94 protein-coding genes and 6 pseudogenes (2 of these 100 cut by a window edge) are annotated in these 115051 nt (G+C 72.0%); 38 read left to right on the top strand and 62 right to left on the bottom strand.

The features are described from left to right. The 3 genes from ACZ5DS_RS19905 to ACZ5DS_RS19895 all read right to left on the bottom strand — a co-directional run. Nucleotides 1-928: the 5' portion of a family 2 encapsulin nanocompartment cargo protein terpene cyclase gene (locus tag ACZ5DS_RS19905; RefSeq protein WP_468240134.1), read on the bottom strand. Its footprint begins 125 nt before the window's first position; only the first 928 of its 1053 coding nucleotides appear in the window; the start codon lies at nucleotides 926-928; the stop codon falls past the left edge of the window. Between the two features lie 19 nt (nucleotides 929-947). Further along, nucleotides 948-2390: a family 2B encapsulin nanocompartment shell protein gene (locus ACZ5DS_RS19900; protein WP_468240131.1), complete on the bottom strand. Its 1443-nt coding sequence runs from the start codon at nucleotides 2388-2390 to the stop codon at nucleotides 948-950. A gap of 232 nt (nucleotides 2391-2622) precedes the next feature. Then, nucleotides 2623-3660: a zinc-binding alcohol dehydrogenase family protein gene (locus tag ACZ5DS_RS19895; RefSeq protein WP_468240128.1), complete on the bottom strand. Its 1038-nt coding sequence runs from the start codon at nucleotides 3658-3660 to the stop codon at nucleotides 2623-2625. A gap of 139 nt (nucleotides 3661-3799) precedes the next feature. On the opposite strand from ACZ5DS_RS19895, the gene ACZ5DS_RS19890 reads away from it, so the two are divergent. After that, on the top strand, nucleotides 3800-4594 hold the full coding sequence (locus tag ACZ5DS_RS19890; RefSeq protein WP_468240126.1) for a VOC family protein: 795 nt from the start codon (nucleotides 3800-3802) through the stop codon (nucleotides 4592-4594). 48 nt (nucleotides 4595-4642) lie between these two features. Further along, the gene (locus tag ACZ5DS_RS19885; RefSeq protein ID WP_468240124.1) at nucleotides 4643-5335 is read left to right on the top strand and encodes a ribonuclease H family protein; all 693 of its coding nucleotides are present in this window, start codon (nucleotides 4643-4645) and stop codon (nucleotides 5333-5335) included. On the opposite strand, the gene melC2 is transcribed toward ACZ5DS_RS19885, so the two are convergent. Further along, nucleotides 5336-6157: a tyrosinase MelC2 gene (gene melC2 / locus ACZ5DS_RS19880; RefSeq protein ID WP_468240121.1), complete on the bottom strand. Its 822-nt coding sequence runs from the start codon at nucleotides 6155-6157 to the stop codon at nucleotides 5336-5338. Nucleotides 6158-6192: 35 nt separating this feature from the next. Continuing rightward, on the bottom strand, nucleotides 6193-6567 hold the full coding sequence (melC1, locus tag ACZ5DS_RS19875; protein WP_468240119.1) for an apotyrosinase chaperone MelC1: 375 nt from the start codon (nucleotides 6565-6567) through the stop codon (nucleotides 6193-6195). 362 nt (nucleotides 6568-6929) lie between these two features. Here melC1 and ACZ5DS_RS19870 point away from each other — a divergent pair, with 362 nt between their 5' ends. The 3 genes from ACZ5DS_RS19870 to ACZ5DS_RS19860 all read left to right on the top strand — a co-directional run bounded on the left by ACZ5DS_RS19870 (nucleotide 6930) and on the right by ACZ5DS_RS19860 (nucleotide 9928). Next, entirely contained in the window at nucleotides 6930-7751 is an 822-nt protein-coding gene (locus ACZ5DS_RS19870; RefSeq protein ID WP_468240116.1) for a lipase family protein, read from the top strand. Between the two features lie 105 nt (nucleotides 7752-7856). Then, nucleotides 7857-9326: an MFS transporter gene (locus tag ACZ5DS_RS19865; RefSeq protein ID WP_468240114.1), complete on the top strand. Its 1470-nt coding sequence runs from the start codon at nucleotides 7857-7859 to the stop codon at nucleotides 9324-9326. Next, nucleotides 9323-9928: a TetR/AcrR family transcriptional regulator gene (locus ACZ5DS_RS19860; protein WP_468240110.1), complete on the top strand. Its 606-nt coding sequence runs from the start codon at nucleotides 9323-9325 to the stop codon at nucleotides 9926-9928. The genes ACZ5DS_RS19865 and ACZ5DS_RS19860 overlap by 4 nt, the downstream gene beginning before the upstream one ends. A gap of 1 nt (nucleotide 9929) precedes the next feature. Here ACZ5DS_RS19860 and ACZ5DS_RS19855 read toward each other — a convergent pair whose 3' ends face one another. Beyond that, on the bottom strand, nucleotides 9930-10823 hold the full coding sequence (locus tag ACZ5DS_RS19855) for a LysR family transcriptional regulator (protein ID WP_468240108.1): 894 nt from the start codon (nucleotides 10821-10823) through the stop codon (nucleotides 9930-9932). A gap of 159 nt (nucleotides 10824-10982) precedes the next feature. Here ACZ5DS_RS19855 and ACZ5DS_RS19850 point away from each other — a divergent pair, with 159 nt between their 5' ends. Beyond that, nucleotides 10983-11870: an SDR family oxidoreductase gene (locus ACZ5DS_RS19850; protein WP_468240106.1), complete on the top strand. Its 888-nt coding sequence runs from the start codon at nucleotides 10983-10985 to the stop codon at nucleotides 11868-11870. On the opposite strand, the gene ACZ5DS_RS19845 is transcribed toward ACZ5DS_RS19850, so the two are convergent. Then, nucleotides 11871-13604, bottom strand: a complete 1734-nt coding sequence (locus ACZ5DS_RS19845; RefSeq protein ID WP_468240104.1) for a cholesterol oxidase substrate-binding domain-containing protein — start codon at nucleotides 13602-13604, stop codon at nucleotides 11871-11873. A gap of 134 nt (nucleotides 13605-13738) precedes the next feature. Here ACZ5DS_RS19845 and ACZ5DS_RS19840 point away from each other — a divergent pair, with 134 nt between their 5' ends. Continuing rightward, on the top strand, nucleotides 13739-14722 hold the full coding sequence (locus ACZ5DS_RS19840; RefSeq protein ID WP_468240101.1) for an aldo/keto reductase: 984 nt from the start codon (nucleotides 13739-13741) through the stop codon (nucleotides 14720-14722). 127 nt (nucleotides 14723-14849) lie between these two features. Here the strand turns inward: ACZ5DS_RS19840 and ACZ5DS_RS19835 are convergent, their stop codons facing one another. From ACZ5DS_RS19835 to ACZ5DS_RS19800, 8 genes are all read right to left on the bottom strand, one after another. After that, nucleotides 14850-15503, bottom strand: coding sequence for a DUF2238 domain-containing protein (locus tag ACZ5DS_RS19835; RefSeq protein ID WP_468240098.1), 654 nt, complete (start codon nucleotides 15501-15503; stop codon nucleotides 14850-14852). A 108-nt stretch (nucleotides 15504-15611) separates the two neighbouring features. Further along, nucleotides 15612-16646 carry a hypothetical protein gene (locus ACZ5DS_RS19830; RefSeq protein WP_468240095.1) on the bottom strand — a complete coding sequence of 345 codons (1035 nt, stop codon included), beginning with the start codon at nucleotides 16644-16646 and terminating at the stop codon, nucleotides 15612-15614. Between the two features lie 116 nt (nucleotides 16647-16762). Continuing rightward, the gene (locus ACZ5DS_RS19825) at nucleotides 16763-18358 is read right to left on the bottom strand and encodes a serine/threonine protein kinase (RefSeq protein ID WP_468240091.1); all 1596 of its coding nucleotides are present in this window, start codon (nucleotides 18356-18358) and stop codon (nucleotides 16763-16765) included. 230 nt (nucleotides 18359-18588) lie between these two features. Continuing rightward, on the bottom strand, nucleotides 18589-19614 hold the full coding sequence (locus tag ACZ5DS_RS19820; protein ID WP_468240356.1) for a polyprenyl synthetase family protein: 1026 nt from the start codon (nucleotides 19612-19614) through the stop codon (nucleotides 18589-18591). Nucleotides 19615-19616: 2 nt separating this feature from the next. After that, a complete protein-coding gene (locus tag ACZ5DS_RS19815; protein WP_468240088.1) occupies nucleotides 19617-20657 on the bottom strand; it encodes a tetratricopeptide repeat protein in 1041 nt (346 codons plus the stop codon). Nucleotides 20658-20809: 152 nt separating this feature from the next. Beyond that, nucleotides 20810-21487 (bottom strand): AIM24 family protein, encoded by a 678-nt coding sequence (locus ACZ5DS_RS19810; RefSeq protein WP_468240086.1) that lies wholly within the window; start codon nucleotides 21485-21487, stop codon nucleotides 20810-20812. A gap of 56 nt (nucleotides 21488-21543) precedes the next feature. Further along, complete coding sequence (locus ACZ5DS_RS19805; protein ID WP_468240083.1) at nucleotides 21544-22818, bottom strand: CAP domain-containing protein; 1275 nt, start codon at nucleotides 22816-22818, stop codon at nucleotides 21544-21546. Between the two features lie 161 nt (nucleotides 22819-22979). After that, a complete protein-coding gene (locus tag ACZ5DS_RS19800; RefSeq protein WP_468240081.1) occupies nucleotides 22980-24179 on the bottom strand; it encodes a serine hydrolase domain-containing protein in 1200 nt (399 codons plus the stop codon). A 313-nt stretch (nucleotides 24180-24492) separates the two neighbouring features. On the opposite strand from ACZ5DS_RS19800, the gene ACZ5DS_RS19795 reads away from it, so the two are divergent. The 4 genes and pseudogenes from ACZ5DS_RS19795 (at nucleotide 24493) to ACZ5DS_RS19780 (ending at nucleotide 29275) form a co-directional block, all read left to right on the top strand. Next, on the top strand, nucleotides 24493-26298 hold the full coding sequence (locus ACZ5DS_RS19795; protein ID WP_468240078.1) for a M4 family metallopeptidase: 1806 nt from the start codon (nucleotides 24493-24495) through the stop codon (nucleotides 26296-26298). Nucleotides 26299-26327: 29 nt separating this feature from the next. Next, complete coding sequence (locus ACZ5DS_RS19790) at nucleotides 26328-27419, top strand: ROK family protein (RefSeq protein ID WP_468240076.1); 1092 nt, start codon at nucleotides 26328-26330, stop codon at nucleotides 27417-27419. Nucleotides 27420-27722: 303 nt separating this feature from the next. Then, a pseudogene (locus ACZ5DS_RS19785) lies at nucleotides 27723-28046 on the top strand (glycoside hydrolase family 95-like protein); the annotation flags it as partial. Beyond that, nucleotides 28043-29275, top strand: a complete 1233-nt coding sequence (locus tag ACZ5DS_RS19780) for an SGNH/GDSL hydrolase family protein (protein ID WP_468240073.1) — start codon at nucleotides 28043-28045, stop codon at nucleotides 29273-29275. The pseudogene ACZ5DS_RS19785 and the gene ACZ5DS_RS19780, both read left to right, overlap by 4 nt. Here ACZ5DS_RS19780 and ACZ5DS_RS19775 read toward each other — a convergent pair. Both ACZ5DS_RS19775 and ACZ5DS_RS19770 read right to left on the bottom strand, forming a co-directional pair. Continuing rightward, a complete protein-coding gene (locus ACZ5DS_RS19775) occupies nucleotides 29266-29988 on the bottom strand; it encodes a flavodoxin family protein (protein ID WP_468240070.1) in 723 nt (240 codons plus the stop codon). The two genes, ACZ5DS_RS19780 and ACZ5DS_RS19775, sit on opposite strands and share 10 nt — an antisense overlap. Before the next feature lie 233 nt (nucleotides 29989-30221). Then, nucleotides 30222-32468 carry an MMPL family transporter gene (locus ACZ5DS_RS19770; protein WP_468240067.1) on the bottom strand — a complete coding sequence of 749 codons (2247 nt, stop codon included), beginning with the start codon at nucleotides 32466-32468 and terminating at the stop codon, nucleotides 30222-30224. 176 nt (nucleotides 32469-32644) lie between these two features. Here ACZ5DS_RS19770 and ACZ5DS_RS19765 point away from each other — a divergent pair, with 176 nt between their 5' ends. Together ACZ5DS_RS19765 and ACZ5DS_RS19760 are read left to right on the top strand one after the other, a co-directional pair. Next, nucleotides 32645-33817: a sensor histidine kinase gene (locus tag ACZ5DS_RS19765; protein ID WP_468240065.1), complete on the top strand. Its 1173-nt coding sequence runs from the start codon at nucleotides 32645-32647 to the stop codon at nucleotides 33815-33817. Further along, nucleotides 33792-34454: a response regulator gene (locus ACZ5DS_RS19760; RefSeq protein WP_468240062.1), complete on the top strand. Its 663-nt coding sequence runs from the start codon at nucleotides 33792-33794 to the stop codon at nucleotides 34452-34454. Before ACZ5DS_RS19765 ends, ACZ5DS_RS19760 begins: the two co-directional genes overlap by 26 nt. A gap of 33 nt (nucleotides 34455-34487) precedes the next feature. Here ACZ5DS_RS19760 and ACZ5DS_RS19755 read toward each other — a convergent pair whose 3' ends face one another. The 4 genes from ACZ5DS_RS19755 to ACZ5DS_RS19740 all read right to left on the bottom strand — a co-directional run bounded on the left by ACZ5DS_RS19755 (nucleotide 34488) and on the right by ACZ5DS_RS19740 (nucleotide 38499). Next, complete coding sequence (locus ACZ5DS_RS19755) at nucleotides 34488-34838, bottom strand: UBP-type zinc finger domain-containing protein (RefSeq protein ID WP_468240059.1); 351 nt, start codon at nucleotides 34836-34838, stop codon at nucleotides 34488-34490. Further along, nucleotides 34835-36310: an ATP-binding protein gene (locus tag ACZ5DS_RS19750; protein WP_468240056.1), complete on the bottom strand. Its 1476-nt coding sequence runs from the start codon at nucleotides 36308-36310 to the stop codon at nucleotides 34835-34837. Before ACZ5DS_RS19750 ends, ACZ5DS_RS19755 begins: the two co-directional genes overlap by 4 nt. Continuing rightward, nucleotides 36307-37983: an NAD(P)/FAD-dependent oxidoreductase gene (locus tag ACZ5DS_RS19745; protein ID WP_468240053.1), complete on the bottom strand. Its 1677-nt coding sequence runs from the start codon at nucleotides 37981-37983 to the stop codon at nucleotides 36307-36309. Before ACZ5DS_RS19745 ends, ACZ5DS_RS19750 begins: the two co-directional genes overlap by 4 nt. A gap of 162 nt (nucleotides 37984-38145) precedes the next feature. Further along, nucleotides 38146-38499, bottom strand: coding sequence for a VOC family protein (locus tag ACZ5DS_RS19740; RefSeq protein WP_468240051.1), 354 nt, complete (start codon nucleotides 38497-38499; stop codon nucleotides 38146-38148). A gap of 56 nt (nucleotides 38500-38555) precedes the next feature. On the opposite strand from ACZ5DS_RS19740, the gene ACZ5DS_RS19735 reads away from it, so the two are divergent. Next, on the top strand, nucleotides 38556-39422 hold the full coding sequence (locus tag ACZ5DS_RS19735; protein ID WP_468240048.1) for a universal stress protein: 867 nt from the start codon (nucleotides 38556-38558) through the stop codon (nucleotides 39420-39422). Here the strand turns inward: ACZ5DS_RS19735 and ACZ5DS_RS19730 are convergent, their stop codons facing one another. After that, on the bottom strand, nucleotides 39423-40658 hold the full coding sequence (locus ACZ5DS_RS19730) for a DUF4032 domain-containing protein (RefSeq protein ID WP_468240045.1): 1236 nt from the start codon (nucleotides 40656-40658) through the stop codon (nucleotides 39423-39425). 41 nt (nucleotides 40659-40699) lie between these two features. Then, complete coding sequence (locus tag ACZ5DS_RS19725; protein ID WP_468240042.1) at nucleotides 40700-41329, bottom strand: alpha-ketoglutarate-dependent dioxygenase AlkB family protein; 630 nt, start codon at nucleotides 41327-41329, stop codon at nucleotides 40700-40702. A 118-nt stretch (nucleotides 41330-41447) separates the two neighbouring features. On the opposite strand from ACZ5DS_RS19725, the gene ACZ5DS_RS19720 reads away from it, so the two are divergent. Together ACZ5DS_RS19720 and ACZ5DS_RS19715 are read left to right on the top strand one after the other, a co-directional pair. Beyond that, nucleotides 41448-42074 carry a TetR/AcrR family transcriptional regulator gene (locus ACZ5DS_RS19720; protein WP_468240039.1) on the top strand — a complete coding sequence of 209 codons (627 nt, stop codon included), beginning with the start codon at nucleotides 41448-41450 and terminating at the stop codon, nucleotides 42072-42074. A 44-nt stretch (nucleotides 42075-42118) separates the two neighbouring features. Next, the gene (locus tag ACZ5DS_RS19715; RefSeq protein ID WP_468240036.1) at nucleotides 42119-43801 is read left to right on the top strand and encodes an FAD-binding dehydrogenase; all 1683 of its coding nucleotides are present in this window, start codon (nucleotides 42119-42121) and stop codon (nucleotides 43799-43801) included. A gap of 67 nt (nucleotides 43802-43868) precedes the next feature. Here the strand turns inward: ACZ5DS_RS19715 and ACZ5DS_RS19710 are convergent, their stop codons facing one another. Beyond that, nucleotides 43869-44219, bottom strand: a complete 351-nt coding sequence (locus ACZ5DS_RS19710) for a DUF488 domain-containing protein (protein WP_468240034.1) — start codon at nucleotides 44217-44219, stop codon at nucleotides 43869-43871. Between the two features lie 166 nt (nucleotides 44220-44385). Between ACZ5DS_RS19710 and ACZ5DS_RS19705 the strand changes: the two genes are divergently transcribed. The 4 genes from ACZ5DS_RS19705 to ACZ5DS_RS19690 all read left to right on the top strand — a co-directional run bounded on the left by ACZ5DS_RS19705 (nucleotide 44386) and on the right by ACZ5DS_RS19690 (nucleotide 49202). Next, on the top strand, nucleotides 44386-45813 hold the full coding sequence (locus tag ACZ5DS_RS19705) for a M1 family metallopeptidase (RefSeq protein ID WP_468240031.1): 1428 nt from the start codon (nucleotides 44386-44388) through the stop codon (nucleotides 45811-45813). A 73-nt stretch (nucleotides 45814-45886) separates the two neighbouring features. Continuing rightward, the gene (locus ACZ5DS_RS19700) at nucleotides 45887-46636 is read left to right on the top strand and encodes a hypothetical protein (RefSeq protein ID WP_468240028.1); all 750 of its coding nucleotides are present in this window, start codon (nucleotides 45887-45889) and stop codon (nucleotides 46634-46636) included. An 11-nt stretch (nucleotides 46637-46647) separates the two neighbouring features. Continuing rightward, a complete protein-coding gene (locus ACZ5DS_RS19695) occupies nucleotides 46648-47355 on the top strand; it encodes a response regulator transcription factor (protein WP_468240026.1) in 708 nt (235 codons plus the stop codon). Next, nucleotides 47352-49202, top strand: a complete 1851-nt coding sequence (locus tag ACZ5DS_RS19690) for a sensor histidine kinase (protein ID WP_468240024.1) — start codon at nucleotides 47352-47354, stop codon at nucleotides 49200-49202. The genes ACZ5DS_RS19695 and ACZ5DS_RS19690 overlap by 4 nt, the downstream gene beginning before the upstream one ends. On the opposite strand, the gene ACZ5DS_RS19685 is transcribed toward ACZ5DS_RS19690, so the two are convergent. Both ACZ5DS_RS19685 and ACZ5DS_RS19680 read right to left on the bottom strand, forming a co-directional pair. Beyond that, a complete protein-coding gene (locus tag ACZ5DS_RS19685; RefSeq protein ID WP_468240021.1) occupies nucleotides 49199-49450 on the bottom strand; it encodes a WhiB family transcriptional regulator in 252 nt (83 codons plus the stop codon). The genes ACZ5DS_RS19690 and ACZ5DS_RS19685 overlap by 4 nt on opposite strands. Before the next feature lie 101 nt (nucleotides 49451-49551). Beyond that, complete coding sequence (locus tag ACZ5DS_RS19680; RefSeq protein ID WP_468240019.1) at nucleotides 49552-50772, bottom strand: saccharopine dehydrogenase family protein; 1221 nt, start codon at nucleotides 50770-50772, stop codon at nucleotides 49552-49554. A 126-nt stretch (nucleotides 50773-50898) separates the two neighbouring features. On the opposite strand from ACZ5DS_RS19680, the gene ACZ5DS_RS19675 reads away from it, so the two are divergent. After that, a complete protein-coding gene (locus tag ACZ5DS_RS19675) occupies nucleotides 50899-51606 on the top strand; it encodes a TetR/AcrR family transcriptional regulator (protein WP_468240016.1) in 708 nt (235 codons plus the stop codon). A 50-nt stretch (nucleotides 51607-51656) separates the two neighbouring features. Here ACZ5DS_RS19675 and ACZ5DS_RS19670 read toward each other — a convergent pair whose 3' ends face one another. Further along, on the bottom strand, nucleotides 51657-52541 hold the full coding sequence (locus ACZ5DS_RS19670; protein WP_468240012.1) for a LysR family transcriptional regulator ArgP: 885 nt from the start codon (nucleotides 52539-52541) through the stop codon (nucleotides 51657-51659). 66 nt (nucleotides 52542-52607) lie between these two features. On the opposite strand from ACZ5DS_RS19670, the gene ACZ5DS_RS19665 reads away from it, so the two are divergent. Continuing rightward, nucleotides 52608-53222: a LysE/ArgO family amino acid transporter gene (locus tag ACZ5DS_RS19665; protein WP_468240010.1), complete on the top strand. Its 615-nt coding sequence runs from the start codon at nucleotides 52608-52610 to the stop codon at nucleotides 53220-53222. Nucleotides 53223-53317: 95 nt separating this feature from the next. Next, the gene (locus ACZ5DS_RS19660) at nucleotides 53318-54616 is read left to right on the top strand and encodes an MFS transporter (RefSeq protein WP_468240007.1); all 1299 of its coding nucleotides are present in this window, start codon (nucleotides 53318-53320) and stop codon (nucleotides 54614-54616) included. A gap of 13 nt (nucleotides 54617-54629) precedes the next feature. Here the strand turns inward: ACZ5DS_RS19660 and ACZ5DS_RS19655 are convergent, their stop codons facing one another. From ACZ5DS_RS19655 to ACZ5DS_RS19605, 11 genes and pseudogenes are all read right to left on the bottom strand, one after another. Continuing rightward, nucleotides 54630-55085 (bottom strand): cyclic nucleotide-binding domain-containing protein, encoded by a 456-nt coding sequence (locus tag ACZ5DS_RS19655; RefSeq protein WP_468240005.1) that lies wholly within the window; start codon nucleotides 55083-55085, stop codon nucleotides 54630-54632. 257 nt (nucleotides 55086-55342) lie between these two features. Beyond that, nucleotides 55343-57597 (bottom strand): annotated as a pseudogene (locus tag ACZ5DS_RS19650) (FUSC family protein). A gap of 101 nt (nucleotides 57598-57698) precedes the next feature. Continuing rightward, complete coding sequence (locus tag ACZ5DS_RS19645) at nucleotides 57699-59075, bottom strand: NAD(P)/FAD-dependent oxidoreductase (protein WP_468240002.1); 1377 nt, start codon at nucleotides 59073-59075, stop codon at nucleotides 57699-57701. A gap of 215 nt (nucleotides 59076-59290) precedes the next feature. Continuing rightward, nucleotides 59291-59722 carry an ATP-binding protein gene (locus ACZ5DS_RS19640; protein WP_468240353.1) on the bottom strand — a complete coding sequence of 144 codons (432 nt, stop codon included), beginning with the start codon at nucleotides 59720-59722 and terminating at the stop codon, nucleotides 59291-59293. 147 nt (nucleotides 59723-59869) lie between these two features. Then, complete coding sequence (locus tag ACZ5DS_RS19635; RefSeq protein WP_468240000.1) at nucleotides 59870-61774, bottom strand: AMP-dependent synthetase/ligase; 1905 nt, start codon at nucleotides 61772-61774, stop codon at nucleotides 59870-59872. A 193-nt stretch (nucleotides 61775-61967) separates the two neighbouring features. Beyond that, nucleotides 61968-63056, bottom strand: a complete 1089-nt coding sequence (locus tag ACZ5DS_RS19630; RefSeq protein WP_468239997.1) for a glutamate--cysteine ligase 2 — start codon at nucleotides 63054-63056, stop codon at nucleotides 61968-61970. A 92-nt stretch (nucleotides 63057-63148) separates the two neighbouring features. Continuing rightward, nucleotides 63149-65356, bottom strand: coding sequence for a 1,4-alpha-glucan branching enzyme (gene glgB / locus ACZ5DS_RS19625; protein WP_468239994.1), 2208 nt, complete (start codon nucleotides 65354-65356; stop codon nucleotides 63149-63151). A gap of 4 nt (nucleotides 65357-65360) precedes the next feature. After that, a complete protein-coding gene (locus tag ACZ5DS_RS19620; protein WP_468239991.1) occupies nucleotides 65361-66725 on the bottom strand; it encodes a maltokinase N-terminal cap-like domain-containing protein in 1365 nt (454 codons plus the stop codon). Between the two features lie 31 nt (nucleotides 66726-66756). Next, nucleotides 66757-68475, bottom strand: coding sequence for a maltose alpha-D-glucosyltransferase (gene treS / locus ACZ5DS_RS19615; RefSeq protein WP_468239989.1), 1719 nt, complete (start codon nucleotides 68473-68475; stop codon nucleotides 66757-66759). Next, on the bottom strand, nucleotides 68472-70463 hold the full coding sequence (locus tag ACZ5DS_RS19610; protein ID WP_468239986.1) for an alpha-1,4-glucan--maltose-1-phosphate maltosyltransferase: 1992 nt from the start codon (nucleotides 70461-70463) through the stop codon (nucleotides 68472-68474). Before ACZ5DS_RS19610 ends, treS begins: the two co-directional genes overlap by 4 nt. A 108-nt stretch (nucleotides 70464-70571) precedes the next feature. Next, the gene (locus ACZ5DS_RS19605) at nucleotides 70572-70871 is read right to left on the bottom strand and encodes a DUF5133 domain-containing protein (protein WP_468239983.1); all 300 of its coding nucleotides are present in this window, start codon (nucleotides 70869-70871) and stop codon (nucleotides 70572-70574) included. A gap of 303 nt (nucleotides 70872-71174) precedes the next feature. On the opposite strand from ACZ5DS_RS19605, the gene ACZ5DS_RS19600 reads away from it, so the two are divergent. From ACZ5DS_RS19600 to ACZ5DS_RS19590, 3 genes are read left to right on the top strand one after another with little or no spacing between them, the layout of a single operon-like run. Next, nucleotides 71175-71687, top strand: coding sequence for a pep a2 (locus ACZ5DS_RS19600; protein ID WP_468239980.1), 513 nt, complete (start codon nucleotides 71175-71177; stop codon nucleotides 71685-71687). A gap of 23 nt (nucleotides 71688-71710) precedes the next feature. Further along, nucleotides 71711-73828, top strand: a complete 2118-nt coding sequence (gene glgX, locus ACZ5DS_RS19595; protein WP_468240351.1) for a glycogen debranching protein GlgX — start codon at nucleotides 71711-71713, stop codon at nucleotides 73826-73828. A 31-nt stretch (nucleotides 73829-73859) separates the two neighbouring features. Continuing rightward, nucleotides 73860-74141 carry a hypothetical protein gene (locus ACZ5DS_RS19590; RefSeq protein WP_468239977.1) on the top strand — a complete coding sequence of 94 codons (282 nt, stop codon included), beginning with the start codon at nucleotides 73860-73862 and terminating at the stop codon, nucleotides 74139-74141. An 11-nt stretch (nucleotides 74142-74152) separates the two neighbouring features. On the opposite strand, the gene ACZ5DS_RS19585 is transcribed toward ACZ5DS_RS19590, so the two are convergent. Together ACZ5DS_RS19585 and ACZ5DS_RS19580 are read right to left on the bottom strand one after the other, a co-directional pair. Next, nucleotides 74153-74962 (bottom strand): VOC family protein, encoded by an 810-nt coding sequence (locus ACZ5DS_RS19585; RefSeq protein ID WP_468239975.1) that lies wholly within the window; start codon nucleotides 74960-74962, stop codon nucleotides 74153-74155. A 150-nt stretch (nucleotides 74963-75112) separates the two neighbouring features. Further along, complete coding sequence (locus ACZ5DS_RS19580; RefSeq protein WP_468239972.1) at nucleotides 75113-75901, bottom strand: SigB/SigF/SigG family RNA polymerase sigma factor; 789 nt, start codon at nucleotides 75899-75901, stop codon at nucleotides 75113-75115. A gap of 382 nt (nucleotides 75902-76283) precedes the next feature. Between ACZ5DS_RS19580 and ACZ5DS_RS19575 the strand changes: the two genes are divergently transcribed. Then, a complete protein-coding gene (locus ACZ5DS_RS19575) occupies nucleotides 76284-76808 on the top strand; it encodes a hypothetical protein (RefSeq protein ID WP_468239969.1) in 525 nt (174 codons plus the stop codon). A gap of 9 nt (nucleotides 76809-76817) precedes the next feature. Here ACZ5DS_RS19575 and hemC read toward each other — a convergent pair whose 3' ends face one another. The 4 genes and pseudogenes from hemC to ACZ5DS_RS19555 form a co-directional block, all read right to left on the bottom strand. Beyond that, complete coding sequence (gene hemC / locus ACZ5DS_RS19570) at nucleotides 76818-77753, bottom strand: hydroxymethylbilane synthase (protein WP_468239967.1); 936 nt, start codon at nucleotides 77751-77753, stop codon at nucleotides 76818-76820. 79 nt (nucleotides 77754-77832) lie between these two features. Continuing rightward, nucleotides 77833-78323: pseudogene (locus ACZ5DS_RS19565) on the bottom strand (NPP1 family protein); the annotation flags it as partial. A gap of 113 nt (nucleotides 78324-78436) precedes the next feature. Further along, nucleotides 78437-79414, bottom strand: coding sequence for a non-homologous end-joining DNA ligase (ligD, locus tag ACZ5DS_RS19560; protein ID WP_468240349.1), 978 nt, complete (start codon nucleotides 79412-79414; stop codon nucleotides 78437-78439). A gap of 97 nt (nucleotides 79415-79511) precedes the next feature. Beyond that, nucleotides 79512-79849 (bottom strand): annotated as a pseudogene (locus tag ACZ5DS_RS19555) (DNA-binding response regulator); the annotation flags it as partial. 120 nt (nucleotides 79850-79969) lie between these two features. Between ACZ5DS_RS19555 and ACZ5DS_RS19550 the strand changes: the two are divergent. Continuing rightward, the gene (locus ACZ5DS_RS19550; RefSeq protein WP_468239964.1) at nucleotides 79970-80920 is read left to right on the top strand and encodes a VOC family protein; all 951 of its coding nucleotides are present in this window, start codon (nucleotides 79970-79972) and stop codon (nucleotides 80918-80920) included. 441 nt (nucleotides 80921-81361) lie between these two features. Here the strand turns inward: ACZ5DS_RS19550 and ACZ5DS_RS19545 are convergent, their stop codons facing one another. Next, nucleotides 81362-82120 carry an XRE family transcriptional regulator gene (locus ACZ5DS_RS19545; RefSeq protein ID WP_468239962.1) on the bottom strand — a complete coding sequence of 253 codons (759 nt, stop codon included), beginning with the start codon at nucleotides 82118-82120 and terminating at the stop codon, nucleotides 81362-81364. 195 nt (nucleotides 82121-82315) lie between these two features. Next, complete coding sequence (locus tag ACZ5DS_RS19540) at nucleotides 82316-82825, bottom strand: SH3 domain-containing protein (RefSeq protein WP_468239959.1); 510 nt, start codon at nucleotides 82823-82825, stop codon at nucleotides 82316-82318. A gap of 171 nt (nucleotides 82826-82996) precedes the next feature. Between ACZ5DS_RS19540 and ACZ5DS_RS19535 the strand changes: the two genes are divergently transcribed. The 4 genes from ACZ5DS_RS19535 to ACZ5DS_RS19520 all read left to right on the top strand — a co-directional run bounded on the left by ACZ5DS_RS19535 (nucleotide 82997) and on the right by ACZ5DS_RS19520 (nucleotide 86847). Continuing rightward, nucleotides 82997-83521, top strand: a complete 525-nt coding sequence (locus ACZ5DS_RS19535) for a MarR family winged helix-turn-helix transcriptional regulator (RefSeq protein WP_468239957.1) — start codon at nucleotides 82997-82999, stop codon at nucleotides 83519-83521. 93 nt (nucleotides 83522-83614) lie between these two features. Next, a complete protein-coding gene (locus tag ACZ5DS_RS19530; RefSeq protein ID WP_468239954.1) occupies nucleotides 83615-83995 on the top strand; it encodes a DoxX family protein in 381 nt (126 codons plus the stop codon). Continuing rightward, nucleotides 83992-84459 carry a peroxiredoxin gene (locus tag ACZ5DS_RS19525; RefSeq protein WP_468239951.1) on the top strand — a complete coding sequence of 156 codons (468 nt, stop codon included), beginning with the start codon at nucleotides 83992-83994 and terminating at the stop codon, nucleotides 84457-84459. The genes ACZ5DS_RS19530 and ACZ5DS_RS19525 overlap by 4 nt, the downstream gene beginning before the upstream one ends. Nucleotides 84460-84513: 54 nt before the next feature. After that, the gene (locus tag ACZ5DS_RS19520; RefSeq protein WP_468239949.1) at nucleotides 84514-86847 is read left to right on the top strand and encodes a SpoIIE family protein phosphatase; all 2334 of its coding nucleotides are present in this window, start codon (nucleotides 84514-84516) and stop codon (nucleotides 86845-86847) included. Here ACZ5DS_RS19520 and ACZ5DS_RS19515 read toward each other — a convergent pair. From ACZ5DS_RS19515 to ACZ5DS_RS19495, 5 genes and pseudogenes are all read right to left on the bottom strand, one after another. Next, nucleotides 86835-86986 (bottom strand): annotated as a pseudogene (locus ACZ5DS_RS19515) (cupin domain-containing protein); the annotation flags it as partial. The gene ACZ5DS_RS19520 and the pseudogene ACZ5DS_RS19515 sit on opposite strands and share 13 nt — an antisense overlap. Nucleotides 86987-87127: 141 nt before the next feature. Beyond that, nucleotides 87128-87739, bottom strand: a complete 612-nt coding sequence (locus tag ACZ5DS_RS19510) for a DNA polymerase ligase N-terminal domain-containing protein (protein ID WP_468239946.1) — start codon at nucleotides 87737-87739, stop codon at nucleotides 87128-87130. 404 nt (nucleotides 87740-88143) lie between these two features. After that, the gene (locus ACZ5DS_RS19505; RefSeq protein WP_468239944.1) at nucleotides 88144-89199 is read right to left on the bottom strand and encodes an LLM class flavin-dependent oxidoreductase; all 1056 of its coding nucleotides are present in this window, start codon (nucleotides 89197-89199) and stop codon (nucleotides 88144-88146) included. Nucleotides 89200-89266: 67 nt separating this feature from the next. After that, nucleotides 89267-90769 carry a metallophosphoesterase family protein gene (locus tag ACZ5DS_RS19500; protein ID WP_468239941.1) on the bottom strand — a complete coding sequence of 501 codons (1503 nt, stop codon included), beginning with the start codon at nucleotides 90767-90769 and terminating at the stop codon, nucleotides 89267-89269. Nucleotides 90770-90854: 85 nt separating this feature from the next. Next, the gene (locus ACZ5DS_RS19495; RefSeq protein ID WP_468239938.1) at nucleotides 90855-92651 is read right to left on the bottom strand and encodes an alkaline phosphatase family protein; all 1797 of its coding nucleotides are present in this window, start codon (nucleotides 92649-92651) and stop codon (nucleotides 90855-90857) included. Between the two features lie 612 nt (nucleotides 92652-93263). On the opposite strand from ACZ5DS_RS19495, the gene ACZ5DS_RS19490 reads away from it, so the two are divergent. Further along, nucleotides 93264-95657 carry a M4 family metallopeptidase gene (locus ACZ5DS_RS19490; RefSeq protein ID WP_468239935.1) on the top strand — a complete coding sequence of 798 codons (2394 nt, stop codon included), beginning with the start codon at nucleotides 93264-93266 and terminating at the stop codon, nucleotides 95655-95657. A gap of 73 nt (nucleotides 95658-95730) precedes the next feature. On the opposite strand, the gene ACZ5DS_RS19485 is transcribed toward ACZ5DS_RS19490, so the two are convergent. From ACZ5DS_RS19485 to ACZ5DS_RS19475, 3 genes and pseudogenes are all read right to left on the bottom strand, one after another. After that, on the bottom strand, nucleotides 95731-96930 hold the full coding sequence (locus tag ACZ5DS_RS19485; RefSeq protein WP_468239932.1) for a glycoside hydrolase family 64 protein: 1200 nt from the start codon (nucleotides 96928-96930) through the stop codon (nucleotides 95731-95733). Between the two features lie 147 nt (nucleotides 96931-97077). Next, nucleotides 97078-97832, bottom strand: a pseudogene (locus ACZ5DS_RS19480) (dienelactone hydrolase family protein). Between the two features lie 96 nt (nucleotides 97833-97928). Further along, nucleotides 97929-98549 (bottom strand): L-threonylcarbamoyladenylate synthase, encoded by a 621-nt coding sequence (locus tag ACZ5DS_RS19475; RefSeq protein WP_468239929.1) that lies wholly within the window; start codon nucleotides 98547-98549, stop codon nucleotides 97929-97931. A 189-nt stretch (nucleotides 98550-98738) separates the two neighbouring features. On the opposite strand from ACZ5DS_RS19475, the gene ACZ5DS_RS19470 reads away from it, so the two are divergent. After that, nucleotides 98739-100277: a helix-turn-helix domain-containing protein gene (locus ACZ5DS_RS19470; RefSeq protein ID WP_468239927.1), complete on the top strand. Its 1539-nt coding sequence runs from the start codon at nucleotides 98739-98741 to the stop codon at nucleotides 100275-100277. Between the two features lie 116 nt (nucleotides 100278-100393). Here the strand turns inward: ACZ5DS_RS19470 and ACZ5DS_RS19465 are convergent, their stop codons facing one another. The 3 genes from ACZ5DS_RS19465 to ACZ5DS_RS19455 form a co-directional block, all read right to left on the bottom strand. Then, nucleotides 100394-101626 (bottom strand): cytochrome P450 family protein, encoded by a 1233-nt coding sequence (locus tag ACZ5DS_RS19465; protein WP_468239924.1) that lies wholly within the window; start codon nucleotides 101624-101626, stop codon nucleotides 100394-100396. Between the two features lie 120 nt (nucleotides 101627-101746). Then, nucleotides 101747-102988: a serine hydrolase domain-containing protein gene (locus ACZ5DS_RS19460; RefSeq protein ID WP_468239922.1), complete on the bottom strand. Its 1242-nt coding sequence runs from the start codon at nucleotides 102986-102988 to the stop codon at nucleotides 101747-101749. 312 nt (nucleotides 102989-103300) lie between these two features. Further along, a complete protein-coding gene (locus tag ACZ5DS_RS19455; protein ID WP_468239919.1) occupies nucleotides 103301-103768 on the bottom strand; it encodes a hypothetical protein in 468 nt (155 codons plus the stop codon). Nucleotides 103769-104047: 279 nt separating this feature from the next. Between ACZ5DS_RS19455 and ACZ5DS_RS19450 the strand changes: the two genes are divergently transcribed. Further along, nucleotides 104048-105397 (top strand): transaminase, encoded by a 1350-nt coding sequence (locus ACZ5DS_RS19450; protein ID WP_468239916.1) that lies wholly within the window; start codon nucleotides 104048-104050, stop codon nucleotides 105395-105397. Between the two features lie 38 nt (nucleotides 105398-105435). Next, the gene (locus ACZ5DS_RS19445) at nucleotides 105436-105876 is read left to right on the top strand and encodes an Lrp/AsnC family transcriptional regulator (RefSeq protein ID WP_468239914.1); all 441 of its coding nucleotides are present in this window, start codon (nucleotides 105436-105438) and stop codon (nucleotides 105874-105876) included. Between the two features lie 33 nt (nucleotides 105877-105909). Here ACZ5DS_RS19445 and ACZ5DS_RS19440 read toward each other — a convergent pair whose 3' ends face one another. Further along, entirely contained in the window at nucleotides 105910-107016 is a 1107-nt protein-coding gene (locus ACZ5DS_RS19440) for a PP2C family protein-serine/threonine phosphatase (RefSeq protein ID WP_468239911.1), read from the bottom strand. A gap of 298 nt (nucleotides 107017-107314) precedes the next feature. Here ACZ5DS_RS19440 and ACZ5DS_RS19435 point away from each other — a divergent pair, with 298 nt between their 5' ends. After that, nucleotides 107315-108223 carry a GNAT family N-acetyltransferase gene (locus ACZ5DS_RS19435; protein WP_468239909.1) on the top strand — a complete coding sequence of 303 codons (909 nt, stop codon included), beginning with the start codon at nucleotides 107315-107317 and terminating at the stop codon, nucleotides 108221-108223. Between the two features lie 160 nt (nucleotides 108224-108383). Here the strand turns inward: ACZ5DS_RS19435 and ACZ5DS_RS19430 are convergent, their stop codons facing one another. The 4 genes from ACZ5DS_RS19430 to ACZ5DS_RS19415 form a co-directional block, all read right to left on the bottom strand. Continuing rightward, nucleotides 108384-109685, bottom strand: coding sequence for a copper amine oxidase (locus ACZ5DS_RS19430; protein WP_468239907.1), 1302 nt, complete (start codon nucleotides 109683-109685; stop codon nucleotides 108384-108386). A 38-nt stretch (nucleotides 109686-109723) separates the two neighbouring features. Beyond that, complete coding sequence (locus ACZ5DS_RS19425) at nucleotides 109724-110479, bottom strand: hypothetical protein (RefSeq protein WP_468239904.1); 756 nt, start codon at nucleotides 110477-110479, stop codon at nucleotides 109724-109726. Continuing rightward, complete coding sequence (locus tag ACZ5DS_RS19420; RefSeq protein ID WP_468239901.1) at nucleotides 110476-111477, bottom strand: hypothetical protein; 1002 nt, start codon at nucleotides 111475-111477, stop codon at nucleotides 110476-110478. The genes ACZ5DS_RS19425 and ACZ5DS_RS19420 overlap by 4 nt, the downstream gene beginning before the upstream one ends. A gap of 70 nt (nucleotides 111478-111547) precedes the next feature. Continuing rightward, nucleotides 111548-112012: a hypothetical protein gene (locus tag ACZ5DS_RS19415; RefSeq protein ID WP_468239898.1), complete on the bottom strand. Its 465-nt coding sequence runs from the start codon at nucleotides 112010-112012 to the stop codon at nucleotides 111548-111550. Between the two features lie 257 nt (nucleotides 112013-112269). On the opposite strand from ACZ5DS_RS19415, the gene ACZ5DS_RS19410 reads away from it, so the two are divergent. Then, a protein-coding gene (locus tag ACZ5DS_RS19410; protein ID WP_468239895.1) for an nSTAND1 domain-containing NTPase crosses the window boundary here: on the top strand, nucleotides 112270-115051 show its 5' portion. Its footprint extends 992 nt past the window's final position; the window shows 2782 of its 3774 coding nt (coding positions 1-2782); it begins with the start codon at nucleotides 112270-112272; its stop codon lies off the right edge, out of view.

Raw genomic sequence — 115051 nt, 5'->3', positions numbered from 1 at the left:
CCGACTCCTCCTCGAAGGCCTCCATGATCCGGTTGTGGATCTCCACGGACTTCAGATAGGCCGCCTTCAGCCCGCGCCGCTCGTTGGCGGCGACGACCTGCGGCAGATTGAGGTGGTCCGGGTCGCTCGCCAGTTCCTTGGTGAAGGAGTACAGGTCGTTGACGATGGTGGTGGCGTTGGTCGCGAGGGCGGTGATCCGCTGGATCTCCGGTCGGGCGTAGAGCTGCTCGGGCAGTTCGTAGCCGTCCACCGCGTCGACGAGCGACAGACAGGGGCGGAAGCTGTTGAACTGCCGCATCGCCAGGTACTCCCAGACCCGCGGCACGTACTTGGTCTCCATCCAGCCGGCCTCGGCCAGATAGCCCATGTGCAGCCGAGCCATGTCGTGCACGAACCGGTCGGTCTGGCTCGGCGTGGCGAAGGAGGCGTAGTCCGCGAGGGCGAAGTGGTAGGAGCGCAGCGGACCGTCGGCCCGGATGCCCTCGCGCCACTCCTCCTCCAGCTCCGGGACGCCGTGGTAGGGATCCAGCGCCGACTGGGCGATGATCAGCGGGCCGCCGAGGCCCCGCCGTGATCCGCCCCGGCCCTCGTCCTCCTCGCAGTAGCAGGAGTCGACGATGTTCTCGGCGAGCAGCAGCTTGCCGGCGGCGGTGAGGCGGTCCAGGTCGAGGCCGCCCGGATGCTGCAGTACGACGGCCCGGCCGAACTGGAAGCCGGAGAAGTCCCCCGTCCACGCCTTGGGAAACAGATCCAGGTCGCGGGCCCAGGTCTCCAGGCGGCGGTCGATCTCGGCGGCCTTCTCCGGGTCGGCGGGAGCGGCGGGCCGGTAGTGCAGTCCCGGGATCACCCCCGTGCGCTTCGGCCGGCGCATGCTCTCGGCGATGCTCGGCGGCCCGGGCAGCGTGTAGGAGGGAGTGGGTGTGCTCATGGTGGCGTGCTCCAGGCCGTCAGTCGGTGGTCCGGCCGAGTTGGACGTTCTCCAGGATCCCCGCGGCGTCGGGTACCAGGATGGCCAGCGAGTAGTAGGCGGTGACCAGGTAGTTGACGATCGCGGCTGTGTCGATGCCCATGAAGCGGACGTTCAGGCCCGGCTGGTACTCCTCCGGGATGCCGGTCTGGTAGAGGCCGACGACGCCCTGGTCGGCCTCGCCGGTGCGCAGCGCGATGATGCTGGTGGTGTGGTCATCGGTGATCGGGATCTTGCTGCACGGGAAGACCGGCACCCCTCGCCAGGCCGGTACCTCGTGGCCGTCGATGTTCGTGGTACCGGGCACCAGGCCCCGCCTGTTGCACTGCCGGAAGAAGGCCGCGATCGCCTTCGGATGGGCGAGGAACACCTTCGTCTTGCGCCGCATCGACAGCAGCTCGTCCATGTCGTCCGGCGTCGGCGGACCCGTGTAGGTGCTGATCCGCTGGCCGTAGTCGACGTTGTGCAGCAGCCCGAACTCCCGGTTGTTGACCAGCTCCCACTCCTGCCGCTCGCGGATCTCCTCCACGGTCAGCCTCAGCTGCTGGGCGGTCTGGTCCATCGGGTGGTTGTAGAGGTCGGCGACACGGGTGTGCACCCGCAGCACGGTCTGGGTGAGGGACAACTCGTATTCGCGCGGCGCGAGTTCGTAGTCGACGAAGCCGCCCTGCAGCGTCGGCTCGCCGACATGGCCGGCCTGGACGGGGACCTCCGCCTCGCCCTTGCGGTTCATCGGCTTGCGCTGCCGCTCGACATACGCGTTCAGGTGCGCCGCGAGGGACGGCACCCGCTCGGTGAACTCCTCCACCACCGCCCAGGGCAGCGCCAGCACCACACCGGCGGTCTCCGCGCGGACCGAGGTCAGCCACAGCGGATCGGACTGGCCGACCGCCTCGTCGCCCATCTGGTCGCCGTCGGTGACGACGCCGATGATCTCCTCCTCGCCGTACTTTCCGGACGTGTACCGGGTGAACCGTCCGTGCACCACGAGATAGGCCTCGGTGACCGGCTGCCCGGCCTCGAACAGCACCTGGCCGGCGCGCACCTCCCGGGCCTGGAAGCGGGTGGAGACCTCCCGCAGCACGTCCGTGTCGGGGTAGCCGCGCAGGATCGGCAGCTCGGTCAGCGTCTCGGGGATGACCCGGATGTCGTCGGCACCGTTCTGCTCGAAGTGCACGCGCCCCCGTCCGGTGCGCAGCTGCAGACGTCGGTTGACCCGGTACGCGCCTCCCTTGACGTCCACCCACGGCAGGGTCTTCAGCAGCCATCGCGAGGTGATGGCCTGCATCTGCGGTTCGGACTTGGTGGTGGTGGTGAGCTGACGGGCCGCCCGCGTGCTCAGGCTGGTGAGCTGCCCGTCGGCCGGGGGCGCGGGGTCGGGTTCGTCGACTGCGGGACCGGTGGCGATGTCCGGAGTGGACACATCTCCTCCTGCGGAGAGGCGAACAGGGGTGATTCGGAAGGGTCGGTGGTGCGCGGGGTGCCGGTGCGCTCGGACCAGCCAAACAGGACGCGTGATCCGCGGGTACAGCGCGAAAGGGGCGGTTTTGATCAACGAGTGGTGCAAACCTGCCGTTGAGAGCGCCGGACGGAGGCTGCCGTGATCGCGCGCCGCAACTCTGCCTCCGCACGCGGTGACAGCCGTACGTTTGGGATCAGGAAAGATCGTTCACCAACACCGCCGCGCCGTCGAAGCGGCCGGCCTTGAGGTCCTTCAGGGCCTCTGGGGCCCGCGACAGCGGATACGTGTGCGTCGTCGCACGGACCTCGTACAGCGCAGCCTTCTCCAGGAACTCGCGGCCGTCCGCGCGCGTGTTGGAGGTGACGCTGCGCAGCTCCTTCTCGTAGAACAGGTCGCTCTCGTAGCGCAGCGGCGGTACGTCACTCAGGTGGATGCCCGCGACGGCCAGCACCCCGCCGCGGTCGAGTGCCCGCAGCGCGACCGGGACCAGGTCGCCGACCGGGGCGAACAGGATCGCGCTGTCCAGGGGCTCCGGCGGCAGCTCGTGCGCGTCGCGTGCCGAGGCGGCGCCCAGCTCGAGGGCCAGCTGCCGGGCGGCCGCGCCACGGGTCAGGACGTGCACCCTGGCGCCCTCGGCGACCGCCACCTGTGCGCACAGGTGGGCGCTGCCCCCGAACCCGTACAGCCCGAGCCGGCCGCGCGGCGGCAGTGCGGCGCGGCGCAGCGCGCGGTAGCCGATGATCCCGGCGCACAGCAGCGGCGCCAGCGCCACGTCGTCCACTGCGCCGGGCAGCCGGTAGGCGAAGTCGGCCGGAACGGTCGTGTACTGCGCGTAACCGCCGTCGGCGTCCCAGCCGGTGTACCGGGACCGCGGGCACAGATTCTCGGCGCCCCGCAGGCAGTACGCGCACGCGCCGTCGGTGTGCCGCAGCCAGGCCACGCCCACCCGGTCGCCCACGGCGAAGCCCTCGACGCCCGCCCCGTACCCGGCGACCACGCCGACCACCTCGTGCCCGGGGGTCACCCCGGGCCGGTGCACCGGCAGGTCCCCCTCGGCGACGTGCAGGTCGGTGCGGCACACCCCGCAGGCGCGCACATGGACCAGGAGCTCGTCGTCCCCGGGCACGGGCACCGGCCGCTCGACGAACCGGAGGGGATCCTCCTCCACCGGCCCGGGCCGGGTCACCGACCACGCCCGTGTCGTGCCTGCCGTCGCCGTCAACTCCGACATACCGCGCCCCGTCCCGCCGAACGCCGCCGTCCTTCGTCGTCCAGTGTCGGGCAGTTTCATCCGTTCGGCGCGCGGGCCGACCAAGGGGTGACTAGCGTGATGATTCGAACAATCCGTCTCACCGGAGAGGGCTGCGACCATGGCCGTGCAACCTGAAGGAACGCCCTGTTGGGCCGATGCGATGTTCAGCGACCTCGAGGGCGCCAAGACCTTCTACGGCGAAGTCCTCGGCTGGACCTTCGGCGAGGCGTCGTCGGAGTACGGCAACTACACGCAGGCCTATGCGAACGGCAAGGCGGTGGCCGCCGTCGTACCGCCGATGCCCGGCCAGGAAGGCCAGTCGCAGTGGTGCCTGTACTTCGCTTCGCCGGACGCCGCCGCCACCGCGGCCAAGATCCGGGACAACGGCGGCGAGGTGCTGATGGAGCCGATGCAGGTCGGCGATTTCGGCACGATGTGCCTGGCCCGTGAGCCCAGCGGGGCCGTGTTCGGCGTGTGGCAGGCGGGCACCCACGAGGGCTTCGAGGCGACGGCGGTGCCGGGCGCCTACTGCTGGGCCGAGGTCTTCACCCGCGAGCCCGAGAAGGCGGACCCCTTCCTGACGGCCGTCTTCCCGTACCGGGCGAAGCAGATCGAGGACGACTCGGTCGACTTCCGGCTGTTCGACGTCGGCGACGACGCCGTCCTCGGCCGGATGCGGATGACCGACGACTTCCCGCCCGAGGTGCCGTCGTACGTCAACGTGTACTTCACCGTCGACGACTGCGACGAGGCCGTGGCGCGGGCAACCAAGCTCGGCGCCGTCCTGCACTTCGGCCCGATGAGCAGCCCCTTCGGCCGGTTCGCGGCGCTCACCGACCCGCAGGGCGCGAACTTCTCGGTGATCGACGTCACGACCACCGAGGGAGAGATGCCGACGATCAAGGACGTCTGAGCGGTCGCCCGCGGCAGGACGTTGCTCGGTGGCCGGCGCGGCCATGGCATGATCGACCGTATGCGTGAACGTGTGGTGGCCGCGTGCGACGGGGCTTCGAAGGGAAACCCCGGACCGGCCGGATGGGCATGGGTGGTCTCCGAGGACGAGCGGACCCCCGTCCGCTGGGAGGCGGGCCCGCTCGGCCGGGCCACCAACAACGTCGCCGAACTGACCGCCCTGGAGCGCCTGCTGGCGGCCGTCGACCCGGACGTGCCGCTGGAGATCCGCATGGACTCCCAGTACGCGATGAAGGCGGTCACCACCTGGCTGCCGGGTTGGAAGCGCAACGGCTGGAAGACGGCCGCCGGCAAGCCGGTCGCCAACCAGGACCTGGTGGTCCGCATCGACGCCCTGCTCGACGGCCGCACCGTCGCCTTCCGGTACGTACCCGCCCACCAGGTCGACGGCGATCCGCTGAACGACTTCGCCGACCGCGCCGCCAGCCAGGCCGCCTCGGTCCAGGAGGCGGCCGGCAGCGCCCTCGGCTCGACGGAGCCCCCGACGTCCGCCGACACGCCCAAGGCGGCGGCCCCGCGCCGGAAGGCGCCCCGCCGCAGCGGCGGCGGAGCGTCCTCCCGCACCATCAAGGCGAAGTTCCCCGGCCGCTGCCAGTGCGGCCGCTCCTACGCGGCCGGCGAGTCCATCGCCAAGAACGCCCAGGGCTGGGGCCACCCGGAGTGCCGTACCGCCGAGGCCTGATCAGGCGTCGAACGTGTAGAACTTCGTGTGGTCCAGCAGGTCCGACGGGCGCACGTCGTTCCACGGCTTCATCGTGTCGTTCAGGTCGATGACGTCCGGGGTCCCGCCGGTCGGCACATAGCCGACGCCCGGGTGCCGGCGCTGCCACTCGGCCCACAGCTTGTCGACGAAGGCGTGGTGGAGCCAGAACACCGGGTCATTGGGGGAGACACCGGTGGCCATCTGCCCGCCGACCCACACGTGGACCCGGTTGTGCAGATTGACCCCGCGCCAGCCCTCGAGGTGGTTGCGGAACCCGTCGGAGGAGCTGTTGTACGGTGCCATGTCGTACGTGGACATCGCCAGCACCGACTCCACCTCCGCGCGCGTCGGCAGCTCGCGCACGCCCGTACCGAGCGAACGGCGCAGGAAGCTACGGCCGTCCACCCGTATGTTCATCGGCCAGTTGCCGGAGGACGCGGCGAACGGGCCGTCCATCACCCGGCCGTCGGAGCTGCGCCCGGTGCCGCCGAGGAAGTCCGGCGCCCACAGCGAGGCGCGCACCGTGCGGTCCGTGCTCCAGTCCCAGTACGGCAGCGCGACCGAGGAGTCCACCGATTGCAGCGCCTGCTCGAAGTCGAGCAGGAATCTGCGGTGCCAGGGCAGGAAGGACGGGGAGCGGTGGCCGGTCCGCTCACCGTTGTCCGTGTCGGACATGATGAATTCGTTGTGGGTGCGGACGAACTCGTCGTAGCGTCCGTTGCGCTTGAGTTCGACGACGGCGCCCACGAACCGGCGCTTCTCGTCGGCGGTCAGGGTGGCCTGGTTCTTGCGTACGGTCATGTCGCGTGGTGCTCCGGAAGTCCTTGCGGGGGCGGTCAGTTGGCGGGGAACGGCAGCAGTGGGGCGCCCTGGAGCTCGTCCACCGCGGCACGGGCGGCGGCGCGCGGCGTGGCCACCGGGTCGTAGTGGCTGACGACGCTGATCCAGCTGCCGTCGGCGTTCTGCATCACGTGCAGCTCCACCCCGTCGATGAACACGGCGAATCCGGCGCCGTGTTCGTGGTGGTGTCCGCCCATGCCGGACGGACGGCCCTGTATCCGGCGGCCCTTGTAGACCTCGTCGAAGGACTGCGGGGAGCCGTGCTGGTGTTCTGCGGCCGACGCGGCGGGCGCTACGAGCGTCGCGGCCGAGGCCGTGGCGGCGAGGGCGGCCGCCGCCGTGAGTGCGCGGCGCCGGGTGAGTTCGGGCATACGTGTCCTCCTGTGAGGGGTGTTCGAGTGGAGACTCCGCATGCCTACCGGGCCGTCCGGGAAAGGAAGAAATCGCCCGGAACCGGTTGGCTGTGATCCGGACAATTGGCCACATGTCGTACAAGGTTGAACCAAGATGATCTTGCTGTGGTGATGGTCCCCCCTGTTGCGGAACGGCTAATTCCTTGCCGGGGCGGCCGGGATTCCGGTGGTCTTTCCCGTTCGGTGCCCACCCGAGTGGTGCCCGTCACCGCGGAAGACTGACGCGATCCCGAAGTCCAACCGCGCCTCCCGCGGCCCTGTTACGTTATGTATATGGTCAGTCACGCTAGGTAATTTCTCGGACTGAAGGAGTCCTGGCCATGGCCGTACCCGTCACGTTCGATCACGCCTCCACCGGCTACAGCCTGGAGCGCGCCTACTGGCTGGCCCGCGCGGCCGACCTCGCCTACAAGGACCCGGAGGTCATCGAGGAACAGGCCGCCCAGTGGGGCTTCGACCGGGTGAGGCACCACCACACCCGCTTCACCCCGCCCTTCCCGCTGCAGGACACCCAGGCGTACACGATGGCCGGGGACCGGATGATCGTCACGGCGTTCCGTGGCACCGAGCCCGCCCAGATCAGGGACTGGCTCTCCGACGCCACCACCCCGCCCCGGCCCGGCCCCGGTGGAAACGGTTACGTCCACTACGGATTCGCCGAGGCCCTGGCGTCGGTCCACCCGTCCGTCCAGGCCGCCCTCGCGGAGCTGCGCACCGACGGCCAGAGCGTCTACTTCACCGGGCACAGTCTGGGCGGAGCACTCGCCATGCTGGCCGGCGCCCGCCTCTTCCTGGAGGAGCCGCACCTGGCCGCGGACGGCGTCTACACCTACGGTCAGCCCCGCACCTGCGACCGGCTGCTGGCCGAGGCGTTCAACCGGGGCTTCAGCGGCCGCATGTACCGCTTCGTCAACAACAACGACATCGTCCCCCAGCTCCCGCCGGAGCCCGCCTTCACCCACGTCAGGGCGCTGCGCTACATCGACTCGCGCGGCAGGCTGCACGAGTCGATGCCGATGCTCTCGGCCCTCGGCGACCGGGCCGAGGGGTTGACCGCCGACCCCTTCGCGCCCGCCTCCGACGGTGTCCGCGACCACTTCATGCGCAGCTATCTGACCGCCCTGGAGAAGAACCTCGCCTGAGGGAGCCGGACGCGGTTCCCGGGAAACGCGTTGGTGAATAGCCATTCACTGGGTAAGGTGAATTCTTATTCACCGAGCATCTTCGAGCCGTCCACGGGAGCACACATGGACCATCCCGGGCCGATAGCCCCGCCCCGGCTGCGGGACCGCCTCACCATCCCGGTCCTGGCGTCGGGCGGCATCCTCATGGCGGTCATGCAGACCGTGGTCGTACCGCTCCTGCCCGACCTGCCCCGGCTGACCGGGGCGTCGGCGGCCGCCGTCTCCTGGACGGTCACCGCGACCCTGCTCTCCGGAGCCGTACTCACCCCCGTGCTCGGCCGGGCCGGCGACATGTACGGCAAGCGCAAGGTGCTCACCGGCGCGCTCGCCCTGATGACCGCCGGCTCGGTGCTGTGCGCCCTGTCCTCCGACATCGGCGTGCTCATCGCGGCCCGCGCGCTCCAGGGCGCCGCCGCCTCCGTCGTCCCGCTGTCGATCAGCATCCTGCGCGACGAACTCCCGCCCGAACGCCGGGGCTCAGCGGTCGCGCTGATGAGCTCCACCGTCGGCATCGGCGCCGCCCTCGGCCTGCCGCTCGCCGCGCTGGTCGTCCAGTACGCAGACTGGCACACCATGTTCTGGGTGACCGGAGCGCTCGGTGCCCTCGGCGTGGCGGCCACCTGGTGGGCGGTCAAGGAGTCGCCGGCACGGGAGTCCGGGCGCTTCGACGTCCTCGGCGCGCTGGGCCTGGCCGCCGGACTGGTGTGTCTGCTGCTGGGCGTGTCCCAGGGCGGGCAGTGGGGCTGGGGCAGCCCAAGGATCCTCGGCCTGTTCCTCGCGGCCACGGCCGTGCTCGCCCTGTGGTGGTGGCAGCAGCTGCGCGCCGAGCACCCGCTGGTCGACCTGCGCCTGGTCACCCGGCCCCGGGTGGGCCTGTCCCATGGGGCGGCCCTGCTCACCGGGTTCGCCTTCTACGCCAACTCGCTGGTGACAGCCCAGCTGGTGCAGGCACCGAAGGCCACCGGCTACGGCCTCGGGCTGTCGATCGTCGCCACCGGCCTGTGCCTGCTGCCCGGCGGCGTCACCATGCTGCTCTTCTCGCCCCTGTCCGCCCGCATCTCCGCCGCCCGCGGCCCGCGCATCACCCTCGCCCTCGGCGCCGCCGTCATCGCCTGCGGCTACGCGGTCCGTATCGCCGACAGCCGCGACCTGTGGATGATCATCCTGGGCGCCACGATCGTGGCGACCGGAACCACCCTCGCCTACTCCGCGCTCCCGACCCTGATCCTGCGCGCCGTCCCGGCCGCCCAGACGGCTTCCGCGAACGGCGTCAACGTCCTGATGCGCACCATCGGCCAGGCCGCCTCCAGCGCCGCCGTCGCCGCCGTGCTCGTGCACCACAGCAGCCCCGTCGACGGCCTGCCGGTGCCCACGCTGCACGGCTATCTGCTGGCGTTCGCGATGGCCGGTGCGATCGCCCTGGCCGCCTGCGCCGCGGCCCTGTCCATCCCGGGCGACGGGCCCCCAGGCGACACCCGGCGCGCCCGAGGGGCCACCCGGGGCGCCCACGACCAGGCGATGGAGGGAGCATGAGTGCCGTGAGCACTCCATCCGGCCCCCCGGCAGCCGCCCCCGAGACCCCCGCACGCCGCGACGCGGAGGCCACCAAGGCGGCCATCCTCAAGGCCGCCCGCCACCTCCTGGCCCGGCACGCACACGCCGACATCACCCTCAAGGCGGTCGCCGAACGGGCCGGGGTCAGCCCGCCGCTGATCCTCAAGTACTTCGGCAACAAGGACGCCCTCTTCGCCCGGGTGATGTCCTTCGACACCGACGCCGACGACCTGCTCGACGCACCCCTGGCGGACCTCGGCCGCCACATGGTCCGCCATGTGCTGGCCAGCCAGCGCGAGCGCGGCGCCGACCCGCTGCTGCGTATCGCCTTCGCACCCCTGCACGGCGACCACGGCGAGATCCTGCGCGCCAACTTCCGCGCCCAGGTGACCGACCGCCTCGCCGGCCTGCTCACCGGCCCCGACGCGGGCCTGCGCGCCGAACTCGCCGTCGCCGGCCTCCTCGGCCTCGGCGTGATGTACGGCATCGCGCGCGGCCCGCACCTGCGCGAGAGAGACATCGACGCCATCGCCGACCGCTACGGGCCCCTCGTACAGGAGCAGTTGACGCCCGGCACCTGAGTCACCCGGCGGCCTCCGGGCCGGTCAGCAGGGCCTCCGCGCACCTGCGGAACGCCGCGAGCAGGCGGCTGGTGTCGCCTGCGCGGGTCGCCAGCGCGACATGGCTCGGTTCGACGCCGTGCAGGGGGATCGCGGTCAGGCCGGGGCGGACGGGGATGCCCCGCGCCGCGATCGCCACCGCCTGCCCGGAGGCGACGAGTTCGAACTTGTCCTCGATGCCGTCGACGTACGGGCCGTCGGGGGCCGGGCTGCCGTCCGGACGCGGGTCGATGCGCCAGAACGCGTCCCAGAGCCGGTTCGGCACCCGGGGCAGGGGCTCGTCGGCGATGTCGTCCACGGTGACCGACTCCCTGCGGGCCAGGCGGTGGTCGAGCGGGACGACCACGACACGTGGCTCGTCGTAGAGGACCGTCACCCGCAGGCCCTCGGTGGCGAACGGCAGCCGTGCCACGAGCGCGTCCACACGGTGGTCGAGCAGCGCGTCCCGCGCCTCGTGCCAGCGCAGGTGCATGGTCCGTACGTCGGCGTCCGGATGCCTGCGGCGCAGGTCGAGCACCGCCGGGGTGACGAAGACGCCGGTGGTGAACCCGACGGTGAGCCGGCTGGGCTCGGCGGCCGCCCGGGCGACGGCGGCAGCCTGGGCCGCGGCGCGCAACAGCGCCTCGGCACGCGGCAGGAAGGCCTCCCCGGCCTCGGTGAGCCGGGTGCCCTGCGGGGTGCGGTCGAGCAGCCGTGCACCCAACTGCTGCTCCAAACGCCGTACTTGGCGGCTGAGGGAGGGCTGGGCGACGTGCAGGGCGGCCGCGGCGCGGCCGAAGTGCCGGTGCTCGGCCACGGCCGCGAAGTACCGCACCAGCCGGAGGTCGAGGTCGGCGTGGATGCCCGAGTCGGTCATGCCTGCAGCGTACCGTCGTGCGAGCCGCTCCTCACTGGCGTTTGACCTGCGGTGATGCCCGATTCGCATGGCCCCGTGCGAAACAGGCTTTGGACGCAGGACCGGCCGCGGACGAACCATGGAGTCATTCCCACCCAGCATCCGAGGAGCACATCGACCATGCGTGTTTTCGTCACCGGCGCCACGGGGTTCGTCGGGTCAGCCGTGGTTCCCGAACTCATCGCCGCAGGGCACGAGGTCGTAGGCCTCGCCCGTTCGGACGAGGCGGAGGCCGCGCTGAAGGCGGCGGGTGCCGAGGCGCACCGCGGCAGCCTGGACGACCCCGAGGGCCTGGCCCGCGCCGCGGCCGCGGCGGACGGCGTGATCCACCTGGCCTTCATCCACGACTTCAGCGACCTCCACGCCGCGGGCGCCACCGACCTGCACGCCATCGAGGCGATCGGCGCCGCCCTGGCCGGCTCGGGCCAGCCCTTCCTGGTCACCTCCGGCACGGGGCTGATCCGGGCGGACCGGGTGATCACCGAGGCGGACGGAGCCGCCCCGGGCGGGCACAGGACCGCCTCGGAGGAGGCAACCCTCGCGCTGGCCGAGCGCGGGGTGCGCGCCGCCCTGGTCCGGCTCGCCCCCTCCGTGCACGGCCGGGGCGACCACGGCTTCGTACCGCGGCTGATCGAGATCGCCCGGGAGAAAGGCGTGTCGGCCTACCTCGGCGACGGCGCCAACCGCTGGCCGGGCGTCCACCGGCTGGACGCGGCCCGCCTGTACCGGCTGGCCCTGGAGTCCGTGCCGGCCGGCACCCGCCTGCACGCGACCGACGAGGAAGGGGTGCCCTTCCGTGACATCGCCGCGGTCATCGGCCGGCATCTGGACGTGCCCGTCGTCAGCGTGCCCGCCGAACAGGCCGCGGAGCACTTCGGCCCGTTCGGCCGGTTCGCCGGACTCGACGGGCCGACGTCGAGCGCGCTGACCCGGGGGCTCCTCGGCTGGGAGCCGCGCGAGCCCGGCCTCCTCGCGGACCTGGACGAAGGCCACTACTTCCAGGCGTAGTCAGCGCAGGAGACCGTCGAGGAAGGCGTTGGAGAACACCCGGTGCGGGTCCAGGCGGTCGAGGATTCCGACCGCCTGCTCCCACACCCCCGCCTCGAAGGAGCCCGGCACGGTGCTGCCCAGCACCTGCGGGTCGCTCCAGGCGGCGTCCTCGGTGTACGCCCAGCCCTTGGACCACTCCACGCGCGCGAGGGCGTATCCGCCGTCGTAGGTGCCGACCAGGAACTGCTCAAGCTCGCACAGGAACGCCTCCGCGTACGGCGTGCCCGGCAGGGTCAGCACGTCCAGCCAGACCGCGCTGTCCCACTCGGGCCGGGACCCGCTCGGCCGCAGGGCGGACAGCAGCGGGGCGCGGGCGCCGTCCACGCCGGTGTCGGCGGGGTCGTCGAGGCCGGTCACCCGGATCTCCACCGAGCCGTTGACCGGGAAGCGGCCCCGCGCCGCGTACGCGTCGAGCAGCTTGCGGTAGTGGCCGGTGAACTCGTGCACCACCCGCTGCACTCCGGCCCGCGAGGTGAGGACCGCGTACCCGTTCGCCGTCACCCGCAGCGTGGTCGGCCGGACGTACAGCAAGGTGTTCTTCGACGGCCCCCACAGGTCGCCGGAGAGCGTGGCCACCAGCCCCAGGCCGGCCACGTCGAGCTGCGCGTTGCCGAGCACCGGCGCCAGGTACCAGGCCCCGTCCGCGAAGATCCGCCCCACCAGGTCGGCCACAGGGGTCGGCACGCTGTCGGAGAAGGGATAGTTGTACGGCGAGGTGACGTGCCGTGAGGTGAGCGGCTTGACCGGCGCGACGCTCCACTCCTTCAGCCACGGGTACTCGGTGAAGGCGAACCAGATCGTCTCCACCCGGCCCGAGCGCCGCAGGAAGGTCTCCAGGGTGCGCCCGCCGGAGCCCGGGGCCGCAAACAGCTCGGCGGCCGGGACGTCGGTACGGCTGATACAGCGCAGATTGCTGTTCGGCCCGACCCGCAGCACCACCTCCGTCACGAAGGACCGGCCGAGATGGGTGAGCAGCGCGGCACAGTCCGCCCCCGTACGGCGGAACGTCCTGAGGACATAGGCCCCTTCACCCTCGTCCCACACCACCGCGGTCAGCTCCAGCACGCGGTTGCTCAGCGAGCCGTACGTCGTGCCGGGCGGCGGGCGTTCGCCGAGGGCCGGCACGGCCGTGCCGTGCGCGTCGATCGCCAGGGCGCCGCCCAGCGTCAGATCGCCGGGCGCGGGCGTCGCCGTGAGGCCGAGACCGTGCTCCTCCAGGAAGGTGAGCAGGGCTTCGAGGGTCACCCCCGCGCCGGCGCGCACCGCCGACGCGGAATCCAGCGCCAGACCGGTCAGCTGGGACACCGTGTCCACCAGCAGCACCTTGCTGTCGCCCGTGGCCCCCTCGGTGACCGTCAGCGGCGACCAGCCGTGCGAGCAGCCCCGCGCCCGTACCCGCCACCCGCTGCGCCACGCCCAGTTGACGACGGCGAGCACCTGCTCCGGGCCCCTCGGGGCGCAGGCCCACAGCCCGTCCGCGGTGATCTCGCCCACCCAGTTGCGGTACGCCGAGCGGTAGAGCGCCACCTCGGCCGGAAACCCCGGCAGTTCGGCCGCGGCGAGGGCTGGATCGGCCGCCACCAGCACGGGTACGGCGGCCAGCGCGGCGGCGGTGCGCAGGAATCCACGGCGGCTGACGAACGCCGAACCACCGCTCTCCGAAGGAGAGTTGTCACCTGAACGATCGATCACGGACTCACGCTAGGGGCTGCTTGACGGCGGCCGCCCTTCTGTCGAGATCCATCACCCAGGTGGGTGAAAACACACGGGCCGGGCGCGGAGCAATCCGTTCCGCGGGATGCGCGGCCGGATGACACACTGACGCCATGGACGAACGCGTGATCGGCAGGTCGGGTCAGTGGGCATCGGTCGTGGGACTCGGCACCTGGCAGCTGGGCGCCGACTGGGGCGACATCGACGACAAGGAGGCCCTGTCCGTCCTGGAGGCGGCCGCCGAGTCCGGGGTCACCTTCTTCGACACGGCCGACGTGTACGGCGACGGGCGCAGCGAGTCGACCATCGCCGCCTTCCTGAGCGGCCGGCCCGACCTCCATGTGCTGGTGGCGACCAAGATGGGCCGCCGGGTCGAGCAGATCCCCGAGAACTACGTCCTGGACAACTTCCGCGCCTGGAACGACCGGTCCCGCCGCAACCTCGGCGTCGACCGCCTCGACCTGGTGCAGCTGCACTGCCCGCCCACCCCCGTCTACTCCTCGGACGCGGTGTTCGACGCCCTCGACACCCTGGTGGCCGAGGAGCGGATCGCCGCCTACGGCGTGAGCGTGGAGACCTGCGCCGAGGCGCTGACCGCGATCGCCCGGCCGAACGTGGCGAGCGTGCAGATCATCCTCAACCCGTTCCGCATGAAGCCCCTGTACGAGGTGCTCCCGGCGGCACGGGAGGCGGGCGTCGGCATCATCGCGCGCGTGCCGCTCGCCTCCGGCCTGCTGTCGGGCAAGTACACCAAGGACACGGTCTTCCCGGCCGACGACCACCGCACCTACAACCGGCACGGCGAGGCCTTCGACCAGGGCGAGACCTTCTCCGGTGTCGACTACGCGACCGGTGTCGAGGCGGCCGCCGAGTTCGCCGCGCTCGCCCCCGAGGGGTACACCCCGGCCCAGCTGGCCCTGCGCTGGATCACCGAGCAGCCCGGCGTGACCACGGTCATCCCGGGCGCCCGTCACCCGGAGCAGGCCCGCGCCAACGCGGCCGCGGCCAAGCTGCCGCCGCTGCCCGCGGAGACGTTCACCGCGATCCGCGACCTGTACGACCGCCGGATCAAGGAGCAGGTCGAGAACCGCTGGTAGCACCCGGGTCGCCACGCACGAGGGCTATGTGCCCTGGCTGGTCGCGGCTGTCCTGGGCCTGGTACCTCGGGTGCTGGTACGGCCTGCCCTTGCGGGCGCGCCGCGGCCACACCGGCCGGACGGACGACTAGACCGCCGTACGGGCCTCGAGAGCCGCCAGCTGACGGTCGTGCACCCTGCTGAGCAGCAGCAGTGACAGCACGGCGCCGATCAGGGCGCAGAACATGTCCCACTGGGTGTCCCAGACATCGCCCTGGGTGGCGAGGAAGGCGTCCGCGCTCGCCCCGCCGATCACGGCGGCCGCCCACTCCAGCATCTCGAAGAAGGCGCTGAACGCGAGGCAGGCGCACACGGTCAGCGGGGCCAGCCACCGGCTGCCGCGCAGCGGGGAGGTGCGGCTGAGCAGTTCGCGCACGAGGACGGCGGGCACGAAGCCCTGCATCAGATGCCCGAACCGGTCGTACGGGTTGCGGGACAGGCCGAACGTGTCCCGCACCCAGTCGCCCAGCGGCACCTGCGCGTACGTGTAGTGGCCGCCGACCGCGAGGACCAGCGCGTGCACGGTCAGCAGCCCGCACAGCAGCCCGGTCAGCGGGAAGCGCCGCCAGACCAGCACCACCAGGGGCAGCCCGAGCAGCGCCCAGACCGTCTCCAGGAACCAGGTCGTGCGGTCCCGCACGTCCCACGCCGACACGGCGAGGCCCACGGCCACCACGCCCGCGAACAGGGCGGGCGGCACGCGGTGCGGCAGGGTACGCGGGGCGGGGTGCACGGCGGTCATGGCGGGGCTCCTTGTCCTGGGAGAGGAAGGAGCCCCATCCTGGCGGCGGCCGGCGGGCCTGGGCATGAGTACCGCTACTCAGCCCGGGCTGAGGACCTCCGCCGTCCCCTACGACTGGCCCCCGCGGGCTCCGCGCAGCGCGGCCAGGCAGGTGCCGATGGCCTGCTGGAGGTCCTCCAGGCGCTGGACCATGTCGTCCTCGTAGAAGTCCTGGGCGTCGTCGAAGGTCAGCTCCTCGAACGCGCGGGTCGCCTTCTGCAGGCTGCTGTAGAACTTCGTCCGCTTCTCCTGGACGCGCAGTTCGGGGTCGGTCTCGACCGTCTCGGCGACGAGGGTCTTCATGGTGTCGTAGGCCTCGGTGGCCCACTCGCCGGTGTCCTCGCCGTCCTCCAGCTCGTCGATCAGCGACAGGTGCCGCTCGGCCACCGCGCGCAGCTCGGCGGGCGCGTCCACGGTCTGCCCGGCCGGGGTCTTGATCTGCCCCGACTCGGCGATCTGTCGGACGTAGCCGATCCGGTCGGCCGCGCGGCTCTCGCTCGCCACGGCCTTCTTCAGGTCGTCGGTGCGTACGACGTCCCGCGCCAGGTCGGCCTGGAGGTCCGGGTCCTCCTTCAGCCGGTCCAGCAGGGCGGAGCGGGCGGCCCGGGCGGTGGAGGGGTCGGCGAGGATCGCGGCGCGCAGCGCGGTGGGGTTCTCGGCGACCTCGAGAGCCTTGGTGGGGCGGATGCCCTCGGCCGCGGCGGCCTCGGCGATCGCGGTGCCGCGCTCGGAGGTGGCGCTGTTGCGGGAGACGTAGTAGCTCAGCCACACGTCGGCGTCGGGGAGTTCGACGTCCTGGCCCGGCTGGAGGGCCTCGAAGTGCGGGACGAGACCGTCGTCGGCCGCGCGGTCCCAGGCCTTGTAGTAGCGCATGACCCGCTCGGGCGAGCAGTCGGCCAGCCCGGCGAACTCCTTGGCCGACACCTTCGGCGTCTCACCGGCCGCCTGCCCGCCCGGCCGTACGCTGCGCGCCACCATCAGTGCGAAGGCCCAGCCGCCGGTGCGCGCGTAGACGCCGAACTCGCGTGCGTCGCGCGCCACGAGGTCGGACAGGGGCGCCGCGGCCGGGGCGGACGTCTCGGACGGGTCGATCGCAAGGGTCACGGATGGCTCTCCTGGAGGCAGGTCGGTGCGGGACTGCACTCGGGTGCGCGAGTGCAGTCAGAAAGCCTATATCGACCCATTGGCTCTGCTTTGACGGCCCCGGCCGGAGGCGCCGGTCAGCTCTTCGTCTCGCGGAAGGTCTGCAGGAAGGTCTTCAGCGCGAGCCGGTTGGCGGAGTCGTCCCACGCCCCGGCCGGTGTGGTGAAGCGCAGGGAGAAGCTGCGCCCGCCGCCGAGCAGGAATCCGCGCCCGAAGGTGTGCACCTGTGCGTCGCCGGACCCGGACAGCCACTCCAGGTCGGCGGCCTTGTGCCCCTGGTAGGTGGTGGCCTGGACGGCGCCGACCTGGTGGTAGCCGGGGAGCCGTTCCAGATCCGGTTCGACGTCGTCGCGCCACACGGCGACCGGATCCGGGCCGGCATCCTCGCTGTGGGTGACGGCCAGGGTGGGGGAGGCGCCGTCGGTGCCGAAGGTGATGCGGTAGGCGCCGGCCACACGCGAGACGGTCAGCCGCTTCCAGCCGTCCGGCAGGGCCACGGAGAAGCCCTCCGGGGCGGTGTAGCGGTGGTAGCCGGCAGGCAGCGACGGCGTCGACGGGGACGCGGAGGCGGTGGCGCTCGGGCTCGCGCCGGGACCGGCGCTCCGGCCCGGGGGGTTGTTCTCGGTGCGGCCGGCCGGTGGGGCGGCCGTGGCGGTCGGCCGGGAGGGCGCGGCGGCGGTGGAGGTGCCGGGCAGCCGGTCGGTCGCGGCCAGGACGGCGGCCGTGACGGTCACGGCGGCCAGCGCGGTCCCGGCCGCCATCATGCGTCTGCTCCGTACCGGGCCCGCGTGCCGTACGGCCGCATAGGCGCTGCGCAGCCGGGGCACGGGCGCGGCGCGCCGGTCCGCCTCGGCGTCCTCGTCGAGGGCCCGGCTCAGGGCCTCGCGGACCACCGGCCGGCTCAGCCGCTCCCGGGAGTTCTTGCGCAGCAGCCCCTGGACGGCCTGGGTGAGCGGGCCGGTGCGCAGCGGGGCGCGCAGCGGCAGCCGGTCCACGGCCTTCAGGGTGGCGTCGGGGCGGCCCCGGTCCCGGAACGGCGGGCGGCCCTCGACCATCGTGTAGAGGATCGCGCCCAGCGCCCACAGGTCGGCGGCCGGTCCGATGCGCTCGTCGCGGGCCTGTTCCGGCGAGGCGTACGACGGTGCCGTGAGCCTCGGGGCCAGGGTCGCGCCCGCCAGCCCGAACCCGGCCACCACGACCGGCCCCGCGTCCCGGACGAAGACCTGGCCGGGGCTCAGCTCGCCGTGGGTGATGCCCTCGTCGTGGGCGGCCTGGAGCACGGCGAGGAGTTCGAGGCCGATCCGTGCCGCCCGCACCGGGTTGAACGGGCCCTCGCGGTCGAGGAGTTCCCCGAGAGGAGTGCCCTCGATCCAGTCGGTGACCGTCCACAGGGTGCCCGCCTCCGCGACGGCGTCGACGACGGTGGCGACCTGCCCGGGACACAGCAGCCGCATGATCTCGGACGTCCGGACGACCCGGGCCGTGGCGCGGCGCACGGTGTCCGCGTCGGAGGACTCCGGAAGGGCGGTCTGTGCCACCAGGCGGGGCTGGTTGGCCGTCACGTCCTCGGCGTACCACCACAGCCGGTTCGTCTCGCGGGAGAAGACCTCAAGGAGCCGGTACCGGCCGGCGACCAACTGGTGTGCGGAGACGTGCGCCTTGACCATTGTCATCCCTCGCTGGAACCCCTGCCTCGTCTTGCTCACAGGTACGCGGGACGCTCCCGGGTGCGTTCAAAGAATCCCAAACTCCGGGCCCTTCCTGCCTTTTATTCAAATCTTCGAAAGGGCTTGCGAGTTTGGGAAAACGGCGCACGGCCGGGCGTCGACCTGTGGGTTACCGACGGTAAATGCCCGGGTGCGCCGAACGTCGACCCGCGGGGACGCGCATGGCCCACACGGTGTCAGAGCTCGCGGCCCACCAGGAAGTCCAGCAGGGTGCGCAGCTCGTCGACGGCGCCGGCGGCCGACGGCAGCTCGGCGAGCAGGGCCCGGGCGGCAGCCGTGTGACCGCGGGCCTCGGCCAGAGCCGCCGTGCGGCCGCCCGCCTCCTCGACCAGCGCGGCCGCCTCCGCGCTCCGGCCGGGGGAGTCCAGGAGCGTGGGCAGGTGACGGCCCGCGGGGGAGCCGAGTGCGGCGAGGACGGGGAAGGTCTTCTTCCGCTCCCGCAGATCGCCGCCCACCGGCTTGCCGGTGACCGCCGGGTCGCCCCAGATGCCCAGCACGTCGTCCACCAGCTGGAAGGCGACGCCCAGATGCCGTCCGGCGCGGTCCAGCGCGGCCACGGCCGGCTCCGGAGACCCGCCGAGCCTGGCTCCCAGCGCCGCGGCACAGCCGAGCAGCGCACCCGTCTTGTGCTCGGCCATCGCCCGGTACTCCTCGGCCGTCACCCGCTGCGGCCCGCTGAACGGCCGCGCGGCGAACAGCAGGTCGTCGGCCTGCCCGCGCACCAGGTCGGCCAGGGCTGTGGAGAGCATCCGCACGGCACCGGGACCTCCCGGCGCGGCGGCCAGGGTCTCCACAGCCAGCGCGAACAGGGCGTCCCCGGCGAGGACCGCGGGCCCCGTGCCGTACGCCTTCCACACCGCGGGTCGGCGGCGTCGGGTCGTATCGCCGTCCATGATGTCGTCGTGCAGCAGGGAGAAGGCGTGCACCAGCTCCACCGCGACCGCCGCCGGGACCCCGGCCCGCCCGTCGTCGCCCGCCGCCCGCGCGCCCAGCACCGCCAGCGCCTGCCGTACGCCCTTGCCGCCCGGTGCGGCGGCAGGCGCGCCGCCGACCTCGCACCAGCCGAAGGAGTACACGGCCATCTCGGCCACCCACGGATGCAGCCGCCCCACGGCCTCCGCCAGCGCGGGGCGCACCAGCTCGCGGCAGCGGTCGAGGATGTCGGGGGCCGAGGGCGGTGCCTGCACCGCCGAGGAGGGCATGGTCACCGTACGACCTCCGCGGTCAGACCGAACTCCTGCTGTGCCCGGGTCACCATCGCCCGCGCGTGCCGGAGTCCGCCGCGCTCCAGCACCCGGGCCAGGTCGGCGAGTTCGGCCGCCGTCTCGGCGCGGTCGCGGCCGAGGCGGGCCAGCGACTTGGCCAGGCCCAGGCGGGCCAGCGCCTCGCCGCGCGGCTCGCTCATCGCGCGGAACTCCTCCAGGGCCAGCTCGTACAGGTCCCGGGCCTCGGTGTAGCGCCTGGCGCGGTAGAAGACGTTGCCGCGCATCTTGTGGTTGTAGGCGAGCGCGCTGGACAGGTTCATCGCGCGGCAGGTGGCCTCCGCCCGAGAGAGCAGTTCCAGTGCCCGCTCCGTGTCCTGGTCGCGGACCGACAGGACGTCGGCGAGTCCGCGCAGCGCCCAGGCGTGGCCGCGATGGTCCTCGGCCCGCCCGGCTATCTCCGCCGCCTCCTCGAAGAGGGCGTACGCCCGGTCGTGGTCGCCGGTGTTGCGGTGCATCTGCGCGATGCCCTCCAGCGCCCACACCGTGTGCCGGGCCTCGCCGCGCCTGCGGGCCTCGGCCAGCAGCTGCTCGTGCAGCCGTCCGACCGCCTCGTAGTCGCCCTGGATGCGCCCGGTCTCCGCGAGGCCCGCCAGCGAGTAGCCGCGGACAACGATGTCGCCGCCCTGCTCGCCGAGTTCGGCCGCGAGCCCGAGCAGCCGCCATGCCAGCGGGAAGGCGCCGCGCTGCCGGGCGAGGGTGCCGCCGCTCCACAGCGCCCACGCCATCGCGGCCGTGTCCCCGGCCTCCCGGGCGGACCGGTAGCTCGCCTTCCAGGCCCGGTCGGCGTCCCGCACCTGGCCGAGCCGTCGGTGCGCCTCGGCGACGGCGAGCCCGCAGCGGGCCGCCTCGTCGGGGCGGCCGGACCGCTCGGCCTCGCGCAGCCGCTCGGTGCCCTCGGCCAGCACGTCGACCAGCGAGGAGTTCACGGACAGGGTGGTGAGGGCGCCCTGGTACTCCGGGGCGAAAGCCTTGCCGTACATGCATGCCTTTCTATACACGACGTGTATACATGGTGTGTATAGTGCGCCGAAAATATGCCCTGACCCGGGGGCCAGGGCTTGGTCTGTTGTCGGTCAAGACGCGGGTACGGCCAAGAGGGTTGCCTGTGAGGCGCAGATCACCTCACGGGGCGTCAGTGCTGCTGCACCTTCTGCGGAGTTGCCTCGCTCGGCCGCACCACGACGAACCCCTCGCCCTGGAGCATCAGCTGTACGGCCTCGCCGGAGCCGCCGCGCAGCATCGAGCCGATCGACTGGGAGCGGTGCAGGGAGGTCTGCAGGTGCGCGGTCCAGCCGACCACCGCGTCCGTGTCCACGTACACCGGCTGCTGGGGCGATACCGGTATGACCAGCGGGTTGCCCTCGCAGACCAGGCCGAGCCGGCCGTGTCCGCTGAACACGCTGTTGAACAGGCCGCCGCCGGCGATGCCCGAGCCCTTCACGGTCTTGATCTCGTACGACAGCGAGGAGTCGAAGCACAGGACGTTGCGGCCGTTGACGGTGAACTGGTCGCCCGGCTCCACCTCGACGATGAAACAGTTCTGCGCCTCGTGCGCGAACCACACCTCGCCCTGCCCGCGCACCGCCATCAGCGGCAGCCCCTCACCGGTGACCGCACGCTTGAGCATGCCGCCCACACCCTGGCCCTTGCGCTCGAACTGGAGGCCGCCGCGGTAGGCGATCATCGCGCCCTGGCGGGCGTGCATCTCGCCGTTCACGGCGTACTTGATGCACTTGGTGTTCTCGATGGACATGCCCGGCTCGACGGCCGGCTGCACCACATGCTCGCTGGAAAAGAGGTCACCCTTCATGCGGGGCATGGTGTCCCGGAAGGTGTCATTCCGCCAAGATCACGGAACGTGCCCGCTCAGCCACCGAACAGCTGGGCCCAGTACGTGCCCGCCCGGCCGCCGCCGGTGAAGCCGACGCCGATGTGGGTGAACTCCGCTGTGAGGATGTTCGCGCGGTGCCCCGGGCTGTTCATCCAGCCGTCCACCACCTCGGCGGGAGAGCGCTGCCCGCAGGCGATGTTCTCGCCGATGGTGCGCCGGCGCGAGCCCGCGGCCGCGGCCCGGTCCCAGGGCCGGCTGCCGTCCGGTGCGATGTGCGCGTAGAAGTCGCGGGCCACCATGTCCGCACAGTGCGCCTGCGCGGCCCGGGTGAGCGGCGCATCGGCCGCCAGGGGAGGCAGTCCGGCCCGCGCGCGCTCGGCGTTGGTCAGCGCGACGACCTCGGCAGCCGTCCGCGACAACTCGCCCGGCGTGAGGGGCCTGGCCCACAGCGCCGTCCAGTACCGGTCGCCCGCATCGGCGCCGGCCAGGCCGACCTGGGTGAAGGCCGCGCCGAGGAGCGTGCGCCGGGCCTTGCCGGTGCGCAGGCAGTGATCGACGAACTCGGCCGGGGTACGCGGTCCGGAGACGAGGTGCTCGCCGACGGTGACGTACGTGTATCCGGTGGCGCTGATCCGCTGATGGACCGACACGCCGTCCGGCGCCTCCGCCGCGAGCCGCCCCATGGCCGCCATCGCCACGGCGTGCGCCCGGGCGGCGGAGGCGAGCCGCGCGTCCAGCGCCACCGGAGGAGAACCGGCCTGCGCACGGGCAGAGTTGACCAGTCCGAGGAACCCGTCGGAATCCGGGGCGGGGACCGGCTGCGGACCGTCGTCGGCGACGGTCACCCCGAAGTCCCGGGCCAGCCCCGCCAGCCCGTCGGCGTATCCCTGCCCGATCGCCCGCAGCCTCCAGCCGGTACCCCGCTGGTACAGCTCGGCCAGCAACAGGACGGTCTCCCGATCCGGGCGAGTGGGGGCAAACCGGGCAATCGGGCGGTCGGAGCGATCGGTGACGTCCAGCCGGGGTGCGGGCAGCCGGCCGAGCGGTGTGCCCGGCTCGGCCGCGCTGACCGCCACCGTGACCCGGGTCGCGCCGGGCCGCAGCCGCGCCGGATCGACGGCGAGGCCGTCCCCGCGCAGCCGCACACCGGGCGCCTCCGGCTGGTTGTAGAACACGAAGTCACCGTCACCCCGGACCTTCCCGCCCGCGTCCGTGACGAGGGCGGACACATCGAAGGGCCCGGCGACCCGCAGCCGCAGCGCGCCACCGGGCAGGGCCAGATTCCCACCGGAAACCAGCTCGCTCGTCACAGAGCAGGGAACGTACGACGGGGTCGGCCAAGTTCCGGCAACTGGTGAGGCGCACGGCCAGGTGCCCAGAAGAGGGGTGCGGGGCTGTGTCGCCAGGCGGCTCCGCCGCGTGGGCGCGACCAGCCCCCACGCACCCGCACCCGCACCCGACAACGGAGCCTCTACTCCTTCATGTCCCCACCGAGCTCCTCACCAGCCGAGCGGCGCAGCGCCGTCTTGCCGCAGAACGCAGACTCCAACGCACCGCCCATCGTGCTGAGCACCTTCGAGTTGTTGGACGTGTTGGCGACAGCCGTCAGACTGCGCTTGCCGTCCTTCGTGGCGAACGCGTAGGTGTAGTACCCCTGCACCGCCCCGGTGTGGCCGTACACCGAGATCCCGCAGGACAGCTCGCGACGCCGGAGCCCGAGCCCGTACGACGTCGTTGTGTTGACCCGCTTGAACTGCTCCATCTCCGCGAGCCGTGCCTTGGAGAGCAGCTTGCCCCCGAGGAGCGCGGAGTAGAACGTGTTCAGATCCTTCGCGCTGGAGATGATGGCGCCCGCGCTCTGCGCCCAGGACGCCGTCTGGCCGGTCGCGTCGACCAGCTCGGCGCCCGGCGTGTCCGGGGTGAGGTAGCCGCGGGTGTACCGGCCCGGGATCCTGGTGTCGGGGTGGACGTAGAAGGTGTCCCGCAGCTTCAGCGGCTTGACGATGCGGTCCTCGTACGCCGTCTTCACGGACTGCCCGGTGAGCTTCTCGATGAGCATGCCCGCGACGACGAAGTTCGTGTTGGAGTAGGAGTAGGCGGCGCCGGGCGCGTTGGTGCGGGCCTTCTTCAGGGAGAGCTTCACCAGCTGCTGGTAGGTGAAGACCCTGTTCCGTACCGCCTCGAAGCCGGGCACGGTCTTGGCGAACATGTCGTTGCTGTAGTCGTACAGGCCGCTGCGGTGGCTCAGGATGTGCCGGACCGTGATGCGGTCGTCGGGCAGCAGCCTGGGCAGGTACCGGTTGACCGGGGCGTCCAGGTCCAGCCGGTGCTCGTCGGCCAGTTGCAGCAGGACGACGGTCGAGAAGGACTTGGTGACGCTGCCGACGCGGAAGCGGTCGTCGGCGCTGATGCCCTCGCGCGTGCTGCGGTCGGCGACTCCCCGCGTCATCCGGTACGTCGTGCCGTTGTCGTCGATGCGGGCCAGCGCGCCGGGCGCGCCCTGTGCCACCGCGGAGCGCAGCACCGCGTCCAGGCCCTTCGTGTCGGGCGCCGGAAGCGCCGTCGGTGCAGGGGCGTCCGCCACTCCTGTCGCGGCCCGCGCCGGGACCGCGACCAGCGACAGCACGACCGCTCCGAGGACCGCACCCCTACCCACCCTTGTTGAGACCATCCGGTTCTCACTCCCATCCTTGCAGTTTTTGATGCGATTTCGGTCACACTCCGGCCTGGGAACCTAGAGGATCGAGGCAACGTCTCCACAGTCGACACACAGTTGGTCCACCAGCGATCACTCTGTGGCGCGCATTCGTAAAGGATTGTCATAGAAAACCGCGAAATGGATCATTCCATCTTTACGTGTGCATGACCGATCCGTAAGGGTTGTCCCTCGGGGGCCCGACCAGCCCTCATGGCGCTCAACAGCGCTATGTCTCAAGGCGGTTGGTTGCTCCCGGCTGCCTTCGAACGAAGGAACCCTGATCAGATTGCGTAGACCGCACATACGCAGCGTGGCGGTCGCCGTCGCGGTGACGACGGCTGCCACGGGCCTGGCCGGTACGGCCTTCGCGGGGACCTCCACGGGGTCGGAGCGGTCCGCCGCTTCCGCCGCCTCGACCGCCACGGTGGTGGTGGAGGCGGCGCACACCGCGGCCTTCGCCCACACCGCGGCGACGGGTGTCTCGCAGGGCGACGAACTCCACGCCCAGGACGTGATGATCGACCCCGAGGGCGCGCGCCACGTCCGCTTCGTCCGCACCCACAACGGAATGCCGGTGCTCGGTGGCGACCTCATCGTCCACCTGAACCGGCAGCTGGCCTACACGGGTGTCACCCGTGCGGCCGACCAGTCCGTCAAGCCCGCCACCGCCGAGGCCAAGCTGACTGCGGGCCAGGCCGCAGCGAAGGCCGCCCAGGTCGCCAAGGGTGACGCGGGCGACGCCGAGCTGGTGGTGGACGCCCGCGACGGTGCCTCCGCCCTCGCCTACCAGGTGCCGGTGACGGGCAGCAGCTCCGCCGACGGCGCCTCCCGCACGGTCGTCATCGACGCCGTCACCGGCAAGGTGCGCAGCAACACCCCCGACGCGGACCAGTTCCTGTCGCCGAAGGTGCTCGATGCGCTGCGCAAGCGCGGTGAGACCGCCGACCCGGCCCTCGGTACCGGCTCCAGCGCCGCCGCCGGCCTGCTCGGCTCGGGCGGCTCGGGCGTCTCCGGTGTCACGCGCTACCCGTCGCCCGCGAAGGGCACCGGCAAGACCCTCTTCGTGGGCACCGTCGGCCTGAGCACGACGGCGACCTCGCGTGGCCACTACCAGCTCAAGGACCCGTACCGGTACGGCACCGAGACGCGGGACGCCAAGGGCTCGCGCACGGAGAAGTTCAGCGCGGGCACGAAGTTCACCAACACCACCAACGTGTGGGGCAACGGCTTGACCACCAGCCGTGCCAGTGCCGCCGCGGACGCCCAGTACGGCATCACCAAGACGCTCGACTTCTACAAGAGCGCCTTCGGCCGCAAGGGCATAGCCAACAACAGCAAGGCCGCCCAGGGCATGGTCCACTGGGGCAAGAAGGTCGGCAACGCCTTCTGGGATCCCAAATGCAACTGCATGCTGTATGGCGACGGTGACGGCCGGGTCTTCAAGAAGCCGCTCGTCGTCCTCGACGTCACCGGCCACGAGCTGACCCACGGCGTGGTGGAGGCGACCGCGAAGCTGGAGCCGACCATCGTCGACAGCCGCGGCAACCAGTACGGTGAGCCCGGCGCGCTCAACGAGTCCATCGCGGACATCTTCGGCTCCAACGTGGAGTTCTACGCCAAGAACGCCAAGGACACCCCGGACTACCTGGTCGGCGAGAAGATGGGCCTGGACCAGAAGTTCCTGCGCCGCCTCGACCACCCCTCGCTCGACAAGCTCGAGCGCACGATCGACTACTGGTCGCCGGACACGTACTACACCGAGGTGCACGCCGGTTCCGGTGTCTCCTCGCACGCCTACTACCTCCTCGCGGAGGGCAGTGGCAAGAAGACGATCGGCACCGTCCACTACGACTCGCCGACCTACGACGGGTCCACGGTCAAGGGCATCGGCCGCACCAAGGCCACGGCCATCTTCTACCGTGCCCTGACCCGCTACATGGTCTCCACCACCGACTTCCACGACGCGCGCGTCGCGACGCTGAAGGCGGCCAAGGACCTGTACGGCGCGAGCAGCACCGAGTACAAGACGGTGGACAAGGCGTGGGCCGCGGTCAACGTCACCGCCGCCAACACGCCGGCCGCCCGCCACTGACGGACGGCAGCGCGCACCAGCACCACCGGATGCCCCGCCTCGCGCGGGGCATCCGCATGTCCGGAGCCCTCTTCAAATGCCCCCGCAACAACCACTGTTTCTTTTATTGGCAGCGGAATGCCCGAGCCACCCTCGGCCGGCCCGCCAACCTGGTCCGGGTCAACGGCGAACGGGCGCTGTTCATCGGCGTGAAGGCGACCGGCGGCGAACTGATCGCCGTACTGACCGACCTGTGCTGCCGTATCCGCCTGGCCCGGCGCGTCCCCCTGCCGGACCGGTCGCCCCGCAAGGTGCTGGCCTCGATCGCCGGCCTCGTGCAGGAACTCCTCGGCCACGCCGCCGAGTCGGGCACGCCGGTCCTCGGGCTCGGCATCGCCGTCGCCGTCGCCGGCGACGTCGACCGGGCCGAGGGCGTGGTGCGCTACTCGCCCTTCCTGGAGTGGCGGGACGTACCGCTCGCCGAACTCGCCGCAGTGACCTGCGGGTTGTCGACGATCGTCGACAACGACGTACGCGCGCTGACCGTCGCCGAGCAGTGGTTCGGCGCCGGGGCGGGCCTCAGCGACTTCGCCGTGGTGACCGTGGGCGCCGGCGCCGGCGTCGGCTGCGGACTCGTCGTCCACGGACAGGTGGTCGCGGGCGCGCACGGCGTGGCGGGCGAGATCGGCCATGTCGTCATCGACCCCTCCGGCCCGCTCTGCCACTGCGGCAACCGTGACTGCGTGGAGGCGGTCGCCGGGGACGCCGCGATCGTCGCTCGTATCCGCGAGGTGACGGGCCGTCACATCGCCGACACCGCCGAGGCGGTGGAACTCGCCCACCAGGGCGTCCCCGGAGCCCGCGAGGTCTACGCGCGGGCGGGGGAGGCCATCGGTCGGGGCGTCGCCACCGTGGCCAACCTGCTCGGACCCGAGCGCGTGATCATCTCCGGCGAGGGCCTGGCCGCCTACGACCTCTTCGCCGATCACATCCGCGACGCCTTCACCGCGGCCGCCTTCGGCTCCGCCGCACAGTGCGACGTACAGACCCGCCCGCTCCCCTTCGAGGAGTGGGCCCGCGGCGCCGCAGCCGCCGCGATCCAGTCCTTCATCACCTCGACTCCCCCCAGCGGAAAGGGCTGAGCCGCCCCGACCCGAACCCACCCAGGAGGTACGGCCCATGTGGTCACCCTCGTACCCCGTCCTGCCCGCACGCGGGCTCAGAGCCGCGGTCGTCCTGGCCCTGACCACGGGCCTGGCCACGGTCTTGGGCGCACTGGTCCCCGGAGTACTCGACCCCGGGGCGGCGGCACGCATCATGTGCGTGATCCGAGCCCGGGAGGCCGGTTCCCTACGCGACCTGGCCAGGTCGGTACGGCCAGAGGTGGCAGGGAGGCCCTGGCCCATGACTCCGGTGGAACAGGGGGCCTGCGCGCCGGCACCGTAGTCGAGAAGGGCCGGGGCATCTTCCAGATCGACGCCAACTTCGGCACCCCGGCCGCCGTGGCGGAGATGCTCCTGTACTCCCGCCCCGGCCACCTGGAACTGCTGCCCGCGCTGCCGGACGCCTGGGCCGCCTCCGGCTCGCTCACCGGCGCCGGCGCCCGCGGCGGCTTCCTCGTCGACCTGCGCTGGAAGGACGGGAAACCCATCGAGGTGCGGATCCGCAGCGTCGGCGGGACCATGACCTCCGTGGGGTACGCAGGCACGTCCCGGACGGTCCGCCTCAAGCCCGGCGAGTCCGTCACGCTGAAGGACCTCGCCCGGTGACCGGCCGGCTCGGGCGCGTCCGCCGGATAGCCGCCGCCCTCCTGGCGGCCGTCGCCTGCCAGACCCTGCCCGCCCAGGCCGCCGCCCCCCTGCCCGAGGCCACCACGCCCGCCTCCGCAGTCGTCACCTGGGCGGCAAGCGCCGACCGCCTGGGCGAGGGCGGCGCCGACCGCGGCTACCGGCTCGTCGTACACACCAGCGTCGGCGGCAGCGACCTGCGCGTCCGCCTGTCCAACGCCTTCGGCGACCGCCCGCTGACCCTGGACAGCGTGTACGCCGGTCTGCAGAGCCAGGGTGCCGCGCTGAAGCCGGGTACCAACCGGCGGCTGACCTTCGGCGGAGCCCGCACGGTCACCATCCCGGCAGGCGCCGTCGCATGGAGTGACACCCTGCCTGGCAGGATCCCCGCCGCCGCGAACCTGATCGTCAGCCTCCACACCCCGGACGCGGCGGGCCCGGCCACCGGGCACGGCATGGCGATGCAGACGTCGTACGTCACCGACGGAGACCACACAGCCGAGGAGTCGGCGGCCAACTGGACGGGGGTGACCGGCTCCTGGTGGTACCTCGACGCCGTCTCCGTACGCCCCTCCGGCACCGCAACCGTTGCCGTGGCGGCCCTCGGCGACTCCATCACCGACGGCTGGCAGTCCACCGCCGACCTCGACCGGCGCTGGCCCGACTATCTGGCCCGGCGCCTGAGCACCGCCGGCGCGACCGTCAAGGGTGTCGCCAACGAGGGGATCTCCGGCAACAAGGTGCTCGCGGACGGCGCTGGGCAGAGCGCCCAGCACCGACTGGACCGGGATGTCCTCGCCCAGCCCGGCGTGCGGACCGTCTTCCTCTTCGAGGGGGTCAACGACATCAAGGCCCACAGCGGCGTCACCGTCACGGATCTGATCGCCGGATACCGGCAGATCGTCCAGCACGCCCACGCGGCCGGGACGTGCGTGGTCGCCGCGACCGTCGGCCCCTTCAAGGGCTGGTACGAGTGGAACCCGGCCGCCGAGGCCGTACGCCAGGGCGTCAACCGGTTCATCCGCACCAGCGGGGAGTTCGACGCGGTCGCCGACTTCGACCACACCCTGCGCAACCCCTACGACCCCGAACGGATCCTGCCCTTCTTCGACAACGGCGACCATCTGCACCCCAACGACAAGGGCATGCAGGCCATGGCCGACTCCGTCGACCTGGCCGGCCTCGACTGCGGGGGCCGGGCTCACCGGTAGTCGGGGTTGGGCGCGTCGAGGTGGCAGCCCGCGTCCCACTCCGAGCGCTGGTTGCCGTGGGCGGGGATGCCCTCGGTGCGCTTGAGCATGGCCCCCAGGTGCATCAGATTCCAGGTCATGAAGGCGGTGTTGCGATTGGTGAAATCGTTCTCCGGGCCGCCCGAGCCGGGGTCCAGGTACGACGGCCCGGGTCCCGCCGCGCCGATCCAGCCCGCGTCCGCCTGGGGCGGGATCGTGTAGCCGAGGTGCTGGAGGCTGTAGAGGACGTTCATCGCACAGTGCTTCACGCCGTCCTCGTTGCCGGTGATCAGACATCCGCCGACGCGGCCGTAATAGGCGTACTGGCCACGGGAGTTGAGAAGTCCCGAACAGCTGTAGAGACGCTCGATCACCCGCTTGGTCACCGAGCTGTTGTCACCCAGCCAGATCGGTCCGGCGATCACCAGGATGTCGGCGGCCATCACCTGCTCGTACAGCGCGGGCCACTCGTCGGTCGCCAAGCCGTGCTCGGTCATGTCGGGGTACACACCGGGGGCGATGTCATGGTCGACGGCTCGGACCTCGGATGTGGTGACCCCGCGCGACATCATGATCCCCGCGCTCCTGTCGATCAGCCCCTGGGTGTGGCTGAGCTCGGGGGACGGCTTGAGGGTGCAGTTGATGAACAGGGCGGTGAGGTCGTCGAAGCGGTAGCTGTCGTCGGCGGCGTTCACAGCGGCTCCTTCGGGTGAGGCGGCGGTCCGCCCTGGAAGGGGGACGGACCCAGGCGCAGCTTTCCGCGTGGAGCCCTGTTTGTCACAGATTGTCCCCTATCTGTCATCGTTCGGCCGTGAGTGTGACCCGCGAGGATCTGCTCGTCCGGGCCGGGCCGGGCGCCACGGACGCTGCTCCGGCCGGCCGGGCGCGCGGCTCTTCGATCCGGTCGAAGCGGTGCGCTACGCGGCGATCACGCGTGCTGCGGTGCCTTCTCGCGCGGTGTCTCGCCGCCGGCCGGGCCTCGGGGGAGTATCCGGTCCAGCCACCTCGGCAGCCACCAGTTGGCCCGGCCGAGGAGCGTCATCGTCGCCGGCACCAGCACCATGCGGACGATCGTGGCGTCGATGAAGATCGCGGCGGCCAGGCCGAGCCCGAACATCTTGGTCGAGGGATCCTCGGCGACGGCGAAGGACAGGAACACCGCCACCATGATGAGGGCGGCCGACGTGATGATCCGGGCGGTCCCCGCGACGCCCTGCACGATCGCCGTGCTGTTGTCGCCGGTGCGCACGTACTCCTCGCGCACCCGCGACAGGAGGAACACCTCGTAGTCCATCGACAGACCGAACAGGATCGCGAACAGGAACATCGGGATGAACGACACGATCGGAACCGTCGTCTCCAGCCCGATCAGTGCGCCTCCCCAGCCCCACTGGAACACCGCGACCATGATGCCGTAGGCCGCGCCGATGCTCAGCAGGTTCAGCAGCACCGCCTTGAGCGGCACGAGGATCGAGCGGAAGACCAGCATCAACAGCAGGAACGACAGCGCCAGCACGGCGGCGACGAACACCGGCAGGCGCCCGCTGGTCCGTCGGCCCACGTCGGACAGGCTCGCCGCCGCGCCGCCGACATGGGCCCTGGCCGGGCCCCGCCCGACCACGGTGGGCAGAACGTCGCTGCGCAGCCGGGTGACGGTGTCTGCCGTGGCCCGCTCCTGCGGGCCGGTGGTCGGGAACACCACGAGGGTCGCGATCCCCGTGGGCCCGTCGACCCGGGCCGGCGCGACGGACGCGATGCCCGGGTCCGCCGCGACCGCCGCGACGAGCCGGTCCACCATCCCCGGATCACCGGCAGGGTCCGCCGCGATGACGAGAGGACCGTTGGTGCCCGGGCCGAACCCCTCGGTGACGAGGTCGTACGCGCGGCGCTCGGTGCGGCTGTGCGGCAGCGAGCCGTCGTCGGGCAGGCCGACGCGCAGGCCGAGCACGGGCAGCGTCGCCGTCAGCAGCAGCGCGGCCGCGCCGACCGCGTACGGCACCGGGTGCCGGTTGACGTGCCCGACCCAGCGCCGCCACCCGGACGCGGGCCCGGCGCCCGCCGCCGTGAGCCGCCGCCGTCCGAACCGGCCCGGCCGCCCGGCCCCAAGGGCCCTGACGAGCCAGCCGGCGCGGGCCAGGCGCGTCCCGGCGGCGCCGAGGAAGGCCGGCAGCAGCGTCACCGACGCGAGCACCATGATCAGGACGACGATCGAGACCGCGAGCCCGCCCACCGTCATGAACGGCACGTTCGCGACCACCATGCCGAGGACCGACACGACGACGGTGCCGCCGGCGAAGACCACGGGCCGCCCGGCCGTGACCACCGCGCGCCCGGCTGCCTCGTGGGGCTCGATCCCGCGCGCGAGGTACTCCCGGTGCCGGGCGAGCACGAAGAGCGCGTAGTCGATGCCCACTCCGAGTCCGACCATGCTGCCCAGGACCGGTGCGAAGGTGGGGATCTCCGTCATCCCCGCGAGGACCGTCACCGTGGCGACCCCGACGGTCAGCCCGAAGACCGCCATGCCGATCGGCAGCGCGGCGGCGACGAGCGAGCCGAACGCCAGGAACAGGATCGCGGCCGCCGCGAGGATGCCGATCAGCTCTCCGGCACCGCCGTCGGAGCCGGAGAAGACGTAGAAGAGGTTCCCGCCCATCTCGATGCGCAGGGGCAGCTCACCGCGCAGCCGGTCACCGAGGTCGACGAGGGCGTGGAGGTCCTTGGCCGACAGCCGGCTCTGGTCCGGGTATTGCACCCGGACGACGGCGATCCGCCCGTCGGCCGAGACCAGGCCGCCGCGCACGGCTGTGTTCCCGCCCGCGTCGAGCGCCCCGGCCGGGTCGCTCGTGCCGAGCACGTGCGGCAGTCGCCTCACCTCGGCCTGCAGCCGCACGAGCGCGGTGCGCGCGCTGCCGTGGTCGAAGAACGTCGCCCCGCTGTCGAGGGGGGTGACGACCACCTGGGCGGTGATCCCGTCCTGGCCGGTGCCGGCCCGCTCGATCAGCTCCGCGGCCCGCCCGGAGTCAAGTCCCGGAGCGGTCATCGAGTCCGCGGTCCGCCCGCCGAAGGCGATCGCGGCGACGACCGCGAGCGCGGCGGCGAGCAGCCATACCGCGATCACCCGCCACGGATGGCGGGCGGCGCCTGCGCCCAGACGGGAGAGGGCTTTCGAGAGCATCGGGGTCCTCCAACCACCTTGTCGGCCGCCTCCGTGCGGCCGCCGATGCCGAGGTTCGCCGCTGTGTCGCTCCGGGACATCGGCCCCCGAGCCGCGGATCCGTCCACCCCAGGACGGAGCGACGCCCCGTCCTTTCGGCCGATGCGCGCCCCGGCGCGCTCCCTAGGCTGAGAACCGTGCTGCGAGACGACGTGCGAACCCTGTGGAACGAACCACGGCCGCCCGACCCGCCCGGCCGGGTGTGGCGGGACTGGGCGCTGCTCGCTGCCGGCTTGGGCGGTGTGGTGCTGGAGGCCACCCTGCGGGAGGACGTCGTGTGGCGTCCCGTGGCCGTCGTGTTCGCCGTCTGGCTGTGCGTACTGCCCCTGTGGCGCCGGACCCGCCCGCTGGCGACGGTCGCGCTCGCGTTCGCCGCGATGATCGCGCTCCAGGTGGCCTCGCTGGTGGCCGCCCCGCGGGAGCCGGTCGGCCTGTACACCGGCCTGATCGTGCTCGTGCTGGTGTATGCGCTGCCCCGGTGGGGATCGGGACGGGAGATCGTGCTGGGCGGCGCGGTGGTCCTCGCGGGCTTCGCGGTGTGCGCCCTCACGGACGAAACCCCGGCCGTCGACCAGGTCGTGGGCTTCGCCTTCCTGCTCCTGCCCGGGGTGATCGGGGCGTCTGTACGGTTCCGGGCGACCGCTCGCGAGCGGCAACTGGAGCAGGTGCGTTCCCGCGAGCGCGAGCGACTCGCCCGGGAACTGCACGACACGGTGGCCCACCACGTCTCGGCCATGGTGATCCGCGCCCAGGCCGGCCGAGTGGTCGCGGACACGGACCCGGCCGCTGCCGTGGAGGCACTGGAGGGGGTCGAGGAGGAGGGGGCGCGCACGCTGGAGGAAATGCGAGCCATGGTCGCCGCGTTGCGCGACGGCGGGGCAGGCGCCGAGCTGAAGCCGCCGGCCGGTGTCGCCGATCTGGAGCGTCTGGTGCGCGCCCCGGGTTCTCGTCTCCGGGTCGACCTGGGCCTCGAGGGCGACTTGGACGCGCTGCCCCCGGCCGTGGACGCGGCCGTCTACCGCGTCGTGCAGGAGTCGGTGACCAACGCCATGCGGCATGCGGTGGGCGCGACCGAGGTCGTGGTCCGGGTCACCGCGGAGCCGCACCAGGTACGGGTCAGTGTGCGGGACGACGGCGGGCGGGTCGGCCGGGGCCGCGACGGCTACGGCCTTGCCGGGCTGCGTGAGCGCGCCGCCCTGCTCGGCGGGGTGTTGCGGGCCGGCCCCGGCGCCGACCAGGGCTGGCAGGTCGAAGCCGAACTGCCACGGGGAAGGGCGGACAGCGGTGTCCATCCGCGTTCTCGTCGCTGACGACCAGGCGATCATCCGTACCGGGCTGCGGATCATGCTGAACGCCCAGCCCGGCATCGAGGTGGTCGGCGAGGCAGCCGACGGGGAGGAGGCGGTGGGCCTGGCCCGCGACCTGCGCCCCGACGTCTGCCTGTTCGACATCCGGATGCCCCGGCTCGACGGGCTGGAGGCCACCAGGCTGGTCGCCGGTCCGGGCGTCGCCGACCCGCTGGTCGTGGTCGTGATCACCACCTTCGACCTCGACGAGTACGTCTACGGCGCCCTGCGCGCGGGCGCCCGCGGCTTCCTGCTCAAGGACACCGGACCGGAGCTGCTGGCCCAGGCCGTACGCTCGGCCGCCGACGGCGAGGCTCTCATCGCGCCGAGCGTCACCGTGCGCCTGCTGCGGGCGTTCGCGGACCTGCCGGCCGGGCGGCCCGCTGCCCAGCCGATCTCCCCCGTCACCGCCCGCGAGGAGCAGGTGCTCCTCGCCGTCGCCCGGGGGCTGACCAACACCGAGATCGCCGATGCCCTGCGCATCAGCCTGAGTACGGTCAAGACACACCTGGCGAGCCTGATGGCCAAGCTCGGCGCCCGCAACCGGGTCGAGATCGCGATGTGGGCCTACGAGACCCGGCGGATCGTCCCGGGATCCTGAACCGGTTCTTCCTTGTGCGCGAAACGAACGCGCTCAGCGCAGCGTCTCGGCCCAGTTCGCCGGTACCCGGCCCGCCGGACCCGGTGCCGGCTGGTCGGCGGGGTGGCTGACCGGCGGTGCGAGGTCGGGGCCGGACTCGTACAGCTCGTTCGTGTCGTAGTTCCAGAACCAGCTCTCGCCCGGCTCGAAGCTGCGGATCACCGGGTGCCCGGTGGCCCGGTAGTGCGCGGTGGCGTGCTGCGCGGGGGAGTCGTCGCAGCAGCCGATGTGCCCGCACTGCGCGCAGCGGCGCAGGTGGAACCACCAGCCGCCGGCCTCGTCGCACTCCACGCACCCGGTGCCGCTCGGCGGAACGTTCTGGTCGATCGCGGACTCGCCGCTCATGCTGCCTCCTCGGGGCTCGTCAGGGCGGACGCCTCGTCCGGTGTCTCGGCGGTCAGCGGCAGCAGCACCTGGAAACGGGTGTCGCCGGGCACCGACTCGACCTGCAGGCTGCCGTGGTGCTTGTTGACGACGATCCGCCAGGAGATGTCCAGGCCGAGACCGGTGCCCTCGCCGACCGGCTTGGTGGTGAAGAACGGGTCGAAGATACGGCTCTTGATCTCCGGCGGGACCCCGGGCCCGGTGTCCCGGAACTCCACCAGCACCCGCTCGTGGTCCAGCGCCGTCCGCACGGTCAACGTGCCTTCCCCGCCCGCGCTGTTGATGGCGCACACCGCGTTGTCGATGAGGTTCGTCCACACCTGGTTCAGCTCCGCCGGATAGCCGGGGACCTGCGGGAGCGCACGGTCGTACTCCTTGACCACCTGGATGCGCGGGCCGATCTTGCCCGACAGCATCAGCAGCGTGCTGTCGAGGAGTTCGTGCACGTCCACCACCCGGTAGGGCGCCCGGTCCAGCTGCGAGTACTGCTTGGCCGCGTCGACGAGGTGCGAGATACGGGTGGTCGAGTCCTCGATCTCGGTCATCAACAGCTCGGTCTCGATCGTGTAGTTGAGCCAGCCGACCGCCCCCGGCAGGATCTCCTCGTCCACGGCCCCCGCGACCTGCTCCAGCCAGTCGACGTCCAGCCCGGCCTGCACGAAGGTCGGCGCGAGCTGCCAGCCGTAGTCGATGCCGTGGTCCTCCAGCCAGTCCGTGAGCATGTCCTCCCGGTCGGAGGCCTCCAGCGGGCTGAGCACCGGCGCCTTGGCGACCCGCTCGGCGGTGCGCTCCTGGATCTCGATCAGGCCTGCCAACTGGTCCCGGGAGAACGGGCCTTCGGCGATCACGGCGAGCTTGTGCCGCATCTTCGCGACCCGCTCCCGCAGGGTCGACGTGGCCCGGACCGCGGCCGCGGCCGGGTTGTTCAGCTCATGCGTGAGCCCGGCCGACAACGAGCCGAGCGCCAGCAGCCGCTCCCGCTGCCCGACGGTGGCCTGGAGGTTCTTCGAACCGAAGAAGAGGCCCTCCAGCAGGTGCACGGCCATCGGGAACCACTCGCTCATGATGGCCGCGAAGGTGTTCGCCGGCAGCACGAAGAACCGCGTCGGCTCCGTCACCCGCATCGAGTTGTTGTACGCCTGCCGCACCCGGTCCCCGAGGTACGCCTGCATGGCGCCCGCGTACACCCCGCGCTGCGAGGTCCGGGTGACCTCCACGTCGTCGCCGCCGACCCGCCGCGAGAGCACGACCGTGCCCTCGATCATCACGTAGAAGCAGGTGGCGGGGTCGCCCTCGGCGTACACCGGACCGGGCTGGAACAGCTCCACCCGGCCCTCGCTGCACAGCCGCCCCAACTGCTCGGGCGCCAGCTTCTCGAAGAGGAACAGGGAGCCGATCTCCTTGGGGCTGCACGGCATCGGCTGCCCGCTCATGACTGCTCCAGATACCGGTGGACGAGCATGACGGCCATGGCTCCCTCTCCGACGGCGGACGCGACGCGTTTGGCGGACTCGGCGCGCGCGTCGCCCGCCACGAACACGCCGGGAATGCTGGTCTCCAGGTGATACGGCGGCCGGTCCAGCTCCCAGCCGGCCGGCGGCCGCCCGTCGGGGGTCAGATCGGGCCCGGCCAGGATGAAACCGCGCTCGTCGCGCAGCACCGTCTCACCCAGCCAGTCGGTCAGCGGAGCCGCGCCGATGAACACGAACATCCACTGGGCGTCGACCTTCTCGCACTCGCCCGTGGCCACATGACGCAGCGTCAGCTGCTCCAGGCGCTCGGTGCCGTGCGCGGCGTCGACCACCGTGTGGCTGCGCACCGAGATGTTCGGGGAGTCGTTGATCTGCTGGATCAGGTAGTACGACATCGACGCCGACAGGTCGGGGCCGCGCACCAGCAGCGTCACCGACTTGGCGAACCTGGACAGGTACATCGCCGCCTGGCCCGCCGAGTTGGCGCCGCCGACGATGTACACGTCGTGCCCCTGGCAGGCCGCCGCCTCGGTCAGCGCCGAACCGTAGAACACCCCGCAGCCGGTCAGATCGATGCAGCCCCGGGCCTCCAGCTGCCGGTACTGCACGCCCGTCGCCAGGATGACGCTGTGCGCCCCGATCGCCGAGCCGTCCGCGAACCGTACGATGCGCGCGGCGCCGTTGATCTCCAGCCCTGTCACCTCGCGCGCGGTCAGGATCTCGGCGCCGAACTTGGCCGCCTGCCGCCGCGCCCGGCCGGTGAGCTGGGCACCGGAGACCCCGTCCGGGAAGCCGAGGTAGTTCTCGATCCGGGAGCTCTGTCCGGCCTGCCCGCCGGTCGCCGACCGCTCCACCAGCACGGTCCTGAGCCCCTCCGAGGCGCCGTACACGGCCGCGCCGAGCCCGGCCGGACCACCACCGATGACCACGAGGTCGTAGAAGTCGGCCGTGGGCGTCGTCGCCAGCCCCACCCGCGCGGCCAGCTCAGGCGCCTCGGGCTCGACCAGCACCGTGCCGTCCGGGGTGATCACCAGCGGCAGCCGCTGCCCGTCCTGCCCGGCCGCGGCCAGCAGCCGCTGCCCCTCCGGCTCCTCCACCGAGTACCAGCGGTACGGCACCTGGTTGCGGGCCAGGAACTCGCGCACGTCCGCCGACCGCGCCGACCACCGGTGGCCCACCACCTTGGTGCTGGGCACGGGCTTGTAGGCACTGGTGCGCCACGCCTCCAGCAGGTCGTCCAGCACCGGATAGAGCTTCTCCTCCGGCGGGTCCCACGGCTTGAGCAGATAGTGATCGAGATCGACGACGTTGATCGCGTCGATCGCCGCGTTGGTGTCCGCGTACGCCGTGAGCAGCACGCGCCGCGCCCCCGGATACACGTCCAGGGCCTGTTCCAGGAAGTCGATGCCGTTCATCTGCGGCATCCGGTAGTCGGCGAGGATCACCGCCACCAGATCGCCGCGCAGCTTCAGCTCCCGCAGTGCCTCCAGCGCGGACTCTCCCGACTCGGCCCGCACGATCCGGTACGACTCGCCGTAGCGCCGCCTGAGGTCACGGGCGACGGCGCGGGAGACACCCGGGTCGTCGTCCACGGTCAGGATGACGGTCCGCGCGGCGTCGGCAGCCTGTGCCATACGTCTCCCACCCGAGCGATCGGATCCACGGGCGGTGGACCCTCTGGAGTGCAGCCCACCACACCGGCTCCCGCCCATCGTATGTTCGGTCGCCCGGGTTCGCCCCGGGATACGGCAGGGACGGCGCTCTCGGCCGTGCGCGACACGGCGGGGACGACGGCCTCAGCCGTGACGCCCGCCCAGCACACAGAATTCGTTGCCCTCGGGATCGACGAGCACCACCCACGGCTGCTCGCCCTGCCCGACGTCCGCGTGCCGGGCGCCGAGGGACAGCAGCCGCGCCACCTCGGCGGCCTGGTCGTCGGGCCGGAAGTCGAGATGCAGCCGGTTCTTGACCTGCTTCTTCTCCGGTACGGGGGCGAAGATCAGCCCCGGCAGCCGGTCCGCGGCGGGGCGGATCTCGTACTCGTCGGCGTCGTCGTTGACCACCACCCATCCGAGCGCCTCGGCCCACCAGCGGCCGAGAGCCACCGGGTCGGCCGCGTCGACGTTCACCTGTTCCCAGTCCAGCGCCATGATCGCAGTGTAGGGAAGACTGGCCCCGCAGACGCGGACAACGAGGAGGCCCACGCATGACACGCCCGATCACGGCAGGGGCGGACGGTTCGGAGGAGAGCCACGCCGCGCTGGACTGGGCGGCCCGGGAGGCCGTGCGCCGGGGGTTGCCGCTGCGCGTGGTGCGTGTGTGGCGCTACGAAGAGACGCTGGCCACGGCCGACCGGGACACCCAGCACGGCTGGGTTTCGGAGGGGGTGGCGGCGGCCGTGCGCGCCGTCTCCGGGCGCCACCCGGCGCTGGACGTGCACCTGGACGTGGTGGAGGGCGGGACCGTCGAGGCGCTGGCCGGTGCGGCCGCCGAGGCCGAGATGCTGGTGCTCGGCTCGCGTGGCCACGGCCGGGTGGTCGGGTTCCTGCTGGGCTCGGTCGGCCAGCAGGTGATCGCCGAAGCGACCCGGCCGGTGGTCCTGGTGCGGGCCGGGGACCGCCCGGCGGCGGAAGCGGCCGGCCGGGACGTCGTCGTCGGCCAGCACGGCGGCCCGCAGGACAGCGCGGCCGCACTGCGGTTCGCGTTCGAGGCGGCGGCCGCCCGCGGCGCCACCGTCCGGGCGGTACGGGCCTGGACGCTGCCCCCGGTCTTCGCCTACAGCCCCGGCTCGCTGAAGCTCCTGGACGACGCCGGCGGTCTCGAGCCGTTCGAGAAGAAGGCCCTGGCCGAGGCGCTGCAGCCGTGGCGGGAGCGCTTCCCGCAGGTGCCCGTGGCCGAGCACGTCGAGATGGGCAGCGCGGGGCAGGTGCTGCTCGAGACGGCCGGGCGGGCCCAGCTGATGGTCGTCGGGCGGCGGGCCCACCGCACGGCCGTGGGCACCCGCATCGGGTCGGTCGCGCACGGCGTGCTGCACCATGCCGAGTGCCCGGTCGCGGTCGTCCCGCACGAGTGACTACTCGGGGGTCGTCGGCTCCAGGGTCGCGCGGGCCCTGGGCAGGACGTTCCTGATGTAGTCCTCGACGGCGGTGTCCAGGCCTATGTCGTGCTGGGCCTGCTCGGACAGGTACCAGCGGTGCTCGAGCAGTTCGTGGTAGATCTCGGCCGGGTCCACGGCGCCGCGCAGCTCCACGGGGACCGAGCGGACGGTGGGCCGGAACACGTCCCGCACCCAGCGGTGGGCGAGCACCTCGGGGCGGGCGGCGAGGGGGTCTCCCGGGGCGTAGTCGTCCTGGGTGGCCATCCAGCTCTCCAGGTCGTTCAGCAGCCGCCGGGCCTGGTTCTCCTCGGTGTCGAGACCGGTCAGCCGCAGCAACTGGCGCTGGTGGTGGCCGGCGTCGACGACCTTGGGCACGAAGGTGACCGTGTCGCCGCCCGCGGAGTGCGCGATCTGCATCTCGGCCACGTCGAAGCCGAGCTCGTTGAGGCGGCGTATCCGGCGTTCTATGTAGTGGTACTTGCCCGCCGGGTAGACCGAGGTGCGGGTCAGCTCCTGCCACAGGGCCTCGTAGCGGGTGCAGATCTCGTGGCCGAACGCGACCGGGTCCACGGACGGGTGCAGCGCGCCCGACGCCTCCAGGTCCAGCAGCTCGCCGCTGATGTTCACGCGCGCCAGGTCGAGGTCGTACTCCCGCTGCCCGGGGCTGAGTCGCGGATGCAGGTCGCCGGTCTCGGCGTCGACCAGGTACGCGGCGTAGGCGCCCGCGTCCCGCCGGAACAGCGTGTTGGACAGCGAGCAGTCGCCCCAGGCGAACCCGGCCAGGTGCAGCCGGACCAGCAGCACCGCGAGGGCGTCCATGAGGCGGTGCATGGTCGCCGGGCGCATGGTCGTCTCGAACATCGAGCGGTACGGCTGCGAGCCGCGCAGATGCCGGGTGACCAGCACCGGCTCCAGCGGGGCGCCGGTGGCGTCGGTGCGGCCGGTGAGCACCGCGAGCGGATCGACGGCGGGGATGCCCAGCCGGTCCAGGTCGCGCAGCAGCTGGTACTCGCGCAGCGCGGGCCGTTCGGCCAGCTCCTTGACGGCGATCACCTCGTCGCCGGCGTGCGCGTAGCGCACGACGTGCCGGGAGATGCCCCGGGGCAGCGGTACGAGGTACTGCTCGGGCCACTCCTCCAGGGGTACGTCCCAGGGCAGTTCGAGCAGGAGCGCGGGGTGCTCCGGGTTCGTGGCACTGATCTGCAAGGCCATGGGACGAACCCTAAGGCCCGCCGGGCGGAAGCCAGGAGGGGTCACTGCACGCCATGGGGCCGGAACTGGATGCTGATGCGCGGTCCCGTCGCGCGAGCGGACTTGGGGACACAGTGCTCCCAGGTGCGCTGGCAGGAGCCGCCCATCACGATGAGGTCGCCGTGCCCGAGCGGCCGCCGGACCGTCGTGCCGCCGCCTCCCGCCGGCCGCAGCAGCAGATCCCGGGGCGCGCCGACGGAGAGGATCGCGACCATCGTGTCCTCGCGGGCGCCCCGTCCGATCCGGTCGCCGTGCCAGGCGACGCTGTCCCGGCCGTCGCGGTAGAAGCACAGCCCGGCGGTGGTGAACGGCTCGCCCAGCTCCTCGGCGTAGTGCGCGGACAGGGCCGCACGGGCCTCGTCCAGCACGGGGTGCGGCAGCGGGTCGCGGTCCGCGTAGAAGGCGAGCAGACGCGGTACGGCCACCACGTTGTCGTACATCGTGCGGCGCTCGGCCCGCCACGGGACCTCGGCCGCCAGCTGTTCGAACAGGGCGTCGGCTCCGCTCAGCCAGCCCGGCAGCACGTCGATCCAGGCGCCGAGGCCCAGTTCGGTCCGGCGCAGTCCGTGCAGAGAACCGAGCCGCACCTCGTCGGTCTGGTCGAACAGGGAGCCCTGAAGGTGCGTGGACATGCGCCCAGCCTACCCCTTAATCGAAAATACGTTCCCTTTTGAAGGGGGTGGGAGGGGTGAGGGCTCTTTCGATACATCGATGTATCGGATACATTTCCGTATCGAACGGAGGTCCACCATGACGGAGCAGGACACGGCGCGACGGGTCACCCGGCGGCGGGCCCGGACCCGGGCCAACCTGCTCGACGCCGCCTTCGCGGTCTTCGCCGCCAAGGGCTTCGGCCGCGTGTCCATCGAGGAGGTCTGCGAGGCGGCCGGCTACAGCCGAGGCGCCTTCTACTCCAACTTCGCCACCCTGGACGAGCTGTTCTTCGCCCTGTACCGGGAGCGCGCCGACCTCATCGCCTCCCAGGTGGCCGACGCCCTCGCCCAGGACGGCCCGGACCTCGACGTGCCCGCCTCCGTGGACCGGGTCACCGAGGTCCTGCTGCTCGACGTGGACTGGCTGCTGGTGAAAACCGACTTCCTGGTGCACGCGGCCCGCGACCGGGCCGTGGCGCAGGCCCTCCTCGACCACCGCACCCGGCTCCGGGAGGCCATCGCCGACCGGCTCTTCCGGGCCCGGGGCCACACCGAACTGCCCGCCGTGCTCGGCGACGTCGACGGCGCCGCCCGCGCGGTGGTCGCCGCCTACGACGGCGTCACCACCCAGCTGCTGCTGGACCGGGACGTCGACGCCGCCCGCACCTGGCTCAAGCAACTGCTCACCGCCCTGCTGACGGACGGCAGCGACACCCCCGCATGAGCCGTAACCCCCGTACGAGTCGCAGACGGAAGGACACAGACGCCATGGCCGCCAAGGACGCGGACGTCATCGTCGTCGGAGCGGGCCTCGCCGGCCTGGTCGCGGCACACGAACTCACCAGCCGGGGCAAGCGTGTCGCCCTGGTCGACCAGGAGAACGCCGCCAACCTCGGCGGCCAGGCGTACTGGTCCTTCGGCGGGCTCTTCCTCGTCGACTCGCCCGAACAGCGGCGCCTCGGCATCAAGGACTCCTTCGACCTCGCCTGGAACGACTGGCGGGGCAGCGCCCAGTTCGACCGGCTGGCGGACGAGGACTCCTGGGCGGTGCGCTGGGCCCGCGCCTACGTCGAGTTCGCGGCCGGCGAGAAACGGTCCTGGCTGCAGGGGCACGGCATCGAGCTGCTGCCCACCGTCGGCTGGGCCGAGCGCGGCGACCTCAGGGCGGACGGGCACGGCAACTCCGTACCCCGCTTCCACATCGCCTGGGGCACCGGCACCGGCGTGGTCGAACCCTTCGTCCGGTACGCCCGGCAGGCCGCCCGGGACGGGCTGCTGACCTTCTACCACCGCCACCGCGTGGACGAGCTGGTCATCGAGGAGGGGGCGGCGCGCGGGGTGCGCGGCACCGTCCTCGCCGCCGACGACGCACCGCGCGGTGTGGCCTCCCACCGCGAGCGCGTCGGTGACTTCGACCTCACCGCCCAGGCCGTGATCGTCACCACCGGCGGCATCGGCGCCGACCACGACATCGTCCGCCGGTACTGGCCCGAGCGGCTCGGCACGCCCCCGGCCCGGATGGTCACCGGCGTCCCCGCCTACGTCGACGGCCGGATGCTCGACATCAGCGCCGCGGCGGGCGTGCGCCTGGTCAACCGGGACCGGATGTGGCACTACACCGAGGGCCTGCAGAACTGGAACCCCATCTGGCCCGGCCACGGCATCCGCATCCTGCCCGGCCCGTCCTCCGTCTGGCTGGACGCCCTCGGCCGCCGCCTGCCCGACCCGTGCCTGCCGGGATACGACACCCTCAACACCCTCAAGTACCTGCGCACCACCGAGGACATCGCCGGGTACGACCACTCCTGGTTCGTCCTCACCCGGAAGATCATCGAGAAGGAGTTCGCGCTCTCCGGCTCCGAGCAGAACCCCGACATCACCGCCAAGGACCGCAGGGCCGTGCTCCGGGACCGGCTGCTCGGCAAGGGCGCGCCCGCCCCCGTCCAGGCCTTCCTCGACAAGGGCGCGGACTTCGTCACCGCGAACACCCTGGAGCAGCTGGTCGAGAAGATGAACGGCCTCACCGGCAAGTCCCTGCTGGACGCGGCCGAGGTGCGCCGCCAGATCGAGGCCCGCGACCTGCAGATCGCCAACCCCTACAGCAAGGACTCCCAGGTCCAGGGCATCCGCAACGCCCGCCGCTACATCGGCGACCGCCTCGGCCGGGTCGCCGGCCCGCACCGCATCCTGGACCCGGCCGCGGGCCCCCTGATCGGCGTCCGGCTGCACGTGCTGACCCGCAAGACCCTGGGCGGCATCCAGACCGACCTCGACTCCCGCGCCCTCGGCGCCGACGGCAAGCCCCTCGACGGGCTGTACGCGGCGGGCGAGGTGGCCGGCTTCGGCGGCGGAGGCGTCCACGGCTACAACGCCCTGGAGGGCACCTTCCTCGGCGGCTGCCTGTTCTCGGGCCGCGCGGCGGGCCGGGCGGCGGCGCAGCAGACGGGCTGAGCTTCAGATCCTGTGTCATATCCCCGGCCGGGCGCGCGGCGTCTGACCGGGGATATGACACAGGATCTCAGTGCGCCAGAAGGTCCGCCAGCACCGCAGCGTGGCTCTGCTCCGGCGTCTTGGACGCCGTGAGCAGGGTCACCGGGCCGCTGCGCACCGACTCTCTGAGACCGTCCAGCAGTTCGGCGGCCTCGGGAGCGGCCAGTTCCGCCTCGTAGCGGCTGCGGAAGTCCGCGTAGTCGCGCTCGCCCGCGTGGTACCAGCGGCGCAGCTCCGTCGACGGCGTGAGTGCCTTGGGCCACTCGTCGACCTGCGCCGCGTCCTTGGCGAGGCCGCGCGGCCACAGCCGGTCCACCAGCACGCGCAGGCCGTCGTCGGGATCCGGCGATTCGTAGATCCGGCGTACTCGGACGCTCACGGTCGGTCCCCTTCGGTCGCGGACGGTCACGCGAGCCTACGTCGGCCGTCCCGCGCCAGGGGACGGCAACGCGGCGTGACTTGACCTGATCGAGGGGGAATCCGAGGCGCGTACGGGCCTACCCTGTGGGCGAATCGATCATCGCCGCCCCCCTGAAGGAGCGCCCGTGACGGCAGCCCACAGACAGGCCCCAGGACGACGTCCCGCAGTCCTCCGCCGTGAGGCGGTCCTCGCCGCCGTGCCCGTCGCCGTGGCGGCCCTGCTCGGGGCCGCCGGACCCACGGCGGCCGGCACCACCGGTGCGGCCGGCGCGGGCGACCCGTACTTCCCGCTCAGCGGCAACGGCGGCTACCGCGTCGGGCACTACGACCTGACGCTCCGTTACGACACCGGCTCCCGGCACCTCGACGGCACGGCGGTCCTCACCGCCCGCGCCACCCAGGAGCTCACCCGCTTCGATCTCGACCTCAAGGGCCTGAAGGTCACCGGCGTCACCGTCGACCGCGCCGCCGCCGGCTTCCGGCGCAGCGGCCAGGAGCTCGTCGTCACCCCGCGCCACGCGCTGCGCAAGGGCCAGGAGTTCTGCGTCACCGTCACCTACAACGGCACCCCCAAGCCGGTCACCGACCCGGACGGCTCGAAGGACGGCTGGATACCCACCGACGACGGCGCCTTCGTCGCGGGCGAGCCGCAGGGCGCGATGTCCTGGTTCCCGGCGAACAGCCACCCCAAGGACAAGTCGACGTACGACTTCACACTCACGGTCCCCAAGGGGCGCACCGCCGTCGCCAACGGCGTCCTGCGCGGGCAGCACACCGCGAACGGCCGCACCACCTTCCGCTGGCACCAGGCCGAGCCCATGGCCGCCTATCTGGCCACCGCCACCATAGGCAGGTTCAAGGTCGAGCAGTACACCACCCGCAACGGCATCAAGGTCTACAACGCGGTCGACGCCCGTGAGGCCCGCGCGGCCGCGCCCGTGCTGAAGAAGCTGCCCTCCGTCCTGGAATGGGAGAGCAAGCTGTTCGGGCCGTACCCGTTCCGCGCCGCCGGCTCGATCGTCGACCACGCCCCGGACGTCGGCTTCGCCCTGGAGACCGAGGGCCGGCCCCTCTACGACTCGGCGCCCGACGTGAGCACCCTCGTCCACGAGAACGCCCACCAGTGGTTCGGTGACTCCGTCTCGGTCACCGCCTGGAAGGACATCTGGCTCAACGAGGGCTTCGCGACCTACGCCGAGTGGCTCTACAGCGAGCAGCACGGCGGCGACAGCGCCCGGAAGACCTTCGACGCCCTCTACCGGCGCCCCGCGAGCGACGAGCTGTGGTCCTTCCCGCCCGGCGACCCGGGCAGCGGCAAGAACATCTTCGGCACCCCCGTCTACGCCCGTGGCGCGATGGCCCTGCACGAGCTGCGGGGGGCCGTCGGCGACCGGGACTTCTTCCGGATCCTGCGCGCCTGGGCGGCCGAGCACCGGGCCGGGCACGGGACGACGGCCCAGTTCGTGAAGCTCGCCGAGCATGTGTCAGGAAAGGACCTGGACGGGCTCCTCCACACCTGGCTCTACACGAAGGGCAAGCCGGACAAGGCCTAGAGGGTCTGCCTCTGGGACCTGACGGGTTGTGGAACCTGACGGGTTCCAAACATGTGTCGGCCAGGGTCGACCCATGATCGATCGCAGAGCCGCCGTCGCCCTCCTCGCCTCCCCGCTGCTGCTCACCGGCTGCGGCGGCGGAGCCGAGGCGACCGAGCGCCGTACCCCCACCACCCGTCCGGCGCCGACGGCCACCCCCACACCCGAGACCGCCGTGGCGTCGGCACCTCGGCGGATACCGGGCCTGAGCCCCAAGATCCACGCCGCGATACCGGACCGCTCCCGGCAGGCCGTCGTCGTCACCGGACGCGGCCGGAACTCCCCGCTGTCCACGGTCGCCCTGCACGAGCGCACCGCCACCGGCTGGCAGGCGGGCGCCGCCTGGCCCGCTCACAACGCGCTGCACGGCTGGAGCGACCACCACATGGCCGGCGACCTGCGCTCCCCGCTCGGCGTCTTCACGCTCAGCGACGCGGGCGGCCTGCTGGCCGACCCGGGCAGCAGGCTTCCGTACCACCACTCCAGCGGGTTCGTCTCGCCCGGCACCGGCTTCGAGGGCGAACCGCTCGCCGGGTCCTTCGACTACGTCGTCGCCATCGACTACAACCGCAGACCGGGCACCTCGCCCCTGGACTGGACCCGCCCCCTCGGCCCGAAGCGGGGTGGCGGGGTCTGGCTGCACGTCGACCACGGCGGCCCCACCCACGCCTGCGTCAGCGTAGCCAAGGCCCACATGAAGGAACTCCTGCGCACCCTCGACCCGGACCGGCACCCGGTCGTCGTCATGGGGTACGCCGACTGGCTCGCCGGACGCGCCGCCTAGGATCCGAACTCGTGTGCGCACATGTACTGGTCGCCGAGGACGACGAGAAGCAGGCCGAACTCATCCGCCGCTCCCTGCTGGCCGAGAGGCACACCGCCACGGTCGTGCACGACGGCGCGGCCGCGCTCGACGCGGCCCGCCGCCTGAGACCCGACCTCGTCGTCCTCGACCTGATGCTCCCGGTGATCGACGGCTTCGGGGTGTGCCGGGTGCTGCGCGCGGGCGCCGAGGACCCGGACATCCCCGTGGTGATGCTCACCGCGCGCGCCGCCGAGGACGACGTCCTGCTCGGCCTGGAACTGGGCGCCGACGACTACATGACCAAGCCGTACAGCCCGCGCGAACTGATGGCCCGTATCCGTACGGTCCTGCGGCGCAGCGGGCGCGGCGGGAGCACCCGGGACGACGATCCCGTCGTACGGGCCGCCGGGATCAGCGTCGACCCGGTACGCCACGAGGTGCGCTTGGAGGGCGAGCCGGTGGAGTGCACGCCGGCCGAGTTCCAGATCCTGCTGGCCATGGCGGGTGAGCCGGAACGGGTGTTCTCCCGGCGGCAGTTGCTCCACTTCACGCGCGGACTCGACCGGGCCTCCACCGAGCGGGCCGTCGACGTGCACATCATGAATCTCCGCCGAAAGATCGAGGCCGACCCGCGACGGCCGGTCCGCCTGGTGACCGTGTTCGGCGTCGGCTACAAGCTGAGCGGCGGCCGGCCGTGAAGCGCCGCATACCGCTGCGCAAACGGCTGCTCGTCCGGCTGCTGTTCGTCTCGGCCCTCATCGCCGTCTGCTCGGTGGCGGCCACCGCCTGGCTCGCGGTGACGACCACCACCAGCGCCCTGAAGGAGGAACAGGGCCAGGACCTCGCCGCCGACAACAGCATCCTCGCTCAGCTCAGCGGGTACGCCGCCGCACACCCGGACTGGGCGGACGTCCAGCGCACCGTGCGTGACCTGGCGGCCCGTACCGGCCGGCGCATCGCGCTCACCACCGCCGACCGCACCTTCGTCGCCGACTCCGCGCCGCGCGGCACCCCGCTGCCGCCCCGGCCCGCCGCCACCGTCGACCCCCTGCGCACCGACACCTACACCGAGTCCGGGGCCCAGCTGAGCGGCATCGACCCGCGGGTGGTCGGCCCGTACCGGGTCACGTCGAAGGAGCGGGACCGGCTGGACGCGCTGGCTGCCAAGCGCAGGCAGTGCTACGAGCGGTTCGGCGTCGACGCCACGGTCGTCCGGACCCCGAGCGGCCGCCCCGTGCTCAGCAGCCCGGACGGCACCTACACCTCCTACGCCGCCCAGGAGTGCGCGGACGGACAGCTCAACACCCCCACCCCGACGGAACAGAGGGCCCTGACCGGCCTCACGGAGCTGGCCCGCCCCTGCCTGAGACGGGCCGGACTGGACCTCGGCGGACCGCTGTTCCTCACCTTCGACCCCAGCGGAAAGGACCCGTTCGCCGGCGGCTACCTGTCCAAGTACGCCAAGGTGGGCAACGGCAGGGCCCTCGACCAGGCACCACAGCAGTGCGTGCTGAGCGCCCGCCGCACCCAGCTGGAGCCCTATGTCGCCCCGGTCGCCGAGCTGTTCCTCGGCATCGGCGACCAACCCCCCTCCCGCTTCGACATGTCCCCGGCCAACAAGGCCAAGGTGGTCGGCGCGGCCGGCCTGGTCCTTGCGGTCACCGTCGCCGTCACAGCCGTCGTCGCCGTCCGGCTGGTACGGCCCCTGCGCGCGCTGACCGCGGCCGCCCAGCAGCCGCCCGAACTGCATGTGCGGGTGCCGGTGACCACCCGGGACGAGACCGGCATCCTCGCGGAGGCGTTCAACGACCTGACCGAGCGCCGCGAGCGCATCGAGGCTCAGCGCAAGGCGATGGTCAGCGACATCGCCCATGAACTGCGCAGCCCGCTCACCAACATCCGCGGCTGGCTCGAGGTGGTCCGCGACGGCGTCGTCGACCCCGATCCGGCCCTGCTGGCCTCCCTGCACGAGGAGTCGCTGGTGCTCCAGCGGATCATCGACGACCTCCAGGACCTCGCGGCCGCCGACGCGGGCACCCTGCGCCTGCACCGTGAGCCGCTGCGCGCCGGTGACCTGCTGGACCAGGTTGCCGCCGCCCACCGGGTGGCCGCCGACGCCGCCGGGGTCGCCCTGCGCACCGAGGCCGACGACACCGCCTGGCTGGAGGCGGATCCCGTGCGCATGCGGCAGGCGCTCGGGAACCTGGTCTCCAACGGGCTGCGGCACACCCCCGCCGACGGCACGGTCACGCTGGCCGCCCGCCGGGACGGCGAGTCGGTCGTCCTCACCGTCACCGACACCGGCTCGGGCATCGCCCCCGAGGACCTGCCGCATGTGTTCGACCGGTTCTGGCGCGCCGAGAAGTCACGCAGCCGCCGCACCGGCGGAAGCGGCCTCGGCCTGCCCATCGTCCGCCACCTGGTCGCCGCCCACGGCGGCACGGCCGAGGCCGCGAGCGAGCCCGGCGAGGGCGCGGTGTTCACACTCCGCCTGCCGGCCGCTCCCGCCCCGCTGGACGCCCCCCAGGGGCGTCCGGTTGTCTAGTGCGGGGGCCGTCGTGCTCCCATGCGCCAGGCCAGCATGCGGCGTTCGGTCTCGGTCGTGCCGCCCCAGACACCCGCGTCCTGTCCCGTGTCCACGGCCCACCGCAGACACTCCTCCCGGACACCGCAGCGTCGGCACACCGCCTTCGCCAGCCGCGTCTGTACCAGCGCCGGTCCCGTGGTGCCGATCGGGAAGAAGAGGTCCGGGTCCTCGCGGCGGCATGCGGCGAGGTCTCGCCAGTCGTCCATCAACGTCACCTGCGATCGAGGTCGTACCTGCCCCTGGAAGATGCGTACTCGCCTTCGGGTCACCTGTCGATGCACGGTGAAACAGCGGATTTCGGACAGCCTCACTGTTCCCGGACGCCCCACGGGGAGCCGTACGCGGTCAGCAGGTCGAGGAACGGACGGGCGGGGAAGGCCTCCGGACCGAGCACGCCGGTGCCCGACCAGGCGCCGGTGGCGAGGAGTTCGAGGGCGACGACCGGATTGACCGCGGTCTGCCACACCACCGCCTGACACCGGTACTCCGCCATGGACCACTGGTTGTCGACCACGTGGTACAGGTACACCTCGCGCGGCGCCCCGTCCTTCGTGCCGCGCACCCAGGTGCCCGCGCACGTCTTGCCGTGCATCCGCTCGCCCAGCGTCGCCGGGTCGGGCAGGCATGCGGCGACCACGTCCCGCGGGGAGACCTGGGCCGGTCCGTGCGCGCCCGGCACGGTCACCGGGGCGGTGCGGTCGAGGCCCAGCCGGTGCAGGGTCTTCAGCGTCTCGATGAACTCCCCGCCCAGGCCGTACTTGAAGGTGACCCGCCGCGCGCCGACCCAGCGCGGCACCAGCAGCACCTCCTCGTGCTCGACGTTCACGCACTCCACCGGCCCGATGCCCGCGGGGAAGTCGAACACCTCCGGCTCGCTGAACGGGGGCGTGGTGAACCAGCCGCGCCCGGCCTCGTACACGACCGGCGGGTTCAGGCACTCCTCGATGGTGGTCCAGATGCTGAAGGAGGGTGCGAAGTCGTAGCCGTCGACGGTGAGGTTCGCGCCGTCGCGGATGCCGATCTCGTCGATCGCGTCGAAGAGTTCGTCGGCCGCGTACCGGGCGAACACATCCGACAGACCGGGCTCCACGCCCATGCCGACCAGGGCGAGCGCGCCCGCCTTCTCCCACTCTGCGGCCAGCGCGAACTGCTCGTCGCCCAGCTTGACCCCGCACTCCTCGTACGGCCGCTCGGGGTGCGGCCGGGACAGGGACATCGCCATGTCGACATAGCCGGCACCGGCCGTGTGCGCCGCGCGGAACAGGGGCATGACGAACCGCGGGTCGGTGGCGTTGAGGAGGACGTCGCAGTCGTGGCGGGCGAGCAGGCCGGCCACCGCGGCCTCGTCGCCCGCGTCCACGCGCTCGGCGCAGAACCGGTCCCCGGCGGCGCCGAGGGCCGCGACCGCCGCCTCGGCCCGGGCGGGGTCGTAGTCGGCGACCACCATCAGGTCGAAAAACGGGCGGCGGGCCGCGATCCGGGTGATGGCGGTGCCCACACCGCCGGCTCCCACGAGCAGTACACGCATGACGAAACTCCCTGCCTGACACGAACGGTGAAGAGAACGGGGCAGGCGCGCCTTGCCCGGAATCCAACGCCCGGCCATGACGTAAGGTCAATGGCGTTGGCATAAGGACGCCAGGAAGGAACCGCCGTGCCCAAGCCCGTGGTGCCCGAGGAGAAGCGCCGCCGGCGCCGGCCGACCCGCAGCGGCACCGTGCTGTCCGAGCCGCTGATCGTCGAGACCGCGCTGCGCCTGCTGCGCGAGCACGGCAGCACCGGGCTGACCGCCCGCCGCCTGGGCCTCGCCCTCGACTGCGACCCCAGCACCCTGTACCGGTACTTCCGTGGCATGGACGATCTGACCCTGGCCATCGGGGACGCGCTCATGGGCCAGGCGCTGGCGGGCTGGCGGCCGACCGGACAGTGGCGTCCGGACCTGCGGACGATCGGACTGCGCATCCACGCCGCGTACGTCGCACACCCGCAGGCGGCCGTGCTGACCGCGAACCGGGTCACCGGGCGCGCCCATGAACTGGCCGCCGACGAGGCGGTCCTGGACGTCCTGCGCACGGCCGGGTTCTCCGTGGCGGAGACGGTCGGCGTCTACCATGCCTTCATCGACCAGACGCTGGCCTTCGCCGCCCTGGACGCCGCCTCCCTGGCCCTGCCGCGCGCCTCCCAGCGGGCCGACGAGGACAAGTGGCACTCGATCTACGCCCGCCTGCCCCGCGCCACCCACCCGCGCATCGCCGAGGCGGCCCCACTGCTGGCCCGGCGCATGGTCACCAGCGCCTACCCGGCGGCCCTGGAGATGCTGCTGGACAGCGCGGCCGCCCGGCTGCGTCCAGGGACACCCTGACCGTCAGGGCGAGCGCGGCCGTCCGGCTGCGTCCGCGGACCCGTCGACGGTCAGGGCCGCAGGGCCTCGGCCGCCGTCGCCGTCACCGCCCCGGCCAGGGCGGACAGGGCGGGAGAGTCGAGCTTCCACTGCTGCCAGTACAGCGGGACGTCCACCCACGCGTCCGGAGCCAGCAGGACGAGACGGCCCTCGCGCAGCCGCGGCCCCGCCTGGGCCTCCGGGACCATGCCCCAGCCGAGCCCCGCGGCGACCGCGTCGACGAAGCCCTCCGAGGTGGGCACGTAGTGCCGCAGCGGACCGGCCGCTGTGCCGCCCAGCCGTCGGACGAAGCCGTCCTGGAAGTCGTCCTTGCGGTCGAAGACCACGACACGCGCCTCGGGCAGGAAGTCTTCCAGGGGCCCGTCCAGGTGGCGCGCGGCGAACTCCGGTGCGGCCACCGGAAGGTAGCGCATCCGGCCGAGCGGGCGGACCGAGCAGCCGGGCACCGGGTCCGCAGAGGAGGTCACGGCCGCCATCACCAGGCCCTCGCGCAGCAGCGCCGCCGTGTGGTCCTCGTCCTCGCGGTGCAGCTCGAAGCAGAGCCCGTCCACCCGGGTGAGCGCCCCGAGGAACCAGGTCGCCAGCGAGTCCGCGTTCACCGCGACCGACAGCCGCGTCGGCTCCCCGGCGCCGCTCAGCCCCAGCTCGGTGCGCGCATCACCTTCCATCCGGGCGAGCTGCCGGGCGAACCGGACCAGCACCGCACCCGAGTCCGTCGGGCGTACGGGTTTGGTGCGCTGGAGCAGCACCCGGCCGGTGCGCTGCTCCAGCGCCTTGACCCGCTGGCTGACCGCCGACGGCGTCACGTGCAGGGCCGCGGCCGCCGCGTCGAACGTGCCCTCGTCGACCACCGCGAGCAGCGTGCGTACCTGCTCCAGGGGAAGCTCAGTCATCACGAGCGCTAAGGATACGTAAGAATCTTTAGCTGTACCTGCAGTGATCGCTTGCCTAACGTCGAGGGCATGAACCACGCCCTGACCGCCGCGGCCGCCGGATTCGGCACCGGCCTCTCCCTGATCGTCGCCATCGGCGCCCAGAACGCCTTCGTGCTCCGCCAGGGGGTGCGCCGGGACGCCGTCCTCGCGGTGGTGGGCATCTGCGCCCTGTCCGACGCACTGCTCATCGCGCTCGGCGTCGCCGGGGTCGGGGCGGTCGTGGTGGCCTGGCCGGGCGTGGTGCGGGCCGTCGGCATCGTCGGCGGCGCCTTCCTGCTCTGCTACGGCGCCCTCGCCGCCCGCCGGGTCCTGCGGCCCGGCACCGGCCTGAGCGCGGAGGGGGAGGCGGTGGGCTCGCGGCGGCGGGCGGTGCTGACCTGCCTGGCGATGACCTGGCTCAACCCGCACGTGTACCTGGACACCGTGTTCCTGCTCGGCTCCCTCGCCGCCGACCGCGGCCCGCTGCGCTGGACCTTCGGGCTCGGCGCAGCGTTCGCGAGCCTGTGCTGGTTCGCCGCGCTCGGCTTCGGCGCCCGGCTACTCGGCCGCTTCCTCGCCCGGCCCACCGCCTGGCGGGTGCTGGACGGCCTGGTCGCCGTCACCATGCTCGGGCTGGGCGCCCTGCTGGTCGCCGGATCCTGAGACAAACGGTTCGGCTGCCACGGGAGTTGCTGCCATAGTGAGGCCTCGAATCGAAAGATGTATCGAGCAACCTCTGTCGAGCGACCAGGAAACCCGTGGACACGAGCGAGAGCAGTACCGAACCCGACACCGCAGGACCTGCCGCGCCGGCCCCGCCCCGGCGCGGCTGGCGCCGCTGGGCGATGGACACCCGGCCCCTGCGCATCCCGGCCTACCGGCGGCTGTGGTCGTCGACCATCGTCACCGCCGTCGGCAGCCAGCTGACCGCCGTCGCCGTACCCAAGCAGATCTACGACATCACCCACTCCTCGGCCTGGGTCGGCTACGCCAGCCTCGCCGGACTGGTGCCCATGGTGGTGTTCGCGCTGTGGGGCGGGGCGATCGCCGACGCGGTTGACCGGCGCAAGCTGCTGCTGGTCACCAACAGCGGCATCGCCGTGACCTCGGTGCTGTTCTGGGTACAGGCCGTCACCGGGCTGCACTCCGTGGTCGTCCTGATGGTGCTGCTCGCCGCGCAGCAGGCCTTCTTCGGGCTGAACTCCCCGGTCCGCAGTGCCTCCGTCGCCCGGCTGGTCCCGGCGGAGGAACTGCCGGCGGCCAACGCGCTCGGCGCGACCGTGATGCAGACGGGCCTGGTGGTGGGCCCGCTGCTGGCCGGTGCGCTGATACCGGTCCTCGGGCTGCCCGTGCTGTACCTGATCGACGCGCTCGCGCTGTGCGTCAGCGTCTGGGCGGTCCTGCGGCTCCCCGCGCTGCCCCCGCTGGGCGAGCCGTCGGCACGGCGCGCCGGGATGCGGGAGGTGGCGGCCGGGTTCCGCTACATCGCCGGGCACAAGGTGCTGCTGCTGTCCTTCCTCGCCGACATCGTCGCCATGGTCTTCGGCATGCCCCGTGCCCTGTACCCGCAGCTGGCCGCGCAGACGTACGCCTCCTACGGCGAAGGGCTCGCGCTCGGCGTGCTGTTCGCGGGCATCGCGGTGGGCGCGGTGCTGGGCGGCCTGTTCTCCGGGGTGTTCTCGCGGGCGCGGCGGCACGGCTGGATGGTCATAGGCGCGGTGGTCGGCTGGGGCGTGGCCGTCACCGGGTTCGGGCTGAGCGGCAGCCTTTGGCTGGCGCTGGCCTTCCTCGCCGCCGCGGGCGTGGCCGACATGGTCTCCATGGTCTTCCGCCAGGCGATCCTGCTCTCCGCCGCGACCGACGAGATGCGCGGCCGGATGCAGGGCGTGTTCACCGTGGTCGTCGTGGGCGGTCCGCGCCTGGCGGACGTGCTGCACGGCACGGCCGGCTCGGCGTTCGGCCCGCGGGCCGCCGTGGCGGGCGGCGGCGCACTGGTCGTCGTGGTGATGCTGGCGCTGGCCGCAGCGGTCCCGGCCCTGCGTCGGTACCGGATCTGACCGGCCCCAGGGCCTACAGCGGTCCGCGGCGGCGTGTCGTGAACTGGTCCATCAGCTTGCCGCGGGTCGTCTCCAGGCGGTGCGCGAGGATCTCGGCGACCGTGCGCACCAGCGACAGCCCGAGCAGCGGGTCCTCCACGCACAGCGCGAGCACCGACGGCCCGTCGAACTCGTAGGCCCGCACGTTGCTGTAGGCCACCGCGCCGAAGTCCCAGGCGTACGGCGGGAACAGCCAGGACCAGCCGAGCAGGTCGCCCTGGCCCAGCGTGGCCACCGTGACCCGCTGCCGGGAGGTGACCTCCTGGTCCAGGTGGACCGCGCCCGAGCGGATCACCCAGAAGCGGTCGGCGGTGCCGCCCGCCTCGAAGATCCGGGTGTCCTCCGGGAAGGAGACCTCCTTGGCCAGCTCCATCAGCCGTTCGCGCTGTGCCTGCGGCAGGGCGGTCAGCAGTTTTATCGCTTTGGTCATGGCCCGGGACTCCTCGCCGGCGGCGGTTCGGGTGTTCCCCCCAGCCCATTTCAGCCGCTGCCGCCGTCCCGGGCACCTCGAAGGAGGCGGATTTCTACCGGCGACATGCCCGCAAGGCATGAAAAAGCCCTGGCTGGACGGGGGAGACCAGCCAGGGCCGTATGCGGTGGTGGGGGAGGACCGTTGACGTCGACTCCGTCACCACTTATGAATGAACGGTAAACCATCTAGCGGAGATTTACCCCATCAAGTGCAGGTCACGTGACCTGTTTCACCCCGGCCGCGGCCGAGCCGGCGGGTGCCGCGCCCGGACGGGGTACGCCGAGCGGCCGCGCCAGGCCCGACACCGCCTCGTCCAGCCGCTGCAGATGCCGTAGCACCCGATCGCGGTCACCCTGCCGTAGCGCGGGGTGCGCAGTGTGCCCGGCTCCAGCATCGACGCGATGCTGCGCCCGGTCTCGATCCGGTCCTCCGAGCGGGGGTCCGCCACGTGCGCGGCGATCGCCTCGATGTTGTGCACGATCCGCTGGCCCGCGGTGCGCAGCCGGGGATCCGCCGCAATCGACGGATGCGTGGGCAGCAGCTCGGCGGTGGCCGCGAGCGACCGCGCGTGGTACGCGCACGTCTCCAGCAGCGCCACCACGTACCGGGCGGTGTCCCGGCGGGTCCGCAACGGGGTGATCGGATGCGTCAGCGGCTGGGTGGCGGCCCGCAGGTCGGCCAGCGCCTGGTCGAGATCGCGCGCCTGGTCCACCAGGTCGGCCGCCGTCTCGCCGCCGAGCTGGTCCATGGCGGCCCGGGTGACGTCGGCGAGCTTGTCCAGGACGGCGACCAGGAGGTCGTTGGTGCGCCGGTCGGTGTGGACCGGCAGCACCACCGCCGCCGCGATCACTCCGCAGGCCGCGCCCAGCGCCGTCTCCTCCACCCGCAGCAGCAGCACCGACGCGGTGTAGGTGTTCAGCAGCGTGTACAGCAGCCCCAGCATCGCTGTCACGAAGAACGACATCAGCGTGTAGGACAGGGGCGCGGTGTAGAACATCGCGAAGACGAACAGCAGGACCAGCCCGAACGCCGTCCAGGTGTGGTGTCCGACCAGCCCGGCGAGCCCGATGCCGGCCACCACGCCGAGGACCGTGCCGACCAGGCGCCGGTAGCCCTTCACCAGGATCTCGCCGGTGGACGCGGTGTTGATGAACACGATCCAGCAGGTCAGCACCGCCCAGTACCAGCGCTGGCTGGACAGCAGCTCACCGCCCGCGATGGCCAGGGAGGAACCGACGGCCACCTGCACGGCGGCCCGCGTGGTGGGCCTGCTGAGCCCGGTCGGCTCCGGTTCCTCGGGCTCCTCCTCCTCGCTGCTCTCGATGGCCGCGTCCTCGGCGTCCAGCTCCTCGCGCGAGCGGGCCGTCTCCGGGGTGTCGTCGGACTCGTCCTGCGGCCCGTCCAGGGCGATCCGCAGCCCGAGCACCGCCCGCGCGGTCTCGCCGAGGCCCCGGAAGACGTCCTGCACGGCCGGGGACGCCTGGGGCAGGTTCTCCTCCTCGCGGTAGCCGAGCAGCCGGTTGCGCACCTGGGCCGGCGCCGTCCCCGGGGTCTCGGCGACCGGCCGCAGCACCAGCAGGCGCAGCGCCTCCAGGTCCCGGCGCAGCACGGCCGTCGCCTCGTCCCGCACCGGCAGCTCGCCACCGGAGGGCAGGGGAGCGCCGGGCAGGTGCAGGGTCAGGGTGTCCGTCCGCTCGGCGCTGCGCGCGGTGAGCAGCAGCAGACCGAGCCGCTCGGCGGCGATCTCGGCGTCGGCGATGCGGCGCTGCAGCAGCCGCGCCGTCGCCTCGTCGGCGGTGCCGTCCTCCAGCCGTCCCTGGATCATCAGCGCCGTCTCGTGCAGCCGGGCGGTGCCGGTGCGCAGGTGCTCCAGGACCTTCTCGGCCTCGTCGGGACCGGCGTCCAGCAGCTCGATCTGGGCGTCGATCAGCTGCCCCAGCCGGGCACGGAAGGCCCGGCGCAGCCGGTCCAGGATGCCCGCCGGGGTCTGCGGGAGCAGGACAAACCGGGCGACGGCGCTGCACACGAACGCCACGGCGATCACGCCGTACAGGGCGGGCAGCGCGGAGGGGGTCGCGTGCACGAACAGGGAGAGGAAGTAGATCTGGAAGCCGATCAGGCCCAGTGCCGTGCCGCGGTCGCCGAACCGGCGGCCGTAGACGGCACCGAAGATGAGGAGGACGAAGAACGCGTCGCCCGCGACGACCCGTTGGTTCAGCAGCGTGCCCAGCGTCACCGAGGCGAGCGCCACGGGCAGGCCGAGGGCGAGGGTGACGGCCTGCTGGGAGCGCTGCTTCTCCCGGACGGCGAAGGTCGCGGCCATCGCCGCGATGGCGCCCGCGACCAGCTGCGAGACCGGAACCCGCAGCAGGGCCGGCACGGCGACGGTGAGGGCGATCGCGGTCACCATGCGCAGGCCCGCGGTGAGTCTGAGCAGCCCGGGATCGGATGCCGCCACCCGGTCCCGCAGCCGTACCCGCCCCGACCGAACCGCTGTCCTCACGCCGCCGCGCTCTCTCCCGTGCCAGAACTTGATCCACGACCCAGCATGGCACGCGGCCCGGACCCATATCAGGGGCTCTCGGTGGACCCCTTCTCCACCTGGACGCGGACCTGTTCCGGGGTCAGGTACGAGTTCGTGTACTCGAAGTCCTTCAGCCGGGCGGCCTTGCGGGCCTGGAAGCCGGTGCGGACGAAATCGTCGCCCGCGACCGCGTTCAGCAGCCAGTTGGTCAGGACGCGGGTCTTGGCGACGTTGGTGCGCAGCGCCGACCAGTGATAGCCGCGGGCCACCGCCTGCGCGAGGACGCCCCGCAGCTCGATGCCCAGCGGCTTGGACACGGCGTCCTTGCCGCCGAGGTCGACGACGAGCCCCAAGTCCTTGTGCACGTACCGCTGGAGGGGCTGGTCGCGCAGGGTCGCGATGACGTTGTCGGCGACCTTCCGGCCCTGGCGCATGGCGTGCTGCGCGGTGGGCGGGCAGACCGCGCCCTCCTCGTCCTTGGCCAGGTCGGGCACGGCGGCGGCGTCGCCGAGCGCGAACACCCCGTCGTGACCCGGCAGGGTCATCTCGGCGCTGACCGCGAGCCGGCCGCGGACCGTCTCCGCGCCCAGGGTGGCGATCAGCGGGCTGGCGACCACACCGGCCGTCCAGATCAGGGTGCGCGTCGGCACCACCCGGCCGTCGGTGAAGGTGACCTCCTTCGGGCCCGCCTTGTCGATCGACACGCCCAGCGAGACCTCGATGCCGCGCCGCTTGAGGATCTCCTGCGCGCTGCGGCCGAGCTTGTCGCCCAGCTCCGGCATGAGCTTGGGCGCGATGTCGATGAGGTGCCACCTGATCAGGTTCGGGTCGATGCGCGGATAGCGCTGGACGGCCGCATGCGTGAGCCGTTGCAGACAGGCCGCCGTCTCGGTGCCCGCGTAACCGCCGCCGACCACCACGAACTGCAGCCGCGAGGCTCGCTCGGCCGGGTCGTCGCTGGCGTCCGCGAGATCCAGCTGCGCGATGACGTGGTCGCGGATGTAGGCGGCCTCGGCGAGGGTCTTCATCCCGAAGGCGTGATCGGTGAGCCCCGGGATGTCGAACGTGCGGGTCACACTGCCCGGCGCCAGCACGATGTAGTCGTACCGCTCGTTGACGACGTGATCGGTGAGGGTGCGCACGACGCAGACCTTGGACTTCAGGTCCACACCGATCGCGCCGCCCGGGATGATCCGGGTGCGGTACTTCTTGCTGCGGCGCAGCGAGACGGCGATCGACTGCGGTGTCAGCACGCCGGAGGCGACCTGGGGCAGCAGGGGGAGGTAGAGCTGGTAGGCGACCGGCGTCACCAGGGTGACATCGGCCTCGTCGGGGGCGAGTTTCCGCTCCAGGCGGCGGACGCACTCGACTCCGGCAAAGCCTGCACCCACCACCAGGATCCTGGGTCGTGTCACGGTGTTCATCCCTTTCTGCGGCTCCAGGCGGTCCGACTCGACGCCGTTCGCACGCCCTGGATCGCTGTGGCCACTCGATCCCACCGTGCCCCGAGCCGTTCCGCCAGCGGGTGCGGCAGGCAGACGAACGCGTGGCCACCAGCATGCCCCCGCCGAGGCCGGAGTATCCGGAACTCGCACAGATACACGTCGGACAACCGGACGGCGTCTCCTCGGTACGCCGGTCACCAGGGCAGGAACGCGTGGATGTCCTTGCCCTCGTCGTGGACGACGACGCTCACCTGGCTGCACAGCGTGTGCACGAGATGCCAGCCGATGCCGCCGCCCGCACTCGGCCGGAAGGGCCGTGGCTCGGGCCTGACCGTGCTGGTGTCGTGCATCATCACGTGCACCCCGTCGAAGGTGCGCCGCATCCGCAGGCCGAAGGGTCCGGGGGCGTACTGGACGGCGTTGGCGGCCAGTTCCGTGACGACCAGCAGGATGTCGTCCCAGGATTCGGGCGTGCCGGGCGGCGCGTCCTCGGCGAGGCCGCACAGGAACTCCTCCGCGGCGAGTCTCGCCCCTGTGACGTTGGGCAGCTCACCGGGGAAGGAGAACGCGCGCTCGTATTTCTCCTCCGAGGACGGTGTGTCGTCCCCACGCGGCTCCGTCGCCATCTCGCATTCCCCGGCCCCGTCCGGCCGGGGCGGCGGCCCCTGCCGGATGGGGCGGACGTCGTTGCTGATCACTCCACCTCTGCGGGTTCCCCGGCCGGGCCGGGTTACCCGTGCCCCCGGCCGCCGGGATCCGTACGGGCGCGCCTCCTAGCGGAAGACGTTGTCCGCCTCGTCCCAGTCGGCCGGTTCCTCGAGGCCCGGCCGCCGCACCGCGCGGGAACGGGCCTCGTACATCGCGTCGATCTCCGCGGCATAGTGCCGCGCTATGGCGTCCCGGCGCAGTTTCATGGACGGCGTCAGCAGCCCGTTGTCCGGGGCGAACGGCTCTTGGAGGACACGGTAGACCCTGATGGACTCGGCTCGGGACACCGGGCTGTTGGCCGAGGCGACGGCCCGCGCGATCTCCTCCTTGAGCGCGTTCTCCTCGCGGGCCTCCCGGCCGGGTGACTCGCCCGGCAGGGCCAGGGCGGTCCGCCAGTGCGCGAGGAAGTCCGGGTCCAAGGTGATCAGGGCGCCCACGCAGGGCCGGTCGTCGCCGACGACCACCGCCTGGTGCACCAGCGGATGCAGGCGCAGCCGCTGCTCCAGCGGGGCCGGGGCCACGCTCTTGCCGCTGCTGGTGACGATGACGTCCTTCTTGCGGCCGGTGATCGTCAGATAGCCCTCGGAGTCCAGCCGCCCGATGTCCCCGGTGGCCAGCCAGCCGCCGCGCAGCGCGGCGCGCGTGCCGGCCTCGTCGCTGATGTAGCCCTGGAACACCGACGGGCCGCTCACCAGGATCTCCCCGTCGTCGGCCACCTGGATCTCGGTGCCCGGCAGCGGCAGTCCCACCGTCCCCGACTTCTCCCTGCCCAGCGGCTGCACCGTGATCCCGCCGGAGGTCTCCGTCAGCCCGTAACCGTCGTGGAGGTACAGACCGATGCCCTCGTAGAACAGGGACAGCTCCCGGCTGAGCGACGAGCCGCCCGAGGTGCCCCGCACGACGCGCCCGCCGAGCGCGGCCCGCAGCCTGCGGTACACCGTCCGCTCGTACAGGGCGTGTTGCAGCCGCAGGTCGAAGCCGGGCCCCGCCCCGAGGCCCAGCCGTCGCCGCTCCTCGGCCTCGGCGAAGTCCCGCGCGGTCTGCGCCGCCCGCTCGAACAGAGCGCCCCGGCCCGCCTGCTGGGCGGTCCGCAGGAAGGTCTTGTACAGCTTCTCGAACACCGACGGCACACCGTACAGGTACGTCGGCCGGAACGTGCGCAGCGCCGAGGAGAGGGCCGCCTCGGTCATCTCCGGCTCGTGCGCCATCAGGACCCCGCCGCGCAGGCACATCACCTGGATCATGATCCCGTACACATGGGAGAAGGGCAGGAAGGCCAGCACCGACGGCTGCTCGCCCGGGGGTGCCGCGGTGTGTCCCCAGCCGGCGAGCAGGACGTCGCACGGGTAGGCCAGGCCCCGGTGGCTCAGTGCGCAGCCCAGCGGGCGGCCCGAGGTGCCCGAGGTGTAGGCGATGGCCGCCGTCGAGTCCGGCAGCACGATCCGGCGCAGCGACTCCACCGTGGTCAGCGGGACGACCGCACCCTGCTCGGCCAGCCGGGACAGCGCGCCCGCGTCCAGCTGCCAGACGTGCTGGAGCCGGGGCAGCCCCGCGCACACGGTGCCGACGGTCATGACACCCTGCTCGTCCTCCACCACGACGGCCACGCAGCCGGCGTCCCGCAGGATCCACTCCACCTGGTCCCGGGAGGACGTCGGGTGGATCGGGACGACCTCCGCGCCCACGCTCCACAGCGCGTAGGCGAACACCGTCCACTCGTAACGTGTCCTGGCCATCAGGGCCACCCGGTGGCCGGGGGAGATCCCCGCGGCTACCAGACCCTTCGCCAGGTCGACCACTTCGTCCCGCAGTTCGACCGCGGTCACCTCCTCCCACACGCCGGGCGCCGCATGCGTACGGCGGGCGAGGACGGGAAGGGTGGGTGTCCGGTCGGCGGTCTCGAAGATGCTGTCGGCCAGCCCGCCGGTCAGCGGCGGTACGGCTGCTGGAGCGAGGGCGACGTCGCGCATGCGCTGCTCCCGGGGAGTACGGAGGGTGACTCCGCCGATCGGCTCTGCTGTCGGCGGTGCTCGAATCTAGCCCAGCGGAGCGCGATCGGTGCCGGGAACGGAGAAGTCGTGATCGGGCTGATGATCCGGGCGTGGCGGAGGGCACGGGAGAGGGGCACGATGCGACCCCCGAGCCGCCCCGCCGGACCGCCCCTCAGTCCTGGGTACGGCGCACACACTCGGTGACGACGTCCCGCAGGTTGCCCGTGCGCTCCATGAGCAGGTGCTGCTCGTGGGCGCCGTTGCCCCGGCGGAGCACCTGGGCCACGCCCTCGTCGACGAGGGCCGCATCCCCGCTGTCGGCGAGCGCGTCCCGGGTGTGCTCCCGCAGGGAGCGCAGCACCTGCTCGGCGGGCCGGGGCTGCATGGTCGCGGGGTCGAGCAGCTCCTGGTCGAGGCCGGAATGGCCGGCATGCCAGGCGGCCATTCTGAGCAGGCTCACGCTGTGGTCGAGCGGCGGGCGGCCGGCCCGCCACTCGCGCGCGGCCGTCTCCACCAGGGCGCGGGCCAGCGTGGCGATGAGGACGGTGGTGTCCGCGCGCAGGCACACGTCGGCCACCCGTATCTCCACCGTCGGGTACGTCGCGGACAGGCGCGCGTCGAAGTACACCATCCCCCTGTCGAGGATGACCCTGGTGGCCACCATGTCCGCCACCCGCCGGTGGTACTCCGCGGCCGAGCCGAACAGCTCGGTCGGCCCCGCCGACGGCCAGCGGTACCACACCCGGCTGCGGAAGCTGGCGTAGCCGGTGTCCCGGCCGTGCCAGAACGGGGAGTTGGCGCTGAGTGCGAGGAGCACCGGAAGCCACGGGCGGATCCGGTCGAGGACGGCGACGCCCTCCTCGTCGGACTCCACCGAAACATGTGCATGACAGCCGCATACGAGCTGGTCCTGGGTGACGATCCCGAACTGCCCGGCCATCCACCGGTAGCGGTCGTGCGCGGTGAGCGCCGGGCTGATCGGCAGCGGGCAGGTGGCGAGCGCGGCGACCGCGCAGCCGATCTCCCCGGCGAGCCGGGCCGCCTCCTTGCGGCAGCGCACGATCTCGGCGCCGAGGTCCGCCATGTCCCACTGCGGATTCGTGGCGACCTCGAGCATCTGCCCGAACAGCTCCTTCTGGAACAGGTCCTGCCCGGGATCGTCCTGGACGGCACGGGCGAGGACGGCGGCCGACATCGCCTTCGGCTCCCCGCTGTCCGGGTCGACCAGAAGGAGTTCCTCCTCCACTCCGACAGTTCGCACGCGGTACCGCCCTTCTGTCATGCCACGAGGAGCAGTCGTAAGTCCGTACGACCCTGACTGCCCCTCGGAGCAGGCCGCCGACACCTGCCGGCTCAGCGCACGGGCGTCAACCAGACAGTGGCGAGCGGCGGCAGCGTGAGCCGGAGGAATCCGTCCTCGGGCTTCAGCGCACCCGGAGCGCCGACGCCCACACCGCTGCCGCCGTAGCGCGGATCGTCGGTGTTCAGGGTCTCCTGCCAGGCCGTGACCTCGTCGGGAACCCAGAGGCGGTAGTCGTGCCGCACGGCCGGGGAGAAGTGCGACAGCGCCAGCAGGGGGGAGCCGTCGGCGTCGTAGCGCAGGAACGCGAACACGTTGTCGTCCGCCGCGTCACACAGAACCCAGCGGAATCCGCCCGGATCGGTGTCCCGCCGCCACAGCGCCCCGGTGGCCCGGTACAGCGTGTTCAGGTCCCGGACCAGATCCTGCACACCCCGGTGGTCGCCCGCGGAGTGGTGGTCCGCGTCCAGCAGCCACCACTCGGGGCCGTGCGGCTCGGACCACTCGGCGCCCTGCGCGAACTCCTGCCCCATGAAGAGGAGTTGCTTGCCGGGATGGGCCCACATGAAGCCGAGGTAGGCGCGGTGGTTGGCCCGCCGCTGCCACCAGTCGCCCGGCATCTTGGACACCAGGGCCTGCTTGCCGTGCACGACCTCGTCGTGCGAGATGGGCAGGACGTAGTTCTCGCTGTAGGCGTACACCATCGAGAACGTCATCTCGTTGTGGTGGTACTTGCGGTGCACGGGCTCGTGCTGGATGTACTGGAGCGAGTCGTGCATCCAGCCCATGTTCCACTTCAGCCCGAAGCCGAGCCCGCCGCTGTCCGTCGGCCGTGTGACCCCGTCCCAGGCGGTGGACTCCTCGGCGATCGTCACCACACCGGGGCAGCGCCGGTAGACGGTGGCGTTCATCTCCTGCAGGAAGGCGACCGCGTCCAGGTCCTCCCGCCCGCCGAAGACGTTCGGCGTCCACTGTCCGGAGTCGCGCGAGTAGTCGAGGTAGAGCATGGAGGCGACGGCGTCCACGCGCAGGCCGTCGATGTGGAACTCCTCGCACCAGTACACGGCGTTGGCGACGAGGAAGTTGCGCACCTCGGTGCGCCCGAAGTCGAACTCGTACGTCCCCCAGTCCGGATGCTCGGCCCGCCGGGAGTCCCCGGGTTCGTACAGCGGGTCCCCGTCGAACCGGGCCAGTGCCCAGTCGTCCTTGGGGAAGTGCGCCGGCACCCAGTCCATGATCACGCCAATGCCGGCCCGGTGCAGCGCGTCGACGAGGTACTTGAAGTCGTCCGGTGAGCCGAGGCGGGGCGTCGGCGCGTAGTAGGAGGTGACCTGGTAGCCCCAGGACCCGCTGAAGGGATGCCCGGCTACCGGCATCAGCTCCACGTGGGTGAAGCCCATCTCCGTGACGTACGCCGGGAGCTGGTCGGCCAGTTGGCGGTACGTGAGACCGGGGCGCCAGGACGGCAGGTGGACCTCGTACACCGAGAGCGGGGCCTCGTGGACGGGGATGTCGCCGCGGTGGGCCATCCACTCCGCATCGCCCCACTCGTACCGCGAGACCGCGACCACGGAGGCCGTCGCGGGCGGGACCTCCGTGCGGCGGGCCATCGGATCCGCCTTCAGGAACCGGCCGCCGTGCCGCGAGGTGATCTCGAACTTGTACCGGACGCCCTCGCCGATGCCCGGCAGGAACAGCTCCCACACGCCGGACGCGCCCAGCGACCGCATCGGGTACTGCGTGCCGTCCCAGTACGTGAAGTCGCCCGCGACCCGCACCCCCTGGGCGTTCGGCGCCCACACGGTGAACCGGGTGCCCGCCACTCCCTGATGGGTCATGGGCTCGGCGCCGAGCGCCTTCCACAGCTGCTCGTGCCGGCCCTCGCGGATCAGATGGAGGTCCAGCTCACCGAGGGAGGGCAGGAAACGGTACGGATCCTCCACCTCCTGCTCGGTGTCGTCGTACGCCACCAGCAGCGTGTACGACGGGATCTCCGGGTGCGGCAGCACGGCGGCGAAGAGCCCGCCGCCCTCCGACACCAGCTTGGTGCGCGTCCCGTCGACCACGACGCTGACCGCACGGGCGTTCGGGCGCAGCGCCCGGAACAGGGTGCCGCCCGGCACCAGGTGGGCGCCCAGCAGGGCGTGCGGATCGTGATGGGCGCCGCCGAGCAGGCGGTCGCGGTCGCCCGGGTCGAGCGGGGCGGCCGCGACCGCAGCGGGTCCGGCGGACTCGGGACGTGAGGTCTCTCGCAGTGCCATGACCTCAGCCTCCCCACACGGCGAGCCGCTCGATCGCCGCCATCGGGACCGAAAGCCAGTCCGGACGGTGTCTCGCCTCGTACAGCACCTCGTACACCGCCCTGTCCGTCTCGTGCGCACGCAGCAGCGCGTGCTTCTTGCGGGGATCCCAACCGGCGCGGGCCGCGTAGCCCGCGCAGAACGCCTCCCGGCAGCGGCGCGCCCACTCCGGCCGCCAGGGGCGGCGCTGCCGGGCCGCGTAGTCGAAGGAGCGCAGCATCCCGGCCACGTCCCGCACCGGGGACTGCGCCGCACGGCGCTCGGCGAGCGGCCGGGACGGCTCGCCCTCGAAGTCGATGACGAACCAGTCCCGCCCGGCCCGCAGCACCTGACCGAGGTGCAGGTCGCCGTGGATGCGCTGGGCGGGCGGTCCGGTGTCGCACGTGGCCAGCGCACCGAACGCGGCCCGCAGGCCGGGCACGAAGGGGCGCAGCGCGGGCACCGCGCGCGTGGCGGCGTCCAGCCGCGCACACATCGCCTCCGCCGTACGGCCGTTCTCGCCCGGCCCGGCCGGCGGGAACGCCTCGGCCAGTGCGAGGTGCACCTCCGCCATGGCCCGGCCCAGCTCCCGGGCCTCGGCCGTGAAGTCCTCGCCCGTGGCGAGCGCGTGCAGCGCCAGCGTCCAGCCGTCGGTGGCGTCCGGCAGGAACGGCTGCAGGACGCCCAGGGTGGCCGGGCGCGGGGCGGTCGTACTGAACCAGGCCACCGGCGCCGGCACCCGTGCGCAGCCCTGCGCGGCCAGTGCGCCCGGTACCTCCAGATCGGGGTTGACGCCCGGCTGGATGCGGCGGAAGAGCTTCAGGACGTACGCGTCGCCGTAGACGATCGACGAGTTGGACTGCTCGGCGTCCAGCAGCCGCGGCGGCAGCCCGCCGGGCAGCTGGATGCCCGGGGCCGCCTCGAAGCACAGCGGGCCCGCCGTGCCGGGGTGCCGCAGCCGCTCCAGGAGCAGATGGGCCGAGCGCGGGTCGTGCAGGGCGTCGTAGACTGCGAGACCGGCCAGCGGGCCCTCCTCGGCGCGGCCGATGAACGCCCGCTCCAGACGCGGGGCGAGGCGCTCGCGCACCCCCAGCAGCAGCTGGTAGCAGTCACCGGGCGGGGGAGTGCCGCCGGGCGTGGGCACCGGCGCGTGCGAGGCGTGGACCAGCAGGTGCAGGCATCCGGGGAACAGTTCCGTCACCGACACCACCGACAGGTCGGTGACGGGCCGGTCCTTGCCCGCGAACCAGCGCTGCTGGGGCAGCCAGTCGCGCAGCAGCGCGCCCAGCGAGACCAGGGGCCGGTCGACGCCGGCCGCGGCTCTGGGCCGGAGGGTGATCGCCTTCGGCATGGTGACGCGTCCTTTCCTCGGCGCCGGGTGTTCAGCGGCGGCGGCCGATGCGGGATGCGACTCGGGTGAGCCGGAACCAGTAGAAGCCGTGGCCCGCGAGGGTCAGCAGGTAGGGCAGTTCACCGATGGCGGGGAAGCGCACGCCTCCGATCAGCTCGACCGGGTGCCGACCGTCGTAGATGCGCAGATCGAGTTCGGTGGGCTGTGCGAACCGGGAGAAGTTGTGCACGCACAGCACGAGGTCGTCGCCGTATTCGCGCAGGAAGGCCAGGACGGCGGGGTTGGAGGATTGCAGCTCGTTGTAGGACCCCAGTCCGAAGGCAGGATTCTGCTTGCGGATCTCGATCATGCGGCGGGTCCAGTGGAGCAGGCTGGACGGGGAGGACATGGAGGCTTCCACGTTGGTGACCTGGTAGCCGTAGACCGGGTCCATGATGGTGGGCAGGAAGAGGCGTCCGGGGTCGGAGGAGGAGAATCCGGCGTTGCGGTCGGGGGTCCACTGCATGGGGGTGCGTACGGCGTCGCGGTCGCCGAGCCAGATGTTGTCGCCCATGCCGATCTCGTCGCCGTAGTAGAGGATCGGTGAGCCGGGCAGGGACAGCAGCAGGGCGGTGAACAGCTCGATCTGGTTGCGGTCGTTGTCGAGCAGGGGGGCGAGGCGGCGGCGGATGCCGATGTTGGCGCGCATGCGTGGGTCTTTGGCGTATTCGGCCCACATGTAGTCGCGTTCCTCGTCGGTGACCATTTCGAGGGTCAGCTCGTCGTGGTTGCGCAGGAAGATGCCCCATTGGCAGCCGGAGGGGATGGCCGGGGTCTTGGCCAGGATCTCGGACACCGGGTAGCGCGATTCGCGGCGTACGGCCATGAAGATGCGGGGCATGACGGGGAAGTGGAAGGCCATGTGGCATTCGTCGCCGCCGGAGGTGTAGTCGCCGAAGTAGTCGACGACGTCCTCCGGCCACTGGTTCGCCTCCGCCAGCAGCACGGTGTCCGGGTACATCGCGTCGATCTCGCGGCGCACGCGCTTGAGGAAGGCGTGCGTGGCGGGGAGGTTCTCGCAGTTGGTGCCCTCGGCCGCGTAGAGATAGGGGACCGCGTCGAGCCGGTAGCCGTCGATGCCGAGGTCCAGCCAGAACTTCAGTGCCGCCAGGATCTCCTCCTGTACGGCCGGGTTCTCGTAGTTGAGGTCCGGCTGGTGGGAGAAGAAGCGGTGGAAGTAGTACTGGCCCCGGACCGGGTCGAAGGTCCAGTTGGAGGCCTCGGTGTCGACGAAGATGATCCGGGCGTCCTCGTACTGCTTGTCGTCGTCGGCCCACATGTAGTAGTCGCCGTAGGGGCCGTCGGGGTTCTTGCGGGACTCCTGGAACCACGGGTGCTGGTCGCTGGTGTGGTTCATGACGAAGTCGATGATGACGCGCATGCCGCGCTGGTGGGCGGCGTCCACGAACTCCACGAAGTCGGCCAGGTCGCCGAATTCGGGAAGTACGGCGGTGTAGTCGGAGACGTCGTAACCGCCGTCACGCAGTGGGGACTTGAAGAACGGCGGCAGCCAGAGGCAGTCGACGCCGAGCCACTGCAGGTAGTCGAGTTTGGCGGTCAGGCCCTTGAGGTCGCCGATGCCGTCGCCGTTGCTGTCCTGGAAGGAGCGGACCAGTACCTCGTAGAAGACGGCGCGTTTGAACCAGTCGGGGTCCCGGTCCTTGGCAGGAGTGTCCTCGAAGGTGTCCGGCACGGGGTCGTTGACAGTCATGACGCTGAGGGCCCTCCGATCTGTGGCGTCGATCGCCCGACGTGGAGCACGTGCGCCGGCGTCCGGCCGGGCGTGAGGCGCACGTAGTTGGTCCTGCCCCAGTGGTAGGTCTCCCCTGTCAGTTCGTCGTGCACGGACAGGGCGGCGTTCCGGTCCAGGCCGAGTTGCGGCATGTCCAACGAGACCGTGGCCTCCTGGGTGTGGTGCGGGTCGAGATTGACGACCACGATGACCGTGTCCGAGCCCGTGCTCTTGCTGTAGGCGAGCACGTTCTCGTTGTCGGTCTGGTGGAATCGGAGATTCCGCAGGCGCTGCAGCGCGGGGTGCTGCCGGCGGATGTGGTTGAGGCGGGTGATGAGGGGGGCGATGGTGCGGCCCTCGCGGGCGGCGGCTTCCCAGTCGCGGGGTTTGAGCTGGTACTTCTCCGAGTCGAGGTATTCCTCGCTGCCCTCGCGCAGCGGGGTGTTCTCACACAGTTCGTAGCCGCTGTAGATGCCCCAGGCCGGCGAGAGGGTCGCGGCGAGCACGGCACGCACCTCGAACGCCGGCCGGCCGCCGTGCTGCAGGTAGGCGTGCAGGATGTCGGGGGTGTTGGCGAAGAAGTTCGGCCGCATGTAGGCGGCCGCCTCACCCGACAGCTCACCCAGGTACTGCGTCAGCTCCTGCTTGGTGGTGCGCCAGGTGAAATACGTGTACGACTGCTGGAACCCGATCTGCGCCAGCGTGTGCATCATCGCCGGCCGGGTGAACGCCTCCGCCAGGAAGATCACGTCCGGGTCGGTGCGGTTGACCTCCGCGATGACCCGCTCCCAGAACACCACCGGCTTGGTGTGCGGATTGTCCACCCGGAAGATCCGCACCCCGTGCCCCATCCAGTACCGCAGCACCCGCACCGTCTCACCGACCAGGCCCGGAAGGTCCGCGTCGAAGGCGATGGGGTAGATGTCCTGGTACTTCTTCGGCGGGTTCTCCGCATACGCGATCGACCCGTCGGGGCGGTGGTGGAACCACTGCGGATGCTTCTCCACCCACGGATGATCCGGCGAACACTGCAGGGCGAAGTCCAGGGCCACCTCCAGACCCAGCCCCCGGGCGCGGGCGACGAAGCCGTCGAAGTCCTCGATCGTGCCCAGCGCCGGGTGGACAGCGTCGTGGCCGCCCTCGGGGGAGCCGATCGCCCAGGGCACCCCGACATCGTCCGGTGCGGGGTTCAGGGTGTTGTTGCGGCCCTTGCGGAACGTCGTCCCGATCGGATGGACCGGCGGCAGGTAGACGACGTCGAAGCCCATCTCCGCGATCGCCTTCAGCCGGCGCGCCGCCGACCGGAACGTGCCGTGCGGCTGCTCGGCCGTGCCCTCCGAACGCGGGAAGAACTCGTACCAGGACCCGTACAGGGCCCGCTCCCGCTCCACCAGCAGCGGCAACGGCTCCGAAGCGGTGACCAACTCCCGCAACGGGTACCGGGACAGCACCCCGTCCACTTCCGACGACAACGCGGCCTTCAGGCGGTGGTGCACCGAGAGCGTGTCGTCGCCGAGGGCCTGCGCGGCGGCCAGGACCAGGTTCCGCTCCGGTCCCCTGGGCACTCCGGCGGCCGCGCGCTCGTAGAGGCCGGCGCCCTCCTCCAGGACGAGGCCGGTGTCGATGCCCGCCGGCACCTTGACGGAGGCGGTGTGCCGCCAGGTCGCCAGCGGATGGCTCCAGGCCTCCACGCGGAAGGTCCAGCGGCCGGTGGCGTCCGGGGTGACCTCCGCACCCCAGCGGTCGCTGCCGGGGGACAGCTCGCGCATCGGCGTCCAGGGGCCACGGCGGCCGGACGGATCCCGCAGGACGACGTTGGCACCGACGGCTTCGTGCCCCTCGCGGAACACGGTGGCCGTGACCTGGAAGGTCTCCCCGGCCACCGCTTTCGCCGGGCGCCTGCCGCACTCCACGGCCGGCCGGACGTCGCGTACCGGTACACGGCCGATGGCCGGGGTCCTGCGCATGGATCTCACCTCCGCCGTGCGCGAAGCCGGGCACCGGGCCCGGCTTCGCGATCCGAGAAACGGTTCGGCTGCTGCCGTTCCGTGGGGAACGCCCTGAACGGTGCCAGATCAGGGACGTGGCGCCGTGGAACGCCGCTCCGGTGGCGGTGCCCTTCGGACCGCCCGGCCCGGCTGCGGCCGCCCGTCCTGCTCGCGCAGATAGCCGGCCAGGCTGGAGCGCAGATAGCGCTCGGCTGCGTCCGCCGCCTCCCGGGCGCAGCGCTTTCCCATCAGCACGCACAAGGTGTAGCCCGAGTCCTCGAAGGTGGCCCGGACGGTGCGGTCGTGGGGCTTGGCGAGCATCAGGCGCTCCCAGGCCCGGTAACGCCGCAACTGCCGGGCCACTTCGGCCTTGGCGGGTAGCAGCATGACCCTCTTCACCTTCCACGCTCTCGACTGGGCGCGTTCCCGACGGTCGGGTGGTTTCCGCGCGCGGGAAGGCGCGGGACCGTTACGGCGATCGAGGCTTTCACTCATGGTGCACGGACGGCCACGCATCGTCCTGTTGGACCTTCAACCATCCGCCCGTTCGAGAGGCTCGTGTTGCACGAATGGCGTAGTGCCCTCACTGTTGAGGTGACTCAGAAGCGATCGACGCTCACGCTCGGTGTCCGGACTGTCTCCCGGAGGGGCGAGGGGAGCGGGAGCCTCGCGGGTGAGGAGCAAGCGACGATGAAGACCGCAGTGCCCTGCTACTACCACCTGGACCTGGAAGTCAGCCCGGAACGGGTGGGACAGGTCAGCCGCATCCTGGCCGCTCATCTGCGCTACTGGGATCTCGAGAACCTCGTGGTCCCCGTGTGCCACAGCGCCGAACTGCTGTTGCGTGCGATCGACGAGCACGCCACGGACAAGGACACGTCGATCGAGATGTGGTGGAACGGCCAGCATCTCATCACGGCCGTCGGGGGTGACGACCGAGACCTGCGCCCGGACCAGGATCTGCGGGCGTGCCTCGCGGACATCGCCGCCATGAGCGACGGCTGGGGCTGCTGTGCCTCGGAGGGCGGCAGCAAGATCATCTGGTTCTCGCAGCGCGCCCGCGCCGGCGAGCGCGTCCCACTGGTCCCGACCGCCCCGGCGCCGAGCCTGCGCCAGGGGCTCCAAGTGCCCCGGGCGATCCCGGTGGCCGCCCTGGCCGCCCCGGCGACGGCCGCGGACGACGCCCTGGCGGCCGCCCGGTGACGGCACGCAAGTCCCGGAAAGGGGTGCCCGCATGGAGCGGGCACCCCTACCCGTTGGGCGCCGCCTTCGACGGCCAGGGCACCAACTTCGCCCTGTTCAGCGAGGTCGCCGAGCAGGTCGAGCTGATCCTGGTGGACGACGCCGGGGTCGAGCGGTCCGTCCCGCTGTACGAGGTCGACGGGTTCGTCTGGCACGCCTACCTGCCGGGTGTCGGCCCGGGGCAGCGCTACGGCTACCGGGTGCACGGCCCCTGGCAGCCGTCCCTCGGCCACCGCTGCAACCCGGCGAAGCTGCTGCTCGACCCGTACGCGCGGGCCGTGGACGGCCAGATCGACAACGACGCCTCCCTCTACGAACGCGCGGCGGACGGACCCTCCGCGGGGAACAGCGCCGGGCACTCGATGCTGGGCGTGGTCACCGACCCGTACTTCGACTGGGGCGACGACCGCCCGCCGCGCCGGGCGTACGCCGACTCCGTCATCTACGAGGCCCATGTGCGCGGCATGACCCGCACCCACCCGGAGGTCCCCGAGCGGCTGCGCGGCACCTATGCGGGCCTCGCGCACCCCGCGGTCCTCGAGCACCTGACCTCGCTCGGCGTCACCGCGGTGGAGCTGATGCCGGTCCACCAGTTCGTGCAGGACGGCGTGCTGCAGGACCGGGGGCTCGCCAACTACTGGGGTTACAACACCATCGGCTTCTTCGCCCCGCACAACGCCTACGCGGCCTTCGGCAGCCGGGGCCGGCAGGTCTACGAGTTCAAGGCCATGGTGAAGGCGCTGCACGCGGCCGGCCTCGAAGTGATCCTCGACGTGGTCTACAACCACACCGCCGAGGGCAACGAGAGGGGGCCCACACTGTCCCTCCGGGGCATCGACAACGCCTCCTACTACCGCCTGGTCGACGGCGACTGGGAGCACTACTACGACACCACCGGCACCGGCAACAGCCTGCTGATGCGGCACCCCTACGTGCTCCAGCTGATCATGGACTCGCTGCGGTACTGGGTCACCGAGATGCACGTCGACGGCTTCCGCTTCGACCTCGCGGCCACGCTGGCCCGGCAGTTCCACGAGGTGGACCGGCTGTCGGCGTTCTTCGACCTGATCCAGCAGGACCCGGTGATCAGCCGGGTCAAGCTGATCGCCGAGCCCTGGGACGTGGGGGAGGGCGGCTACCAGGTGGGCAACTTCCCGCCGCTGTGGTCGGAGTGGAACGGCAAGTACCGGGACGCCGTACGGGACTTCTGGCGGGCGGAACCCGGCTCGCTCGGCGAGTTCGCCTCCCGACTGACCGGTTCCTCCGACCTGTACCAGGCCAGTCGCCGCCGGCCGCGCGCCAGCGTCAACTTCGTCACCGCGCACGACGGCTTCACCCTGCGCGATCTCGTCTCGTACAACGACAAGCACAACGAAGCCAACGGCGAGGGCAACCGGGACGGCGAGAGCGCGAACCGGTCCTGGAACTGCGGTGCGGAGGGCGACACCGACGACCCGGCGGTCCTCGAACTCCGCGCCCGCCAGCAGCGCAACCTGCTCGCCACGCTGCTGCTCTCCCAAGGCATCCCGATGCTCAGCCACGGCGACGAACTGGGCCGCACCCAGCGCGGCAACAACAACGCCTACTGTCAGGACAACGAAGTCTCCTGGATCGACTGGGAGTTGACGGACGAGCAGCGTGCCCTCACGGACTTCACGCGGTACGTCATCCATCTGCGCGCCGGGCATCCCGTGCTGCGCAGGCGCCGCTTCTTCCGCGGCGAGACCGAGACCAACGCCGACCAGCCGCTGCCCGACCTGATGTGGCTCAGGCCCGACGCCCGCGAGATGACCGACCGGGACTGGCAGCGCGGTGACGCCCACTCCGTCGGGGTGTTCCTCAACGGTGACGCGATCGCCGAACGCGACGCCTACGGCCGGCGCGTGATCGACGACTCCTTCCTGCTGCTCCTCAACGGCTACTGGGAACCCGTCGACTTCCGCCTCCCCGACGAGTCCTACGGCGAACGCTGGACGACCCTCATCGACACCGCCGACCCGGACGGCATCCCCGACGAACGCGAACGCAAGGCCGGCACCCGGCTCCGTGTGGAGTCCCGCAGCCTGATCCTGCTGTCGCGGCCGTCCCGCAGTCGGGCATAGGCCGGCAGACACCGTGCTGTTGGATGGCCGCATGGCGAAACGGCACAAGACGAAGAAGCCACTGCGCGGCGTGCCCGAGAGCATCGTCCTGCTGGCGACCCCGGACGGCTGGCGCCACAGCATCCGTACCGCGGGCGGCGGGATGCTCTGCGGACGTCTCGACGGCGTGCCGGCCGAGGCGGGACCGGAAGCGGCGAAGGCCGCTGGCGCCGTGCTGCTCGGGGACCTGGCCGGTGGCTCCGGCGTCGGGGTGACCTGGGAGGCGTCTGCCGAGTCGGCGATGTGGACCGGCCGCGTCGGCCCGGCCTGCTGAGACTGGGCCTCTCAGCGCGAGCGGCGGGACGTGACCGTGAACTGGGCGCCGTCAGGGTCCCGAAGGATCGCCTCGTCCTCCTCCTCGCTCAGGACGCTGCCGCCGTGCTTCTCGGCCGTGCGTGCGCAGCCCGGCACGTCGGTCACCGCGAAGTGGATCTGCCAGTGCGGCCGTACCGAGGGGTCCCAGGCCGCCTCCACCGCGCCCGAGTCGATGCGCGCCACCACGTCACCCCTGCTGCGCAGCACCACCTCGCCGCCCTCGTACTCGACCTCGCAGCAGCCCGGTTTGCCGGAGGCCCAGTCGAGGATCTCGCCGTAGAAGAGCGCGGAGTCGAAGGCGTTGCGGGTGTGCAGGCGGATGAAGGTCGGGGCCGCACGCCGCCAGGCCTCCCAGTTGCCGACCAGCTCTCCCTCCCAGATCCCGAAGGTGGCCCCGTCCCGGTCGGCGAGCAGCGCCGCCCGCCCCGGCGGGAAGGACAGCGGCCCGACCGCCGCCGTACCGCCGCGCTCCCGGGCCCGTGACACGGCCTCGTCCGCGTCGGGCACGGCGAAGTACGGGGTCCAGGCCACCGCCATCTGCCACATGGCGGCGACCGCGGCGATCCCGGCGACGGGCACACCGTCGGCCAGCGCGATCCGGAAGTGCTCGCCGAGCTTGGCGCCGCGCCACCGCCAGCCGAGAAGAGCCGAGTAGAACTCCTGGGTGGCCCCCAGATCCCGGCTGGTCAGGCTCACCCAGCACGGGGCGCCGAAGACGGAGTGCGTGGAGATGATGTCCCTCGTCCTCGGTCCACCGCTGGCAGGCTTGTCATCGTTCATGGCAGTCGCGTCCTGGTCTCGGGGCCCGGCGGCCACCGTTCTGGCACCAGTGTCCAACCGGGAAGGGGTCCCGTGCCTGTCGAGTACCCCGGGTGGCGGGGGCCAGGCGGGTGGGGGCGACGGAGGACCGGCGCGGGGAAGAGCCGGCGGTCAGCTGGCCTCGGCGCGCAGTTCCTCCCGCAGCCGTTCGAAGCAGCCGCTGAGCAGCCGCGACACGTGCATCTGCGAGATGCCCAGCTGCTGGGCGATCCGGCTCTGTGTCATTCCGCCGAAGAACCGCAGGTAGAGGATGGTGCGCTCACGCTCGGGCAGGGCCTGGAGGCACGGCTTGACCGCCGCGCGGTCGACCACCAGGTCGAAGCCGAGGTCCTCCTCGCCGAGCGAGTCCCCGAGCGCGTACCCCTCCGTCCCGGCCAGCTCGGCGTCCAGGGACAGCGCGCAGAAACACTCCAGGGCCTCCAGACCGGTGCGCACCTCCTCCTCGCTGAGCCGCGTATGGGCGGCGATCTCGGCGACGGTGGGCGGCTGCCCCGAGGTGGTCTGCGCCATTTCCCTGAGGGAGCTGCGGACCCGGTTGCGCAGATCCTGCACACGGCGCGGCACGTGGAGCGTCCACATGTGGTCACGGAAGTGCCGCTTGATCTCGCCGGTGATGGTGGGCACCGCATACGCTTCGAAGGCGCGGCCACGGGCCGGATCGTAGTGGTCGACGGCCTTCACCAGGCCGAGCGCGGCCACCTGGTACAGGTCCTCGAAGGACTCCCCGCGGCCCCGGAACCGTACGGCGATCCGCTCGGCCATGGGCAGCCAGAGCCGGACCAGCTCGTCGCGGAGCGCCCGGCGCTCCGGACCGTCCGGCAACCGTGCGAGCCGCTCGAAGGACTCGGCCGTGTCGGGGGCGTCGTCATGGGGGTGGGGCTTCGTACCAGTGGCAGGCATCGCGCGCACCTCTCTCGGCAGGTGCTGCATCGACAGACACCGTGGGAGGAGCACTCAGGTCGGAATGCCGCTCTCGGGCATACCAAAACAATCCAGCCCTTAAAGGATGCACGCACTCTCGAAGGGGCGCATGTGCGCGCATCGCGCCACCAGGTCGACGCCCTGCGTTGCTGGGCCGACCGGCCCGCTGATCTTGTCGCCGGACGTGATGTGCGGCACGCACCCGCACCCCGCCCCGGACCCCGGTGAGGGGATTCTTCCTGGGCAACGCTTGATCGCCGATCAAAGCGGGCGAATCCCCTGGCCACAGCGCATTCTGCTCATTTGACAGTGCCCTGAGCGCACAGATAGACAGCAGCTCTCTGAGGTCGAGAGGGGCACTGTGTACGAGCCGAACGTGGTCGGGGACTGGCACGAGTACGACGAGCATGCCGGTCTGCGGGTCCGCGTCCACCGCCTGGAGGCGGCCGAGCCGCCGCGCGGACGTGAGGACGCTGCGGCCGGGCTGACGTACTTCAGTGTCCGGGTGACGGTCGAGAACCGCGGCGCGCGGCACTACGGCATCCAGCTCGAGGACGGTCAGATCGACGTCCGGGTCGGCCCGGACGGGGAGGGCGCCTTCATCGACTGGCGCAGCTCCCAGTTCATCGAGGGCTTCGACGTCTATCCGCTGCGCCGCGCCACCGCCGTGATCTACGCGGCCGCCCCCGAAGCCGCCCTCACCCACGTGGACGTACAGGTCCATCTGCGGGTCGAGGAGGAATGGACCGACCGCCGGCTGTGGGCGGGTGGCATCGGTGTCCTGGAGGGCACCGCGGCGGCCGCCCCCGCGGGCACCGCCCAGGGCAGCCTGGCCCACCAGGTCAGCGCCTTCCTGAAGGACCAGACGGAGCCGGACAGCGCCTGACGCCGGCCCCTAGTGCGGGATGCCGTCGATGATCTCGCGCGCCCCCTGCCGCAGCAGTGCCACCGCGACCGAGGTGCCGAGGGTGGCCGCGTCCAGTCGGCCCGCCCATTCGTGGGCGTTCAGTCGTGTCTTGCCGTCCGGGGTGAACACGCAGGCCCGCAGGGAGAGTTCGCCGCTGCGGTCCACGCGCGCGTAGCCGGCGATCGGGCTGTTGCAGTGGCCCTGGAGCACATGCAGGAACATCCGCTCGGCCGTGGCCTCCCGGTGCGTGGCCGGGTCGCCGAGCCCGCTGACCGCGTCGATCAGCTCGGTGTCGCCCTCCCGGCACTGCAGGGCGAGGATGCCCGCGCCGATCGGCGGCATCATCGCCTCCGTGGACAGCACCTCGCTGATCACGTCAGTGCGGCCGATCCGCTCCAGACCGGACACCGCGAGCAGCAGTGCGTCCGCCTCGCCGGCGGCCAGCTTCTCCAGCCGGCGGTTCGCGTTCCCGCGGAACGGCACGCACTCCAGATGGGGGTGGGTGGCGGCCAGCTGGGCGACCCGGCGTACCGACGAGGTGCCGATCCGGGTGCCGGCGGGCAGTGCGTCGAGGGTGAGCCCGCCCGGGTGCACCAGCGCGTCCCGGATGTCGTCCCGCTTCAGGAACGCGGCGAACACCGTCCCGGCGGGCAGCGGCCGGTCGGCGGGCACGTCCTTGACGCAGTGCACCGCGAGATCCGCCTCCCCGGCCAGCAGGGCCGCGTCCACCTCCTTGGTGAACGCCCCCTTGCCCTCGACCTTGGACAGATCGCCGAGCCACTTGTCACCCGTGGTCTTCACGGGCACGACCTCGGTGCGCACCCCCGGATGGAGGGCCCCCAACTCGGCGCGCACACGCTCGACTTGGGCGAGGGCCATCGGTGAGTCGCGGGAGACGATACGGATCAGTTCCGGGACGGACATGGGGGACACGATAGACCCTCGGGTGCGATGGTCCGTCATGTCCCCCGAACAGAATCGGATGTTCGGGTGCGGGCCAGGTGTTCGGGTCGAAGGTGATACCGGACGGCTTGGCCGAGGCGAGGTGGGAGGCGAAGTTCGCGTCCTTCAGGCCGAAGTTGGCACTGCCGACGTCGTAGCCGCTCAGCTTGTCGCGCAGGCCCGCCGGATAGCCGTTCCAGCCGACCAGCGGCGGGTACTGCCAGGTGTGCCTGTGGTTCTCCGGCGGCTCGTCGTTCGCGTTGGCGAGCCGGAAGCAGTGCGTGCTGATGCCGTCCTTGTGGTACACGATCTTCGGGTGGCTGCCCTCGAAGTGATCGTGCCGTCGGGGCCGATGGCGGGCGTCGGGTAGCAGCCGTCCGTGTCGTAGTCGAAGGCCGGCTGCTACGTCAGCTCGGCGGGCTCGGCGTTGCCGGGCAGCGCCTGCGGCGGCGCGGCGTAGGCGGCGGTGGGGGAGGCGACGACCAGGGCGGCGGCACCGGCGAGTACGGCGAGCCATCTGCCGCGCCGGAGCCGGGAAGCGGACGACGACATGGGGGAACCTCCAACAGCGGTGGGGCGCAAGGGGGTTCAGCATCCCGGGCGGGCGTCGCGCTGCCAAGAGGTCACAGGCGTCCCACGAGTGAAGCCCCGCAGAACACCTGCGGTCAGCCGAAGCCCTCGGGGAGATCCGCCGCCGAGTCCTCCGGTGCCAGGTCGGGGCGCAGCCGCAGCCACGACGGCTGGCGGAGCAACCCGGACCGGGTCCGGGTGCTGTAGCTGACCTCACCGACCAGCCGGGGCACCACCCAGCGGGCGCCCGCGATCCGCGGCACCGGGTCGAAGGGGCACCGGCTGCTCGCGGCGGCCCGCAGCAGTGCCGCCAGTTCCGTCCGCTCCGCCTCGCTCCAGCCGGTGCCCACCCCGCCGACGTACCGCAGCCGGCCGCCGGCCCGCTGGCCGACCAGAAGCGCGCCCGGCAGCCCGGTCAACCGGCCCTTGCCGGGCAGCCAGCCGCCGACGATCACGTCCTCGCTGCGCAGGTTGCGGATCTTGATCCAGGCGCGGGAGCGCACCCCCGGCTCGTACACCGAGTCCAGCCGCTTGCACACCAGCCCCTCCAGACCGTGCTCCCGGGTCGCGCGCAGCGCCTGGGCGCCGTGCCCGGTCACCGCGGCCGGCGTCGACCAGTGCGGTCCGGCCAGACCCAGCTCCTCCAGCCGCGCCCGCCGCCGTGCGTAAGGGACCTTGAGCAATGACCCGTCCAGGTAGGGCACGTCGAACAGCACCAGGTGGACCGGCACCTGGGCGGCCCGGCGTGCCGCTCGCGCGGGGGAGTGCGCGAGGCCCATCCGGCTCTGCAGCAGCTGGAAGTCCGCCCGGCCCCGCTCGTCGAGGGCCAGCACCTCGCCGTCCAGGACGGCGGCCGTGGTGCCCAGAGCGTGGCCGAGCGGCCGGAGTTCGGGGTAGGCGGCGGTGATCTCCTCGCCGGAGCGGGCGCGCAGCAGCACACTGCCGTCGCCGGGCAGGTAGACCATCGCCCGCTGGCCGTCCTGCTTGGTCTCGTACGCCCACCGTTCGTCCTGGGATGCGGGCGGCAGCCTGCCGGGGGTGGCGAGCATCGGCGCGATCAGCGGCAGGGTCACGGCGGTCACGGCTGAAGGTGTCGACCGCTTCGGTCGCCCTCACGCGCCTTTCGGCGCCGGTTCCCCTGAACGGGCCCGTCTGCCGGGCCTCGCCCCGGGCCGCCACGAGGCCCGACTGGTAAGCCGGCGCCACGAGTTGGACGCGGCCGCGTGCCGCCGGCGTCGTCATCGCCCGGTGGACATGGCTGCGTACGCTCAGCGGGGACACGACCAGTCGCGCCGCGATCCCCTGGTGGGACCGGCTCTGCACCGCCGGCGCCGTCACCTCCCGTTCCGGGCGGGTGAGCGCGGCGATCCGCGCAAGCTGCTCGCCCCTGCCCTGAGCGCCCGGACGACGTACTCGTCGGCGTCGAAGGCGGTCAGGACCAGCACCCGGGTGCCGGTCAGCTCCCGGTCGCCGCAGAGGGCGGCGGTGGCGGCCAGGCCGTCACCCGGCCGCAACCCCTCCGGCGGCGCGTCGTACCGCCGTGATCCGCACCACCCGCAAGATCATCGACGGATCCGTCTTCCCACGCGCCACCGCCCACGCACCCGCACACCCCTCTGGAGGCAACGATGGCTCCGCCCCTCGGTGACATCGCCCATGTCGGCCACGCCCAGCTGTTCACCCCGGACCTGGACGCCAGTGTCGCCTTCTTCACCGACTACCTCGGACTCACCGTCAACGGCGAGGACACCGACACCGTCTACCTGCGCACCTTCGACGACTACGAGCACCACAGCCTGGTCCTCACCGCCCGCGACCAGCCCGGCCTCGGCCGGCTCGCGCTGCGCACCTCCGGCGAGGAGGCCCTTCACCGTCGTATCAGGGCCGTCGAGGCGGCAGGCGGCAAGGGACGCTGGGCCGAGGACGAACCCGGTCTCGGCGCGCTGTACGTCACGACCGACCCGGACGGACACGAACACGCCCTGTACTGGGAGAGCGAGTACTACCAGGCCCCCGACGAGCTGAAACCGGCCCTGAAGAACCAGCCGCAGGCCAAGCCCAACCGGGGCGTGGGCGTACGGCGGCTCGACCACGTCAACTTCCTCGCCGCCGACGTGCTCGCCGGCGCCGAGTTCCAGGAACACGTGCTCGGCGCCCGCCCCACCGAGCAGGTCCGGCTCGACACCGGGCGGATCGCGGCCCGCTGGCTGACCTACACGCACAAGTCGTACGACGTCGTGTACACGGAGGACTGGACGGGCTCACGAGGCCGGCTGCACCACATCGCCTTCGCGACCGACACCCGCGAGGACATCCTGCGCGCCGCCGATCTCGCCATCGACACCGGCGTGTTCATCGAGACCGGCCCGCACAAGCACGCCATCCAGCAGACGTTCTTCCTGTACGTCTACGAGCCCGGCGGCAACCGCATCGAGCTGTGCAACCCGCTCACCCGGCTCGTCCTGGCCCCCGACTGGCCGCTCATCACCTGGACCGAGGCCGAGCGGGCCAGGGGGCAGGCCTGGGGCCTGAAGACGATCGAGTCCTTCCACACGCACGGCACACCGCCGGTGGGCTGACCGCCGCTGCCCGGCACGCCCCGCCGACGGCTCACCCGGTGTCTTCCTGCTCAGCGTGCACATGCCGCTGGGTGTGACCTTCCTGGTCGTCTTCCTCACCGGTGTGCTCCTCAACAGCGCCCAGACGATCATCTACGCGACCGTCTCCATCGGCTCCACCCCGGACATCCGCGCCACCGCCGTCGGCTGGATCTCCGGCATGAGCCGCTTCGACGCCGTCTTCGGCCCGTGGCTCGGCGGACAGCTGCTCGCCGCCGGCAACGGCGACCGGGGCTTCATCGCCTTCGCCCCGGCCGGCGTGTCGTCCATGGTCTTCATCGGCATCGCGGCCCTGCGCTCGGGCCGCCGGTCGGCGCGCAGCTCGGCGGAGCAGCAGCTCATCCCGCCCAGTGACCACCACGGTGCCGCGCCCGGAACCCGGGTGCGGCACCGGCCGTCTCCTCACTGGCCGGGCGGCTCCACGTCCAGGCCCGTGCACGCCAGCTTCCCGCCCACCTCGGCACACGCCTCCACACCCTTGGGTGAGCTGACGGCGAGCATCGGGCTGGTGTCCCCGGCGGAGTCGCTCGCCGGATAGCTCGCTGACAGCACGTCCTGACCTGCCCGCACCGACACCTCTCGCGCCTGCGGGGAGCGCACATGCACCTGTGACCATGCGGTGCCGCAGGCGGGCGAGTAGCGCAGGCGGACGTCGTAACCGGAGTCGGTGACCGTGCTCTTGGTCTGGGCGTCCCGCGCGCACACCGAGGCGTCGGGCAACTGGCCCTGGCAGGAGCGCGCGTGGCAGCGGGGCACGGTCAGGAAGGTCTGCGAGGCCGGAGCGGGGGCACCCTGCCGACCGGACACGGTGACGGCGGTGACCACGGCGGCGGCCGTGCCGAGCAGCGCGAGCACCGACAACGGCAGCAGCCGCGCGCGGGGCCGGTCCTCCTCCTTCGGTGGACTCGGTGCCGGCCGCTCCTCGGCCGCCTCCCACAGGGCCAATACGGCCGCGGGATCGGCGCCGGCCAGTCGGCTGAGTGCCTCCACCGCGGACCGCGGGGGCCGCTTGGTGCCGGTCAGATAGCGGTGCCAGGCCGACTTGCTGTACGGGGTGCGCGCGGCTAGTGCCGCAAGGCTCAGCCCCGTACCGTCCTTCAGTTCGCGCAGTCTCACCACCAGTGGCTCGTCCGGCGTGGTCGCTCCTTGGGGATGCCGCATCGTGCGTCCCTCGACTCCCGTTCCGCTATGGGCACTTTCGCCCCTGTTGTCGGAATGACTTCCCTGGAGACCGGGGTCCGCAACACCGGGTGAGGTAGGAGGACGGTGAGGCATCTGCACGTCGAAGGCCTGTTCGGGGAAGGGGAGTTCCCGAACAGGCCCTCGACCGTCAGGCCGTACGGCGTTCCGCAGCGGTCAGCACCACGGCACGGCGTGTCCGGTGCGGACGTAGCGGGCGGAGACGTACCCGTGGTGCCGCGGGAGCCGGTACCAGATGTGGTTGCCGTACACCCCGGTGCCGTACGTCTTGCAGGTGAGGTGCAGGTGCCGGCGTGCGTGCCGGTGCCCGATCACCCGGTAGTTCGTGCCCGGGCCGGACCGGACGTTCAGCCGGGCGCCGTGCGTGGAGACCCGGCCGAGCACGGGCAGGGTGCGGCGGTGCGACATGCCCTGCGTGATCGTCCGTCCCAGGCCCGGCACGACGAAGTGGTGGACGCAGCGGATGTGGTGCCGGTGCTGACGAACGCGCTTGGTGTGGTGGGTGCCGTGCTTGACGTGGTGCGCGGGGTGCTGGGCCGTGGCGGGCGGCGCCGGACGCGGGGTCGTGGTGGTGGCGCTCGCCGGTGCGGCCCCGGCCGACACGGGCAGGAACGCGAACACCGCGACCGTGGCCAGCAGACCGCTCTTGAGAGTCCGTCGGATCATGGAAACCTCCGGCTGTCGTTCTCGTGACCACGCATCGTGATCACGACAGCCAGCGTTGCCGCGACGGGCCGCCAGGATGCCGTCCCCGCGTTCCGTGGGACGCCGGGGACGTTCCCCGGGACGACGGCCGTAACTTACTTGAGTTACGCAACTATATGCAAAACTCGGGATATGCCCACGGAACCGCTGCTCAACGTCCCGCCCGCCTCTCCCGAGGCCATCGAGATCGAGCGTGCCCTGACGCGCATCACCTACCTCAGCACCCGTGCCCGCCGGCACGAGCGGCTGATGGCGCTCGCCGGTGTGCCGCTGGACCGGGCCGCGGTCGCGCTGCTGCGCCAGGTCGCCGACTCCGATCCGCTCCGGCCGGGGGAGCTGGCCCAGCGCCTGGGCGTGGAGGCCTCCCATGTGACGCGGACCGTGCAGCAACTGCAGCGGTCGGGGTACGTCACCCGGGTTCCCGACCCGGCCGACCGCCGGGCCCAGCGGATCCAGCTCACCGACGCCGGGCGGGAGGCCGTGGCCCGGGTCCGGGAGGCCGGTGCCCGTGGGATGCAGCTCGCCCTCGCCGACTGGCAGCCCGAGGAGCTGCGGCAGCTGGCCGCGCTCTTCCACCGCATGGTCGACGACTTCCTCGCCTTCGCGGTCGACGACGAGTCCGGTCAGGAGGCCGACGCCCCCGCGGCGACGGCGTGACAGCAAAGACGGTCTTGGGTGATCGCTCCGAAGCGGCAGTACCGCTCTCTACCGTCGAGTAATATCCGGCGGCAGGTCACCAGAGGAGGAACCGTGCCCCGGTCCGAACGCTCACCCCTGCTGCTCGCGGGCCTGTTGGCCGCCGCAGGGGTCGCCCACTTCGCCGTCCCGCGGCAGTTCGACGCGACGATTCCCCGGGCGCTGCCGGGCTCGCCCAGGACATGGACGTACGGCAGCGGTGTCGTGGAGCTGGCGCTCGCGGCCGGGATCGCCGCGCCCCGCACCCGTGCCGTGGCCGCGAAGGCGGCCGCCGCCTTCTTCGTCGGGGTGTTCCCCGCCAACGTGAAGATGGCCGTCGACTGGCGGCACCGGCCCGCACCGCAGCGGAACGCGGCCCTGGCCCGGCTGCCCCTGCAGCTGCCCCTCGTGCTGTGGGCCCGCGGTGTCGCACGGAACCAGGAGGGACGCTCGTGACCGCACCCATCGAGGTCGGGGACACGGTCGAGGACTTCGCCCTGCCGGACGAGACCGGCACCACCCGGCGGCTCACCGAGCTGCTGGCCGAGGGCCCGGTGGTCCTTTTCTTCTACCCGGCCGCCCTGTCGCCCGGCTGCACCGCCGAGGCCTGCCACTTCCGCGATCTCGCCGCGGAATTCGCCGCCGTCGGCGCCCGCCCGGTCGGGATCAGCGGTGACAGCGTCGAACGGCAGCAGGAGTTCACCGGCCGGCACACCCTCGGCATGCCACTCCTGTCCGACCCCGACGGAGCGGTCCGCGAGCGGTTCGGGGTCAAGCGGGGCTTCACGCTCGCGCCCACCAAGCGGGCCACCTACGTCATCGCCGAGGACCGCACGGTCCTGGAGGTCGTCCGCAGCGAATTCCGGATGAACACACACGCCGACCGGGCCCTGGCCGTACTGCGCACCCACCAGGGCTGAGACCGGCCGCGTCCGCGCTTGATGCCCCGGAACATTCGGATCATCCTTGGGCGTATGGAGCGTGTCGCGGCCGCGGCGATCATTGATGCCCAGGGCATGGTGACGGGGTGGAGCGAAGGTGCGCGGCTGCTCACCGGCCACGCACCGGAAGAGGTCGTCGGACGGCCCGCGACCGATCTGCTCGCGCAGGACGTACCCGACGACGCCTTCGCCACCCGGTCCGGGACCCTCGCCCTGCGGCACCGCGACGGACACCGGGTCGAGCTGGCCCTGACCGCTTGCCCGGCCCTCGGCGCCGACGGCACGCCGACCGGATACGTGGTCACCACCGCCCCGCCCGTCCCGCCCGACACCGCGCTGGTCGCCCAGGCCTTCCAACAGGCCTCCATGTCCATGTCCGTCTTCGACCTCCAGCAGCGATACCTGCGCCTCAACGACACCGCCTGCCAAGTGATGGGCGTGCCCGAGGAGACGCTGCTCGGCCGGTTCTTCCCCGACACCGTGGCGGACGTCGAGCACAACCGGGGCTTCCTGCGCCACCTACGCCAGGTCGCCGAGACCGGCATGCCCGTCCGCTACGAGAGCTTCGCCGGCGCCCCCTCCCTGAACCGGGAACACCTGTGGAGCATCGAGATGTGGCCCCTGCGGGACGACTCCGGCGAGCCGACCGCGATCGCCCTCGCGGCCTTCGACAACACCGAGCAGTACTGGGCCCGGCGCCGCCTCGCCCTGCTGAACGAGGCCGCCACCGGCATCGGCACCACCCTGGACGTGGTGCGCACCGCCGAGGAACTCGTCGCAGTGCTGGTCCCGCGGTACGCCGACTTCGCCAGCGTCGACCTGCTGGACTGGGTTCTCGGCGCCGACGAGCCGCCGATGATCCCGGACGACGGTGTCGTCGTGCACCGCGTCGCCCACGGCTCCACCCGGGAGGGCAATCCCGGTGCGGCCGTGAAACTCGGCGAGACGCAGACGTACGAGCCGGCCTCACCACCCGCCCGTGCCCTGCGCGAGGGCCGTGCCGTGCTGGCCCAGGCCGGCGAGCCGGAGTTCATCCAGTGGCTCGAAGAGCGCAACATGCGCTCGCCCGAGGGCCGCCCCTACCGCCAGGGCGTCCACTCCATGATCGCGGTGCCGCTGCGCGCCCGCGGCACCACCCTCGGTGTCGCGGTGTGCGTCCGCATGGCCCACCCGGACGACTACGGCCCCGACGACGCCGTCTTCGCCGAGGAACTCGGCAGCCGCGCCGCCGTCTGCGTCGACAACGCCCGCCGCTTCGCCCGCGAACGCACCACCGCCCACGCCCTCCAGCACAGCCTGCTGCCCCGGGGACTGCCGGGACAGGCCGCCGTCGAGGTCGCCCACCGGTATCGCCCGTGCGGGTCGCTGGCCGGTATCGGTGGCGACTGGTTCGACGTGATCCCGCTCTCCGGCAGCCGGGTCGCGCTGGTCGTCGGCGACGTGGTCGGCCACGGCATCCAGTCCTCGGCCACCATGGGCCGGCTGCGCACCGCCGTACGCACCCTCGCCGACGTCGACCTGCCCCCGGACGAACTCCTCACCCACCTCGACGACCTGGTCACCCACCTGGTCTCGGACGACAGCGGCGAGGAGGTCGCCGAGCTCGGCGCCACCTGCCTCTACGCCGTCTACGACCCCGTCTCCCGCCGTCTCTCCCTGGCGGCCGCCGGCCACCCGGCCCCGGCCGTCGTCCTGCCCGGCGGCACCGCCGAGTTCGTCCCCATGACCGCCGGACCGCCCCTCGGCGTCGGCGGGCTCCCGTTCGAGGCGATGGAACTCGACCTGCCCGAGGGCTCGGTCGTCGCCCTCTACACCGACGGACTCGTCGAGGACCGCGACCGGGACGTCGATCGCGCCACCGACGAACTGCGCCGCGCCCTCGGTGAGCCGGCCGACTCCCTGGAGGCCCTCACCGACAACGTCCTCAAGGCCGTCATGCCCGAACAGCCCACCGACGACGTCGCCCTCCTCATGGTCCGCACCCGCGCCCTCGGCGCCGACCGCGTCGCCACCTGGGACGTACCGCCCGACCCGGCCGAAGTGGCCCACTTCCGGCAGGCGGCCACCGAGCAACTGGCCGCCTGGGGACTGGAGGAGGCCGCGTTCGTCACCGAACTCGTCGTCAGCGAACTCGTCACCAACGCCATCCGCTACGGCGAACCGCCCATCCAACTGCGCCTGATCCGCGACCGCGCGCTCATCTGCGAGGTCTCCGACGGCAGTTCCACCTCACCGCATCTGCGCCGCGCGCACGCCTACGACGAGGGCGGCCGCGGACTGCTGCTGGTCGCGCAGCTCACCCAGCGCTGGGGCAGCCGGCAGACAGGCAGCGGCAAGACGATCTGGGCGGAACAGCCGCTGCTCTGACCAGGCGGGATCGTCATCTCCCGCAGGGTGTAGTCGGTGCCGCCGACGGTGGTCTGGGCGAGGATCCGGGCCGTCACGCCGGATCCCGCCGGGGTCGCCCCGGCGGCGCCGCAGGTCAGAAGGTCGCGGCGGTCACCACGCCGGTGACGGCCGTGCGGAGTGCGGTGCGCGTGCGTGAGCCTCCAGGGACGCGAGCGGATACCGCCGCGAACAGGGAGGCAGAGCGGGCGCGTTGGGGGCGGAACCCGGTGATCCGGATGCCCGCACCCGAGCCCAGGTGTCACTCCTGGCCGGCGTCGGCGACGACCTGGGCCAGGGTGCGTCCGGTTTGTACCGAGCGAGCCCGGCGGGGATCGGGGGTGCCGTGCCCCTTCGCGCGGGCCGGGCCCTTGCGGACCAGGAGCCAGGCCTCCTCCTCGTCCTGGCCGCTGCGGAAGCGGGTGAGGGCGTACTCGCCGTGCAGCTTGTCCCCGTGCAGCCGGAAGGTGGCGTGCCCGCGTTCCAGCGACTCGGTGAAGTCCACCGGGCGGCCCCGGCGGTCGTGGCTGAGCGGCTCGTACGTCCCGTGGTCCCAGACGATCACGGTGCCGCCGCCGTACTCGCCCTTCGGGATCACGCCCTCGAAGTCCTCGTACTCCAGCGGATGGTCCTCGGTGGGCACGGCCAGCCGCTTGTCCGCGGGATCCGTCGACGGACCCTTGGGAACGGACCAGGACTTCAGGACGTCCCCCACCTGGAGCCGGAAGTCGAAGTGCATCCGGCGTGCGTCATGGATCTGCACCACGAACCGGGGCCGCTCACCCTCCCTGGCCGCCGCCTTCCCCGACGGCTCACCGGTCCGCTCGAAGTCGCGCTTGCCGCGGTAGGTCCGCAGCCGGTCCTCCGTCGCCACCTGGGGCTCCTTTCCTGCGTACACCGCCGAGTACCCCGGTACGGGCCGTTCAGCCGATCATGCCGTCCAGCTTCGCGGCCGCGTCCTGAGGGAGGAGCCGTGGCGGTGCTGCGCGCGGTGGCCGTCGGCCGGGGTGACGGTGCCACCGAGCTGTGCGTTCATGTCGTACCTCTCGCGCAGTGCCGGGGCCACCGGTACGTCCGGTGCCCTGCCTCCACGGTGCGCCGGACACACCCCCGGTGGCAGTGCCCCCGCGTTCCTGGGAGTGACAGGGCCAGTCACGGTCACCGGGACGGCCCTACGGTGGTCTCACGGACGGTTCGAACACGCTCGGCGGGTTCCTGCGCGCCCGCCGGGCGCTGGTCCGGCCCGAGGACGTGGGGCTGCCCGACCTGCGCCGGGAGTCAGGCCGCCGGCCGCCACCCCAGCGCGGGGCCCAGCTTCGTCGCCAGGTCGGTCAGGATCTGGACGTAGTCCTCGTGCTCGAAGGTGAACGGCAGCGCGAACGCCACCTCGTCGACCTCGCGGAAGGCGGCGTGTGCGCGCAGCCGCTCGGCGAGTTCCTCGGACGGGCCGACCAGGTCCGGGGCGAAGAGGAGCCGCCCCGGGCCCTGTGGTGCGGCCGTGCGCGGCAGGCGCTTCGCCGCGTACTCCTCGTACTTGGCCCGCTGCTCGGGGCTCGCGGAGTCGGTGGGGATCACCACCAGCCCCTGGGAGACGCGGGCCGCCTCCCCGTCCGGGTGGTGGGCGCGGAACGCGCGGATCAGGGACCGCTGGATCTCGGCGAAGTCCAGCGGCCCCTCCGGATCCTCGGCCTTGACCACGCTGCTGGTCAGGAAGTTCATCCCGTGCTCGCCCGCCCAGCGCGCCGAGCCGAGACTGCCGCCGCCGTACCACAGCCGCCGCCCGAGTCCGGGGGAGTGCGGCTGGACCACGTCCGCGCTGTATTCGATGTGCGGCTGTCGCCGCGTGGCGTCGAAGCCGTCCACCCCGCTGAAGTCGGTGGCCGGCTTGCCGCGCACGAAGTCCAGCAGCCGCTGCACCCGCTCGTAGCCGAAGTTCTCGGTGTCCGCGGTGTCCGGATACAGGGCCTCCTTGACCTGCTCGTAGTGCATCGGCGGGCCCACGCTGACACCCGGGTTCAGACGGCCGCCGGACAGGATGTCCACGGTGCCCAGGTCCTCGGCGAGCCGCAGCGGGTTCTCCCAGCCCAGCGGGATCACCGCGGTGCCGAGCTCGATGCGGCGGGTGCGCTGCGAGGCCGCCGCCAGCACCGCGACCGGGGAGGAGATGCCGTACTGGAGGTGACGGTGGCGGACCCAGGCGCTGTCGAGGCCCAGCCGCTCGCCCAGCTCGATGATCTCCAGCGTGGACTCGTGGCCCCGGCCCGGGTCGGCCGCGTCGAACAGGCCGATGGTGAGGAAACCCAGCTTGCGCAGCGGGCGGGGAGTGGACGGCACGGGCTCCTCCAACGGTCGTACGTCGGCTCTGCCCCGATTCTCGCAGGCGAGTGTGACAACCGTGTGATCAGTTCAGCGGGATGGTGACCTCGTCCTCGACCGGTGGATCGAGTTCCTGGACACGGTTGCCGGTCGCCGCGTAGCAGCGCAGCCGTACCGCCTCCGGGGTGACGTCCAGGCGCAGGAAGCACTTGAAGAAGGGTGGGCTGTAGGTGTCGGAGGCGGGCGAGAACAGCTGGGTGTAGATCTTGCGCACGGGCAGCCGGAACCGGGAGGTGCGGTCGGGGCGGCCGCCGGTCCCCAGCAGGCTCGCCACCAGGCGGATGCGCCGGGTCACCCGGGTGTCCGGGCCGGGCGCGCGGCCCGGCTCGATGCCGAGCCGCTCGGCGACGACGGCCGTCGCCTCGGACTCGGTGAGCGTGAAGAAGCGGCGCAGGCGCAGCCGGTGGCCGTACAGGCGGCTGTAGAAGGCCAGCGAGTCGCCGCGCAGCGGATAGCAGCGGAAGTCCCGCTCGGTGACGTGTCCGACCGACACCCGCGGGATGGTGTGCGTGGCGTGCATGAACGCACCGCCGCCGCCCGCCACCACGTACTGGACGGTCCGCCCGTCCACGTCGACCGGATAGCGCTGGTAGTTGTGGATGTCGCCACCGATCGCGGCCACGTAGTGGTGCTCCGGGTCGCGGACGATGTCGTCCACCGTGCCGCCGCCCTCGATGGCGCAGGGGTGGTGCTCGCCGTCCACGTACAGAGGCGAGCCGGTGATGAGGATCTTCGGCCGCGGCCCGCGGGAGATCTCCCGCAGCCACGCGCCCTGTTCGGCGTCGATCGTGCCCAGCAGTCCGGTGTCGATGCCGACGATCCGCACCGGTCCGGCGTCGATCGCCCAGTACGGCCCCGGCTGCACGGCCTGTTGCCCGGGCGCCGAGCGCAACTTCCGTGCCTCGGCGAGGTGTTGTCCGTCGGTCGGGCGGGGCCGGTGCCAGAGAAGGGCGCGCCACCAGGCGCGGGTGAGTGGGCGGGGTGCGGGCTCGGGGGCCGGTGGCGGGGCGTCGGCGCAGAAGACGCGCATGAACGCGCCGAGATCCTCGTACCAGTCGTGGTTGCCCGGTATCGCGTAGATCGGCGCCGGGTAGTCCTGGTACGGCCGGAAGAACTTGGTGCCGTAGTCGTCCGCGCTGCCGACGGGGTAGATCACGTCGCTGGCGATCACCGCGAAGTCCGTGTCCTGACTTGCTTTCAGAAAGCCCGGCACGACGGCGTACTGGGAGTCGTCGCCCTCGCCGGTGTCCCCGATGACCATGAAGGAGAACCGATCCGGTACCTCCCGCCGGATCACCTTGTCGGCGGGTGCCCCCGCCTCGGCCTGTCGGGCCGCCAGGCGGCTGCGGGTACGGCCCGTCGGGTCGCCGAACCAGGACGCCAGCACCCCGTTGCGGGCGACCCACAGGGTCTTCGGGTTCAGCCACGACAGCTTCTCGACGTGGTCGGGCACCAGCTGCCGGTAGGCGCCGCGCTCGGACGGGCCCCAACCGGCGCCCTCTGCGGTGTCGCGTGAGGAGTCAGTCACGCGGTGCACGGTAACAACGGGCAGGCCCCGCCTCGTCGGGCGGGGCCTGCCACCGTGCGACCCGGAGCCTGCCGCAGTCTGCGGATCAGTCCACGGTCAGCGAGAGGGGACCTGCCAGCACCGAGTAGCCGTCGTTGGCCAGGTAGTACACGTCGTACCGGCTCGGGCCGCTCAGCTTGCCGGTGGAGAAGGCCGCCGCGCCGCTGGCGTTCGGGGTGTAGGCCCAGGCCAGTGAGGACCGTTGGCCGGGGGTGACACCGGCGGGGTAGATGCCGATCCAGTTCTTCGCACTCACCTGCGCGGCGGACGGCACCGTGTACCGGAAGGTGACGTTGCCGCCGTTCGCGACGGCGTTCAGGTCGCCGGTGAGCGTCGGTGCCGTCGCGGTGGACGGTGCGAAGGCGGCGTTCAGCGGTGTCGCATAGGTGTCGTTGGCGGTCAGGCCAGGCAGGCCGAGGGCCTCCTCGATGGTCCGGCCGATGCCGTAGTGGTCGTAGTGGACCGGACTGCTGGTCCCGGCCGGGACGGTGCCCTGGGAGCCGACGACCGTGGTCACGATGTGGTTGTACGCCTCGCTGTTGCTCTCGTCCCAGGTCAGGATGAGCAGCGAGCGCTGCTGGGTCCAGGCGGGAGAGGACAGCACCGGGGCGAGGGTCTGCTTCAGCCAGCCGTCCTGGGTCTTCAGGCTGGTGACGCTGCCGTTGCCGGAGGCCTCGCCGTCGTAGTAGTCGTCGGCGGCGATCCAGGAGAAGTTGGGGGTGGTCGAGGCCGACTTGAGGTCGGTGGTGAGCTGTGTGGTGTCGAACAGGTGCGCGGTGCACCGGGACGCGTTGCCGCTGATGTCCGTGTAGTTGATGAACGGCGCGTCGTCGGGCTCGTAGTAACTGTCGTAGGTGTTCTTGGTGTTGCAGGGCGTGCCCATGCCCTGCTCGTAGGCCTTCCAGCTCTTGCCGGCCTCCTCGAGGGTGTCGCCCAGGTTGCGCTGAGGAGAGTTGATGTTGGGCCAGTAGGTGGCGCCCTTGGCGTAGGTGTCGCCGCCGGCGATGGCGAGGTAGTTCTCGTCGCTCGGGTGGTAGACGCCGTGGAAGTCGGTGAGCGTCGCGCCCTGGGCCATCAGGCTGTGCATGTAGGGCGTGTCGGCCGGATCGTTCATGATCGCGGAGTAGTCGGTGTTCTCCATCATGACCATGAACACGTGGTCGTAGCCCGGCACCTTCGACGCGGGCGGGGTGAGCGGGGCCGGTGCGGTGACCGGAGTGTTCAGGGTGAGGGAGAGGTTGTCGAGGTAGCCGGTCTCGTGCGACGTCGACAGGAACTGCACCTCGACCTGGATCGACCGGGTGCCCGCGGGGACCGGGCCGGTGGTGCTGCGGGAGAGGAACTTGGTGGCCAGGCCCCGGTCGGACGCGGAGACCGTCGGCAGCTTGGCGGTCGTGCCGAGCGGCCGGCCGCTCGCATCGTGGAAGTGCAGGCCCACGGCGACGTACCCGCTGTAGGCGGTCCAGCCGCCGAGCCAGCCGGAGAGGTTGTAGCTCACACCGCCGCCGTCGACGGCCGCGGCCGCCGAGGAGACGTCGACGGTCTGCGTCATCGAGCCGTCACCGAAGTTGCCGGGCCCGAAGAAGGCCTTGCCGGGGGCCTTGCCGTCGCCGGGCAGCCCGAAGGAGCCGGCGGTGTGGCACATGACGTCCGGCCCGCCGGCCTGGGTGGTCCAGCCGGGCACGGTGGTGGCCGCGGACCAGTCGTCGGTGCAGTAACCGCCGGCCTCCGCATCGCCGTTGACGATCAGGTTGCCGCTGCTCCCGGCCGCGTGTGCCGGGGGAGTGCAGACGATCAGTGCGCCGAGGAGGGCGAGCAGCCCGCCGAGGGATCTCCAGCGCAAGCGCATTCGTGTACCTCGTCCCGTGTGAAGAGGGTGTCGTGAGGGTGCGGGCCAGGTGGCCCGGCTGTGCACGATGAACGGGACATGGGTATCGGTCTGTGCTGTCAGGCGGAAGAACCAAGACCAAACTTGACCAGACAAGTTGGCATGGTGATGGTCAGGTGGCACCCTGCTCCGGGGCTTCGGCGGGCGCCGCCGGTCAGGGCATCCGACGGACGAGGACGTCCCGCCGACGTGCGCGGACGCCTACGGCGTGGGTGCGCGCCGGGTGGCCGAGGGTGCGGGCATCGCGTCTCCCCTTCTGAACTCCCTGTCAGGCTAACGGCGTTCACGAGCGCCTGGGGTGCGCTCGGCAGTCCGTAGGCATTGACCCATGCGTGAAGGTCGACCCGGAGCCCGGGGTGCCCTACCTGCATAGGGAAAACCCTCGATTGCCCCCGTGATGGCTGGCATGTGCGGGACAAGCTGCAATCCTCCCCCCGCACACGGAATCTCCCATGGTGTGTGCACGGATCACGGTCCCCGCACAGCTCAGCTCGTCCCGGACAGCACACCCGTCTGCCCGGGTCTGTCACCGGCCGCGACCCGGCGGCCGCAGCAGGAGGAGTACGAGTGAGACGTCTTCCCCACAGACGGGCCACGGTCGGAGCCGCACTGGTCTCCACCGCCGCCTTCCTCGCCGTCGGCATCCAGTCGGTTCCGGCGACCGCCACACCCGCGGGCCCCCACCCCAGCCCCCTGCGCACCGGAGGCATGGAGGCCAAGCTCACCCCCGCCCAGCACTCCGCGCTCGTCAGGAGCGCCCAGTCGAAGACCGCCGCGACCGCCCGCACGCTCGGACTCGGCGCCAAGGAGAAGCTGGTCGTCAAGGACGTCGTCAAGGACAACGACGGCACCCTGCACACTCGTTACGAGCGCACCTACGCAGGCCTGCCCGTCCTCGGCGGCGACCTCATCGTGCACACCCCGCCCGCCTCCCTGGCCGCGGGCACGGTGAGCACGACGTACAACAACAAGCAGAAGATCAAGGTCACGTCGACCACCGCGACCTACACCAAGTCCGCCGCCGAGACCAAGGCCCTCAAGGCCGCCAAGGCCCTCGACGCGAAGAGCCCCACCACCGACAGCGCCCGCAAGGTGATCTGGGCCGGCAACGGCACCCCGAAGCTCGCCTGGGAGACGGTGGTCGGCGGCTTCCAGGACGACGGCACCCCCAGCCAGCTCCACGTCATCACCGACGCCACCACCGGCAAGGAGCTGTACCGCTACCAGGCGATCAAGACGGGCACCGGCAACACCCAGTACAGCGGCACGGTCAGCCTCAGCACCACGCTGTCGGGCTCGACGTATCAGCTGTACGACACCACGCGCGGCGGTCACAAGACGTACAACCTCAACCACGGCACGTCCGGTACCGGCACCTTGTTCACCAGCTCGAACGACGTGTGGGGCGACGGCACCGGCTCCAACAGCGTCACCGCGGGCGCCGACGCCGCCTACGGCGCGCAGGAGACCTGGGACTTCTACAAGAGCACCTTCGGTCGCAGCGGCATCAGGAACGACGGCGTCGCCGCCTACTCGCGCGTCCACTACAGCAACAGCTACGTCAACGCGTTCTGGGACGACAGCTGCTTCTGCATGACCTACGGCGACGGCTCCGGCGGCACCCACGCCCTGACCTCGCTGGACGTCGCCGGCCACGAGATGACCCACGGCGTCACCTCCAACACCGCCGGTCTCGAATACAGCGGTGAGTCCGGCGGTCTGAACGAGGCGACCTCCGACATCTTCGGCACGGGCGTGGAGTTCTACGCCAACAACTCCAACGACGTCGGCGACTACCTCATCGGCGAGAAGATCGACATCAACGGCAACGGCACGCCGCTGCGGTACATGGACAAGCCGAGCAAGGACGGCGGATCCGCCGACAGCTGGTACTCCGGCGTCGGCAACCTGGACGTGCACTACTCCTCGGGCCCCGCGAACCACATGTTCTACCTGCTCTCCGAGGGCAGTGGCACCAAGGTCATCAACGGCGTGACCTACAACAGCCCGACCTCGGACGGCGTTGCGGTCACCGGCATCGGCCGGGCCGCCGCCCTGCAGATCTGGTACAAGGCGCTGACGACGTACATGACGTCGACCACCGACTACGCCGGCGCCCGCACCGCGGCCCTCAACGCGGCGGCCGCGCTCTACGGCACCAACTCCACCCAGTACGCCGGGGTGGGCAACGCCTTCGCGGGCATCAACGTCGGCGGCCACATCAACCCGCCCAGCAGCGGAGTGACCGTCACCAACCCGGGCAGCCAGACCTCCACCGTCGGCGCCGCGGTGAGCCTGCAGATCCAGGCGAGCAGCACCAACAGCGGCGCGCTCACCTACAGTGCCTCCGGGCTGCCGGCCGGCCTGTCCATCAACAGCTCGACCGGCCTGATCTCCGGCACGCCCACCACCGCGGGCACCTCCAGCACCACCGTCACGGTGACCGACTCCACCGGCGCGACCGGCACCGCGACCTTCAGCTGGACGGTCAACCCGGTCGGCGGAGGCTGCACCTCGACCCAGCTGCTGACCAACCCCGGCTTCGAGTCCGGCAGCACCGGCTGGACCGCGACCAGCGGGGTCATCGACAACAGCACCGGTGAGCCCGCCCACAGCGGCTCCTACAAGGCCTGGCTCGACGGCTACGGCTCCTCGCACACCGACACCCTGTCCCAGTCGGTGACGATCCCCGCGGGCTGCAAGGCGACCCTGACCTTCTACCTGCACATCGACACCGACGAGACCACCGGCAGCACCCAGTACGACAAGCTGACGGTGACCGCCGGCTCGAAGACCCTGGCGACCTACTCGAACCTCAACGCGGCCTCCGGCTACAGCCAGAAGTCCTTCGACCTGTCCTCGCTGGCGGGCTCGACGGTCACGCTGAAGTTCAACGGAGTCGAGGACTTCTCGCTCCAGACCAGCTTCGTCGTGGACGACACCGCCCTGACGACCGGCTGACCCAACTGCCCTGACGGCCGGCTGACCCACACGCTGCGGTCCCGCACCCCTCGGGGTGCGGGACCGTGGCATGTCAGCTCAGCGGATCCAGCGTCAGATACGCCTGCTGCGGGCCGCCGTCGTGGACCAGCGACTCCTGGTTGCCGACGTCGTCGAAGGCGAACGCGTACGCCTTGCCGTCGGCCATCTGCGCGTGGATCTTGCGCGCGTAGTGGTTGGTCACGGCGTCCTGGTAGAAGTTCGCCGCCGAGGAGTCCGGCTGGTGGGCATTGACCAACAGCGTCGAGCGGTTGAAACCGGCACACAACGTGCGGGAGATGGGCCCGCGCACGGTGTCGTTGGGCGCGTCGAGCAGCTTGTGACAGCCGAAGATGCTGGATGCGTCCGGCTTCTGGAAACTCGTGACGACCGCACCCGAGGAGTTGGTGAAGTTCATGACGTTGCCCGAAACCCGGCCGAAGTACCGGGTGTTCGGCTGGTCGCCGAATGGCGTGACCGTCAGGGTCGACGTCGCGTACTTCTGCCAGACCCGGTTGACGTAGTCGTCCATCACGTTCGCCGGCAGGGCCCCGGTCTCCACGCCGTACAGCGGGGAGAGGGCGCGCAGCACGGTGCCGTCGGGTCGCGTCTGGATGAGGTTCGCCCAGCCGCCCGGCTGGCCGCGCAGCGCGTTGAAGAAGCCCGTGTAGCCACCGGACTTGAGGTGCCCGGTGCTGCTGACACTGCCGTCGGACCGCTGCACGCCGACCGCGTACGGCGCCGAGAACATGTCCACCTGGGTGCTGTTGAGCCACAGGCCCGAGTCGTTCAGCGTGTACTCCGACCAGTTGAACAGGATGTTCCGGTTGGGGTCGGACGGGTTCTGCACGGCCGGCTGCACCAGGCCGCCGGTGGTCAGCCTGAAGTCGAGCTTCTCGCCGTAGGAGAAGTAGATCCGACCGGAGAACTTCGGTATCCGGATCGTCGTCGACTGCCCGGCGGCCGGTCCGGCGATCGCCGCGTCCGGTGCGGGAGTCGGCGGGTTGCCGCCCGCCGGCCAGGCGTGGAAGGTGCCGTTCGCGTCGGCCCAGCCCTGCCGCCCCGTGGACAGCTGGGTGCCGAGGTCGTAGACGTACACCGGGCCGGAGCGGCCCGAGTTGTTGGTGATCTTCAGCGAGATGGTGTCCGGTACCGCGGCATCGGCGCGGTCCGGTGCGGCCAGCGCGAGCAGGCCGCCGACCAGGGCCGCCGCGGCTGCCAGGGGCAGCGCCGGGCGCGTGAAGCTGGTGAGCACTCTCCACCTCCGTGTGGGGTCGGGGTCGTACGGGTATTGGTCCGTACCTGTGTGAGAGCGCTCTCAGCGTCGCGGTCGGGCGAGTGCATGTCAATGAGAGGGACCGGATCCGGGTGGCGTCCGCCGCAGGGCGGACGCCCGCAGGCCTCAGAAGGTGCGCTTGAGGAGGTCGAGCAGTGCCGACCAGTGCCGCTCGTCGGCCTCCCGGTCGTAGGCGGGGGTGTCCGCCTGGGTGTAGCCGTGGTGAGCATCCGGGTAGACCTCGCAGGTGTGCCGTACGCCGGCGGCGGTGAGCGCGTCCTCCAGCCGCCGGATCTGCTCCTCGGGCATGGACCGGTCCTGGTCGGCGTGGGGAAGTACAGCTCCGCGGTGATGCGCTCGGCGCCGAGGTGCGGACTGTCCGGGGCGTCGGTGGCCAGCCGGCCGCCGTGGAAGCCGGCCGCGGCGGCCACCCGTTCGGGGTGCGTGGCCGCCGTACGCAGCGCCAGGCGGGCACCCATGCAGTAACCGGTCAGCGCGACCGGGCCGTCCGTGACCAGGGGGCAGTCGGCCAGCCAGCCCAGATAGGCGTCCGCGTCCCGCTTGGTCTGCTCGGGGGTGAGCGAGGCCATGACCGGGCCGATCCGCTCCCAGATGGTCGGGTTGGCCGCGGGGTCGATGAACTCCGGAACCTCTCCGATCGGGGTGCGGCCGTGCCGGTAGAAGACGTTCGGTACCAGAACCGTGTAACCGGCGCCCGCGAGCCGGTCGGCCATCGCCCTCAGCTGCGGGCGCAGACCGTAGGCGTCCTGGTAGAGGAGGACGCCCGGGCGCGGCTTCCCGTCCGCGGGGTGGGCGAGGTAGGCGTCGGCGGTGCCGTCCTCGGTCGGGATGTCGACTTCTGTTCCCCGTACGGCAGTCATGCTGCGGAGCCTCCTGAGGAATCGGCGGCGGGTTCGGTGGCACGTACATGTTTCATGCTGCCATGCAAGATCCACACGGCGACGCCGGTGCCGTCCTCACTCGAACCGTGAGGCGTCCCCGGCGCCCCGCCGCACGATCTCCGCCTCGCCGCCGGAGAAGTCCACGACCGTGGTCGGCTCGGTGCCGCAGTCCCCGGAGTCCACCACCGCGTCCACCGCATGGTCGAGCCGGTCCTTGATCTCCCAGCCCTGGGTCAGCGGCTCCTCCTCGTCCGGCAGCAGCAGCGTGCTGGACAGCAGCGGTTCGCCCAGCTCGGCCAGCAGGGCCTGGGTGACCACATGGTCGGGGATGCGCACGCCCACGGTCTTCTTCTTGGGGTGCTGCAGCATGCGCGGCACCTCACGGGTCGCCGGGAGGATGAACGTGTAGCTGCCGGGGGTCGACGCCTTCACGGCCCGGAACACGTCGTTGTCGACGCGGACGAACTGGCCGAGCTGCGCGAAGTCCCGGCACATCAGCGTGAAGTGGTGCCTGTCGTCCAGATGGCGGATCGAGCGGATCCGGTCGATGCCGTCCCGGCTGCCGATCTGGCAGCCCAGCGCGTAACAGGAGTCGGTCGGGTATGCGATGAGTGCCCCCGACCGCACCGCGTCGGCGATCTGGCCGATGCTGCGCGGCTGCGGGTTCTCGGGGTGCACGTCGAAGTACTTCGCCACCCGGCGAGCTTATGCCGTACTCACGCGTCGCGCGCACCTCAGGCGTGCCCCGCCGCCCCGTCGGCCGGGCACTCCCGTCCGGACCGCCGCTCAGCCGCGCCCGCCGCCACCGGGGGCGGTCCTGGTCGCCCTGGGGTAACGTCCACGTTCGAAAGCCGAGGTCAACCGGACGACGAGGAGACGGACGACGTGGCCGCCCGAGCCGACGAGGGCCCCCACCCCCAGCAGCCGCACGACACCGACACCGCCTGGGCGGAGCAGCTGCTCGACCATCTGCGTCCCCCGGGCCGCGCACCGCGCCGGGTCGTCACCTGGCTCGGGAGGACCGTCGGGGCGACGGTCTCCCTCCAGGACGGGCACGGCTCCCTCCTCGCCGGTGAACCCCTGCCGCTCGACGGCACCGTGCTCGCCGACCTGATCACGGGCAGGCTCTCCTCCGCCGCCCTGGAGGACGGCGGCCACCACGTCCGCATGGTCGCCGTACGCCGACGGGGAGAGGGCCCGACGGCCGGAGCGGTGCTGGTGGTGGCCCGCCCGGACCCCTTCGACCGGCGCGCCGCCGAGATCGTGAACCGCACCGCCTGTGTGCTCGAACTGCTCCTGAGGGAAAGGGAGCTGACGAACGCCGGACGCCGGCTGCGGCGGGCCACATCCGACCTGCGGCTGGCCATCCTGCAGCTGCTGATGGTGGAGGACACCGTCTCCGCCCGCCGGGTCGCGGCCGGCCTGTGGCCGGGCCTGCTCGAGGAGGACACCGCCCGCGTGTACGTCGTGGAGGGTTCCCCCGCCGAGCGCGACGAACTCGCCGACGCGTGCGCGGACGTGACCACCGGCCAGGCACTCGTCGTGCGCTGCCCCGCGATGGACGGGCACGTCATCGTCGTCGGTCCCGGGCCCGCCGCGGGGGAGAGGCTGCGCACCCTCCTCCACGGCCGGCCGGGCACCTTTCTCGGCGGCAGCCTGCGCCAGTGTCTCGCCCGCACCGCCACCGCCTACGGGCAGGCCATCAGCGCCCTCGCGGTGGCCCGCTTCCGCCCGGACCAGACGGCTGTCTACGCCGAACGCAGCCACCCCGAACGGCTCATGGACCCCGCCGCCCTGCGCGCCTGGTCCGCCGGCTTCCTCAGGCCCCTCGACACGCTGCCCCACCACATCCGCGCCGAACTGCTCGCCACCACCCGGCTGGGCCTGGAGTTCACCGCCGTCAACGCGGCCAAGGTGCTCGGCGTCAGCCGCAACACCGTGCGCGCCCGCATGGACCGCGTCGAGTCCCTGATCGGCAGCGACTTCTCCGACCTCACCATCCGGGCAGCCGCCCACCTCGCGCTCAACACCGAGGCGGTGCAGGGCTCGTACGACGCCGACGGCACGGCCCACGCACCTGCGCCCGTCCGGCTCGGCGAGCTGCTCACCTCGGCCGCGCTGCGTTCCTGGGCCGAGGACCTGCTCGGCCGCCTCGACGCGGACGGCCGCGACCTGCGCGGCACCCTGCGCGCCTGGATCGCCGCCGGCGCCAACGCCGAACGCACGGCCCGGGACCTCGGCGTGCACGCCCAGACCGTGCGCGAGCACGTCCGGGCCGCCGAACCGGTCCTGGAACGCCAGCTGTTGGCCGCGGGCAGCGACCTGTACGAGGTCGTCCTCGCTCATCTCGCCACCGGCGTCCTCGCCGCACGCGCCCTCGACGGGGCGAACCGGGGTCAACCGGACTCACCTGTGCACAGGTGAGTCCTCTGCGCGCCCCAAGGGGCACCGACGCGATACCCACGGCCGTGCCCCGCCGTTAAGTTCAGCAGCTGCGGGGCACGACCGGAACGGGGGACCGGTCGGTGCCCCGTACGCCTCTAGGCGCCCAGCCGGACCGGCACCTCCCGCCAGCCGTGGGCGATGAACGACGGCACCTGCCGCAGCTCGTCGGCGCCGACCGCCAGCCGCAGCCCCGGGAAGCGGGCGAACAGCGCGGGCAGCGCCCTCAGCGCCTCCATACGGGCCAGCGGGGCACCGATGCAGCGGTGTACACCGACCCCGAACGCCAGATGGTCGTCGTCGCCGCGCGCCGCGTCGAAACGTGCCGCGTCCGACCCGTAGCGCGCCGGGTCCAGGCCGGCGGCCGCGTACGTCGTGATGATCGCGTCCCCGGCCGGGATCGTCACCTCCCCGACCTTCAGGTCCGCCACCGCGAACCGGAGCGGCAGCGCGGCGATCGACGGATACACCCGCAGCGTCTCCTCCACCACCCCCTCCCAGCCGACCTCCCCGGAGCGCACGGCCGCCCGCTGCGCCGGGTGCGTCAGCAGGGCCACGACCGCGTTGCCGATGAGATTCACGGTCGTCTCGAACCCGGCACCGACCACGAGCAGCAGCGTGTGCAGCAGCTCCTCGTCGGAGAGCCGGTCGCCCTCCTCGTCCCGGACCCGGATCAGCTCCGTGGTGAGATCGTCGCCCGGTTCCTTCCGCCGGTACGCGAGCAGCGCACCCAGCACCGTGCCGATCCGCTCCTGCACGGACGCCGCGTGCTCCGGGTTCGGGTCGGAGGTGTCGAAGATGTCCGTGATGAGCCGCGCGGCGTCCGCGCGCAACTCGTCCGGCACACCGAGCAGTTCGCAGATCAGGCGCATGGGCAGCGGATGGGCGAACCCGGCCCGCAGGTCGACCGCGCGGCCGTCGGCGCCCTCGGCCGCCAGCGCGTCCAGCAGGTCGTCGGTGATGGCCGCCACGCGCGGGCGCAGCGCCTCGGTGCGTCGGTGGGTGAAGCTCGGTGCCACCAGCTTGCGCAGCCTGGTGTGGTCGGCACCGTAGGTGGACAGCATGTTGACCACGCCGACCCAGGTCACGATCCAGCTCCAGGCGGGACGCTCACCGGTCTGCGGCCACAGCCGCCAGTGCCGGCGCGCGTCCTTGCTGACCAGGGGATCGAGGATCAGTTCCTTGAGGACGTCGTACCCGGTGGGCGCCCAGGCGGGGATGCCGCCGGGCAGTTCCACGGGGACGACCGGGCCGAGGGCGCGCAGCCGGGCGCTCTCCGCAGCGATGTCGGTCCCGAACGGGTCGAGCGGGATGCGGTCGGTGACGGTCACGACGGCTCTCCTGGCTGGTCGGGCTCTCGCGAGGCAGTCGTCGCCCAGTAGACACCGTCGCCGGCCGGGAGCGAACAGCGCATCCTCGATGCGTGGCCGAAAACCGACCAGGCGGGAACCTCACCTGGCCGCGGGTTCGGCCGGCAGGTTGAAGACGTGGTCAGGGGAGATGATCTCCGTGATCGCCTGGCCGAACAGGGTGCTCGGTTCCTGGTCGTCGTGGTCGATGTCGGTGTTGAGCAGCACCACCAACGTCGCCTGCGCCGAAGGGAGATAGACGGTCAGGGACTCGTAGCCCGGCAGGGAGCCGTTGTGGCCGATCCAGCCCTGCACATCGAAGATGCCCAGCCCGTACCCGGCGCCCGGGATCGGCGTCGCCGGTGTGGTGAGCCGCTGCTTCTGCACGGCCGGGCTGACCATCCGCCTGCCGTCCGGGAATTGGCCGGTCGCCACCGTCCGGGCCCACACCCGCAGGTCCTCCAGCTTGGAGATCATCGCGCCGGCCGCCCAGCCCCAGGACGGGTTCCAGTCGGCCGTGTCCTCGACCTTGCCGCTGGCCGTCTGGTCCGTGTAGCCCTGCGCGTGCGGGGCCGGGAACTCCGCACCGGCCGGGAACAGCGTGCTCGGCATCCCGGCGGGGCCGAGGATGTGCCGGCGGATGTAGTCACCGAGCTGCTGTCCGCTCTCCTTCTCGACGACCAGGCCGAGCAGGATGAGATTGGTGTTGCAGTAGGAGAACTTCTCTCCCGGCGGGAACAGCACCGGGTGCCTGAACGAGTAGTAGAGCAACTCCTTCGGCGTGAAGGCACGTTGCGGATCGGACGTGAGTGCCTTGTAGAAGTCGTCGTCCTCGGAGTAGTTGAACAGACCGCTGCGCATGCCGGCGAGCTGCCGCAGCGTGATCCTGTCCCCGTTCGGCACACCGTCGAGGTACTTGCCGATCGGGTCGTCCAGGCCGACCTTGCCCTGGTCCACCAGCTGCAGGAGCGCTGTCACGGTGAAAGTCTTGGTCTCGCTGCCGATCCGCATGTACAGGTTCGGCGTCATCCGCAGGCCGTCGCTCTTGTCGGCGACACCGAACGAGTTGACGTAACTGCCCCGGTCGGGCGTCCAGATGCCGACCGTCACCCCGGGCACGTTCGCCTCCGTCATCACGTTCTGCACCGCGCTGTCGAGTTGGCGGGCCACCGCCGGAGTGAGGGCGCGGACGTCCGGTCCCGAGGGGGAGGGGCTGGGCGACGTGGCGGCGAGCGCGGAGGTCGGCGCCGCTCCTGCGGGAGTGCCGGTGAGCGGCACCATCAGCGTCCCCGCCACGACGATGACCGCGGCCCCCCTGCGCAGGCGTGCGGACGAAAGCGACATGGGCTGACTCCAAGCACGTGAGAGCCGAACGTGCGGTGGGCGAGACGTCGGAGCCCTGTCTCCTCAATATAGGAGCGCTCACTGCGCTGCGCCTGTCGGCCGAGGCGCCCCGCTGCGGGATGCTTGTCGGACGGGCGGAAGGCCGCGTTCGAGGGGTGGGCTCACCCGACCCGGTTCAGGGAGCGGACCCACCGCAGGGCCCCGGCGGACCGCACCCGTGAGCCGATCTACGCCCAACTCGTCGCGTGCCGTGGGTCCGCCTCGCCGGTGTGACGCTGTGCACCCGGGCCGAACCCGAACGCTCCTGACCCGTCACCGCCCGCACAGCGGTGCGAGGACCGCCAGCGTGCCGTTGGCCTGCCGCAGCGCGGCCTCCAGGGGGCCGGGCGCGTGCAGCGCGCCGGTGCCGTCCGGCGGGACCAGCCACTCCAGGGAACGCGCCGCCCGGTACGGCGGCGGTACGGCCACCCAGGACCCCTTGGTCGCGTACCGCAGCCCGGCGCCGACCCAGCCGCCGCACGGATCCGGCGGGAGGAAGAACCCGACCCGCCCCGCGGCGGTGTCCACCAGGGTCGGCCCCGGCACGGGCAGCGAGGGCCGCCACAGCAGGTCCAGGGTGAGCAGGCCGAGCCGGTCGGGAACGCTCAGGACGTCCCAGAAGCGGCCCGCCTCCAGCAGCGCGATGCCCTCGCCGTGGTCCCAGGCCCCTTTGCACGCGCGCGGATCGACCGCCGCCGCGGCGAGCCACTCCACGCCCCGCATCCACATCGTGTTCGTCATGCACTGCTCCGCGTGATCCTGCACACCAACCCGGCATATGCATGCTCGTAGATATTTCTACATGACGGAAGGGGTGGCGAACCCTGGCGTTGAAGGCATCGCGTTCGAACTCCGGGCAATGGTTCGTCGGTCGGGCGCGAGTGTCATGGCATCCGTGCATCCGGTCAGCGCTTGATTCAATCGTGACTACAACAGATTCGAGCGCCATCTGTTGATATTGACACGCTTTCACTCGTACGCTCTCACTGTTCCGTCGTCCGTATCCATCGAGGTAACCCCATGGACCGCACGCGCCTGCACGCCCTCCTCGCCCGGGAGAGCGCCGACGCCGAACGCCGCAACCCACGCTCCCGGGCGGCATACGCGCGGGCCGACCACCTCTTCGGCCGGGTGCCGATGACCTGGATGAACAAGACCGCCGGAGCCTTCCCCCGGTACCTGGCCGAGGCGCGCGGCGCCAGGGTCGTCGACGTCGACGGACACGCGTACATCGACTTCTGCCTCGGGGACACGGGCGCGATGGCCGGTCACTCGCCCGCTGCCGTGACCGAGGCGGTGCAGCGCAGGTACGCCGAGCTGGGCGGGGCCACCGCCATGCTGCCCACCGAGGACGCCGAGTGGGTCGGTGCCGAGCTGACCCGCCGCTTCGGCCTGGCCCGCTGGAGCTTCTCGCTGACCGCGACCGACGCCAACCGGTGGGCGATCCGGCTCGCCCGCGCCGTCACCGGGCGTCCGAAGATCCTGGTGAACAGCTACTGCTACCACGGCAGCGTCGACGAGTCGCTGATCGTCGTCGGCCCGGACGGCCGGGGCACCGCCCGGCCCGGCAATGTCGGCGCCCCCTGCGACGTCACCCTGACCAGCCGGGTCGCCGAGTTCAACGACCTCGCGGGGCTGGAGCGCGAGCTGGCCCACGGCGACGTCGCCGCCGTCCTCATGGAACCGGCGCTCACCAACATCGGCATCGTCCTGCCCGAACCCGGCTACCTCGCCGGCGTACGGGAGCTGACCAGGCGGTACGGCACGCTGCTGATCAACGACGAGACGCACACCTTCTCCGCGGGCCCCGGGGGCTGCACGGCCGCCTGGGACCTCGAGCCCGATCTGCTCACCATCGGCAAGGCGATCGGCGCAGGCATCCCGGCCGGCGCCTACGGGCTCTCCGCGGACCTCGCCGAGCGGCTGCTGGGCCGCGCCGACCTGGACCTCGTCGACATGGGCGGCGTCGGTGGCACCCTGGCTGGCAACGCGCTGTCGGTCGCCGCGACCCGGGCCACCCTCGAGCACGTGCTCACCGACGAGGCCTTCGCCCGGATGACGAAGCTCTCCGAACGCTTCGAGGCAGGGGTCAGGGCCGGTATCGAGGCCCACCACCTGCCCTGGTCGGTCAGCCGCCTGGGCGCCCGCACCGAGTACCGTTTCACCGCACCGGCGCCCAGGACCGGCACCGAGTCCGCGGCCGCCGCCGACCCGGAGCTGGAGGACTTCCTACACCTCTACCTCGCCAACCGGGGCGTCCTGCTGACCCCGTTCCACAACATGGCGCTCATGTGCCCCGACACCACCGAGCAGGACGTGGACACGCACACCGAGGTCTTCGCCGCGGCCCTGGCCGAACTGACCGGCTGAGCCGGGACGTTCCTGCGCACCGGCACGAAAGGAGAGTCGTGGACGAGATCGACCGGGCCATTCTGCGCGAGCTGCAGACCGACGGCCGTATCGCCTACGCCGACCTCGGCCCGAAGGTCGGGCTGTCCGCCTCGGCGGCCCGCCAGCGCCTGCAGCGTCTGCTGGACTCCCGGGCCGTCCAGGTCGTCGGCGTCACCGATCCGATGGCCATGGGCGGGCAGGCCATGGCCCTGCTCGGCATCGGCGTCGACGGCGACCCGCGCACCGTCGCGGACGCCCTCGCCGAGCGCCCCGAGGTGGTCTACTCGGTGCTCACCTCCGGCGGGTTCGACCTGTTCGCCGAGGTGGTCGCGCCGGGCCCCAGGGACCTGCTGGACTTCGTCAACGACGTGGTGCGGCCCATCGAGGGCGTGCGCGAGATCCAGTCCTTCCCGTACTTCGGGATCCACACCCATCGCTTCCTGTGGGACGTGGGCTGACGTGCGTGCCCGCAGGGGCACGGGATGCCGAGGTCAGGCGACCGCCGGCGCGGGCTCCAGTACCAGCAGGGTGGCGTCGTCGCGGACCTCGAAGTGCCGTTGCCGCAGGTCGGCCCAGACGGCGCCGGCCAGCTCGGCGGATGCGGTCTCGGCGAAGTCGGCCAGCCGCTCGGGCAGCGGATAGAAGGCGCCGGAGGCGTCCCGCGCCTCCCAGACCCCGTCCGAGGCCAGCAGCAGACGGTCGCCCGCCCCGAGCGGCACGGTGACCTCCTTGGGGGGATCGGCACCGGACAGCCCCAGGCCCAGCGGGGCGGCCGACGTGACGGTCACCTCCAGGGCCCGCCCGCCGTGCAGCAGCACCGGTGCCGGATGCCCGTAGGCGACCACCCGCACCGCGCGTACGTCGGGCGTGAACTCCAGCAGCACCGCGGTCGCGAACAGCTCCGCATGCCGCACACCCGCCGAGTCCACCGCCAGCCTGCGGTCCATCCGGGCCGCGACCGACTCCAGGTCCGGCTGGTCCAGCACCGCCTCGCGGAACGCGCCCAGCAGCGACACCACCGTCGTCATCGCCGACAGGCCGTGCCCCTGCACGTCCCCCATGACCGCCCGGACGCCGTACGGACCGGCCTGTACGTCGAAGAAGTCCCCGCCCACCAGCGTCCCGTCCTGGGCGGCCCGGTAGAAGCCCGCACACCCCACCCGCCCGACATGCTCCGGCAGCGGCGGCATCACCGCCCGCTGCACGGCCTCCCCGATCGCCCGCTCCATGACCAGCTGGGCGTCCCGGAGCCTGCGCACATAGGAGAGGAACACACTCAGCATGGCGACGAACACGATGGTCAGCAGATCGGTGTCGCCGGGACGGTTCAGGTGCGTGGCCGGTACGTTCAGCGCCGCGACGACCAGAGCGCCGAGGACGGCGGTCGCCAGCGGTCCGTACGTCAGGACGGCGAGCGGCGGGATCGCACCCAGCAGGAAGCCGAGATCGCGCGCGTGCGGCGTCGCGACCGTGGCCCCGGTCACCACCACCAGCAGGGCCACCGGCAGCACCCGGAACCATCGCGGCGGCGGCGCGCCCTGCAGCCAGCCGCGTTCCTCCCGGTTCCGACGCGACGACCAGCCGCGCACCGACCTCACATCCCCACGCTACGCCGTCGCCCGGAGGGGGTGCCTCCCCTTGGCCGCGGTCCCGCGAAGCGGCAGGCGGGAAGATCCCGGGCCCCGGTGGCCGCGCCGCGGAAAACGGGTCGACACCTGCCTGGACCGCCGTCTAGCGTGTGCGGCACGCCCGAAGACATACGGAAGGAGGCGAGCGTCATGCAGTCCACAGTCGTCCAGCGCTCCCGCCTTCCCATGACCCGGGCGTAGCACGTCTGATCCGACCGGGAGCGCACCCCGCTGCACACAGCACGCAGCATGCATCCCGGAGGAATCCATGACCGCTGTGGTCGTCCGCACGCTCGACGAGAGCAGTGCTCACCTGTTCGATGCCCTGCCCGACCCGCTGGGCTTTCACGAGAAGCACCGCCGGACCCGGTACCGCCCTGACTGGAAGCGGGTCGCCCTGCGCGACGGCCGGGTCGTGGCCCGCGCCGCCTGGTGGGCCCGGCCCGAGGACCCCGAGCCGCTCGTGATCAACTGGTTCGACGTGGCCGAGGGCGAGGAGGACGCCGGAGCCGAACTCCTGCGGACGGCGCCCTGGCACACCGGGGAACTCGAACTCGACCTCACCGCCGGCTGGCGCGATCTGCCCGGCCTGACGGCCGCCGTCGCCGCCCGCACCGCAGCCGCCCGCAAGGCCGGATACGAACCGCTGGTGGAACGGTTCCTGTACCGCTGGACCCCGGACCACGGCCTGCCCGAGCGCCCCGGACGCCTCGTCTTCGCCGCCGAACCCGACGACGCCGTGTTCTTCGACGCCCTGCGCCGCATCCACGCCGGCACCCTGGACGCGCACGCCCGCCGGGCCATCGCACACGGCGGGGTGGACCAGGCCGCGCGGGAGGACCTCGACCTCTTCCACTGGTTCCCGTCACCGCGGGAGTGGTGGCAGCTCGCCCGCACGCCCGAGGGCGAGACGGCCGGCCTCCACATCCCCGCCCGCAATCCGTCCGGACCGTGCGTCGGCTTCATCGGCGTCCTGCCGGAACACCGCGGCCACGGCTACGCGTACGACCTGCTCGCCGAGTGCACCCACTTCCTCGCCGAACAGGGCGCCGAGTTCATCGCCGGCGCCACCGACCAGGGCAACTTCCCCATGGCCGCGCACTTCGCCCGGGCCGGATACCCCGTCGTACGGGAGCGGATCAGCTTCTGGGCCGACGGCGTTGTCAGTGCCGGGTGACATGCTGACGGAGCACTGATCTGAGCGGGACGGGGGAGGGGTCATGGGGTTCGACGGCGAGGTCCTGTTGCACATCGAGGGGGACCGGGCCTGGTTCCGGTGGAGCGGCGAGCCGTTCGAGGAGCCGGGGTGACGGCGGACCGGTAGGCCGGATCCCGCCTCAGTCGAGGGGATCGCCGTTGTGCGCCGGCGTGTGCAGCCGGTCGGGCGTGAGCGGGCTCATGGCGGTGACGTCGCGCGGGACGATCTGGAAGCCCTGCCAGTGGACCGGCATGGGGGTCTGGTCCTCGTCGCGCGGGACGTGGTGGAAGCCGACGTTGACCCAGACGATCGGATGGGTGAGCCGCTGGCCGTTCACGAACCGGTCGACCGTGCTCTTGCAGGAGGCCGAGCCGCTGATCGCGTTCTGGCTGGCGTACTTCTCGCAGTTCTTGTCCTGGGTGAAGTACACGTCGTGGCGGGTGTAGGGGTGCGGCGCGTAACTGTCGGTGTGCTGCTGGACGATCTCCCAGGACCGCAGGTGCCCGTCGGCGTTCCTGCCCGCCGTACCCGCTATGCGCCACCAGCGGCTGTTCGCCCGGTCCCCGGCCAGCTCCTTGGCGATGGTGCGGTGGGTGGTCCGCACCCGCGGGTAGCCGTCGGCGGAGGTGCCGTCGGCGTGGGTGTCGTACTGCTCGACCTGGGCCCCTGTGGTGCTGCTGGGCCCGAAGTCCAGCCGCCAGAACACGTTGTGGTGATGGCTGGTCGCCTTGTCGGACGCGCCCCGGCCGAGGGGCCGGCCGGTGCTGTCGGAGGCGTCGAAGTCGCCGGGGGAGAGGTTGCCGGTGGCGCCCTCGCGGGCGGTGACGGTGCCGTCGTCGGCGAGGTTCCACTGGGTGATGTAGTGGTAGTACCCGACCGCGTTGACGGTGTAAAGGACCAGGTCGTCGCCCTGGGCGCTGTCGCGCCGGGAGGGATGCTCGCCGACGTCGCCGCTGTCGCCCTGGTAGGCGAATCCGCGGTGCTGGACGGTCACGCACAGGCCCTTGACGGAGCGTCGGCGTCCGGTCTCCTCGTCGGGGACCTGGAAGCTCTTGAGCGTGCCCGACGGGCAGTCCTTCGGTTTGATCGGCAGGGCGAGGCTGCCGAACTCGTACTCGGTGACGTCGTTGTACTCGTTCGCGCCGTTGTCATAGGGCACGTTGATCTGGGCGAGCCGTGCATTCGCCAGCACCCTGATCGGCGTGCGCTCGTGCCGGGGCTGATACGTGACGTCGGCCAGGACCAGCCCGGCGACGGGGTCGTTGCGCCAGCACATCCGCCAGACGGTGCCGTTCGGCAGCTTCTTCTCGACGGTCGACGCGGGGCTGCAGGCGGCTCGCGGGGCGTGCGGGGCCGCGTCTGCGGCGGCGCCGAGACCGGCGGGCAGGGTGAGGAGCGCCGAGGCCCCGGTGAGGGCCAGGCGCCGCAGGAGTGCGCGCATGGGTGTGGGTTCCTCCGTGGTGGGTGGCGTGTCCGGCGTTAGGGCAGCCGGAGGGCGGCGCGGTCGCTCAGGTCGACGACGAACGCGCGGGTGTCGATCCACGGGCCGCCGTCGACCCGGGTGAACAGCCGCACACAGCGGTGCTCTCCGCAGACGGCGGCCGGTCCCGAGCGGCCGGGCGGGCTGACGTACGTGCCGCCCACCACGGACAGGTGCGCGGGATCCGTGAGCGGCCGGCCGGTGGCCGCGCGGTAGTCCTGCCGCAGCCCGTCGCCGAGCGCGCCGTCCAGCAGGATGCCGAGGGCCTCGCGGGCCTCCGCCGCGGACGGCGGCGGCTGGGCGCCGGTCGTCCGCTCGGTGTGCTCCACGGCGCCCGAGGTGAGGTTCACCGTGCTGTGGACGAGCGTGTCGCGGCCGTAGTCGTACAGGTACACCTCGGCCCGCCGTGCGCCGCCCCCGTCGGCGAGCTGGATGCCGAGCACTTGCGGGGCCCCGGTACGGCCGTGCACGTCCCGGCTCGTGCTGCGCAGCGCTCGGTCGCCGGCCAGCACGAGCCGGGTGGCGCGCTGCTGTTCCTCGTCCGTGAGCGGGTCGTGGCCGGTGCCCACCCCGCCTGACGAGCCCGGGCCTGTGACGCTCGGTGCGTCTGAGGACGGTGCGGCGGAGGACGACGGTGCGGCCGTGGGGCGGTCGGCCCCGGTGGCGTTCAGCGGCAGGGTGACGGCGACCATCGCCGCCGTGGCGGTCACGGCGAGCGCCGCGCCGCCGAGCAGCCGCCGTGCGGTGGCTTTCATGACTCCCCCTTCTCATGGCTGTGCGACAGCCGGTCGATGGTGCGGATCGTGGTGTCGCGGGCCGCCCTCACCTGATCGAGCTCAGCGCGGTGCTGTTCGATCGCGGCCTTCTGATAAGCCGACTCGACCGCGAACCAGACGCCCACGAGGTCGGTGCGCGCCTTGCAGGCGACGTCCGCCCGTGCCTGGGCGATCTCCTGCGGGGACGGGCGCGCGGCATTCGCCGAGGGCACCTCGTCCATGGGGGTGGACATCCGGAAACCCCGGGCGTGCATGCACGCCGACCACGCCGAGAAGACCTTCGTGACCCGGGAGTCGGCCATGGACCGCTCGAAGCTGTCGGCCTTGATGCGGGCGACGATCCCGTCCGGGTCGGTGCCCGGCCCCTGTGCACCGCGGGCGCCGAGCAGCCGCTCGGCCTCGCCCAGGCATCCACCCTGCGGGACCGGCCGGCCGCGGTACGAGGTGAGGGGCGTGCCCGAGGTGTCCACCCCCGTGAGGACACCTCGGGCCGCCGGCGAGGGGGGCTTCGGCCTCGACTCCTTCGCGCCGGTGGCTCCCGCGGATTCGGCGGTGGGAGCGTGGTACCCCCAGATCCGGGCCTCCGCGGCGTCCGTGAGCCCGTACCGCCGGTACAGCACCGTGTACGCGTCCAGCGCCCCCCGCTCCGCCGCCGATCCGGCCGGCAACCGGGTCGCGGGCGGATACGGCACGGACAACCGCCGCATACAGGCCCGTACGGCCGCGTCGCTCACCTGGTCGAAGTCCAGCGCCTGGTGAGGGGCCAGCATGTAGCGCTCGACGGGCAGATGGAGGCGTTCCACCCCGACGGTGCGCGGTATCCCGCCCAGTGCGGGCGGCTCGGTCTGCTCGGACGACGGGGACGAGCAGGCGGCCGAGGCCGCCAGCAGCAGCGCGCCGCCGGCGATCGCAGCTCGCCGTAGTCGTCGTGCTCGTCGTACTCGTCGTACGGAGGTGGGAGTGCAGACGTGCACCATGGCCATCGCTTCCTCGGAAGGCGGTGCCCCGCCCAGGACGGGGCACCGCGTGATCACAGGACGGACCGGCTCAGTGACCGATACCGGGGCAGCGGGTGTGGTCCGAGACGGCGATCGACGCCTCGTTGTTGCGCAGCCAGCTGGTGAAGTTCCCGCCCTTGTACGGCGAGAGCCAGTTGGAGTCCCCGCGGTAGTTCGGGGAGTACCAGATGCCCACGTTGCATCCGGTGCCGTTCTGGGCGGAGGCGGCGTTGTTGCGGACCTTCAGGCCGTGGCCCGCCCGGGTGCCGGTGAACTTCTTGGTGCCGAGGTCGCCGATCTTCGTCACCGTGCTCCGGTACGGAGCGTTCTTGGCGTCGGGCGAGTAGTACAGGCAGAACGTGTACGGGCTCGCGGCGTCGCAGTCGGACTTGCTGTTCCAGCTGGAGATGTTCGCGCTACGGGCGTCTGCGTGCCCGGCCAGCGCGCCCAGCGCCAGCGCCGCGGTGGCCATGAGCACTCCGGCCCGGGTCGTCGCCCTCATCGTCATCGTCATGTTCGCCCTCTCCTGGCGTCTGCGTGTCGGGATCCGCAGGATGCGGAGCGGCCCTCGCAGCGAGGCCCGTGGAGACGAGTTCAGCGGCCGGCGCGTTGTTCAGCAGCCACCGATCGCCACCCTGAACAATCCGAAGATGCCTGGTAGTTGGCAGGGAGCCGCCTTGCGTGGGCCCCGGCGGCTCCCTAGGGTGGCGGCGTCCAAGGGGGGCCTACGCCGCGAGCGCGCAGGCGGATGACGGGGGGAGACGGGACGGAATGGGCCGTCGGGAGACCCCTGTCGATCCGGCCGCCGGACCGGTGCAGCGCTTCGCCTACGAACTGCGCAAGCTCCGGCAGGAGGCCGGCGGCATCACCTACCGTGAGCTCGCCCGCCGGGCGCACTACTCGGTGACCGCGCTCTCCCAGGCCGCCGCCGGCGAACAACTGCCCTCCCTCCAGGTCACCCTGGCCTACGTCCGGGCCTGCGACGGAGACGAGCAGGAGTGGGAGCGGCTCTGGCAGGAAGCGGACCGGGAGGTCCGGGACGCCGCAGCCCGTGCGGACGACGGCGCCGAGCCGCCGTACCAGGGCCTCGCCCGGTTCGAACCCGACGACCACGAGCGGTACTTCGGCCGCGACCGACTCGTCACCGACTTGACGCACCTGGTGCGCGACCGGAGGTTCACCGCGCTCTTCGGCCCCTCCGGAAGCGGCAAGTCCTCGCTCCTGCGCGCCGGACTGATCCCCGCCCTGCGCACCGAACCCGAACTGGCCGCGATCCGCATCCTCACCCCGGGCGACCACCCGGCCCGCACGCACGCCGCCGCACTCCGGCCCGCGGAGACGGGCGACACCGTGATCGTGGTCGACCAGTTCGAGGAGGTCTTCACCCTCTGCCGGGACCCGGACGAACGCAGGGAGTTCATCGACCTGCTGCTCGCCGCACGGCAACCCGACTCCCGGCTGCGGGTCGTCGTCGCCGTACGCGCGGACTTCTACGGGCGCTGCGCCGAACACCGCGGCCTCGCCGACGCCCTCGGCAACGCCGGCCTGCTGGTCGGCCCGATGGACCCCGCCGAGCTGCGCGAAGTGATCGTCAAACCGGCCCAGGCCGCGGGCCTCATCGTCGAACGCACCCTGACCGCCCGCCTCGTCGACGAGATCACCGGCGAACCGGGCGGCCTGCCGCTCCTGTCGCACGTCCTGCGCGAGACCTGGCGGCGCCGCCGCGGCCGGGCGTTGACCATGGAGGCGTACGAGGCCGCGGGCGGCGTCCACGGCGCCATCGCCCAGACCGCCGAAAACGTCCACGCCGGACTCTCCGCCGAACACGCCGAGCTCGCCCGCCTCGTCCTGCTGCGGCTGATCGCCCCCGGCGAGGGATCCCAGGACACCCGCCGCCCGGTGGACCGCTCCGAGCTCGACTTCGCCGACGGGGCCGGCTCCGCGGACGTCTCCCTCGTCCTGGACCGCCTGGCCCGCGCCCGGCTGATCACCCTCGACCACGACACCGTCGACCTCGCCCACGAGGCGCTGATCACCGCCTGGCCGCGGCTGTCCGGCTGGATCGACGAGGAACGCGAACAGCTTCGCGTGCACCGGCGGTTGACCGAGGCGGCCCGCGCCTGGGACGAACTCGGCCGCGACACGGGCGCCCTGTACCGCGGCACCCGGCTCGCCGCGGCCCAGGAGCAGCTCGCCGAGGCCTCGCTCACCCCGCTGGAGCGGTCGTTCCTGACCGCGAGCGGCGCCGCACGCAGGGGTGAGCTCCGCCGGCGGCGCGGGCTGGCCGGTGCCCTCGCGGTGCTGGTGGTGCTCGCCCTCGTCGCCGCAGTCGTGGCCTGGCAGCAGGGCCGGACCAGCGACCGCCGCCGGGTGGAGTCCGAGGCCCGCCGCGTCGCCGAGGTCGCCGACAGCATGCGGTTCTCCGACCCGGTCACGGCGATGAAGCTCAGCGTGGCCGCGTGGCGGCTGGCCGACACGACGGAGACACGATCGGCGCTGATCGGGGCGATGGCCCAGCGGGAGGAGGACGTGTTCACGGTGCCGGGGGCGGATTCGGGCCCCAACGACCAGTCCAGCAACGAGGTGCGCCGACTGACGGCGGACGGTGGGTCCGTGGTGTCCGTCACGGCGGACCGGGTACGGATCTGGGACCTGCGCACGCACCGACTCACGCTCTCCGCACGGGGGCCCGGAAGCCTGATGGACGCCGGCTTCCCGGCCGATGTCGGCCCGGACGGCCGGACACTCGCGGTCTCGACCGGCGAAGAGATCAAACTGTGGGACGTACGGACCGCGCGGGTGACGGGGACCCTCGCCGGCGTGAGCCCGCTGGCAGAGGCGTCCTTCAGCCTCGACGGGCACACCCTCGTCGCGGAGGACTGGAGCCAGGACGGGAACCAGTCCGTCCAGGTCTGGGACCTGCGCAGCCGGCACCGGATGCTGCGGATCCAGGAACACGGCGAGGAGATCCTGCAGTCCGCCGCACTCAGCCCCGACGGCCGCACACTCGCCCTGTGCACGGCCGAGCGCGGACTGGAGATCTGGGACACGACGCGTGGCCGGAAGGCGTCCGCGCCCTGGGCGGCGCGGGTGCGCCACGACGACTGCGGCTCGGATGCGCTCGCCGTCTCACCGGACGGCCGGACGCTCGCATTCCTCGTCGAGGACGGCATCCGCCGATGGGACCTGCGCACCGGGCGGAAGCTGACCACCCTGGAGGCGGACCAGCCGAGCGATGTGCGATTCAGCGCGAACGGCGACTTCCTCGTGGCCATGGGGACCCGAGCGCTGCTCATGTGGCGGTCGGCACACCAGGACACGCCGGTGCTGACCCACCGGCTGCCGGCCGGGTCACTCGGTGACCTCGCCTTCGACCGGACGGCAGGAGCCGTGCGCTATCTCAACGAGGCCGGGACCGTGGTCCGGTCGCTGGCCCTGGGACGGTCGACGACGAGCCGGTGGGAGAAGCAGCTGACCTACACGGCGCAACTCTCCGGTGACGGCCGGGTACTGGCCCGCTTCCGCACGGTGGACGGCGCCCTGAGGCTCCAGG

The sequence above is a fragment of the Streptomyces sp. NPDC031100 genome (genome assembly GCF_055570785.1).
This window is presented reverse-complemented; position numbering and strand designations above follow the sequence as displayed.

Coding starts and splice junctions, on each gene's coding strand:
- ACZ5DS_RS19895 (WP_468240128.1), bottom strand. CDS start 3,660: ATGTCGGAGTTGACGGCGACGGCAGGCACGACACGGGCGTGGTCGGTG.
- ACZ5DS_RS19890 (WP_468240126.1), top strand. CDS start 3,800: ATGGCCGTGCAACCTGAAGGAACGCCCTGTTGGGCCGATGCGATGTTC.
- ACZ5DS_RS19885 (WP_468240124.1), top strand. CDS start 4,643: ATGATCGACCGTATGCGTGAACGTGTGGTGGCCGCGTGCGACGGGGCT.
- melC2 (WP_468240121.1), bottom strand. CDS start 6,157: ATGACCGTACGCAAGAACCAGGCCACCCTGACCGCCGACGAGAAGCGC.
- melC1 (WP_468240119.1), bottom strand. CDS start 6,567: ATGCCCGAACTCACCCGGCGCCGCGCACTCACGGCGGCGGCCGCCCTC.
- ACZ5DS_RS19870 (WP_468240116.1), top strand. CDS start 6,930: ATGGCCGTACCCGTCACGTTCGATCACGCCTCCACCGGCTACAGCCTG.
- ACZ5DS_RS19865 (WP_468240114.1), top strand. CDS start 7,857: ATGGACCATCCCGGGCCGATAGCCCCGCCCCGGCTGCGGGACCGCCTC.
- ACZ5DS_RS19860 (WP_468240110.1), top strand. CDS start 9,323: ATGAGTGCCGTGAGCACTCCATCCGGCCCCCCGGCAGCCGCCCCCGAG.
- ACZ5DS_RS19855 (WP_468240108.1), bottom strand. CDS start 10,823: ATGACCGACTCGGGCATCCACGCCGACCTCGACCTCCGGCTGGTGCGG.
- ACZ5DS_RS19850 (WP_468240106.1), top strand. CDS start 10,983: ATGCGTGTTTTCGTCACCGGCGCCACGGGGTTCGTCGGGTCAGCCGTG.
- ACZ5DS_RS19840 (WP_468240101.1), top strand. CDS start 13,739: ATGGACGAACGCGTGATCGGCAGGTCGGGTCAGTGGGCATCGGTCGTG.
- ACZ5DS_RS19835 (WP_468240098.1), bottom strand. CDS start 15,503: ATGACCGCCGTGCACCCCGCCCCGCGTACCCTGCCGCACCGCGTGCCG.
- ACZ5DS_RS19825 (WP_468240091.1), bottom strand. CDS start 18,358: ATGACAATGGTCAAGGCGCACGTCTCCGCACACCAGTTGGTCGCCGGC.
- ACZ5DS_RS19820 (WP_468240356.1), bottom strand. CDS start 19,614: ATGCCCTCCTCGGCGGTGCAGGCACCGCCCTCGGCCCCCGACATCCTC.
- ACZ5DS_RS19815 (WP_468240088.1), bottom strand. CDS start 20,657: ATGTACGGCAAGGCTTTCGCCCCGGAGTACCAGGGCGCCCTCACCACC.
- ACZ5DS_RS19810 (WP_468240086.1), bottom strand. CDS start 21,487: ATGAAGGGTGACCTCTTTTCCAGCGAGCATGTGGTGCAGCCGGCCGTC.
- ACZ5DS_RS19800 (WP_468240081.1), bottom strand. CDS start 24,179: ATGGTCTCAACAAGGGTGGGTAGGGGTGCGGTCCTCGGAGCGGTCGTG.
- ACZ5DS_RS19790 (WP_468240076.1), top strand. CDS start 26,328: ATGCCCCGCCTCGCGCGGGGCATCCGCATGTCCGGAGCCCTCTTCAAA.
- ACZ5DS_RS19770 (WP_468240067.1), bottom strand. CDS start 32,468: ATGCTCTCGAAAGCCCTCTCCCGTCTGGGCGCAGGCGCCGCCCGCCAT.
- ACZ5DS_RS19755 (WP_468240059.1), bottom strand. CDS start 34,838: ATGAGCGGCGAGTCCGCGATCGACCAGAACGTTCCGCCGAGCGGCACC.
- ACZ5DS_RS19750 (WP_468240056.1), bottom strand. CDS start 36,310: ATGAGCGGGCAGCCGATGCCGTGCAGCCCCAAGGAGATCGGCTCCCTG.
- ACZ5DS_RS19745 (WP_468240053.1), bottom strand. CDS start 37,983: ATGGCACAGGCTGCCGACGCCGCGCGGACCGTCATCCTGACCGTGGAC.
- ACZ5DS_RS19740 (WP_468240051.1), bottom strand. CDS start 38,499: ATGGCGCTGGACTGGGAACAGGTGAACGTCGACGCGGCCGACCCGGTG.
- ACZ5DS_RS19735 (WP_468240048.1), top strand. CDS start 38,556: ATGACACGCCCGATCACGGCAGGGGCGGACGGTTCGGAGGAGAGCCAC.
- ACZ5DS_RS19730 (WP_468240045.1), bottom strand. CDS start 40,658: ATGGCCTTGCAGATCAGTGCCACGAACCCGGAGCACCCCGCGCTCCTG.
- ACZ5DS_RS19725 (WP_468240042.1), bottom strand. CDS start 41,329: ATGTCCACGCACCTTCAGGGCTCCCTGTTCGACCAGACCGACGAGGTG.
- ACZ5DS_RS19720 (WP_468240039.1), top strand. CDS start 41,448: ATGACGGAGCAGGACACGGCGCGACGGGTCACCCGGCGGCGGGCCCGG.
- ACZ5DS_RS19715 (WP_468240036.1), top strand. CDS start 42,119: ATGGCCGCCAAGGACGCGGACGTCATCGTCGTCGGAGCGGGCCTCGCC.
- ACZ5DS_RS19700 (WP_468240028.1), top strand. CDS start 45,887: ATGATCGATCGCAGAGCCGCCGTCGCCCTCCTCGCCTCCCCGCTGCTG.
- ACZ5DS_RS19685 (WP_468240021.1), bottom strand. CDS start 49,450: ATGGACGACTGGCGAGACCTCGCCGCATGCCGCCGCGAGGACCCGGAC.
- ACZ5DS_RS19680 (WP_468240019.1), bottom strand. CDS start 50,772: ATGCGTGTACTGCTCGTGGGAGCCGGCGGTGTGGGCACCGCCATCACC.
- ACZ5DS_RS19665 (WP_468240010.1), top strand. CDS start 52,608: ATGAACCACGCCCTGACCGCCGCGGCCGCCGGATTCGGCACCGGCCTC.
- ACZ5DS_RS19655 (WP_468240005.1), bottom strand. CDS start 55,085: ATGACCAAAGCGATAAAACTGCTGACCGCCCTGCCGCAGGCACAGCGC.
- ACZ5DS_RS19645 (WP_468240002.1), bottom strand. CDS start 59,075: ATGAACACCGTGACACGACCCAGGATCCTGGTGGTGGGTGCAGGCTTT.
- ACZ5DS_RS19640 (WP_468240353.1), bottom strand. CDS start 59,722: ATGGCGACGGAGCCGCGTGGGGACGACACACCGTCCTCGGAGGAGAAA.
- ACZ5DS_RS19635 (WP_468240000.1), bottom strand. CDS start 61,774: ATGCGCGACGTCGCCCTCGCTCCAGCAGCCGTACCGCCGCTGACCGGC.
- glgB (WP_468239994.1), bottom strand. CDS start 65,356: ATGGCACTGCGAGAGACCTCACGTCCCGAGTCCGCCGGACCCGCTGCG.
- ACZ5DS_RS19620 (WP_468239991.1), bottom strand. CDS start 66,725: ATGCCGAAGGCGATCACCCTCCGGCCCAGAGCCGCGGCCGGCGTCGAC.
- treS (WP_468239989.1), bottom strand. CDS start 68,475: ATGACTGTCAACGACCCCGTGCCGGACACCTTCGAGGACACTCCTGCC.
- ACZ5DS_RS19610 (WP_468239986.1), bottom strand. CDS start 70,463: ATGCGCAGGACCCCGGCCATCGGCCGTGTACCGGTACGCGACGTCCGG.
- ACZ5DS_RS19605 (WP_468239983.1), bottom strand. CDS start 70,871: ATGCTGCTACCCGCCAAGGCCGAAGTGGCCCGGCAGTTGCGGCGTTAC.
- ACZ5DS_RS19600 (WP_468239980.1), top strand. CDS start 71,175: ATGAAGACCGCAGTGCCCTGCTACTACCACCTGGACCTGGAAGTCAGC.
- ACZ5DS_RS19590 (WP_468239977.1), top strand. CDS start 73,860: ATGGCGAAACGGCACAAGACGAAGAAGCCACTGCGCGGCGTGCCCGAG.
- ACZ5DS_RS19585 (WP_468239975.1), bottom strand. CDS start 74,962: ATGAACGATGACAAGCCTGCCAGCGGTGGACCGAGGACGAGGGACATC.
- ACZ5DS_RS19580 (WP_468239972.1), bottom strand. CDS start 75,901: ATGCCTGCCACTGGTACGAAGCCCCACCCCCATGACGACGCCCCCGAC.
- hemC (WP_468239967.1), bottom strand. CDS start 77,753: ATGTCCGTCCCGGAACTGATCCGTATCGTCTCCCGCGACTCACCGATG.
- ACZ5DS_RS19550 (WP_468239964.1), top strand. CDS start 79,970: ATGGCTCCGCCCCTCGGTGACATCGCCCATGTCGGCCACGCCCAGCTG.
- ACZ5DS_RS19545 (WP_468239962.1), bottom strand. CDS start 82,120: ATGCGGCATCCCCAAGGAGCGACCACGCCGGACGAGCCACTGGTGGTG.
- ACZ5DS_RS19540 (WP_468239959.1), bottom strand. CDS start 82,825: ATGATCCGACGGACTCTCAAGAGCGGTCTGCTGGCCACGGTCGCGGTG.
- ACZ5DS_RS19535 (WP_468239957.1), top strand. CDS start 82,997: ATGCCCACGGAACCGCTGCTCAACGTCCCGCCCGCCTCTCCCGAGGCC.
- ACZ5DS_RS19520 (WP_468239949.1), top strand. CDS start 84,514: ATGGAGCGTGTCGCGGCCGCGGCGATCATTGATGCCCAGGGCATGGTG.
- ACZ5DS_RS19460 (WP_468239922.1), bottom strand. CDS start 102,988: ATGTCGCTTTCGTCCGCACGCCTGCGCAGGGGGGCCGCGGTCATCGTC.
- ACZ5DS_RS19455 (WP_468239919.1), bottom strand. CDS start 103,768: ATGACGAACACGATGTGGATGCGGGGCGTGGAGTGGCTCGCCGCGGCG.
- ACZ5DS_RS19450 (WP_468239916.1), top strand. CDS start 104,048: ATGGACCGCACGCGCCTGCACGCCCTCCTCGCCCGGGAGAGCGCCGAC.
- ACZ5DS_RS19435 (WP_468239909.1), top strand. CDS start 107,315: ATGACCGCTGTGGTCGTCCGCACGCTCGACGAGAGCAGTGCTCACCTG.
- ACZ5DS_RS19430 (WP_468239907.1), bottom strand. CDS start 109,685: ATGCGCGCACTCCTGCGGCGCCTGGCCCTCACCGGGGCCTCGGCGCTC.
- ACZ5DS_RS19425 (WP_468239904.1), bottom strand. CDS start 110,479: ATGAAAGCCACCGCACGGCGGCTGCTCGGCGGCGCGGCGCTCGCCGTG.
- ACZ5DS_RS19420 (WP_468239901.1), bottom strand. CDS start 111,477: ATGGTGCACGTCTGCACTCCCACCTCCGTACGACGAGTACGACGAGCA.
- ACZ5DS_RS19415 (WP_468239898.1), bottom strand. CDS start 112,012: ATGACGATGACGATGAGGGCGACGACCCGGGCCGGAGTGCTCATGGCC.